We start from the raw sequence: 114,638 nt of genomic DNA, 5'->3' as shown, positions 1-114,638 counted from the left end.
CTCTCGATCTTAGTGGCGATCGGGTATCGTTATGCTTTTGCAAAAATTAAATCCATGTGGGGCGGAATTGTCTTTGGAGCTGCATTATGGGGTATTGTATTTTATTTGCTTCATCCCATCTTTCCAGGATTGGAGCCGATGAATACAATTGGTAAAAATACAATTACAACAACACTCTGTATTTATATATTATATGGTGTTTTTATAGGGTATTCTATTTCATTTGAATATAGAGAACGATTCGGTGAGGCTCAGGAAAAGAAGCAGTCTGCACAAAGTTCGTAACTATCCAAAAGATCAAACGCTATGATAGAATGTTGTAAGAACATTCTATTTTTTTTGTGTAAAGGCGAGGTGTCGTTTATGGACTACGAAAAGTCTATTCTTGTTATTAACGGTCCTAACTTAAATCGCTTAGGAAAACGGGAACCAGGAATTTACGGTGCGAAAACATTAGACGATCTTCAGTTAGAACTGGAAAAAACAGCTTCTGAGCTTTCCTTTGATGTCTCATTTAATCAGAGCAATTCTGAGGGGGAAATTATCGACTGCATACATGAATCTTCCGGTAAGCATGAGGGAATCGTTTTAAACGCAGGGGCTTATACTCATTATAGTTATGCGATTAGAGACGCAATTGCCAGTGTGGATGTCCCTGTAATTGAAGTTCATTTATCAAACGTTCATGCCAGGGAGGAATATCGCCGGCACTCTGTAATTGCTCCTGTTACGATCGGACAAATCTCAGGTTTTGGATTTGATAGCTACAAACTTGCACTTCAGGCTTTCAGCAATATTGTTAAATTGGGGGAATGAAAATGGATCGTGTAGAAAGAGCAAGGCAATTATTTGAGAACTTCGATATTGATGCATTACTAGTGACATCTACTTCAAACCGATTCTATTTAAGCGGTTTTAAAGGCAGTTCAGGGGTGCTTCTTATTACAAAAAATGACGCTATTTTGGTAACGGACTTTAGATATAAGACACAAGCCGCGGAACAAGCAAAAGGGTACCGTGTAGTTATGCACACTGCTCCTATTCCTGAAGAGGTTGCTAAATTAGCAAAAGATCTATCTATTAAAAAACTAGGATTTGAACAAGATAATGTTACATATTCTACATATCGTACATATGACAGCCAGTTAAATGAAGCAGAAACAAAGCTCGTTCCTGTTACAGGATTAGTGGAAAAGTTGCGCTTGATAAAGGATGAATCAGAGATTAAGATAGTAAAGGATGCCGCGTCTATTGCTGATGCCGCTTTTTCACATATTATCGAGTTTATACGTCCTGGTTTGACTGAACGGGAAGTTTCAAATGAACTTGAATTTTTTATGAGGAAAAACGGAGCTATCTCTTCATCATTTGATATCATAGTGGCTTCGGGTTATCGTTCAGCTCTGCCGCATGGTGTAGCATCAGATAAAACGATTGAGACTGGTGAATTAGTAACTTTGGATTTTGGAGCATACTACAAAGGCTATTGTTCAGATATTACACGTACCGTGGCAATTGGCAATGTCTCAGATGAACTGAAAGAAATTTATCAAGTTGTATATGATGCACAAATGCTTGGCATGAAAGGTATTAAACCGGGAATGACTGGTAAAGAAGCAGACGCGTTGACAAGAGATTATATAGCTTCTAAAGGTTATGGAGATTATTTTGGACATTCGACAGGTCATGGAATCGGGTTAGATGTTCACGAAGGCCCTGCTTTGTCAGTTAAATCTGATACAGTCCTAGAACCAGGCATGCTTGTAACAGTCGAACCTGGAATCTATATTTCAGGTCTTGGCGGAGTACGAATTGAAGACGATGCCCTTATAACGATAGATGGTAATGAATCACTTACCCATTCTACAAAGTCTCTTATAACGATAAGTTAACCAATCAGGAGGAAAAAACATGATTTCAGTAAACGATTTTAAAACAGGCTTAACAATTGAAGTTGACGGAGGAATCTGGCAAGTTCTAGAATTCCAGCACGTAAAACCAGGAAAAGGTGCAGCTTTCGTACGTTCAAAACTTCGTAACTTGCGAACTGGCGGAATTCAGGAAAAAACGTTCCGTGGCGGAGAGAAAGTATCTAAAGCACACATTGAAAATCGCAAAATGCAATATCTTTATGCTTCAGGTGATACACACACATTCATGGACAATGAATCTTACGAACAGATTGAACTTCCTGCATCTCAAATTGAGCATGAACTAAAGTACTTGCTAGAGAACATGACAGTTCATATCATGACATACCAAAGTGAAACAATCGGAGTTGAGCTTCCGAACACAGTTGAATTGGTTGTTGCTGAAACAGAGCCTGGAATTAAAGGTGATACTGCTTCAGGCGGTACAAAACCGGCTACACTTGAAACTGGTTTGATTGTCCAAGTTCCTTTCTTTGTTAACCAAGGCGACAAACTTGTGATTGATACTAGAAATGGAGCATATGTTTCACGCGCATAAAATAATGAATAAAGATATGAAAGTCTTATTCCGTTTCGGAATAAGGCTTTTTTTATTGCTTTTTTTCTATGCTGATTTCGCAAATTTTGTTGCTCTTGGGAGTGTTTGACTTCCGTTCCAGGTTGCTCGCTTTCCGCGGGGCGGGCGGTGAGCCTCCTGGCGCTTTGCGCCTTTAGGAGTCTCACCTGTCCCACTCGTCCCGCAGGAGTCTCGCACCTTGCACTCCAGTCAACTTGTCAATGAAGATATAAAAATATCCAAAAACAACAATCTTTTTGAATAGAGCCTATTTCTAAAAGAGGAACAGGCAATTGAAGAAGATGTCCAAGTTTGACAAAAGACCTAATTTTATAAATTCAGACTATATGTTCCTGCGATTAGACCTAATTCTATCTCACTTAGACTTAATTATTTTAAATCAGGTCTAATAAGAAAACTTCTGCACATCTTCCCCATACTTAACTAAGGCAGGCTCTCTTTATTGGCATAAAGCTTAAGGATAAGCCATACGTTTATAGTACGAGCCTTTAAAAGGAGACCCCGGCTATGGAAAAAATATTTAGATTGTTTCCAGAAGAAATTCAGCAGATGTTACGTAATCTTCCTGCAGCCATTATTCAATCTGTGGAAGAAATAAGGATTAGGATCGAACAGCCATTAGAAATAGTATGTTCAAGTAATCCAATCTATCCATCTGATAAGCCAGTTTCCGCAGAAGAAGCACAAGTTCTTCTTAATCGGCTGAGCCAGCACTCGTTATATGCATTAGAAGAAGAACTAAAACGCGGATATATTACGATTTCTGGCGGTCATCGTGTAGGTCTTGCTGGAAAAGTAATAACTGAGCAGGGATTTGTAAAAGCCATTAAAGAAATAAGCTCTTTTAATATCAGGATTGCCAGAGAAAAAATAGGTATTGCCGAGCCGCTTGTTCCCTATCTTTTTCAAAAAAATTGGCACAATACCTTGCTTATCGGACCTCCGCAAACAGGGAAAACGACTCTTTTAAGAGATATTGCGAGACTGGTCAGCTGCGGAATAAAACAAAGAAACATTCCATCTTTTAAAGTAGGGATCGTGGACGAGCGTTCTGAAATAGCAGGATCTATTAAAGGAATCCCTCAGCATTCACTTGGTAAACGAGTAGATGTGCTTGATGCCTGTCCAAAAGCTGAAGGTATGATGATGCTCATACGATCAATGAGCCCTCAAGTCTTAATTGTGGATGAAATAGGAAGAAAAGAAGATGGTGAAGCAATCCAGGAAGCTATGCATGCAGGTGTGCAGATGATTTTCACGGCGCATGGCAGCAGTTTGGAAGATGCTCTTAAAAGACCGGTGATGAAACCTTTATCTGGTCTTTCATTGTTTCAAAGATATGTTATTTTAAGCCGCGAAAAAGGACCAGGTACGATTCAGCGTATTTATGACGGTTCATTTAATGAGATCTACCGGTCGTCAGGAGGTGCAGCATGATGAGCTGGTTCGGTGCCGTTGCTATATTGTCAGCTACAACTATATTTGGTTTCGAATGGGCTCAGCGTGTCAGAGAAAGACCGAAGCGGCTGCGAGAACTAAAAGTTACGCTGCAAGCACTAGAAGCTGAGATCATGTATGGTTCAACTCCTCTGAGTGAAGCGTTTCAGCATATAGGAAAACCTTTAAAAGAGCCGTTATCTTCTTTTTTTCTAATAATTTCTGATTTATTAAACGATGGAGACCTTACTGTTCAAGAAGCCTGGGAATGTCAGCTGGAGGTTTTGGCAAAGGAAACATCGTTTAAAAGCGGGGAGATCGAAGTGCTTCGCCAGTTTGGATCTACCCTTGGCAGACACGATAAAGAACATCAGCAGAAGCAAATTCAACTGACCCTTGCTCATCTAAATCGTGAAGAAAAAGAAGCAAGGGATATACAGGAGCGTTATGAAAAAATGTGCAAAAGTCTCGGCGTACTGATGGGACTTTTAATCGTAATCCTTTTAATGTAACAGGGGGAACTTTACATGGGACTTGATGTTAACGCAGTGTTTCAAATCGCTGGTTTAGGAATAATTGTGGCTATGCTGCATACCGTCTTAAAAATGATTGGGAAAGAAGATTATGCTCATTGGGTAACTTTATTGGGGTTTGTAGTTGCTTTATTCATGGTGATCACTTTGCTTGATGATCTTTTTCAGAAAGTAAAAGGAGTCTTTTTGTTCCAGAACTAAGGAGGGAGACCAATTGGAAATTATCCAAATAGTTGGTTTTGGACTGGTCGCAGCTTTCTTAGCCTTAGTCCTGAAAGAGCAGAAAGCGAATTTTGCTTTTTTGATCACCCTTATGGTAGGCGCGGGAATTTTTTTATTCCTGATTGATAAGATCGGACAGGTTATTACGATGCTTCAAAGGCTGGCAGTTAACGCCAATGTAAATATGGTTTATGTTGAAACACTATTAAAAATTATTGGAATTGCTTATATTGCAGAATTTGGAGCCCAGATTACGAGAGATGCCGGACAAGGGGCAATTGCATCTAAGATAGAGCTTGGAGGTAAGATCCTAATTTTAGTCATGGCAATTCCAATCTTAACGGTAATTATTGAAACGGTGCTGACGCTTATTCCCAAATAAGAAAGCGGGTCGTAAGGATGAGGAGAAGTATGATGCGGACAGGCTTTTTTTTACTAATATTTGTGATTATGATGACTTTCGGCAGCCATGCATCTGTTTCTGCAGAATCAATCACTTCTGAAATAGTAGAGCATCAGATCTCATCTATGCAGCTTGATGAAATTAAAGATTTTTGGGACAGCGTCTCTAATGAATACGGGGGCTTCTTGCCGGAGAGCCAGAAAGGTACTTTTTTTGAATTTGTAAAAGGTGATAAAGAATTCTCTATAAAAGCGTACTTGATGGGTCTATTAAAATTTTTGTTCCATGAAATGGCTGTTCACGGAAAACTACTCGGTACATTAATCTTACTGACAGTGTTCAGCATGCTTTTGCAATCTATACAAAATGCATTTGATAAATCAGCAATATCTAAGGTTGCTTATGCAATTATCTATATGGTTTTGATCATACTGGCACTTAATAGTTTTCATGTGGCCATTTCATATGCTGTAGAAGCGATAGATACAATGCTCAGTTTCATGATTGCACTCATCCCTCTCCTTTTGGCTTTAATGGCGACTGTAGGAAGTATAGCTTCTGTCGCCTTTTTCCATCCAGTCATCTTATTTTTAGTTAACACGAGCGGTCTGCTCATTAAAAATTTTGTACTTCCTCTGCTTTTTTTATCTGCTTTATTAAGTATCGTCTCTACAATGTCAGAACATCACAAAGTTACTCAGTTAGCAAAGCTGCTGAGAAATATAAGCATAGGCTCATTAGCATTTTTCTTTACCGTCTTTCTTGGAGTTATGAGCGTTCAGGGAGCAACAGCAGCAGTAGCTGATGGAATTACAATTAAGACTGCAAAATTTATTACGGGCAATTTTATTCCGGTAGTAGGAAGAATGTTTACCGATGCAACCGATACAGTCATGAGTGCCTCCATACTTCTAAAGAATTCGGTTGGAATTATAGGTGCAGCACTCTTATTGCTGATAGCAATATTCCCAGCTATTAAAGTATTAATCTTAGCTTTCATTTACAGTATGGCATCAGCCTTGCTGCAGCCGCTTGGCGGAGGACCGATCGTAGAGTGTTTAGGAATTATCGGCAAAAGTGTCATGTTTATCTTTGCAGCACTAATGACGGTGTCGATCATGTTTTTCCTTGCGATAACCATCATAATAGCTGCTGGAAATGTCACGCTGATGGTTCGGTAGGGAGGCGTTAACAGTGGGATTTTTAACTGAATGGATCACGAACATCATTGTACTTGTTCTGCTCGCAGGGGTAATCGAGCTATTATTGCCAGGCAACCAATTTCAGAGTTATATCAAAATGGTAATCGGCCTTCTTATTTTGCTTGCTATGCTGTCTCCATTATTTAAACTATTAAATTCTGATATGGATCAAGTGTTTCAAGCTATGGATCTGCCAGCTGCTGCGAAAGAAAATGAAATAAAAAATTCGATAGAAAAAAATAAAAGTGAAATACAAGGCGCACAACGTGCATATATATTAGAGCAAATGGCTGTCCCAATGAAAAAACAAGTTCAGGAGGAGTTGAATAAGACGTATGAATTAGAAATTGTCGATCTTCAAATCCATACGAATAGCGGTACGGAGTCTTTAAAGCCTGAAGATATAACCGGTGTAAAAGTTGTACTAGCTAAACATCATGAACCAGCTGGTGTCTCAGAAGTATCAGAAGTGGATGTGACCATTTCTGAAAAGAGAGACCAAGCTGAAAAAGATGGGGTACCTGAAGAAATTGTAGATTTCTTGGCCAGCCAATGGCAGCTAGATGCACAGCAGCTTGAGGTGAAAATGGAAGGGGGAGAGGAGTCATCCCAATGAAACATTCATTTTGGGAACAGATAAAAAAATGGCTGCAGCTGAGTGATAAAGCAGGGAATAAACAAAAATACTTACTTGTACTGCTACTATTGGGAATTGCTCTTATGTTTATAAGTAAAATGATTGACTCCCCTGCTAAGAATGTTTCCATGCAAACACTTTCTAACAACACACAATCTAATGAATCAGAAGCCGTATTCAAGGATACAAAAGAAGTCACCAACAAGAACATTCGATCTTATGAAGACAGATATGCGAATCAGCTGAAAGATCTGTTAGAGCAGATCCAAGGAGTCGAGAGTGTTTCCGTTTATGTAGAGCTTGAAACAACTGAGAGAAAAGAAGTTGCAACTGACGAGAACATTCAAAGGCAAACAACATCAGAAACAGATAAAAGTGGAGGGAAACGAACGATTGAAGATCAAAAGACAGAAGAAAAGATTGTAATCGTTCAAAACGATGGAAAAGAAGAACCTATTGTAATAACAACCGAAAAGCCAAAAATAAGGGGTATAGCGGTTGTAGCTCAAGGAGCGGAAAATCTGCAAACAAAAGCAATGATCATCGATGTGATAACAAAAGTATTTGATATCGGCAGCCACAATGTATCTGTGGTTCCAAAAAAATACGAGGGGGATTAAAAGAATGTTACTTAAAAAACAAACAGTTTGGCTATTAACAATGCTTAGTTTGATTATTGTATTATCTGTGTATTACATTACTGCACCAGGTGGAACTGATGATCTTGCATACTTGGAGGCAGGTAAAAAATCTGGTAAAGATGCTACAGTTTCAGGTGTTGCCAACGATGATATGTTCACTGCCCTTCGTTTAGAGCGTGATGAAGTTCGTGACGAGATGAGTGCAGATTATGTAGCTGTAGCAGGTTCAGAAGATGCATCCGCAGAAGTGCAGGCGGAGGCTTGGGCTAAAATGACTGAATTGCAGTCACTTACAATGAAAGAAGCTACTCTCGAAACACTAATTAAGTCAATGGGCTTTAAAGATGCACTTGTCAGCACGATGAACAATGAGATTAAAGTGATCGTAAAAGCAGATAAATTATCCAAAAAAGAAGTTGTTGAGATTATGAATTTAGCAAACGAACATCTGGGCAGCAGCAAAACAGTAGCTGTTGAATACCATGCCGCAAAGTAAAATGAAGCCGGAGTGATTCCGGCTTTTTTTATTTTGTGGCATTTCGTGTTATATTTTTAGAAGAATCAGATGTATTTCCGGTTTGTATTTATTTTATATAGGCAAAAATAGAATAATAAAGGATTCATAGCGTAATCGCTTACAATCTCTTTAGGAATCGTGTACTATTAGATTTGTACATCAAACTAATGTATCCATGAAAAAAGAAATATGGTATATTACTTTTGTTAAGACCTAGTCACAATAGAAGGTGCTAAATCAAAATAAACCTAGACAGGATTGTTTAAAGGAGTCGAGATCTCATGCTAAAAATACAAGAAATTCGAGAACTAATTAAACTTATCGACAAATCAAGTATTAATGAATTCAAATATGAAAATGACGGTTCGAAAATCGTTCTTAAAAAGAATGCTGGAACTGCTGTTTCATATCAGACAGAAGAAGTACCCGTTCAGCATGTAGTAAATCAAGCACCACCTGCAAGAGAGTCAGCTCCTGCTGCAGAACCGGTAAAGGCTAGTCCGGAAGTACAGCAAGAGACAAAGGCTGCAGAAGAAGATTCATCTTTACATAAAGTTGTGTCACCGATGGTTGGTACATTCTATGCAGCATCATCTCCAGAAGATGATCCTTTCGTTAAGCCTGGAGACCAAGTATCAAAAGACAGCATCGTCTGTATCATTGAAGCTATGAAATTATTTAATGAAATTGAATCCGAAGTTAACGGTGAAATTGTAAAAGTATTGGTGGAGAACGGACAACTAGTAGAATATGGACAACCTCTGTTCCTCGTGAAAGCAGAATAGGAGGGTATGTCAATGATTAATAAGCTATTAGTAGCGAACCGTGGTGAAATTGCAGTCCGGATTATTCGAGCATGCAAAGAACTAGGTGTTGAAACGGTAGCCGTTTATTCAGAAGCTGACAAGGATGCCTTACATGTCCGTTTGGCAGATGAGGCTTATTGTATCGGACCTACTGCTTCAAAAGACAGTTACTTAAATTTCACAAATATTATGAGTGTAGCCACATTGACAGGTTCAGATGCGATTCATCCAGGATACGGATTTTTAGCTGAAAATGCCGATTTTGCTGAGCTTTGCAGAGAATGCAATGTAACATTCGTAGGACCTAGTGCTGAAGCTATCAACAAGATGGGAATTAAAGATGTTGCCAGAGCAACAATGGCAGATGCAGGTGTACCAATCGTTCCTGGTTCTGAAGGGATTATCAGGGACAAGGAAGAAGCCGTTGAACTCAGCAATAAAATTGGCTATCCCGTTATTATTAAAGCGACTGCCGGCGGCGGGGGAAAAGGAATTCGTGTAGCCAAAAACGAAGCTGAACTGTTAAAGGGTATTGCTATCACTCAGCAGGAAGCTGCAACTGCTTTCGGTAATCCAGGCGTTTATATCGAAAAATACATTGAAGATTTCCGTCATGTAGAAATACAAGTTCTTGCAGATAATTACGGACATGTTATTCATTTGGGAGAAAGAGACTGCAGTATCCAAAGACGCTTGCAGAAGCTTTTAGAAGAAACACCATCTCCTGCAATTAGTCCGGAAAAACGCCAAGAAATGGGTGAAGCTGCTGTTAAAGCAGCAGAAGCCGTTCAATACTCCGGTGCTGGTACTGTTGAGTTTATTTTTGACCATAATACTGGTGACTTTTATTTCATGGAAATGAACACACGTATTCAAGTTGAGCATCCTGTAACAGAAATGGTTACCGGGATTGATCTTATAAAAGAACAGATCAAAGTAGCATCAGGCGAAAAATTAAAATATAAGCAGGAAGACATTGAGTTTAATGGATGGTCGATCGAATGCAGAATTAATGCAGAGAATCCTGAAAAGAACTTTATGCCTTCTGCCGGAAAGATTGACATGTATCTGCCTCCAGGAGGACTAGGCGTTCGCGTTGATTCAGCCGTGTATCCTGGATATACAATACCGCCATTCTATGATTCCATGATTGCAAAAGTAATCACTTATGGGAACACTAGACAAGAAGCAATCGATCGTATGAAGCGCGCGTTAAGTGAATTTGTTATTGAAGGAGTTCACACGACCATTCCTTTCCATCTGCGTCTTTTAAACCATGAAACATTTGTGAATGGCGACTTTAATACTAAGTTTTTAGAGAATTATGATTTAACTTCAAAAAGTGAATAACAGTGGAGGTGCATAAAATGAATGAACTGTCATTTGAGATGGAGAGCTATTCATCAGAGTTAGGTAAAGTTGAAATCTCACCTGAAGTAATTGAGGTTATTGCAAGTATTGCAGCTTCAGATGTTGAAGGTGTAGCGTCAATGAGAGGGAGCTTTGCAAGTGGAGTTGTAGAGCGACTAGGAAAGAAAACGCACGGTAAAGGCGTTAAAGTTGAGCTGTCAGAGTCAGGTATTTCAATCGATATTTATGTATCTATGAAATATGGCGTTGCGATTCCAGATGTTGCTCAAAAAATCCAAGATTATGTCAGACAGGCATTGTTAGATATGACTGCACTAGAAGCAACAGACATTAATGTATTTGTGGTAGGCGTTCAATTCGACTCCAAAGAAAAACAGTATGAAGCACCGGAAGTAGATTGATGCAGAAAATCAAAGGGGGATTCCTCCTTTGATTTTTTTCTTTCTTAGCCTTTTTCTTAGGCTGTGTTACTAAAGGCTGTTTTCTAAAGGATTGTTGCTTTTGGCTTTTTAAATTCTCATCATTTGCAAGTTGATTGTAGCGCAAGATGCGAGACTCCTACGGGACGAGCGGTCAGGTGGAGACTCCTAATGGCGCGAAGCGGCAGGAGACTCACCGCACGCCCCGTGGAAAGCGAGTAGCCTGGAGCGGAAATCAACTACTTTCAAAAGCAACATTGTATTCGGAAACAGCATTTTTTAGATAAAAAACTGAATGTTTTGAAGGGTTTTAGTATTAAATGTTCGGATTGTAACCTCTCGTCTGAATATGGTATTATGCTAGATAGAAATTGTTCGCATATAGAAAGGAAGTCGAATTATGAAACGTAGACTTGCTAGAGAAAAAGCCTTTCAAACGCTTTTTCAAATTGAAGTGAGTGACATTAATATTGAAGAAGCAATGGAGCACGTATTAGAAGGAGAACCATCTGATGATTTTCTTAATGAAATCGTGAGTGGAACCGTTGAAAATAAAGCAGAAATAGAGAGATTTCTAACTCCTTATTTAGAAAAATGGAGCTTTTCAAGACTTGCTAATGTAGAACGCGTAGTTCTGCAAATGGCAGCTTATGAATGGCTTTACATGGATGAAGTACCCAAGAACGTTACTCTGAATGAGGCGATAGAAACTGCTAAAATATTTGGCGGTGAGGAAGCCGGACGCTTCGTTAATGGTGTATTAGGAAAGGTAATCTCAGATATCCGGAAAAAATAATAATTTTTGAGGGGGACCTAGAATGACTGTATTAGATGGAAAGCAAATTGCAAAAGAGATAAGAGAGCAGCTGGCTAGAGAGATACAGGAACTGAAGCTGGAAGGAAATGTGCCTGGACTGGCTGTTATTCTAGTAGGCGATCACCCTGCATCACGTTCATATGTTCTTGCAAAAGAAAGAACATGTAAAGAACTGGGGATGCACTCAGTATTAACTGAATTGCCTGAGTCCATTTCTGAAAATGATTTGTTAGACTGCATTCAATCCTTTAATAATGATGAACAAATCGACGGAATTCTTGTTCAGCTCCCCTTACCCTCACATATAAGTGAATCAAAAGTTATTGAAACAATCCTGCCTGAAAAAGATGTTGATGGCTTCCATCCTATAAATATCGGAAGAATGCATGCTGGTGATGAGCATGCGTTTATTCCATGTACACCGCTTGGTATATTAGAGATGGTTAAACAGACAGGTGAAGAGATTTCTGGAAAGCATGTTGTTGTGGTAGGCAGAAGCAACTTAGTTGGAAAACCTGCAGGGCAGCTATTCTTGCAAGAGAACGCAACGGTTACGTTTTGCCATTCAAGAACAAAAAATCTGGCAGCACAAACACTGCAAGCCGATATTTTAATTGCCGCAGTAGGAAAACCAAACATTATTACCGAAGATATGGTTAGACCTGGTGCGGTTGTTATTGATGTAGGTGTAAACCGTCTTGAGAACGGTAAATTATGCGGAGATGTTGATTTTGAAGCAATTAAGCCAAAAGCAAAACATATTACTCCTGTTCCTGGCGGGGTAGGTCCAATGACGATCACGATGCTGATGAATAATACAGTGCTTGCATCAAAATGGAGAAAGAAGACAAAGGAAGTTCACTAATGCAAAACGATCGGTATGTACCAATATCTGCTGTAACCAGATATATAAAACGATTATTTGAAAATGACGGCAATCTGCAGGATGTATGGGTTAAAGGTGAGTTATCCAATGTTAAGCTGCATAGCAGAGGTCATTTGTACTTCACTTTAAAAGATGCAAATAGCAGAGTAAGCGCAGTTATGTTCGCAGGAAATAATAAATATTTAAACTTCAAGCCTGAAGAAGGTATGAATGTTTTGATTCAAGGTTCCTTTTCCGTATATGAACCACAAGGACAATATCAGCTTTATGCAAGAACGATGCAGCAGGATGGTGTTGGTAATCTCTTTTTAGCGTATGAAGCATTGAAAAACAAGCTTGAACGCGAAGGGCTTTTTGATACATCACGCAAAAAGCTGCTGCCAAAGTTTCCTATAAGAATAGGAGTTATCACATCGCCAACAGGAGCTGCGGTCAGGGATATCATCACTACGATTAAACGCCGCTTCCCTTTAGCGACTGTTACATTGTTTCCGGTTCTAGTACAAGGGCCTGGTGCAGCTCCATCAATTGTTCGTGCAATTGAGCAGGCGAATGAATTAAATAAAGCTGATGTATTGATTGTCGGCCGTGGCGGGGGTTCAATCGAGGAGTTATGGGCATTTAATGAGGAAATCGTAGCACGCGCTATTTCTTTTTCACGATTACCGGTTATTTCTGCAGTTGGTCATGAAACAGATTTTACGATTGCAGATTTTGTAGCTGACCTAAGAGCGCCTACTCCAACCGCAGCAGCTGAGTTAGCTGTCCCGCATTTGGATGAACTCGGTGACCGGCTGCACCAAAGAAGTGTAAGGCTGAAGAGAGTTATGGGTGATTTTTTAGCTGGGCATCAGCAGCAATTAAGCCGTCTGCAGAAATCATATGCTTTTAAATATCCGACTCAGCTTGTGAAACAGAAGGAACAGGAATTGGACAGACACATAGACAAGCTTAAAAGAACTGCTGAAACCTTTCTTGGAGAGCATCAGAAACAATTAACACAGATGCAGCGTCAGCTAGCTCTATTCTCACCAGCTGGCCAGCTGCAAAAAGCAAATGAAAAAGTAAATTTGCTTCATAAGAACTTAATCAAAGAAACAAACAGACATATGAGACAGCACCAAACGAATTTTTCCAATAAAATTTCAAGGCTGTCCTCATTAAACCCGTTAGCTATAATGGATAGAGGATACAGTCTTACTTATAAAAAAGGAAAAAACGAACTCGTCAAGTCAGTGAAGCAAGTTAATTCTGGTGAGTCGTTAACGATAAAACTTAAAGACGGACAGATCAATTGTCACATCACTGGAACGGAGGGTCTTTAACCAATGGCTGAAAAAACGGAAAAAAAATTAACATTTGAAGATGCAATGCTACAGCTTGAAGAGATTGTTGAGAAACTTGAACAAGGTGATGTGCCTTTAGAAGAAAGTATTGATCTTTATCAGCAGGGTATGAAGCTTTCAAAGCTGTGTCATACAAAGCTTAAAAACGTTGAGAAGAAAATGGATACGATCATGCATGAAGATGGAAAGGAAGAACCATTCGTCATCCAGGAGGAAGATCATTGATTGATTTTGAACAATATCTTCGCGATAAGAAACAATTAGTAGAAGATAGGATGATCGGTTATCTTAATAGGCTTAATGCTCCGGCTACTTTAAAAGAATCAATGCTTTATTCTATTTCTGCAGGAGGAAAAAGACTGCGCCCCATATTAGCACTTGCAGTCATGGAATCTTTTCAAAAAGACCCTGAATTTGTATTAGATGCAGCTTGTGCCATTGAGTTTGTACATACGTATTCTCTTATACATGATGATCTTCCATCTATGGATAATGATGATTATAGAAGGGGAAAGCTTACTTCCCATAAAGTATATGGAGAAGCGCAAGCTATATTGGCAGGAGACGCCCTTTTAACAGAAAGCTTCTCTTTGGTTACGGATAATGTCTTCCTTAATACAGATCAAAAAGTCAGATTGCTCTCAGTTCTTTCCCGTGCAGCAGGTGCAGAAGGAATGGTTGGCGGCCAGGTAGAAGATCTTGAAGGAGAAAACAAAGAGCTTTCTCTCAAAGAGCTAGAGAGCATCCACGAAAAGAAAACAGGTAAAATGCTGGAGTGCTCTGTATTAACTGGTGGAATTGCGGCTGATGCAACTGAAGGGGAGCTTTTGGCTTTACAGCTCTATGCTCGGCACATAGGAATCGCATTTCAAATCCAGGATGATATCCTGGATATCACGGGTAATCAGGATGAACTTGGTAAGCCGATTGGCAGTGATGAAGCAAACTTGAAGACAACATATCCGAAATTGCTGGGTCTTGACGGCGCACAAAAAGAAATGGAAAATCACATTCGGATTTCTTTGGAACATTTAGGTAAAATCAATAGAAATACAGGCATATTAGCATCCATTGCGGACTACATTATAAAAAGAAACCACTAAGAGATTGTTGAGCAATTGGAAGTATGATATGATATTATTTGCTTTGGAGTGGTGCAGTATTCTAGTCAGTCCCCCGTTCCTGAAGGCGGGCCTAAAAATCCGCCAAAGGGCACATCGATGAAGTTCCTTGTGTTGGCTTGAGGCGCCCAGCCTTGGGTTAACGCTGGGAGTTAAGGTTGAAGGGCGATCCACAATGGCATGTGGGCGATGACCCTTCTTCCGCGGAGGCCCCCATATTTGCGGTTTGTGTTCAAAAGACCTTACTGCGAAATGGGGTTTGAACCTGCTTTGCCGCTTTTCTTGATCTTCAGGAAAAGAAAAGGCGAGCAGCGTAGCCTGCCTTGAGTGGAGCTAGAGGGGATTATGGTGTGAAAAGCCTGTATCGGTTGGCCGCTGATTTTGAGCTTTATGCCATATGAAATCTACTCTGCAAAAGAGGCTAGGGAATGTGCGAAGGGCTGTTGAGGAAAACTCCTAGACTGTTCTGCTATCTAGACACCTGTTAGGGATTATAGTGCGGACTAAGTGGTAATCTAGTCTAACGTTTGGCGACAGCGTTAAGAAGAGAGTAAAGGGAAACCGCGAATATGGCGACATTTCGTACTCTTCTGGGAAAACCTACTGGACCTAAGCCGCAGTCTTTACTTAATAAGGTGACCACTCCTTATTACATAAAGTTACCAAAAAAGAAGGAGTTATGCATGAAGCATTCCTTTTCTAAAACACTCAAATGGAGTACAAGCATTGCCGTTATCACTCTTGTGTTAGCGGCTATTTTTACAGTTGTCTCTTCTGCCCTCCTTAATGGTGTTTCGTGGGGCATCGGGATGGGAATCGTCTTTTTAATCGTGTTAACCGGTGTTATCTTTGATATTATCGGAGTAGCATCCACAGCGGCTCAAGAAGTTCCGTTTCATGCGATGGCTTCAGAACGAGTACCAGGTGCAAAACATGCTATTCTAATAACAAGAAACGCAGATCGTGTAGCGAACTTTTGCAATGACGTAATCGGGGATATATCTGGTATAGTTAGTGGTACAGCGTCTGCTGCAGTTGTGGTAGAGCTGACGCTTTCAATGGGTCGGAATAATGGCTCAAATCTCGAGTACTTGATTACAATAATCTTTACAAGTGTTGTTGCTGCACTGACAGTCGGCGGTAAAGCGCTAGGAAAATCTTATGCGATCAATCACTCAACCTTTATTATTTTTCAGGTTGGGCGTTTATTATATTTTATAGAGGAAAAATTAAGAATTAAACTGCTATCGCCTGCTAAGAAAGAGAAAAAAAGGCGTTAATGGAAAGAGAGGCATATTCCATGAACCTGGAAGACATTCAGAATCCTCATTTTTTAAAATCATATGAGACTGAACAATTAAATAAATTAGCCGGTGATATCCGTTCTTTTTTAATCGAGAAACTTTCAGTAAGAGGAGGCCACTTAGGCCCTAACCTGGGAGTTGTTGAATTGACACTCGCTATGCATAAGGTATTTGACAGCCCGAACGATAAATTTATATGGGATGTCGGGCATCAGGCGTATGTTCATAAAATCCTGACAGGCAGAGCGTCTCAGTTCGATACACTGCGCCAATATAAAGGCTTGTGCGGATTTCCTAAGAGAAATGAAAGTGAACATGATGTATGGGAAACGGGTCATAGTTCAACATCTCTTTCTGCTGCTATGGGAATGGCAATTGCACGTGATCTCAAAAAGACTGATGATAAAGTAATCGCAGTTATCGGAGACGGTGCATTAACAGGCGGGATGGCTCTGGAAGCTTTAAATCATATCGGTCATGAAAAGAAAGACCTGATTGTCATCCTAAACGACAATGAAATGTCCATTGCACCAAATGTTGGTGCTCTTCACAACGTTCTTGGACGTATGCGGACAGCCAGAAAGTATAATAAAGCGAAAGATGAGCTTGAAGCATTAATCCGGAAGATACCAGCGTTTGGAGGCAAGCTTGCCGCTACTGCTGAACGTGTAAAAGACAGCTTAAAATATTTATTGGTGTCAGGCATGTTCTTTGAAGAGCTTGGATATACGTACTTAGGTCCTGTAGATGGGCACGACTTGGACGATTTAATTGAAAACCTTTCATATGCAAAGAAAACAAAAGGTCCTGTTATCATTCATGTTCTTACGAAAAAAGGAAAAGGATATGAACCAGCTGAGAGTGATAAAAAGGACAGCTGGCATGGTGTTGGACCATATAAGATCGAGTCCGGTGAACAAATCAAGCCTCAGCAATCAGGTCCTTCATACAGTGGTGTTGTTAGTAAAACATTAGAAACGCTCTCACATAAAGATGAGAGGATAGCAGTTATTACACCGGCAATGACAATTGGTTCTAAGCTTGTGGACTACGGAAAAGCTTTTCCAGACCGCCTTTTCGATGTAGGGATTGCTGAACAGCATGCAACTACTATGGCCGCAGGTCTTGCTACACAAAAAATGAAGCCTGTGCTTTCCATATATTCTACTTTCTTGCAGCGCGGGTACGATCAGGTAGTTCATGACGTTGCAAGACAGAACTTGAATGTTCTTTTTACTATTGACCGTTCAGGTTTAGTTGGTGCAGATGGAGAAACGCACCAAGGTGTTTTTGATATTGCGTTTTTACGCCATATACCAAACATGGTGCTAATGATGGGAAAAGATGAAAATGAACTTCAAAATATGGTTTATTCAGCGCTGAAATATGAAGATGGTCCAATCGCAATCCGTTTCCCAAGAGGCAATGGAACTGGTGTTCAAATGGACGATGAGTTTGAAAATATTCCAATTGGGTCTTGGGAAGTCCTGAAAGAAGGCGATGATGTTGCCATTCTTACTTTTGGAACAACGATACCGATGGCGCTTGAGGCTTGGGAAATTCTCGCGAAATCTGGAGTATCTGCTCGGGTGATTAACGCACGGTTCATTAAGCCGCTTGATTTTAAAATGCTGAACGAACTATATGCTCAAAACATGCCGATTCTTACTTTGGAAGAAGCTATCTTGCAGGGCGGGTTCGGGAGTGCTGTGCTGGAACATGCTGCTGACAATCAAGCGAGCGTTTTAATAGACCGAATGGGTATCCCTGACTGCTTTATCGAACACGGAAGTGTAACAAAGCTTCTTGAAGAGATCGGTCTAACGACTCCTGATCTGGTTGAACGTGTTAAAAAGCTGGTTAAGAGAAAAGCAGAAAAGGGTCTTTTTACATGAAAAAAGAACGTGTAGATGTCCTGCTTGTCAACCGCGGGTTGTGTGAAACAAGAGAAAAAGCAAAAAGGTCTGTTATGGCAGGCCTTGTTTATTCTGGAACAATACGTATGGACAAGCCTGGAGAAAAAATTGAAACAGATGCCCCTTTACATGTTAAAGGCGATTTAATTCCTTATGTGGGAAGAGGCGGTTTAAAGCTAGAGAAAGCATTAAAAGTCTTTTCTTTTGATGTTAAAGATAAAACTGGTATGGATATTGGGGCTTCCACAGGGGGCTTTACTGACTGTGCCCTGCAGAATGGTGCTAATTTTATTTATGCCATCGATGTTGGGTATAACCAATTAGCCTGGAAGCTGCGGAATGATCCCCGTGTTGCTGTAATGGAAAGGACGAATTTCCGTTATGTAACTCCTGACCAGCTTGAAAATGGAATTCCGGATTTTGCTACAATTGATGTTTCTTTTATCTCACTAAGAATTATTCTTCCAGTTCTCGCTCAGCTTATGGAGGAGGGAGAAGTTATCGCTCTTATTAAACCTCAATTTGAAGCCGGCAGAGAAGAAGTAGGAAAAAAAGGAATTGTCAGAGATCCGAAAGTTCACGAAAGAGTTATTACAGAAATCATTGAATTTGCGAAAAAAACAGGGATAAACCCTGTGGATTTATCCTTTTCACCAATAACAGGAGGAGACGGAAATATTGAGTTTCTTCTTCACGGGGAAGTGAATAAACAGGATAGATCACCTATCTCTGATGAAAGAATTAAGGAAGTTGTTACTGAAGCGCATAATACTTTTAGAAAAGAGCGGGAATAACCAAAATCCTGCTCTTTTTCTTTAGCTTTTTTCTAAAAGATTGTTGCTTAAGATTATTTCTTTCACTTCATTGATAAGTTGATTGGAGTGCAAGGTGCGTGCCAACTACATGAATACTCTCCTAGCAAGGCATGCGACGAGGAACAAGCGCGTCAGGATTTGCTTGTAGACGCAGGAGCACATATACTTCCTTGAAAGTGAGACTCCTAATGGTGCAAAGCGCCAGGAGGCTCACCGCACGCCCCGCGGGAAGCGAGCGACCTGAGAAGGAAATCAACTACTTTCAAAAACAAAAAAGTTTGTGAGAACAGCCTTTTCATTTTATTCCATTAATGAAAAATTTACATCCTATGCACAATAGTATAAGATAAAGGCAGAATGTGACAGTGTGAAAATTGAGGTGGATTTACTAGTGAATAAAGGACAGCGACATATTAAAATTCGAGAGATGATCAGCAATCATGATATTGAAACGCAAGATGATCTTGTTGAACTTTTGAAGAAAGCAAACTTTAATGTTACTCAAGCAACGGTTTCACGTGATATTAAAGAACTTCACCTTGTGAAAGTTCCAATGAATGACGGGCGTTATAAATACAGTCTTCCGGCTGACCAGAGGTTTAATCCTCTTCAAAAGCTTAGAAGAACACTGACAGACAGCTTTATAAGCATAGATCATGCCGATCATTTGATTATTATGAAGACCCTTCCAGGTAATGCAAATGCAATAGGTGCATTGATTGATAAGCTGGATTGGGAAGATCTGATGGGAACGATTTGCGGTGATGATACAATCTTAATCATTTGCCGTTCAAAAGATGTAAGTTCGGATATTTCGCAGCGTTTTTTAGATATGCTGTAAATCTTTTAATAAGGTGTGATGTACTTGTTAGCAGAATTAAGTATTCGTAATTTTGCTATTATCGATTCTTTAAGTGTTTCTTTCAAAAAAGGGCTAACCGTTTTAACAGGGGAAACAGGTGCAGGAAAATCGATCATCATTGATGCTATTGGTCTTTTAATTGGAGGACGCGGCTCAACTGAGTTTGTTCGTTATGGAACACAAAAAGCAGAAATCGAAGGATTATTCCACATTCATGAGGACCATCGCGTTTATGAGAAATGTGAAGAAGTCGGGATAACCATAACTGATGAAATGGTTGTACTTAAACGTGATATAACTGATAGCGGAAAAAGCATCTGCCGAGTAAACGGGAAGCTCGTCACACTTTCTGTATTAAAAGAAATAGGACAAGCTCTAGTTGATATTCACGGTCAGCATGAAACTCAATATTTGATGCAGCCGGATAAACACCTATTCTTATTAGACAGCTTTGGTGACAAAGATTTTAAGAAAGAGCTCTTTACCTATGAAGAAACATTTAAAGAATATAAAGATATAAGCAAACAGCTTTCAGAACTCTCAAGAAATGAGCAAGAGATCGCTCAGCGAATTGATTTATTAGAGTATCAATACGAAGAGATTGATGGGGCAAATTTGCTCGAAGATGAGGATATCAAGCTCGAAGAAGAAAAGAGAATGCTCGGCAACTTTGAAAAAATTCATGGACACCTCCAGGACGCATATCACAGTCTTTATGGAGAAGGTAAAGGTCTGGAACTTATTTCTAGTGCCATGGCTGATTTCTCGCAGGTAGCAGCGCTGGATGAATCCCTTAAGGCAGATGAAGAGCAGTTTGGCAGCAGCTTCTACGTGCTCGAAGAACTGACGTACAAAATTCGCGATATGTTTGATTCACTGGAGTATAACCCGGAAAGATTAAACAGCATCGAAATGCGGCTTGATGAAATCAGTAAATTGAAACGCAAATACGGTTCTTCTGTTAAGGAAATCTTACGGTATGGGGAAAAGGTTAAAAAGGAACTTGAACTCATTCAAAACAAAGATAACCATATAGAAGAGCTAAAAGCTAAGCAGTCAAAGGTTATATCAAAATTAGAGACCTCAGGCAAAAAGCTTACAAAAAAGCGATCAGAAACAGCGAAAACATTAAAGAAAGCCATTCAACAGCAGCTTAAAGAGCTTTATATGGAAAAAACGGAATTTGAGGTTGTAATGGAAAGTACGGAAGAAAATCAGTTCTTGAAGACTGGAATGGATTCTGTTGAATTTTTTATTTCTCCCAACCAAGGTGAACCTTTGAAACCTTTATCAAAAGTGGCTTCTGGCGGAGAATTATCCAGAGTTATTCTGGCTTTAAAAACCATTTTTTCTGAAAATCAAGGAATTACTGCTATTATCTTTGATGAAGTGGATACAGGAGTTTCAGGACGAGTTGCTCAGGCTATTGCAGAGAAGATCTATCGTGTATCAGTTGGTTCCCAAGTGCTATGCATAAGCCATCTTCCTCAAGTTGCGGCTATGGCTGATACACATCTCCATATTTCAAAATCAACTCTTCAGGGAAGAACTGTTACGAAAGTGCTTTCTTTAAAAACGGATGAAAAAGTTCATGAAATCGGCCGGATGATTTCTGGCGTGGAAATTACAGATTTGACCAAACAGCACGCACAGGAATTGCTCCAGCTTGCAGAGACCATAAAAAAATCATCTTAAAACAATTATGCATGAAAAAGCTATCCATTTAAGGAATAGCTTTTTCTTTTTTGCCGGTTATAATCTTATGGTCCGTAGGCTAAATTAAAGGTACAGCCATGGTGAGGGTGTGAGCTTGGAGCGAGGAGAGTGAAAGATGTTTAAGGATTTACTTCGGCGAATGATCGGCGTTATTCTCCTTGGAAGTTTAGTGGGAATCGGTTTTTTGTCTCCTGTGCGTGATTATGTGAAACTGCCTGAATCTGTTACAATTTTTGAAGGACAAAATTCGATTCAGTCACTTCCTGCAGGTACATCTATTCAGCAGGAAGAGAATGAAATTTATACAACAGCAATGGAAAGTGAAAAAATCGTTTCGATACAAGCCAAAACAAATGGTGATCGTATGGCAACTCTCGAAGCAGCAAGTTTTCCCATTAAAAAGATGGATGTAAAAGTACTTTCCGATTTAAAGGTTGTACCAGGCGGACAATCTATAGGTGTAAAATTAAATACACTCGGAGTCCTTATTGTTGGTCATCATCTTGTAAATACGAATTCAGGTAAGCAGTCTCCAGGGGAAATTGCCGATATTCAGGTAGGAGATATTATTACCAAAATCAATGGAAAAGATATAAAAAAGATGGGCGATGTCAGCCCTTTTGTCAGAGAGTCTGGGGAATCTCAAAAACCGCTGGATGTAACAATCATCAGAGACGGCAAATCCCTGCACAAAACACTTAAACCCCTTCAGGATAAAAATGATCAGTCATATCGAATTGGATTGTATATTAGAGACTCTGCTGCTGGAGTCGGTACACTTACTTTTTATGATCCAGCATCATTTAAGTACGGAGCTTTAGGACATGTTATTTCAGACATGGATACCAAAAAGCCAATCAAAGTAAACAATGGCGAGATCTTAGGTTCGACAGTAACTTCAATTGAAAAAGGTTCAAATGGACATCCTGGAGAAAAATTAGCACGTTTCTCAAATGATCAAAGAGTTTTAGGGGATATTTCAAAAAACAGTCCTTTTGGTATATTTGGGAGATTGAACGATAAGATTTCTAACGGCAGCTGGAACAAGCCTCTGCCAATTGCATTGTCAGATCAAGTAAAAGAAGGCCCTGCAAAAATCCTTACCGTAGTCAACGGTTCAAAGGTAAGGGAATTTGATGTAGATGTGATCAGTTCTGTTCCACAAAAGTTTCCAGCAACAAAAGGGATGGTAATCAAAATCACTGATCCCGAACTTTTAAAGATTACCGGGGGAATCGTACAAGGTATGAGCGGGAGTCCAATCATTCAAAACGGAAGAATTATTGGTGCGGTAACACATGTGTTTGTAAATGATCCAACTTCAGGATATGGTGTTCATATTGAGTGGATGCTTGATGAAGCTGGTATAAATATATACGAAGAAAGAAAACAGGCGAGCTGATGCAGTTGCCTGTTTTTTATTTGTTGCTATTAGAGTTTCCGTTCCAGGTCGCTCGCTTTCCGTGTGGCGTACGGCCCCCTCCGTTCTGCGTACATTGAGAGGTCTCACCAGCCCCGCTCGTTCTACAGGAGTCTCACCCTTCCGCTCCAGTTAAGAATTCAAAGAAGAACCTCTTGATGAAAATCTCTCAGTAGCAACAATCTTTTAGAAAAAAGCCTTTCAAAGCTTAAAAATTTAACCTAATGAAAAGGTTTTCTTTATTGTTTAGACATCTTTAAGAAAATTTTGTATAATAGGATTTATAAAGAAAATTCGACAAACATATATGTTTACATACCAATAACTGTCGAAATTCGAAGTAAATTGAAGAAAATAGGTTTTTCTACAACAAAAATAAAATAATTTTAAAAAATTTAAAACAAAATAAAGGGATTTACGATTTATTGTTGAAATCTTACATTGGGAAAAACAAGAAATTGTTGGATGGGGAGGAATTAATGGTGCAAAAAGTTAAAGTGTGTCTAGCTGATGATAATCGTGAACTAATTAGTCTTTTGAGGGAATATCTTTCAAGTCAAGATGACATGGAAGTAATTGGGGTAGCTTATAACGGTCAAGAATGTCTTTCCGTTTTAGAAAATAAAAATCCTGATGTACTCGTACTCGATATTATCATGCCGCATTTAGACGGATTAGCTGTTTTAGAAAAAATCAGATCAAGTGATGATCTGCCTCAGCCTAATGTAATTATGCTAACTGCTTTTGGACAAGAAGATGTTACGAAAAAAGCTGTTGATCTTGGAGCTTCTTATTTTATCTTAAAACCATTTGATATGGATAATTTAGCTAGTCAGATCCGCCAGATTTGCGGATCGGAAAAAACAACAGTTCAGCGTGCATCCGGAAATCGAAGCAGTTTCCAATCAATAAATAAACCGCGTAATCTAGACGCAAGTATTACGAGCATCATCCACGAAATTGGTGTTCCTGCTCATATTAAAGGCTATATGTACTTGAGAGAAGCAATTTCTATGGTATATAACGATATTGAACTATTAGGATCAATTACAAAAGTATTGTATCCTGATATCGCTAAAAAGTTTAACACCACTTCAAGCCGTGTTGAACGCGCGATCCGCCATGCGATCGAAGTTGCTTGGAGCCGTGGAAACATCGACAGTATCTCTTCTTTATTCGGCTATACCGTTTCCATGTCTAAAGCAAAACCGACCAATAGTGAATTCATTGCAATGGTTGCGGATAAATTAAGAATCGAACATAAAGCTGGATAAAAAATAAAAAGGGCTAACTCATTTGAGTTAGTTCCTTTTTCTTTTTACGGTACGTGTTCTTTTAATTTTTACACGTACGCTCAAAAACCTTAAGTTACGCTCTAAATCCCTGAATTACGCTCAGAAATCTTTATGAGCGCTCAAAATAGTCGAGTTACGCTCAATCTGCCTGCCGCTTCGCTCAACTTAAAATAACCAGCCAATTTCTTTCATTGGTCTGGTTATTTTTTCTTATACTTTAACTGTACTTTATTTCTTTTTCGATCACGGTAAAATATAAATCCTCCCACAAAAGCCAGTCCAGCTGAAAAGCTGATAAATCCTGCGATAAACTGGAGCCACAAGAATGGGAAAGGAAATTGCAATACTCCAAATAATGTGTCCCTCATCCATTTTATGCCCATTACGGCCATGATACCAGGAATTAAAACAATTACTAATGCTGCATACCTGCTCATGATTGTACTCACTCCTCTACATGTATTGTACATAAAGTTTATTTTATTGTCGATGAAATTACAGTTTGCAAACCCTTTCATGCTACGGTATGATAAATGTGTGAAAAATATTGCACATCCACTTTACATAGAATTTGGAGGGGTAATGTTGCAAACTGTATTGTTAATGACCGCTCCTGAAGAAACACCAAAGATTCTTCGTTTAATAAGGTCTTCAGCTTTTTTTGAACCAATCGGAGTTTTTGTTGAAATGGGTGCGGATAAAACGCATGATGATGTGCCGATTTTTTCATATTCATCTCCACCTCAGCTTGAGCCAGACTATGTGGTGTATTCACCTTCAAATAAAAAAATAGCCAATCAGCTGCAGGAAGATGTTTATCATGAATCAGACATTATTTCAGATTCTCAATTTTATAAATTAGCAGATCACCTTAAACAATCTAAGGCTGCCGAAGCTAATCTTCAGCAGTTCAAAACGATTTTAGATAATACTCATGATGGTATGATTGTTATTGATCAAAGGCTGAACATCACTATTTTTAATAAAAGTGCCGAAAGAATGACAGGTCTATCTGCTAATGAAGCATTAGGCAGATCTATTCTGGAAGTAATGCCGAACAGTCAGCTTCCAAGAGTCTTGGATTCAGGGATTGAGGAAGTAAATCAAGAACAGATACTTGCGAACGGTACAAAAATTTATACAACAAGAACGCCTATTTTAGATCAATCTGGACGGAAACTTGGTGCATTTGCAGTTTTTAAAGATATTACTGAAATCGTAGACCTTGCAGAAGAAGTCACAAACTTAAAAAGTATTCAAATTATGCTTAGTTCTATTATTAATTCATCAGAGGAAGCTATATCTGTTGTGGATGAAGAAGGAAAAGGGATTATGATAAATCCTGCGTACACAAAACTTACTGGCTATACAGCAGAGCAGGTAATAGGCAAGCCCGCAACAACAGATATTTCTGAGGGTGAAAGTATTCATATGCAAGTTTTGAAAACGAGAAAACCAGTTAGGGGAGCAAGGCTGCGAGTTGGTCCAAAAAGAAAAGATGTAATCGTTAATGTCGCGCCGATTATAGTTGATGGTTTATTAAAAGGCAGCGTTGGTGTGATTCATGACGTTTCAGAGATAAAAGGCTTGACTGAGGAATTGAATCGGGCCAGGCAGATTATCCGGACACTTGAAGCTAAATATTCTTTTGAAGATATTATTGGTGAATCAGATGAGATGAGGTTTGCGGTTGATCAAGCTAAGCTTGCAGCTTCAACGCCTGCAACTGTTCTTCTGCGCGGCGAGTCTGGTACTGGAAAAGAACTTTTTGCTCATGCGATCCATAACGCGAGCGACAGGAAGTTCAATAAATTTATAAGGGTTAATTGTGCGGCACTCTCTGAATCACTCTTAGAAAGCGAACTCTTCGGTTATGTAGAAGGCGCATTTTCAGGTGCTTTAAGAGGGGGTAAAAGAGGTCTCTTTGAGGAAGCTAACGGTGGAAGTATCTTTTTAGATGAAGTGGGAGAACTTTCACAAAATACACAGGCTAAACTGCTGCGAGTATTACAAGAAAATGAAATTAGACGAGTGGGAGACACGAAAGCGATTCCCATAAATGTCAGAGTTATTGCCGCCACAAACGTTAACCTTGAAAAGATGATAGCAGATGGCACTTTCAGGCAGGATTTATATTACCGTCTAAACCGGATGCCGATTTATATTCCGCCACTTAGAGCAAGGAACAGTGATATTGTAATGCTGGCAAATCATCTTTTGCAAAAACTGAATCAGGACTACGGACGAAATATTGACATTATAAGCAGTGACGCGGAAGATTTCCTGCTTAAATATCATTGGCCGGGAAATGTTAGAGAACTTGAAAATGTATTGGGCCGGGCAATCATCCATATGAGTCATACAGATTCAAAAATTAACCGAGAACATATTTCTCTGCTTCAGCAAATTGATCATAATAAGCCGAATTCAGAATCGGGCGGTTCTTTTAACGAATTAACGAAAGAGATCACTTTAGCGGAACAAATGGACGAGTTTGAAAAAAACATTTTAACAGATGCTATTAACAGATATAAAGGCAATAAAACGAAAACTGCGAAAGCATTAGGTATCTCATTGCGTAACTTTTATTATAAACTTGAAAAATATGGATTAGACGATAAAGTGCGCAAATAATTTCATGCAAAATTTTGCGCAATTCTTGCAAATTATTGCAAAAAAGTAAGCTGAGTATTAATAATCTTTATGAATTAATTTGGCATGAAACTTGCATATCTATATTTGTGTTTAACAAGGGGGGATAACATGCATTTGGAAGACTTGGTCAGCCAAGCCAAAAATCAGCAAGTGAAACCAGTCATCGCAGTGGCAGAAGCAGGCGATCAAGAAGTTATGGAAAGTGTTTTACGGGCTTATAAAGAGGGCATTGCCCATTTTATATTATTTGGAAATGCGGAAGTAATTTCTGACTGGCTAGAAAAGAATACAAACGATTCTACACCGGGAATTGAAATTGTTCCAACTAATACAGCGACAGCCGCAATAGAGGCTGTAAAAGCAGTACACGATGGCAAAGCGGATATCCTGATGAAGGGACTCGTTTCAACTTCCGTACTCTTAAAAGCTGTATTAAATAAAGAATTTGGCTTAAGGACAGGTAAAGTCCTGTCACACGTAGCCGCGTTTGAAATCGCGGGGTATGACAGACTGATATTTGTTACAGATGCTGCAATGAATATAAATCCTGACCTTAACCAGAAGAGTCAAATATTGCAAAATGCAATAGATTTTGTTCAGCAAACAGGTGTTGATCAGCCTAAAGCTGCCGTTTTAGCTGCAGTAGAAAATGTAAACCCTGCCATGCAAGCAACTCTGGATGCTGCCAGCCTTACTGTAATGAATTTAAGAAACCAAATAACTGGCGGAATTGTGGAAGGTCCTTTAGCCCTCGATAATGCCATCTCAATGGAAGCGGCAGCACATAAAGGAATCGCAGGAAATGTAGCAGGAAAGGCAGATATTTTACTTGTTCCGACCATTGAAACGGGCAACATTTTATACAAGTCACTCATTTATTTTGCCCGTGCAAAAGTTGGAGCAGTCATTTGCGGTGCTAAAGCGCCAATTGTTCTAACTTCAAGAGCTGATTCTTCTGAGAGTAAATACCTCTCAATTGCTTTGGCTGTGAAATCTGTCATCACTGATAAGAAACTTTAGGAGGAATACAAAATGGAAATTTTCAAATATATGGAGACTTACGATTACGAACAAATGGTGATCTGCCAAGATAAACAATCTGGTTTAAAAGCTATCATCTGTATCCATGACACGACATTAGGTCCTGCTCTAGGCGGAACAAGAATGTGGACATATGATTCTGAAGATGCAGCAATTGAAGATGCATTGAGACTTGCAAGAGGAATGACTTACAAAAATGCTGCAGCTGGTTTGAACCTTGGCGGCGGTAAAACAGTTATCATTGGAGACCCTAAGAAAGATAAAAACGAAGAAATGTTCCGTGCATTCGGACGCTACATCCAAGGTCTAAACGGCCGTTATATTACAGCAGAAGATGTTGGTACAACGGTTGAAGATATGGATTTAATCTATCAGGAAACACCATTTGTCACAGGCGTTTCACCAGCTTTTGGTTCAAGCGGAAATCCTTCTCCAGTAACAGCTTATGGTGTTTACCGGGGTATGAAAGCAGCAGCTATGGAAGCGTTTGGAACAGATTCTTTAGAAGGAAAAGTGATTGCCGTTCAAGGTGTAGGGCATGTTGCTTATACACTTTGTAAACACCTTCATGAAGAAGGAGCTTCACTAATCGTAACAGATATAAACAAAGAAGCTGTTCAGCGTGCTGTTGAAGATTTCGGTGCCAAAGCTGTAGACATCGACGATATTTATAGTGTTGACTGCGATATCTTTGCTCCATGTGCACTTGGTGCGATTATTAATGATGACACGATTTCAAAAATTAAGGCGAAGGTTATTGCAGGTGCTGCAAACAACCAGCTAAAAGAAACAAGACATGGTGATGCTCTCCATGAAATGGGTATTGTCTATGCTCCAGATTATGTAATCAATGCTGGCGGAGTAATAAATGTTGCTGACGAACTTAATGGCTACAACCGTGAGAGAGCACTTAAGAAAGTTGAAACAATTTATGACAATATTGCAAGTGTTATTGAAATTTCAAAGCGTGATAACATTCCTACTTACCTTGCAGCTGACCGTCTTGCTGAAGAGCGTATTGAGCGAATGAGAAAATCAAGAAGTCAATTTTTATTAAATGAACGACACATTCTGTCAAGCCGAACTCGCTAAGAGTTTGTATTAATGGAGGTTTGAAACGTGCATCAAAAAGAATTTCGCATACTAGTGATCAATCCGGGCTCAACCTCTACCAAGATAGGTATTTTTGATAACGAAAGGCCTGTTTTTGAAAAAACAATCAGGCATGATATAGATACCATTAATCAATTTGACTCTGTCATTGATCAATATTCATTCAGAAAAGAAACCATTCTAGAGGCATTGGATTATGAAGGAATAAACATTTCAAAGTTAAGCTGCGTGGTTGGCCGCGGGGGATTATTAAGACCGATCGAAGGTGGAACTTACAGCGTAAACGAACCAATGCTGCAAGATTTAAAAACGGGGTTTGCAGGTGAACATGCTTCTAATTTAGGCGGTATTCTTGCATATGAAATAGCAGAAGGATTAAATATTCCTTCATTTATCGTAGACCCTGTTGTAGTTGATGAAATGGATGAGATTGCACGTATATCAGGTGTACCTGATATCGAACGAAAAAGTATATTTCATGCATTAAATCAAAAAGCGGTAGCAAGAAGAGTATCAAAAATGCTTGATAAATCCTATGAATCACTACGTCTCATTGTTGTTCACATGGGCGGAGGAATTACGGTTGGGGTTCATAAGGACGGCCGGGTAATTGATGTAAACAATGGCCTGCATGGAGAAGGGCCTTTTTCACCTGAACGTGCAGGTACAGTTCCAATCGGAGATTTAGTCTCTCTTTGCTTCTCTGGAGAATATTACGCGGATGAAGTAATGAAAAAGCTCGTTGGACAAGGCGGACTTGTTGCTTATCTGGGAACAAATGATGCAAGAACAGTGGAAGAGAAAATTGAGAACGGCGATGAAAGAGCAGCACTTGTATATGATGCAATGGCTTACCAAGTCGCTAAAGAAATCGGGTCAGCGAGTACGGTCCTTCACGGTCAAGTTGATGCGATCGTTCTAACTGGCGGGCTAGCTTTTGGCAAAGAATTTGTTAAAAAAATAACAGATCGTGTTGAGTGGATTTCAGATTGTATCATTCAGCCTGGAGAGAATGAACTTCAAGCGTTAGCAGAAGGTGGACTTCGCGTTTTAAGAAATGAAGAGAAGGCGAAGGAATATCCAGGAGGGAAGACTCCTGCAGAATTGCCGCTGGATTAACAGCAAAAGGAGATATGAGCGATGTCAAAAGATTTTGATTTGGTCATATTGGGCGGAGGAACAGGCGGCTATGTAGCCGCCATCCGTGCTGCTCAATTAGGTAAAACTGTTGCAGTTGTTGAAAGAGGAAAGCTTGGCGGAACATGCCTGCATAGAGGCTGTATACCGAGTAAAGCATTGTTGAGAAGTGCTGAAGTCTACAAAACAGCTAAAAAAGCTGCTGACTTTGGTGTAGATATAGAAGGATTAGGTCTTAATTTTTCAAAAATGCAAGAACGAAAGCAATCGATTGTCAATCAGCTTCATATGGGCGTCCAAAGCCTTATGAAAAAAGGTAAAATAGAAGTTTTCGAGGGAACAGGACGCATTCTAGGTCCTTCTATCTTTTCTCCAATGCCTGGAACTGTGTCAGTAGAATTTAATGACGGTACAGAGAATGAAATTTTAATCCCGCATAATGTAATCGTTGCCACAGGTTCTAGACCACGTTCTTTACCTGGATTAGAGATTGACGGTAATTATGTTATGTCCAGTGATGAGGCTCTTGAGATGGAAACGCTGCCTGCTTCTATCATTATTGTTGGAGGCGGAGTCATTGGTATCGAATGGGCTTCTATGCTTAATGACCTTGGGGTTGAAGTAACTGTATTAGAATATGCAGACAGAATTGTACCTACCGAGGACGAAGAAATCTCTAAAGAAGCGGCTCGTGTGTTAAAGAAAAAAGGCATTAAACTTGTTACATCTGCAAAAGTACTTCCTGAAACATTAGAAAAAGGAAATGGCGTTATGATCTCTGCTGAACATAAAGGGGAAACGAAACAGTTTTCAGCTGAAAAAATGCTTGTCTCTGTTGGGCGTCAAGCGAATACAGAAGGTATTGGCTTAGAGAACACCACCATTAAAGTTGAAAACGGATACATTCAGACGAATGAGTATTTCCAAACTGCCGAAAGTCATATTTATGCCATTGGCGATGTCATCGGTGGCCTTCAATTGGCACATGTAGCTTCTCACGAAGGAATAACAGCTGTAGAGCACCTATGCAATTTAAAACCGGAACCGATTAATTACGACAATATCTCAAAGTGTATTTACTCGAGTCCAGAAATGGCTAGCGTAGGTCTTACAGAAAAACAAGCTAAAGATCAGGGCTTCAATGTAAAAATTGGAAAGTTTCCATTTAAAGCAATTGGAAAAGCACTAGTATACGGGGAAAGTGACGGTTTTGTAAAAATCGTAGCAGACAAAGATACAGATGATCTTCTCGGGGTACATATGATTGGTCCTCATGTTACAGATATGATCTCTGAAGCAGGGCTGGCGAAAGTACTTGATGCAACACCGTGGGAGATTGCACATACCATCCATCCGCATCCTTCTCTTTCAGAAGTTTTTGGTGAAGCAGGATTAGCAGTTGAAGGAAAAGCAATTCATTTTTAAGGAGGTAAAAACAATGGCAGAAACACGTCATGAACAATTAGGTTTAACGAATGAAGATGTTATCCATATGTTTAAAACAATGCTTTTAGCAAGAAAGATTGATGAGCGCATGTGGTTATTAAACCGCGCTGGTAAAATTCCATTTGTAATCTCATGCCAAGGCCAAGAAGCTGCACAAGTGGGTGCTGCAATGGCGCTTGATAACGAAAAAGACTATGTGTTGCCTTACTATCGTGATATGGGTGTTGTATTGCAATTTGGAATGACTGCAAAAGATCTAATGCTTTCCGGATTTGCAAAAGCAGAAGACCCAAACAGCGGCGGGCGTCAGATGCCAGGTCACTTTGGATCTAAAAAGCTTCGTATTGCTACAGGTTCGTCTCCTGTAACTACACAAGTTCCTCACGCAGTAGGTATTGCATTAGGCGGAAGAATGGAAGGTAAAGATATTGTGACGTTTACTACGTTTGGAGAGGGTTCTTCCAACCAAGGAGATTTTCATGAAGGAGCAAACTTTGCCTCTGTTCATAAATTGCCTGTTATCTTTATGTGCGAAAACAATAAGTATGCGATTTCAGTTCCGATTTCAAAACAATTGGCATGTGTAAACGTTTCTGACCGTGCGATTGGCTATGGTATGCCAGGTGTAACAGTTGACGGAAACGATCCATTGGCTGTTTATGAAGCAGTAAAGGAAGCAGCAGATCGCGGAAGACGAGGAGAAGGTCCTACACTTATTGAAACGGTTGCTTATCGTTTAACGCCTCACTCTTCTGATGACGATGATCGTGCATACAGAACACGTGAAGAAGTAGAAGAAGCAAAAGCAAAAGATCCGATTCATACGTTTGCTGCATACTTGAGAGAGAATGGAATTTTAACAGAAGAGTTAGAGCAACAGATCACTGAAGATATTCAAAAAGAAGTGGATGAAGCAACAGAATACGCAGAAAACGCAAAATACGCTGATGCTGAAAGTGCGCTTCTGCATGTTTACGCAGAGTAAAGGGGGAAAACGAGATGCCGGTAATTTCATATATTGATGCTGTAACGCAAGCGATCCGCGAAGAGATGCAGCGTGATAAAAAAGTTTTCGTTGTAGGAGAAGATGTTGGGGTACGCGGAGGAGTTTTCCGTGCAACTACTGGTTTAATCGAAGAATTTGGTGAGGAAAGAGTAATCGATGCACCGCTTGCAGAATCAGCAATCGCTGGTGTAGGAATTGGTGCAGCTATGTATGGCATGCGTCCGATTGCAGAGATGCAATTTGCTGATTTCATCATGCCGGCTGTAAACCAAATTGTTTCGGAAGCTGCTAAAATTCGTTATCGCTCAAATAACGACTGGTCTTGTCCTATTACGATTCGCGCTCCTTATGGCGGCGGTGTACATGGTGCACTATATCATTCGCAGTCAGTTGAAGCATTGTTTGCTAATGTTCCAGGTTTAAAGATTGTTATGCCTTCAACACCTTATGACGTAAAAGGTCTATTAAAGGCAGCAATTCGCGATGAAGACCCTGTATTATTCTTTGAACATAAGCGTGCATACCGCTTAATTAAAGGGGAAGTTCCAGAAGAAGAATACACTTTGGAGATCGGAAAAGCAGATGTTAAACGTGAAGGTGATGACATTACGGTAATTACATATGGACTTTGTGTTCATTTTGCATTACAGGCTGCTGAAAAGTTAGAAAAAGACGGAATCTCTGCTCATATTCTGGATCTTCGTACTGTGTATCCATTGGATAAAGAAGCAATCATTGAAGCTGCTTCTAAGACGGGTAAAGTCCTTCTTGTTACAGAAGATAACAAAGAAGGAAGCATCATGAGTGAAGTTGCAGCGATTATTGCTGAAAACTGCTTGTTTGAATTAGATGCCCCGATTCAGCGCCTTGCTGGTCCTGATGTTCCAGCAATGCCATATGCACCGACTATGGAAAAACATTTTATGGTGAATCCTGATAAGGTAGAAAAAGCCATGAGAGATCTTGCGGCATTTTAACAAAAAGGAGGGAACTTAAATGGCTACAGAACAAATTACAATGCCTCAACTCGGGGAAAGTGTAACTGAAGGAACGATCAGTAAATGGCTCGTACAACCTGGTGATACAGTAAAGAAATATGATCCTTTAGCTGAAGTGATGACTGATAAAGTAAACGCAGAAGTCCCTTCATCATTTAGCGGAACAATTAAAGAACTTGTTGCTGGAGAAGGAGATACACTTTCTGTAGGGGAACTGATCTGTTATATCGATACAGAAGAAGGAAGCAGTTCCGCTGAACCTGCTCCTGCTAAAAAAGAAGAAAAAACGGCTGATACAGCGCCCGCTCCAGCGAGCAATGCAGCAGCAGCTCCCAAAAAAGATACAGCTGCAAGAGGCCGTTACTCGCCAGCTGTTGTCCGAATGGCGTCTGAGCACGGAATTGACTTGAGCCAAGTTGAAGGAACAGGTCAAAGCGGAAGAATTACAAGAAAAGATCTGCAGCAGATTATCGATTCTGGTCAGATTCCAACTGCAGAAAACAAACCAGCAGCTGCATCTGCTCCAGCAGTTTCTGAAATTAAACAAGAAGCGATTGCTCAATCAAAAGAAACTGCATCAGGCTTAAAACCAATCACTGTTGAATCTATGCCAGGCGATGTAGAAATTCCTGTTACAGGTATCCGTAAAGCGATCGCTCAAAACATGGTACGTTCAAAACACGAAGCTCCGCACGCTTGGACGATGGTTGAAGTAGATGTTACAAATCTTGTGGAATACCGTAATTCTGTAAAAGGTGATTTTAAATCAAAAGAAGGCTATAACATTACTTTCTTGCCATTCTTTATTAAAGCAGTAGTAGAATCGTTAAAAGAATTCCCGCAATTGAATTCTATGTGGGCTGGAGATAAGATCATCCAGAAGAAGGATATTAATATCTCTATCGCTGTAGCTACTGATGATGCACTGTATGTGCCAGTAATCAAGAATGCAGATGAGAAGTCGATCAAGGGAATTGCTCGTGATGTTAAAGAGCTTGCTGATAAAGTAAGAACGAATAAACTTTCAGGGGATGATATGAAAGGCGGCACGTTTACAGTAAACAATACAGGCTCTTTTGGATCTGTTATGTCAACGCCTATCATTAACTACCCGCAGGCGGCAATTCTTTCCGTTGAATCCATTGTGAAGCGTCCCGTAGTAATGAATAATGGGATGATTGCAGTACGTGATATGGTAAATCTTTGCTTGTCACTTGATCACCGTGTACTTGACGGACTTGTTTGCGGCCGTTTCTTGGCACGTGTAAAAGAACGTCTTGAAAACATGACGAAAGAAAACACATCTATTTATTAAAAAATTTTTTAAAAGTGGTTTATGCAGGTTTAAAACGGGGTAGAGTTTAACATCAACACCTCCAAACCCCATAACCCCCTAAGAAAAGTGCCGTAAATGTTACGGCATTTTTCTTTTTTATATTCCTCTTATTGAGTACAATAAGAAGGAAAGGAGCTGACGAAATGAACTTTCAATTCAATTTATTTAATGATGTAGTAGAAACGGCTCGTAAAGAAATGGCTGAAGCTGGCTATACACAGCTTTTTAAGCCGGAGGATGTAGAAGAAGCATTTAGTAAAAAAGGTACAACACTTGTGATGATTAACTCCGTTTGCGGATGTGCAGGAGGAATCGCACGTCCAGCGGCTTCATATTCTGTAAAACAAGATGTTCGTCCAGACCATCTCGTTACCGTTTTTGCTGGTCAGGATAAAGAAGCAACTGAAAAAGCCCGCTCTTACTTTACAGATTATCCTCCTTCTTCGCCTTCATTTGCTCTATTAAAAGATGGAGAGATTCAAATGATGGTTGAACGCCACGAGATTGAGGGACACGAACCAATGGAAGTTGTAAATAAATTAAGAAGCGCTTTTGAAGAGTATTGCAAAAAGGAAGCGTAAAAACGGTGATAAGCTGTCTCTTATAAAAGAGGCAGCTTATTTTTTGCATTTAGAGCTCATAAATCAAGGCGCAGCCGAGGATTTATGAGCGTTCGCAGAGATTTATGAGCGTTCGCAGAGATTTATGAGCGTTCGCAGAGATTTATGAGCGTTCGCAGAGATTTATGAGCGTTCGCAGAGATTTATGAGAAATTAAAAACTATCTTTTAATTAATGTTTTCTTTACAGCCCAGAGGTGTGAATCATGAAAAAGCATTCGTTTCGCTTCACCAAGCTCCATCCACACAAGTTCATGATCATCCTCTATTGGTCGTTTTACAAATTCTCCGAAGTTACCTGCATAAAAATACCCATTATTCATTATGTACTCATTATGTCTTGACTGAAAATATTGTTTTGCATTTCCGATGTAGCGTTCAATATACATATTAAAACCTGTTTCTTCTATGCATTCTCTCATAAGGCATGACTCATGTTCTTCTGATTTTTCCATTCCACCGCCTGGCAGAAAGCCTTTTCCGTTCTGTACCATAATAGCGACTTTCTCTCCCTTAGCATCCAGAATAACAGCATAAACGGCATCTCTTTTTCGATAATCGATCCCCGGAACAACTTCGCCGAAGTCCATTGTGAATCCACCTCTCTTGAATAAAAATACATTCAGAATTATTAAAATACTTAGTTTTGAACATTTATGTGTTAATATTCATTTTAACGAATAAATATAACTACATTGTATAAGGGGATATGCAAAATGAAACGCAATTTCTTAAGCATTTATTTTATCATAATCATCGCTATTCTGGCGGGATGTGGTGCAGTAGAAGAAAAAAGTTCATCTGACACAGGAAGTGATTCTTCCGGAAAAAAATTGATCATGGCTACTTCTGCAGATTATCCGCCATATGAATTTGTTGATACAGCTAAAGGCGGAGATGTTGTAGGGTTTGATATTGATGTAGCTAATCATATTGCAAAAGAGTTAGGTTATGAAATAGAGATTAAGGATATGGACTTTAACGGCCTTATTCCAGCTTTGGACAGCGGAAAAGCAGACTTTGTCATTGCAGGAATGACACCTAATGAAGAGCGTAAAAAAACAGTTGATTTTTCAGATGAATATTATGCAGCACAGCAATTAATCGTAACAAAAGACAAATCAATCAAGTCTATTGAAGATCTTGAAGGTAAAACACTTGGAGTCCAATTAGCTTCCATTCAAGAAAAAGAAGCGGACAAGCTATTAAAAGAACATAAATTCGAAGTAGTACAACGAAACAAAGTAACTGAATTGGTGCAAGAAATGAAATCTAACCGAGTTGATGCAGCTATTATTGAAGATGCTGTAGCGTATGAGTTTTTAAAGAAAAACAAAGAACTTTCATCATTTGCTTTGCCAAATACCGATGCAGCAGGTTCAGCTATCGCATTCCCGAAAGATAGCGAACTGACTAGCGAATTTAACAAAGAGTTAAAGAAGATGAAAGAAGACGGTACTTTGGACAAACTCGTTGAAAAATGGTTCGGAGTAAAAAAATAGAAGAGAAAGAGAGTGATAGGCATGAACTTGGATTTTGCCCAGCTCGTGCCTTCTATTCCTTATATATTGTATGGAATATGGGTTACGTTGCAGTTTGTGGCGGTTTCATTAGTACTTGGTTTCTTATGGGGAACAGTACTTTCCTTATTTAAGATTGGAAAAGTAACTATACTGCGGTGGTTTGCAGATGCTTACACATCAGTATTCAGAGGAACGCCTTTAATTTTACAAATGCTGATCATCTATTATGCAGTCCCGCAGCTGACAGGAATGGATATCGGCGCTTTTACAGCAGGGGTACTCACATTTGCATTAAATTCGGCGGCTTATATCTCAGAAATCATTCGAGCAGGGATTAATGCTGTTGATAAGGGACAAAAAGAAGCGGCAATCGCTTTAGGTGTACCATACCGTTCTATGATGCTGAAAATTATTCTGCCTCAGGCGATGAAAAATATTTTACCTGCACTTATGAATGAATTTATTACACTGACTAAAGAATCTGCGATTGTATCCGTTATTGGTGCGCTCGATATTATGAGACGTGCTCAAATCGTTGGAGCAAGCAACTATCGCTTTTTTGAACCATTGCTTCTTGCAGGATTAATCTACTATCTGCTAATCATGCTGTTAACCTTAGCAGGACGTGTTATGGAGAGGAGGCTCGCCAAAAGTGATTGATGTTAATGGATTAAGAAAAAGCTTCGGACACAATGAAGTTTTAAAAGGCATTTCTACTAAGATCAGCAAGGGTGAAGTGATTGCTGTAATCGGTCCTTCTGGATCTGGGAAGTCAACTTTCCTTCGCTGTTTGAATCTGCTTGAAACACATAATGCCGGTTCAATCAAAATTGATGGAAAAGAGATAGGACAGCTGGAAAATAATCTCCGTAAAAAGATAGGAATGGTATTTCAGCATTTTAACCTCTTTCCTCATCTAACGGTTTTAGAAAATATCACTTTTGCACCTCAGCAAGTTTTGAAAACGAGCAAAAAAGAAGCTGAGAAATATGCACTTGAACTGCTTCAAGCTGTTGGACTTTCCGATAAAGCGAATTCTTACCCATCAAGGCTGTCAGGCGGGCAGAAACAGCGTGTTGCTATCGCCCGAGCCTTAGCCATGAACCCGGATATTATGCTCTTCGATGAACCGACTTCCGCTTTGGATCCTGAGATGGTAAAAGAAGTGCTGCAGGTTATGAAGAACCTTGTAAAAACAGGCATGACAATGGTTATCGTGACGCATGAAATGGGATTTGCCAAAGAAGTAGCAGACCGTGTTCTATTCATGGATGACGGAAGATTGGTAGAAGATGAACAGCCGTCGATATTTTTCGAAAATCCGAAAACAGAGAGAGCTCAAGCTTTCTTAGAAAAAGTGCTATAATAACGAAAGGACTTCAACTCGAGGTCCTTTTTTTATTTTTATAAGTAATTAAATTTTTTAATTGTGGGAAAAGATTAAGAAAGTAGCATGAAAGAAGGCGTCAATTCATGAAATTTACGATTGGATACCGAACTTTAAAAACAGCAGTTGGTGCAGGTCTTGCAATTGCTATTGCAGAATGGCTAAAACTCGACTTTTACACGTCAGCCGGTATATTAACGATTCTTTGTATTAAAATTACGAAAAAACGCTCCGTGATCAGTTCATGGGAGCGGTTTGCGGCATGTCTTTTAGGTATCTTGTTCGCTGCTGGCTTTTTTACTCTAATAGGCTATCATTTTTATGCCTTAACTTTGTTGCTGATTTTATTTATACCAACAATTGTAGCCTTTAATTTGAAAGAAGGCATTATCACTTCTTCAGTAATCATTTTGCATCTATATACACTGCAGAAAATCTCCTGGTCTATTGTTCTAAACGAAGTAAGTATTATAGTCATTGGAATTGGAATGGGTCTTATTATGAATTTATACATGCCTTCAATGGAGAAATCACTTTTAACCATGCAGAAAGAGTTGGAGAACAGATATAAGAAAATTTTTCATGAATTTCATCTTTATCTGGCTCATAACAACCATGAATGGGACGGGAAAGAAATTACAGAATGTGCAGATTTAATCTCTAATGCGAAAAGTCTTGCTTTTCGTGATGTTGAGAATCATTTTTTACGTTATGAAAATCAGTATTATCACTATTTTAAAATGAGAGAGAAACAATTTGAGATCATTCAGCGAATGCTTCCTATCCTATCTTCCATTGATAAAACATATATTCAAGGAGAAAAATTAGGAGAGTTCTTCGAGCGTCTTGGCGCAGCGGTCCATCCAGGCAATACGGCAGCATTATTTTTAGATGAACTTGAAAGAATGCGGCAGGAATTTCGGGAGATGCATCTGCCAAAAGACAGACAGGAATTTGAAACACGGTCTAAATTGTATCAATTGCTTCAAGATATAGAAGATTATTTGCTCATCAAAAAAAGGTTCAAAATAAATGACGGTCCAAATTCATGAGAAACCCTGAAATAACAAATACTAAGTAAAAAAGACAGGGTGGATGCCATGATAAACTTCAAAATTGTTTTCCTTTTGTTTTTATCACCTATGTGGCCATTAGGAAATGCCGAAGACCTCGGTGACCCATATGTAATTGTTAACAAAACAAGCAATAGATTGGCTTTTATAGAAGAAGGAAAAGTAACAGAAGTCTATAAAGTGGCGACAGGTAAATCGAGTGAATTAACACCAGAGGGACAATTTACAATCACAGTAAAGGCTGTAGATCCTTATTATCGCAAAAAAGATATTCCAGGAGGGGACAAATCCAATCCGCTCGGAACACGATGGATTGGGTTTGATGCAAATAACACAGATGGACGTACATTTGGGATTCACGGAAACAATAACCCTTCCTCCATCGGAAGGTTTGTAACGGCCGGCTGCATCAGGATGTATGAAAAAGACGTACAAAAAATTTATAGCAAAATTAAAATAGGTACAAAGATTAAAGTCATTTCAACCGATAAGAGCTTTCAGGAATATATGAAAGAACGCTCGGAATAAAAAAACGAACAAACCCCAGTCACTTGACTGGGGTTTTAATTTGTATTTTGAGTTTTAATAATAGGCTTTTCTCTAAAAGATTGTTGCTTTAGAGGAATTTTTTTGAGATTCTCTTCTTTGACAAGTTGATTGGAGCGCAAGGTGCGTGCCTACTACTTGAGTACTCTTCTCGCAAGGCATGCGACGAGGAAGCCCGCTTCGATAGGATTTCTAGAAGACGCAGGAGCACACATGCTTCCTATTATGTGACACCTCACATGCTTACATACCAAGAGGCTCACCGCACACCCCGCGGAAAGCGAGCATCCTGGAGCGGAAATCAACCCTTCCAAGAGCTGCAAAGTTTGCAAAAACAGCCTAATTATAAGAACAATGCTACTCCCGTCAGCAGACTGCTTAATACAAGAGAAATAATCATAATATATACAATCGTTTTCATCATTTTTTGAGACACAGCAGATTCCCTCCCATAGCTTTTCCTATTCAATTGTATCGTTTTTGCAAATGAGAAACAAGAATTCTATAAACAGACACTTGCAATTTTCGTCGAAAATTTGCGGATTCAAGCAGGAAAAAGCGCTTTCAAAACGAAAGATATTATGTTGAGAATATTTTTCTTTGTTAACAGGAGGCCTCTAATGGATAAACAACAGCGTTTAAAGAACTGGCAAGAAAAAACTGAGCAGTCAATGAATAGATTTCCCGAACGAAAAGAACGGTTTCATACATCATCTGATATTGAAATTAAACGCCTTTATGGTGCTGAGGAAGAAAACTATCCTTTTGATACTTTAGGGCTACCTGGAGAATATCCATATACACGCGGCTCTCAATCTACAATGTATCGAGCTCGTTTTTGGACGATGAGACAATATGCAGGATTCGGTTCCGCAGAAGAGACGAATAAACGATTTCGCTATTTATTAGAGCAAGGTCAGACGGGTCTTTCTGTTGCTTTTGATCTGCCGACCCAGATCGGCTATGACTCAGATCATCCGATGGCACGCGGTGAAGTAGGTAAAGTCGGAGTGGCTATCGACTCATTGGAGGATATGGAAGCTCTATTAAAAGATATACCGCTTGATAAAGTCAGTACTTCCATGACGATCAACGCACCTGCGTCAGTACTGCTCGCCATGTATATAGCAGTTGCCCAAAAGCAAGGAGTAGAGGCAGATAAGCTATCTGGAACCATTCAAAATGACATTTTAAAAGAGTATATTGCCCGCGGGACTTACATATTTCCGCCAAAGCCGTCAATGCGCTTAATTACTGATATTTTTGCCTATTGTCAGTCACATGTACCAAAATGGAACACGATCAGCATATCTGGTTATCATATACGAGAAGCAGGAGCCAATGCGGCTCAGGAGCTGGCATTTACAATCGCTAATGGTCTTGCATATGTCGATGCAGCACTAGAAGCTGGTCTAAAGATTGATGACTTTGCACCGCGTTTAGCATTTTTCTTTAATGCGCATAATCAATTTTTTGAAGAAGCTGCTAAATTCAGAGCAGCACGAAGAATGTGGGCAAAATTAATGAAAGAACGTTATGGAGCGAAAAATCCGAAATCGTGGCAGCTTCGGTTTCATACACAAACAGGTGGCTCCACTCTAACAGCACAGCAGCCCGATAATAATATTGTCAGAGTGACGACACAAGCATTGTCTGCTGTACTTGGAGGAACGCAAAGTCTTCATACAAATTCAAGAGATGAGGCGCTTGCCCTTCCAACAGAAGAATCAGCAAGAATAGCTCTTCGGACACAGCAGATCCTAGCACATGAAACAGGTGTGGCTGATACGGTAGATCCTCTTGCTGGTTCGTATTATGTGGAAAGTCTTACAGATGAACTGGAAAACAAAGCAAACGAGTATCTGAATAAGATTGAGCAGATGGGCGGAGCTGTTTCAGCTGTTGAACAGGGATATATGCAGCGTGAGATTCACCATACTTCCTATGAAACACAGAAAAAAATTGAAAATGGCCAGGAAATTATCGTTGGCATGAACAAATTCACGATTGATAATGAGCCTCAGCCAGAGCTTTTAAGAGTTGATCCTGAATTAGGTGAAAAACAGAAAGAAAAACTTAAAACATTAAAGTCTAATAGAGACCAGGACCGAGTGAGCGCTCAGTTGGAGATGCTGCGATCGGCCGCAAAAGGTCAAGACAACTTAATGCCTGTCATTTTAGAGTGTGTTAAATCCTATTGTACTGTGGGAGAAATATGCGGTGTCCTTCGTGAGGAATTTGGAGAATATACCGGCGTCTAAGAAATAGAAGGAGTGGAGAGAGATGAAAAAAACAATCCGTGTATTAATTGCGAAACCAGGACTGGATGGTCATGATCGAGGTGCCCTCGTAATATCTCAGGCACTTAGAGATTACGGAATGGAAGTTATCTATACAGGCTTAAGACAAACACCAGAACAGATTGCGTCTGCAGCTATACAGGAAGATGTGGATGCTATTGGGTTGTCTTGTCTTTCTGGTGCACATAACGAACTCTTTCCAGAAGTGATGCGTCTTCTTCAAGAGAGAGGAGCAGATGATATCATTGTCGTGGGCGGAGGTGTCATTCCATGGGAAGACATTCCTTTCTTAGAGTCAAAGGGAATTAAAAAAGTATTTACCCCTGGAACACCGACTATAGAAACGGCTAAATTTATTGAGAAAACGGTTTTTGAACGCGATGGGATATCTACTTCTAAAGTTTCCGCAACACCGCCTGAAAGAATCGATCATATTGGCATTGCTGTATCTTCACTAGACGAAACACTGCCTTTTTATGTGAACCAGTTAGGACTTACCCTTGAAGCGATCGAAGAGGTTCCTTCACAAAGAGTAAAGGTGGCTTTTATTAAAATTGGGGAAACACGGCTTGAATTATTAGAAGCAATGTCTGATGACAGCCCGATCGCTCAATTCATTGAGAAGCGGGGTCAGGGAGTACATCATGTCGCTTTAGGAGTTTCAAATATTCAGAGCCGTATAGAGGAATTGAAATCTAATGGCATCAAAATGATTAATGAAGCTCCTGTTATTGGTGCAGGAGGGGCTCAAGTTGCATTTATGCATCCTTCTTCTTCCCATAAAGTGCTGTTCGAACTTTGTGAAAAGAGTAAAAAGGAGGAAGCTTAAAAATGGACATCTATGAAAAGATAAATGAACTTTACGAAAAGAAGACTGAGATTGAACTAGGTGGCGGAGATGACCGCATTGATAAGCAGCATGAGCGGGGAAAACTGACAGCACGTGAACGAATCGATCTTTTATTGGATGAAGATACCTTTGTTGAACTTAACCCTTTTATGGAACACCGCACTCATGACTTCGGGCTTTCCGGTATGAAAGCACCTGGCGAAGGGGTTGTAACAGGGTATGGAAAAATACATGGCCGTCCTGTTTACTTATTCGCACAGGATTTCACTGTGTTTGGCGGTGCGCTAGGTGAGATGCATGCCAAAAAAATAGCTGCCGTAATGGACCTTGCAGCTAAGAACGGTACTCCTTTTATCGGTCTTAATGATTCGGGCGGTGCACGAATACAGGAAGGTGTTATGTCACTTGATGGCTATGGGCATATCTTTTATAGAAATAGCATCTACTCAGGAGTAATTCCGCAGATTTCCGTTATTATGGGACCTTGTGCAGGGGGCGCAGTATATTCTCCGGCGATCACCGATTTTGTTTTCATGGTTGAAAAGACAAGTCAGATGTTTATCACCGGCCCAAAGGTAATTGAAACGGTAACAGGAGAGAAAATCTCTTCTGAAGATTTGGGCGGTGCTGAAGTCCATGGATCTAAAAGCGGGAACGCGCACTTTACTGCACCATCTGAAGCTGAAGTACTAGAAGATGTTAGAAGATTAATTTCATATCTTCCGCAGAATAATAGAGAGAAGACGCCTGTATTGCCTTGGGGCGATGAAAAAGATTACCGTCCTGATCTTACTGAGATCATTCCATTTGATTCAACAAGACCTTATGATGTCAGAACTGTCATAAATGAAGTTGTAGATAAAGATTCTTTTATGGAAGTGCATTCTCAATTCGCAAGGAATATAGTTGTAGGTTTTGCAAGAATCAAGGGTGAAGTGATAGGATTAGTATGTAATCAGCCAAAAGTCATGGCTGGAGGACTTGATATTGATTCATCTGATAAAGCATCCCGTTTTATACGGTTATGCGATTCATTTAACATTCCGATCATCACATTTGAAGATGTGACCGGATTTTTCCCTGGAGTTAAACAAGAACACGGTGGAATTATACGGCACGGAGCAAAAATTTTATACGCGTATTCTGAAGCTACTGTACCTAAGATCACGATTATTCTTCGTAAAGCATATGGCGGAGCATATGTTGCACTCAATAGTAAATCTATCGGTGCAGATTTAGTTTTCGCTTGGCCGAACGCTGAGATTGCAGTAATGGGACCTCAGGGAGCTGCTAATATTATCTTCGCTAGAGAAATAGAAAACAGTGAAGACCCTGAGAAAACGAGAGCAGCAAAAATTGAAGAGTACCGCACGAAGTTTGCTAATCCTTATATTGCAGCTGCAAATGGGATGGTTGATGATGTAATTGATCCAAGAGAAACAAGAATCAAGTGTATTCAGGCGTTGGACATGCTGCGCAACAAGAAAGAAGACAGACCTTACAAAAAGCATGGAAATATACCACTATAAGAAACGAGGGAATACATATGGTAAACGCGGATCGTTTATTAAACGAGTTTTTAGAGCTTGTTCAAATAGATTCTGAAACAAGATATGAAAAAGAAATTTCAATCGTACTTAAGAAGAAATTTGAAGAGCTTGGGGTTGAAGTATATGAAGATGATGCTGAATCTAAAACAGATCATGCAGCAGGAAATTTAATCTGTACTTTAAAAGGCAACAAAGAGGGAGTGGATACAATTTATTTCACTTCTCATATGGATACCGTAACTCCAGGTAAAGGAATCAAGCCTTCTATTAAAGACGGCTATGTTGTAACAGATGGTACAACAATCCTTGGCGCAGATGATAAAGCGGGTCTGGCTGCTATGTTTGAAGCGATTAAAGTTCTAAAAGAAAAAAATATCTCTCATGGCGATATTCAGTTCATCATCACAGTTGGTGAGGAATCCGGCTTAGTAGGGGCAAAAGCAATGGACGCTTCCAAAATCACAGCAAAATACGGGTTTGCACTAGATAGTGACGGACCTGTTGGCGATATTATTGTAGCCGCTCCTACACAGGCAAAAGTACGAGCAACGATCTACGGTAAATCTGCACATGCTGGTGTTGCGCCTGAAAAAGGTGTCTCAGCTATAACAATTGCGGCAAAAGCGATTTCACGCATGCCCCTTGGCAGAATTGATGAGGAAACAACAGCAAACATCGGCCACTTCCATGGCGGAGGTCATGGTGAACAAACAAATATCGTTTGCGACACTGTATTTGTTTTAGCTGAAGCGCGTTCTTTGATTCATGAAAAGATGGAAGCACAAACTCAAAAGATGAAAGAAGCCTATGAATCTGCTGCGGCAGAATTGGGTGGACGTGCTGAAGTTAAGGTTGAAGTGATGTACCCTGGGTTTAAGTTTAGTGATGGAGACCATGTTGTTAAAATTGCTAAAAAAGCAGCTGAAAAAATCGGACGTCCACACAGACTTCTTCATAGCGGCGGCGGAAGTGATGCAAACATAATCGCCGGTCACGGGATCCCTACAGTAAACCTTGCTGTTGGTTATGAGGAAATTCATACTACAAATGAAAGAATGCCTCTTGAAGAACTGACAAAAACTGCAGAAATGGTACTTGCAGTAATTGAAGTTGCTTCTGGAAATTAAATGAAATGACGAAACTTGGCGAATTTTCGCCAAGTTTTTGTTTTTATATAGGTCAGGATGCCTGTTTTTGTCATAAAAATTAACAAATTGATCTTTTAAAGTTGACAGTCTATTTAAGCATTATGTAAGATGTTTTTATCATGTAAAAGAAAATATTGGTAATTATTTAAAATCTTATTTCGGGGGAGGAAATGGGATGAGTCAGTTATCGGACATGCATATGATGGTTAATTATATGCGTGGTGTGTATAAAGTCCTGGAAGAGGACTGGCAGAAATCCGCAAAAGCAATCGGATTAACACAAGCAGAACAGCATATTTTATGGATTGTTTCTCTTGAAGAGGATATTACAATCTCTAAGATCGCCTATTATGGATTATGGGATGTTTCTACTGTAATGCAGGTGATTAAACGGTTAAAAGACAAAGGTCTCGTCACACTAGAGAAAAAGAATGATGACCGCCGTATCTCTTATGTTTATTTAACTGAAAAAGGTGTTGAAAAACATAAAGAATCAACAAGCTTCAACTGCCAAATATATGGTTTCCTGCAAAAGTGGCTCGAAGATGGAGACAAACGAGAGTTTTATCGGGATCTTATTCAATTACATAAGGATTTAAATAAGCATTTTCATGGCGAAGAATTTGTTGATTGGGTTGAGGATACTGGAAAGAGACTGCATGAGGCAAGGTAGATACCTTGTCTTTTTCTTTTGTTTTTAAAGCTCATTCGCTAACATATACTAATAAACATAGTTTCGAAAAAAGGAGTTTTCATGTTGTATCAATCCCCCACGCCAAAAAGAAGAATCATTTTTCATGTTGACATGAACAGCTTCTATGCATCTGTTGAAATGGCAGAAAATCCAGATCTGCGTGGAAAACCGCTTGCTGTGGCAGGTAATGTGGAGGAACGTAAAGGGATTATCGTAACCTGCAGCTATGAAGCAAGAGAAAAAGGAGTCAAGACGACAATGCCGCTTTGGCAGGCTAAAAAGCTATGTCCAAACCTGATTGTTGTTCCGCCTGACTTTGAAACGTATAAAAGTTATTCCTCGAGAATGTTTCAGCTTCTGCAAGAATATACAGAATGGGTTGAACCTGTTTCAATTGATGAAGGCTATATGGATGTGACTGAATGCAAACAGCCGTTAGAGGCAGCTGAAGAAATTCAGAACAGGCTTTTGAATGAGTTGAATCTACCTTGCTCGATTGGTATCGGACCTAATAAATTTCTGGCTAAAATGGCTTCCGATATGAAAAAGCCGCTAGGGATCACCGTTCTAAGAAAAAGAGATCTTGCTAAAAAACTATGGCCGTTACAAGTAGGAGATCTGCATGGCATCGGAAAGAAAACAGAAGAAAAACTAAATAAGTACGGAATTATTACTGTTAAAGACTTAGCAGAAGCGGCAGATTATGAACTTAAACAGCGTTTTGGCATCAATGGACTTAAAATGAAGGAAAGAGCCAACGGCATTGATCCGCGGCCCGTCGATCCAAGTTCTGCAAGTGATTATCGTTCAATCGGAAGTTCCACAACATTAAGTGAGGATATTATAAGCACAGGTGAAGCAGAACCGGTTTTTAAAAGACTCGCCGAAAAAGTAATGACGCGTCTAAAGACAAAAGGATATGTAGCATTAACTATTGCCATCACAATTAGATACAGTGACAGGAAAACAATTACACGCAGTAAGATGCTTCTAAATGCAACTCAAGATCAACATGAAATTTCAAAAACTGCCTTACATTTGTTTAAGCAGCACTGGAACAGAGAACCGGTAAGACTATTAGGAATAACTGCAACAGAGGTTGTGGAAAGAGAGAATGCTACTTATCAGCTCGATCTATTCTCAGTTGAAAAAAATGAAAAAGAAGCTTTACTGCATGACGTGCTATCATCTATCGAAAGAAAACATGGTGAAGGAATAATAAAAAGGGGAAAAAATAAATAGGAGCTGGAAATTTTAATGACTCTTAATAGCAGCGTGAAAAGAACATTCATTTTAATTACAGTTTTTATGGTTTTCTTTATGATGTTCGCCTATCTGTATCACAAGCCCTTTATAGAAGCCGTGGATGTGTGGTCGATGAAGAATGTATCGGACTTGCATCAGTCACGATTAAACTCATTCTTTATATTTATTACTGATGCAGCTTCTCGGCCGTACCAATATGGAGTCTTGATTTTCTTTTCAGTAATTTGGCTATTAGCTGAAAGGAAATGGAGAGAGCCGCTAGTTTTGTCGATATGTTTGATCGGGGTGAGATACGGAAACCATTGGTTTAAGATATCGTTTGAGAGGATCAGACCCGAATTTGACCGTGTAATTGAAATAACAGGCTATAGCTTCCCGAGCGGCCATGCGATGATCTCTATTGCTTTTTTTGGAATGCTATCATACTTACTTGTTCACAATTATTCATTTCTGCAACCCTATAAAAAAATAATTTATATCATTACGGGTTTATTTATTTTTATGGTGGGTTTCAGCCGTGTTTATTTAGGTGTACACTATCCAACCGATGTGTTTGGAGGTTATCTTGCAGGCGGAGCGTGGCTGCTTGTATGTGTTTTGCTTTATAAATGGTTAAAGATGAGATGGAGCGGCTGAAAGTTGAAGAGTTTGATGCTGCAGCATATTGAGATTTGTCGACTCGTGGTTTTTTAGTGATTTTCGTGGAATTTTGTTTGCCTTTCGTGGGATTATTTAAATTAACGTGGGATTAATGAAATTCTGGTCTTCTCACACATAAAAACTGGCATCTCAACCTGCTAACTCGGTGTGGATGCCAGTTTTCTTATCTTCTTACACTCATTTACCAGCCGCGCTCATACTGTTTCGGGCTCTGGATGTCGATTCCTAGATCTTCGGCTGCTGATCGAGGCCAATAAGGATCTCTTAAAAACTCACGGCCGATAAAGATTAAGTCTGCTCTCTGGTTTTGCAGAATCTCTTCTGCTTGGCGTCCTGTTGTAATTAATCCAACAGCAGCTGTAGCAATATCCGCAGAGTTCCTAATCTTTTCTGCAAAAGGTACTTGATAGCCGGGGTATACATTAATTTTAGCTGGAACAACTGCGCCGGAGCTGCAGTCGATCAAATCAATTCCATCCTCTTTCATCCATGAAGCATAGGTTACATAATCTTCTGGGGAGTTTCCTTCAGGATGATAATCATTCGCTGAGATCCTTACAAATAGCGGTCCGTCCCATTCAAGTCTCATCGCAGCAATGATTTCCTGCAGGAAACGGTATCTTTTTTGCTGATTCCCGCCATAAGAATCTGTTCTTCTATTAGATAACGGAGACAGGAATTCGTTAATCAAATATCCGTGAGCTCCGTGGATCTCTATGACATCAAATCCTGCAGTCTTAGCTCTTTTTGCTGCAGCTCTAAATTGATTTACAGTTTCTTCAATTTGCTCCAGAGTCATTTCTTCCGGAGTTTTCATTTTATCCGAAAACGCAATAGCTGAAGGGGCGATAATCGGTCCGTCAATCATTGCTTTACGGCCAGCATGCGCAATTTGAATGGCAGCTTTAGAGCCATTTTCGTGAATGGACTTTACAAGAGAAGACAGCCCTTCAATATGACTGTCATCCCAGATACCGAGGTCTTCTGGACTGATTCTCCCTTGAGGACTTACAGCTGCTGCTTCAGTCATGATTAGACCGGTCTGTCCAACTGCTCTGGACGTGTAATGAGTCATATGCCATGGTGTTACCATTCCATCTTGTTCGTAGCATGAATACATGCACATAGGTGACATAACGATACGGTTTTTTAAAGTGACACCCCGGATCGAATAGGGTTCAAATAATAACGGTTGAATAATAAACATCTCCTTTATCTGCTAAAAAGAAACTTTAGTTTCATTCATTGTAAAACGAATTACCACCATTTTTGAAGAAATCTGCCTTTTGGAGCTGGTCCATCACCATTCCGTACATTTCTTGCGATTATTGGATAATCGGTAATAATCGCTTCGATCCCCCATTCAAACAGGTATGCCATCCACTTTTGGCTGTTTACCGTATAAGGACGTATCGGTATATTATGTCGTTTAAATCCCTCCAAAATGTATGGATGAAGTGACTTGTAATTTGGATGAGCGGATTGTGAACATACCGCTCTTACATACTCCCAAGGTTCAAAAATACCTGAAGAATAAAGCGGTGCTGTTTCTATGTACGGGTTCATCTTCCTGATTTTCACCAGGCTGTAATGATTAAACGAGGAAATGACCGTCCGTTTCTCCATTCCATATTGGTGCAGGAGCTGCAATGTCTTATCTTCAAGACCGCTGTATTCTATCACATTATTTTTTAACTCTATATTAAGAAGGATAGGCAGGGGAGCGATCCACTCTAAAAACATTTGCAGTGATGGAACATGTTCACTGCCAAACTTCTTTGAAAACCAGCTTCCCGCATCAATCTTTGTAAGTTCTTCATATGTAAAATCTGCAACATTGCCTTTTGTATTGGTAGTCCGATCGAGTTTTTCATCATGAATAATAACAGGAACACCGTCTTTTGAGAGCTGTACATCGAGCTCGATGCCATCTGCGCCGTCTTTAAAAGCTTTTTTAAATGCTGCCATCGTGTTCTCAGGACAATCTTTGCTTGAGCCTCTATGGGCAAAAATATAAGTCATTTAAATGAGCACCTTCCTCGACAGTTCATTTTAGTTATAGATAGTATAGGCGAAAATAATTGGCAAGGGAAATAAAATAAACCCCTCCTGTCGCAAGGAGGGGGGATGGTTATTTTCGGCGTTTTGACCGTTTTTTTGTTTCTTCTCTTTTATGTTCTTCAACGTTGGCACCTTTTTCAGTAAGCCAGCGGATAAAAACTAGCTCTTTTTCTGTAAGAGATCGTTTCGTGAACTTTTCAAACTGAATGCGCAATTCAAGGTATCTTTGGGAAATTTCCGTTTCTACCACATAAATCCCTCCCTAAATCTAGCTCTTCTTTAAATGATAAGAGTGAGGGACTGGGCTTGTCAATTTTTTCTAATCGGCAATTTTCGCAGAAAAATAAAGGATTTTGAACAAAATAAACAAAAGGAGCTGACTGAAATGAAAATTTTTCTTAAATTATTTCCGCTGCTGTTAGCCGGGATTCTGATATCTTCGTATATTACACCCGCTGTACACGCGGCATATCCTGGCATGCAGGAGCCAGCCTATGCAAAATGGGGAAGACTGGCTGTTTTCGAAACCGGAAAACGCTATCCGGATTACGATATCGTTGATTATTTATATATGGGTCGAAATTTAGCTCAAAACGAAGATATTGTCGAAAAGTTTAAGCTGTGGCTCAAAAAAGGTTCCTCTGAAAAAGGAGTTATTATAACTATTACACTAACTCCTAATGGTGTATTTAAAACAATAGCCTTTCAAGAAACTGACCGTTAAATTTATTTAATATTACCTAATTCTTCAGATCGTCTTACTGCTTTCTTGATACAAGCTATGAAAGCATCATGTACTTGGTATTGATCCAGCTTTCCTATACCCGCTTCAGTTGTTCCGCCAGGACTTGTTACTTTTTTTCGGAGTTCTATTGGAGATTCTGATGTGTTCTTTAACATAAGAGAGGCGCCGAGGAGAGTTTGAGAAATTAATGTTTTAGCCTCTTCATGGGACAGACTTAATTCTTCAGCTGCTTTTTGCATCGCTTCCGCAATATAATAAATATAAGCAGGACCGCTGCCAGAGAGCCCTGTAACGATATGAAGCTTATCTTCTGGCACAAGTGTTACGGTTCCGATCGTTTCAAAAAGCTCAACTGCTTTTTGTACATGAACATCTGAAGCAGATATACCTTTGGAAAGAGCGGTTGCAGAATATCCGATTGATGCTGATGTATTAGGCATTGCCCGAAGTACAGGATTGTCATTATTCGTCCATTCTGTAATGGTTCTTGTTGATATTCCTGCCATTACAGAAATAATGAGCTGCTCTTTCTGTATAAAAGGTTCAAGACTTTTGACAGCTTGCGGAGCATCCTTCGGCTTAACAGCTAAAATGATAATTTCAGCATCTGATACTGCTTCCTTTATAGTTGGAGCAGGGATTACACCGTACTTTGTCTGAAGCTCTTTAAGCCTCTCAGAATTGCTGCGGTTTTTAATCGTGATAAGATTTGCTTGCCATTTATTTGTTTTAATAAGCCCTTCCATAATCGCTTCAGCCATAGCACCTGCACCAATAAATGTGATTTTTTCTTTTTTCACGACAGATCCCTCCCTCAATTTTTGAGTATAAAAAAACTCCCAAGTCCTGGTTAAAGGACGGATGGGAGTGATCCGTGGTACCACCTTTATTGGCAAAAGTTCTTGCCCGCTCGAAACGCCTGTATCGCAGAACTGCGCTGGATTTCTCCAGATGCTCTAAGGGCAGGTTCAGCATTTCCTTTTCCGATGAAATCTTGCAGCCTTCGGATTCCACTCTCTGATCGGGGGAGAATACTTACTGATCCCTTTCAACGCAAATTATATTATCCAAATCTTTTATATTTTAAAAAACATTATGCTATGATTTCTATATGTATGTCAACAAGTAATTTTTTGGAGGAAATCATGACAAAAGCTGCAACTATTATTCCGATTACCCTGCCTACACCATTTGATGTGGGTCCTGTCAATTGCTGCCTCCTTATAGGTGATGCGGTTACTCTTATCGATTCTGGTCCAAGGACCGATGAAGCAAGAGAGGTCCTTTTATCTTCTTTAAAAGAAAACAGACTCTCATTTAAAGATTTGGATCAATACATATGCACACATTATCATCCTGATCATGCTGGTCTCTCTAAAGAAATTCAGCAGGCAGGTGTGGATACTCTGATGCTCAAAGAAGCTGTTCCTTATGTCAGCGGCGACAGCGATTTTTTGAAATGGGCTGATTCATTCTATATAGAGCTTTATCGTGCTTTTGGTGTGCCAGATTCATTAGGAAGGCTGGAGCTATTGAAACTGAAAAAATACCGTGAGTTTATTACTCCTTTCATGCCTGATCTGACACCATTGCCTGGGGAAAGTGTTCCTGGACATGAAGGATTTGTTTTTTTAAAAACGCCGGGGCATGCTCCGGATCATTTATCTCTTTACAATGAGGTGCAAGGTGTTTTTATTGGCGGAGATGTTCTTTTGCCGCATATTTCATCAAATGCACTACTTGAACCGCCGGCACTTCATGAAAAAGACCGGCCAAAAACTTTGCTTCAGTACCGTGAGACACTTCAAAATCTATTAACGTTAAATCTTCAAACGGTTTATCCTGGGCATGGCGAGCCTTTTGAAAATGCACATGAATTAATACGTAAAAGACTGCACGATCAGAACGAGCGCGCAAAAGCCATTGAAAAGCTGTTAAATGATGAGCCATTAACTGTATTTGAATTGTGTGTCCGTCTTTTTCCAAAGCTGTACGAAAAACAGCTTGGTTTAGTCGTATCTGAAGTATCAGGCCATCTTGAGCTTCTTCAAGAAGAGGGAAGAATTATAAAAGCAGAAGAAGAAGGGCTATTTTATTTTAGACAGACAGGAGCAGTTCGATGAGTACACTAAAAAATAAAGTGGTTGCGATTACAGGAGCTTCAGGCGGACTCGGAGCATACCTTGCGCTGGATGCTGCGAAAAAGGGGGCTTTGCCAGTATTGTTCGCAAGAAGGGAAGACCAGTTGAAAATCGTTCAGGATACAATCTTTAAAGAAACTGGAATTAAAGCCCCTTTCTATACATTGGATGTTTCTGACCCTGATAGCGTTGAGAAAGTTTTTACCCAAGTTTTAATTGATCAAAAAAACGTACATATTTTAGTTAATAATGCTGGTTTTGGAGTCTTTGAGGAATTTGCAGATGCTCCCTGGAAGAATATTGAGGGGATGTTCTCTACAAATGTTTTAGGCTTGATGGCATGTACTCGTGCGGTTCTGCCGCATATGCTCCAGAGAGGCAGCGGGCACATCATCAATATCGCATCACAAGCTGGAAAGATTTCAACACCAAAATCAAGTGTGTATGCAGCAACAAAACATGCAGTTCTTGGCTTCTCCAACGGACTGCGTCTTGAAGTAGCGCATAAAGGTGTTCATATAACAACAGTTAATCCAGGCCCGATCGCTACCGATTTTTTCACGCTTGCTGACAAATCGGGCAACTATGTAAAAAATATTCAAAAGTTTATGCTTCAGCCTTCTCACGTTTCACAAAAGATCTTAGAGGCTATGCAGCGTCCTGTACGTGAGATTAATCTGCCATGGTGGATGAATATTGGCAGTACAGCTTATCAAGTTATGCCGCGATTAGTGGAAAAACTCGGGGGAAAATCATTCCGGCAAAAGTAGGATACCGTAATAATATTATGTAAACTAAAGGAGACGATTGTATGTCGATTCAAGTTCGAAACTAAGATTTGTGGATTCAAAGCCAAAACTTTTGGATTGAAGAGCAAAACTCGTGGATTGAGACCCGAAATTTTTGGATTGAGATCCAAAACTCGTGGATTAAGGTCCAAATCCTATGGATTATTGTCCGGAATTCCTCGCATAAAGGCAGGTTCTGTTTTCTGGAGCAGAACCTGTTATTTATTTGTAAAATAGTCATAAACAACGTCTTGAATTATAGCGTACATCGCTTCTTCCTGATCTTCCTCTTTGATTTGCTCCATTATTTTCATTTCCAGCTGACTCCATTCTTGTTCGGTCAGCATGCAATCCTCTTCCTCCCATAAATAATCCTTTAATGCTCGTAAAATCATTTTGCGAAGCAATGAACGATTCATATTTTTCACCTGCCTTTCCTTTATAAATCCTAGACTTATGAGCCCAAAACGTCAATCTGCAAAAAATGCTGAAAAAATTACCATTGTTATAAGAACATATATTCGGTTAAAATGGGTATACATATAAAGAACAGATGTTCGTATTGTGATAAGGGGGCTTGTGACAAATGAACTATGAAAATATGCCAGAGCGTACCATTTTGTGTATGGATATGAAAAGCTTTTACGCCAGCTGTGCTGCTGTTCGCTTAGGGTTAAACCCGCTCACATGTTATTTAGCAGTGGTGGGAGATACAGAACGGCAGGGAAGTGTCGTTCTTGCTGCCTCTCCGCGATTAAAGGCAGATTTCGGCATCCGCACTGGAAACCGCTTGTTTGAAATTCCTAAAAATAAAGACATCATTGTAGTGAACGCCCAAATGTCCTTTTTTCTTGAGAGGTCAATGGAAATTACAAAGCTGCTGCACCGTTATGTCCCGCCTGAATCTATTCACACATACAGTGTGGATGAAAGTTTTCTTCAAGCAGACGGAACGGAAAAGTTATGGGGAAGTCCTCAGGAATTAGCTGAAAAGATCCGCCGGGATATCTGGAGGGAATTCGGATTGCCGTGTGCGATCGGAATTGGACCGAACATGCTGATGTCAAAGCTTTGTTTAGATCTTGAAGCGAAGAAAAAAGGTGTTGCCGAGTGGGGATATGAAGATGTTGAAACGAAACTCTGGCCTCTATCGCCTTTAAGCAAAATGTGGGGAATCGGGTCAAGAGTGGAGCGGACCTTAAACAGGATGGGGATTGTGACAGTTGGTGACCTGGCACATTATCCGCTCGAACTTTTAGAGAAAAAATTCGGCATCATGGGAAATCAGCTTTACTATCATGCATGGGGGGTCGATTTATCCGAAATCGGTGCTCCCATCATGCAGGGACAGATCAGCTATGGGAAAAGCCAGATTTTGCTCAGAGACTATACAGATATTACCGAGATCAAACATGTCATTTTAGAGATGTGCGAAGAGGTGGCAAGACGTGCAAGAAGAGCAGGGAAAGCAGGGAGGACGATAAGCTTTGGAGTAGGGTACAGCAAAGATGAAGGAGGCGGAGGCTTTTATCGCTCTAAGACGATCGAGCAGCCGTCTAATATTACGATGGAGCTTTATCAAGTTTGTCTGGAATTGTTTCGCACCTTTTATCAGGGGCAGACTGTACGCAAAATATCGATTGCTTTGTCAAACGTGTGTGAGGATACGGAAACACAGCTCACTCTCTTTTCTTTAGATCATCCAAAAAAAAGACAAATCGGCTATGTCATGGACGAGATCAGGCAAAAATATGGTTCGAATTCTCTCTTACGGGCTGTTTCTTATACAAAAGGAGGGACTGCTCTATACAGAAGCCGTCTCTTAGGCGGACATAAGGCATAGGGAGGGAGAAACGGTGATTCGTGACAGAGGAACGATAAAATGGACTGCTATGATGCTTCCAGAGCACGTGAAAATGTTAAGAGAACATCAGGATGGTCTGGATTATGGAAGAAAACCAGAGCTTGATGAACAAAGATATGAAGAATTTAATGAAATCATCTGTGTGGCGATGGAGGAGAACCGGAAACTGAAATTCAAGTATTATCAAAAAGGAAAGATAGCCGAACTCGCCGGCCATGTTCATTATGTGGATGAAATAAAAAAAGAACTGCGCGTGATGAATAAAATGGACACGATGCATCTTTTAAAAGTGATGGACATCGTGGATATCGAATACACATATTGAAAGAAGCTGGCTCAAAATTCTGAGCCAGCTTCTTAACATCAGCCAAAAATCTGTGTTAAATATATCATGATTAAAAGTCCCGCAATAAATGATAATGTTGCTGAGCGGGCATGTCCGTCTCCATGACTTTCAGGAATAAGCTCTTTATAAACAATAAACAGCATCGCACCGGCAGCAAAAGAGAGCCCATAAGGCACAAGGTTTTCAACGTATGAAGTTAATACGTAGCCAATCATAGCCGTAACGATTTCAACAGCTCCAGTTAAAGTGGCAATAAAAAAGGCTTTTAGTCTATTCATCTTTTGATGTATTAAAAAGAGTGCAACAAGCAGTCCTTCAGGAGCATTCTGCAAACCGATTGCAAACGCGATCAACCCTCCAAGGCCTGCATCATCACTCGCATAGCTTACACCTACTGATAGTCCTTCAGGAAGATTATGAAGCGTTATGGCAGCAATAACTAAAGCTGCTTTCGCATCAATGCCTTTAAGGATTCTAGTATGATCTAAGTCTACATGCGGGACGAATCTTTCTAAGATCATCAGTGTCAATGTACCAAGAGTAATACCAATTGTAAGCACAGTTAAGTTTGATAGTTCGAGCGCTTGAGGTATTAAACTAAAAGTTGATGCAGCAACCATAATACCTGCGGTAAGAGCAAGCAGTATATCGCGGAACCGGTGTGTCACCTGAGACCAGAAAAGAACAGGTAATGCACCAAAGCCGGTTGCTAATGCAGATAAAACACTTCCAAATAAAGCAGCTTCCATTCAGTTACCCACCTTAGTCAAATATCCATTTTTGATGAAAATATTCATATGGCTCTTTTAGTATACCTTCTTTTCGTTTTTAATAGAAGTAAGCGCAACGAAAGCGTTTGAAATGGATTAAAAGAAGGTGACACTTTGAAAGTCATTATTATTGATCCGAGCCATGGAGGAAATGATCCAGGCGCGGTAAATAAGAGCAGTTTTGAAAAAACATTTAACCTGGCGATCGCCAAGAAAATACAGTTGTATCTGCAGAATAATTATGAAGTGAAAGTATTGCTGACTCGCAGCTCAGATACAACTGTTTCATTAGATGACAGAACTGATTTTGCTAACAAGCAAAAGGCAGATTTTTATTTATCGATTCACCAAAACAGTGGTGGCGGGGAAGGTTTCGAAAGTTATGTATATGTAAACGTCGGGGCTGAAACAAAAAAAATCCAAAATGCGATACATGCTCGTACTGCAGCAGTAATGAATAAATACGGAGCTCAAAATAGAGGGCAGAAGCAGGCGGATTTTCAGGTCCTTCGTGAAACGAAGATGCCAGCTGTGCTGCTGGAAGTTTTGTTTATCGATAACGCTGGGAACCTTGCTCTATTAAACAGAGAAGATTTCCAAAATGAAGTGTCCGCTGCCATTGCATCAGGGGCTGCTGTGGGGCTTTCATTAAAACAAAAACAGCAGGAAACGAAAGAGCTTTTTATCGCGGTAGCAGGTGCGTTTGAACAAAAACAAAATGCTGAAGCAAGAGTCCGACTTTTAGCAGATAAGAAGATTTCAGGATTTATTGACGAAGAGACCATAATCAATAAAAAATATTACAGAGTACAAGCTGGAGCTTTTCAAAAAAGAGAAAATGCTGAAGCTCACGTCATGAAGATACGCGCTTTAGGAATAAAGGATGCCAATGTAATAGTAAAGGGAGAAGATAAGGGGCAAGCACCTGCTCCAGAGCCTCCAAAACCAGCACCTACAGCTGGCCTAACAATACAAGGGATAACATTGCTTTCTGCCGATGAAATAGAAAGATTTGTCCGTAAAGTAAATCCGAATGCGCCAGAATTAGCTGTATTATATGTTCAGATTGGACAAGTATACGGCATCAGAGGAGACGCGGCATATTCACAAGCTATTCATGAAACAGGATATTTCCGCTTTCAGGGCAGTGTAAAAGCTTCTCAAAATAATTTCGCCGGAATTGGCGCAACCGGGAAGGCAGAAGGAGCAACATTTAAAACACCAGAAGAAGGTGTATTGGCTCATATACAGCATCTATATGCATATAGTTCCACAGAGCCTTTACCTCCGCAATATCCTTTGGTTGACCCGAGATTCGACCTCGTTCAAAGAGGAAGTGCAAAGACATGGAATCAATTAAACGGAAAGTGGGCAGTTCCGGGTACAAATTACAGCAATATGATTCTCGAAATCTATAAATTAATGCTCAATGAAACAAAAGCACTTTTGCAAGAAAGAGTAAATCAGTTAGACAAACAACTAAAAGAAATATAAAGCCGGATTATTTTCCGGCTTTTTTGCACGATCAGAAAGTATAATTTGTTAGCACGATGATTTTCGAGTGTGGCAACAAGTTTAGGTCGATAGTATGAGCGCAACTAAGGCTGACGTGAAAGGGTTGGCGTCAGCCAAGTTTTCTTTATATGCATCCAGGAAAAATTAGCCAAGAACTTGGGGAGATTATATAATATAAATTGCTGAATTCGATATTAATGTTACACGTTACAGGAAGCAAAAAGCCCTGATGAGAGAATCTTATCTTTCAGGTGAGTACTGGGCGGATCACAAATAATTTCAATCGGATCATCTGGATAGATGGAGAGAGCAATAATGCCTAAGAAGCTCTTTCCATCAGCTGTGCGGTCTCCTTTCTTAATATAAATAGATTCTTGAAAACTGCCTGTAAGCTCTACAAGTTTCGCAGCACGGTCTGCAAAAATAGGTGCTGTTGCTTTTACAATCACAATATAACCTCCTTTGCCAATCACACATATGTATGGATATGTGCAGAAGAAGGAAAAATGCTTACTAAATTAGATTTCTCATGGAGGAAATATGAAAATCACAAAAAAATGGCTGATCATCATGTTAAGTACGGCTATTCTAGTCTTATTAGTTTTGTGGCTGCAAAAAAATTATAAAGGGTTTAGTCCTGAAGAATTTAGAAATTGGATCATGCAATGGGGGCTGCTGGCACCGTTTCTCTTTATATTGCTCTATACGGTGAGGCCGTTTGTATTATTTCCATCGTCTATATTTGCAATAACAAGCGGTCTTTCTTTTGGTTTCTACTGGGGTTGTTTGTATACATATCTCGGCTCGCTTGGAGGAGGGCTGGTCACTTATTATGCTGTTAACCGGTTAGGCCGATTTAAGAAAAGTAAGCAATGGAAAAATGAAAGGTATAATAAAATACGCAGCAATATTGAGAGAGAAGGGTTTCGTTATGTACTGCTGCTGAGGCTGCTTCCTGTATTAAATTATGATCTTGTAAGCTATTTAACTTCGATTACTAAAGTGAAATTTAAAGATTACGCAATTGCAACAGCAATCGGGATAATTCCCGGAACGATAGCATATACCTATCTTGGTACTTCTATGACATCTCAAAGCAAGGAAGTCATTTGGATCGGAACAACCTTGCTTTTTGTTATTGTGGGATTACCCCTTATATTCAAAAAGAAGATGAAGGCAAGGATTGGATTATAAATAAACCTAATTGCTTAAAAAGCAGTATCTTTTGTTATGACATTCAGAGCTGATTCAGCATCTGCTCCTTCAACGATATACAGAAAAGAATCGCCTTCTTTTAAAGTAAGGAAAAATGATACGAGCTGGGAAAGTCCTGATGCGTGAACGGTATGGCCGTTTTTGGACAAAAAAAGCTGACTGTTAATAGATTTAGCAGAGTGCATAATTTCAAGTGCTTTATTTACGGTATATTTAGCTGTAACTTTAACTTTTTTTGAACAAATCTGTTTCATTTTTATAGCCTCCTGAGGTTGTGAATTGCTGATATATTTCCCATTAATTTTAAAAGTGAAACATGGCCTATAGTCCTGATTTTTTTTCTTCCAATAAAAATTACAGCAATTTGGCCCATATAAAAAGAGTACCGCCTCTTCAGGGAGGGTAGGTACTCTTTTTGTATGGCTCTTAAAAGGTTGTTGTCTTTAAATCGTTTTTGTGAAGACCCTTCGTTGCTAGTTGATTGGAGCGCAAGGTGCGAGACTCCAGCGGGATCAGCGGGACAGGTGAGACTCCACAGGCGCCTTGCGCCGAGGAGGCTCACCGCACGCCCCGCGGAAAGCGAGCATTTTGGAGCGGAAATCAACCACTATCAATTAAGCAGAAGTCTTTGCTTTTTCGCGTTTTGCCTGTCTTCTAAAGAATAATTCGTAAAGCACTGGGACAATAATTAATGTTAGCAGAGTGGAAGTAGTGAGTCCTCCGATAACCACAATTGCCAGTCCTTTTGAGATTAATGTTCCAGATGAAGTAGTCAATGCGAGCGGTATAAGTGCCGCAATTGTAGCAAAGGCCGTCATTAAGATCGGTCTTAGACGAGTTTTCCCTGCTTCAAGAAGTGCTTCACGCACTGGCATGCCCTTGACTTCTCTGTTCTGTCCAATACGATCAACTAATACGATCGCATTCGTTGTTACGATACCGATAAGCATCAATATTCCAATCATAGCACTCACAGATAGCGGTTCATTGATTAAGAATAATCCCCCGATTGCCCCGACGGGAACAAATAATAGAGAAGAAAGAATAATAAACGGTATACGTGCACGGCCAAACGTAATCAGCATCGTTAAGTATACGAGACCGATTGCAACAAGCATTGCTAGACCGAGATCTTTAAAAGTATCCATTGTCTCTTCGCTTCCGCCGCCGCCTTCTGTTGATACAGATGATGGCAGATCAACATTATCTTCTACACCTTTTATTACTTCTTGCGTTACTTTTTGAACATTATCACCTTTTACTTGTGCAGAAACTTGAGCATAGACTTTGCCATCAAGTTTTTGGATGGCAGTTACCGTTTCTTTTTCAGATACCTCTGCAACCTCAGAAATCTTTACAGGGCCTGATGTTCCAAAGACAGTGAGATCTTTAATTTCATCAAGAGTTTTTACAGCTTCATCATATTTAACTCTTACGTTCTTTTCGTCACCATCAAGTGTCAATTCCCCGACTTCAACTGGCTTCGTAACATCAGAGACTGCACCAAGGACAGCGAATCCTGAGACACCTTTTTCAGCTGCTTTTTCAGTATCGATATCAACTGCCCATTGCTTTTGTGTATCTTTGAAGTTATTTGACACATATTTGATAGAATCAAGTGTCTTCATATACTCTTCAACTTGAGCTGCTGCTTTTTGAAGATCATCCAAATCATTGGAATAAAGATCGATGTTTACTTCATTGTTAGAAGGAGGTCCTCCGCTTGAAACTTCCTGTAAGCTAAGAACTGTTCCTTTTGCTTTTTCGTCTGTAATTTCTTTTATTCCGAATTCTAATTCTTTTAGTTCTTTTTCAACGTTTGTTTCTTTTTTAAGATTAATAAAATAGTTTGCTACGTTCTGCCGTTTAAGACCGGTTTGGAAATCACGGGAACCAATACCTGCGGTAACATCTTTTATAGTGTCGCGTCCAGCTAAATATTTTTCAACTTCCAGGGAAATTTCATTCGTTTTAGAAACATTTGTACTCGCTGGAAGTTCAACATTGACTGTCAATGTTTTTTGCTCTTCGTTTGGAAGGAATACCATTCCTAGTTTTGTAGCAAGGAAGAATGATCCTCCAAGGAGAATAAAGGACGTTAACAGAACGATAATTTTATGATTCAGTGATGCTTTAATCAGTTTTTCATATCCGCGCTGCATAGGACCGTCATTTTTTTCAGGCTTTACCTTTTTAAATGCATATTTTGCAAGTATAGGTACAATTGTAACGGCTACAATCAGTGACGCTAATAAAGCAAAAACAACGGTTAATGCAAATGGAAGGAAGAATTCTCCCGTGACACCGCCAACAAGTCCAAGCGGTAAGAAAACTACAACTGTTGTAATGGTTGAAGACACGATCGCTTTTAAAATTTCCCGTGTAGAATCAATGATTAATTCATCACGGTCAAACGCGCCATCAGCTTTCCTGATTCGTCTGAAAATATTTTCGATAACTACGATACTATCATCTACTACACGGCCGACAGCTACGGCCATACCGCCAAGAGTCATAATGTTAAGCGTAATATCAAGACGGTCTAAAAAAATTGCCGATACTAACAATGAGAGCGGGATAGATATAATCGCAATAATTGTTGCACGGAAGTTTCTTAAGAAGATGAGTACAGCAAGTGATGCGAATATGGCACCGAAAAGACCTTCTTTAACGAGTGTATTTACAGAATCTTTAATGCCTTCTGCCTGTCCGAATCCAATTGCATAATTTAATTTATCGTCATATTTTTCTTTGTTAAGAACTTCTATAACTTTTTCTGCTACCTCAACCGTATTTGCATCTTGTTTTTTAGTAACAGCCATAGATAGAGAAGATTTTTGATTGAAACGTGTAATTTCATTTACATCTTCAGTTTCTTTAATTTCAGCAATATCTCCAAGCTTAATGCTAGGAGAAGATACAGGTGCCTGTGCTTGCGCAGGAGCTCCTTGGTCTCCGGCAGCAGGAGGTCCGCCGCTTTCTCCAGGACCGTTTGCTCCGCCTTGGCTTCCTGATGGAGCTGCAGCAGCACCCGAAATCGTAATTTGTTTTAATTCTGCAATCGTATCAACCGCTTCTTCTACACGAACAGGAACAGTAATAGAATCATCTGTAACGGTTCCTGCTGGGAATGAGAGATCTCGGCCTTTAATGGCGTCTTTGACAGCGTTAAGTGAAACACCAGCTTGCTTTGCTTTCTCACGATCGAGTGTAATGGATACGAATGTTTCTTTTACACCGCCGACAGATACGTTATTTACACCTTGAATCTTCTTTAGTTCAGGTACGAGTTGGCTGTCAACAAAGGCTTGAATATCTTCGCCCTCCTTTTCAGGGAACAAGGAGATGTTGTAGATCGGAATTGTACCGAAAGAAAAGCGGCTGACATCTGGCTCAACAGAGTCTGGCAGATCAGTTTCTGAAATAATGGATTTCACTTGATCTTCAACATCATCCATGTTTGCAGAAAAAGGAAAATCCATACTAATGATCGAAACACTTTCTAGTGAAGAACTCTTCACAGATTTTACATCTTCTACTTGTTTTAATTGAGTCTCAAGCTTGTCAGTAACTTGCTTATTTACATCCTCAGGTGAAGCACCAGGGTATACCGTCTGGATCGTTAACTGGGGAAACTCAACATTAGGAAGCAAATCCACTTTTAAATTTGTGAACGAAAAAACACCGCTTACAATCAATAAAAATGAAAAGATAAATATTGCTACCGGGTTTTTCAAACTAAATTTTGTTAGCCAGTTCATAGATTCCTCTCCTACGTTTAGATTAATATGTGTATTTTCACATATGTATAACTATAATATAATAAAAGTATCAGTTTTATATCAAGTAAATTGAATAAAGAATTTGTGAAAAGTATGTTACAATTCAATTCAGTACAGTGAGAAAGAAGGGTAACAAATGGCGTTAAGGTATGCGCTGTTAGGTTTATTAGCAAAAAATGAAGCAACAGGTTATGAGCTTACACAGCAATTTAAAGAAACAGTTATCCATTTTTGGACAGCCCATCATACTCAGATTTACCGTGAACTTCTTAAAATGGAAGAAGAGGGGCTGGCAGATTCTAAAATCATTCAACAAACTGATTATCCAGATAAGAAAATATATAAAATTACTGACAAAGGATTTGAACAGCTGCTCGAATGGATGCTGAATAAGCCTGTAAATGTTCCTAAGCTGAAGGATGATCTGCTCTTAAAAGTTTCGATGTTTCATTTTATTCCGGTTGAACAGGCAATAGCCTTTCTGGAAAAAAGCAAAGAGCATCATCAGATGGGACTCATGATGACGAAAAAATGGCAAGATGAAAATTTCCCAAAGGGTACTTATAAAGAAAAGGAACTTGGAGAATATTTAACGAGTGAATTTGGGATTCGGTATATGGAGAGCTGGTTGTCCTGGTGCGACTGGGCGATAGACGTTTTAAAAAAGAAAGGTGAGTTTTAATTTTATGGAAGTCGTGTTTACTGATGCAGCGCTAGAAAGACTGCAAAATAGAATGCAAGGTAAAAAGGGGTCCCTAAAACTGAAGCATGATACAGAAGGGTGCGGATGTGTCGTGAGCGGGATTCCAGCACTTTGGCTGGTTGAAAAACCGGAGGATAATGATACGAAAATCCTGACCAACGGGCCTGATCTTTATATGGATTACAACACAGAGGTCTTCTTTGATGAAAAGATGACGATTGATGCAACGGCAGGCAATCATTTTTCCTTAAAAAGTCCAAGCGAGATCTTAAATTCTGCGATGAAATATTATGATAAAACAGAGCAAAACACGGGCAGCTAATAAGCCCGTGTTTTTATGTATCCTTACATTGATATTGTAAAAATTGAAGTCGCTTCATTGCTAGTTGATTGGAGTGTAAGGTGCGAGACTCCTGCGGGATCAGTGGGACAGGTGAGACTCCTAATGGTGCATAGCGCCAAGGAGGCTCACCGCACACCCCGCGGAAAGGGAGCACCTGAAACGGAAATCAACTACTTCTAAAAGCTACAATTTAATAATTATCCTTGAAGAACATTTTTCAGAAGACCGAATTGCTTGCTTGATACTGGTTTTGAAAGAAGCGGGGAGATAAAAGCAGATGCTTCTAAAAGTTTATCAAGCTGTATGCCTGTAGAGATTCCCATCTGGGACAGCATGTAGACTACATCTTCAGAGGCAACGTTTCCTGAGGCGCCAGGTGCGAAAGGGCATCCCCCAAGTCCTCCTGCAGATGTGTCAAAGCGGTCTATGCCAGCTTGCATACTCGCGAAAATATTCGCAAGTGCCATACCGCGCGTGTCATGGAAATGTCCTGTTATAAGTGTAGTAGAGCGCAGGTGATGCTTTAATAAAGTAAACAATTCAAAGCATTCAATAGGATTTGCCATTCCGATCGTATCAGCCACGCTGAGTTCATCAACACCCATTTCCTCAAAGTCCTGACAAACCTTTAAAACAGCGTGCTCATCTATCTTTCCTTCAAATGGACAATAAAAGCTGGTAGAGATACAAGCTCTTACAAAATAACCTCTGCGTTTCAGATCCTCGATCAGCGGTCTTAACTCGCTCATGCTTTCTTCTGTTGTCTTATTGATATTTTTTTTGTTAAATGAATCACTTACACCTACAAAAACAGCAATGTGCTTCACTCCAGCTTCAACTGCCATATCAATTCCTTTTTTATTCGGTGCCAGAACAAAGTTACGCAGGTCATCCATACAATGTTCAATAACTGTACCAGCGTCCTGCATCTGAGGGACCCACTTCGGTGAAACGAAAGAGGTAAGTTCCATCTCTTGAAAGCCAGCATTTTTTAATAGAGATATAAATTGAATCTTATCTTTTGCGGTTATAAAATTTTTCTCGTTTTGAAGTCCGTCCCGCGGGCCGACTTCGATCAGAGTGACTCTCTCGGGTAATTCCATCTTTGTAAAAACCCTCCTTGAAACCGTTTTCTTGTTTTTATTTTAACTGTAAAAAATCGTTGTTTGCAATACTTTTGAATTGTTATGGTATGATATAAAGGAATTTTCAGAAATTTTTACGTTTTAAAGAGGAGGAGACTACAAATGGTTTCAAGAGAGAGAGAAGCTGTCATTGTAAGCGCTGTCAGAACGCCGATTGGAAGCTTCATGGGAAGTTTAAAAACGGTAGCAGCGACAGAATTAGGAGCAATTGCAATCAAAGACTCTTTAAAGAAAGCAGGTATCCCGCATGATGCTGTAGATGAAGTCATCATGGGGAATGTTCTCCAAGCAGGATTGGGACAGAATCCGGCTCGTCAAGCAGCAATGAAAGCAGGACTCCCGATCGGTGTATCAAGTATGACAATCAATAAAGTATGCGGCTCTGGATTAAAAGCACTTCATCTTGCTTGCCAGGCAATTTGGCTGGATGAGGCCGATGTAATCGTCTGCGGCGGGATGGAAAATATGAGCCAAGCTCCTTATTTGCTGAACGGGGCTAGAGATGGACTGCGCATGGGCAATGCCCCTATGGTCGACTCTATGATTAATGACGGCTTATGGTGCGCATTTGGCGATTATCATATGGGAATTACAGCTGAAAATCTATGTGAAACGCACTCGCTTTCCCGTGAGGAACTGGATGAGTTTGCAGCTGAAAGCCAAAGGAAGTGTGCTGAAGCTCAAGAACAAGGAAAGTTTAATGATGAAATTACAGCAGTGGAGATCCCTCAAAGAAAAGGAGATCCATTGATTATAGATAAGGATGAATATCCGAAAGCAGGCTCTACAAGTGAAAAGCTTGCTAAATTAAGACCTGCCTTCAAGAAAGACGGAATGGTTACAGCAGGGAACGCTTCAGGGATCAATGATGGTGCAGCTGCGCTTGTTGTAATGAGCAGAAAAAAGGCAGAAGAACTTGGATTAAAACCACTCGCTGTCGTAAAGGCGAACGCTAGTGCAGGTGTAGCTCCAGAAGTAATGGGCATAGGACCTGTTGAAGCGGTGCAAAAAGTGCTGAAGAAAACTAACATGAAAATGGATGATATTGATCTTGTCGAGGCAAACGAAGCTTTTGCGAGTCAGTCACTTGCTGTAGGAAAAGATCTTGGATTTGATAAAGAAAAATTAAACGTAAATGGCGGTGCAATTGCACTTGGACATCCGATCGGAGCAAGCGGTGCAAGAATTGTTGTTACATTGCTTCATGAGATGAAAAGAAGAAAATCCAAATGCGGTTTAGCAACGCTTTGTATCGGCGGAGGCCAGGGAGTAGCCTCTATCTTTGAAAACGAAGAAAATTAATGTTTTAGAAGGAAGAAAAGAGAGATTCGGCACTAATAAAACATCAAAAAAGGAGAGATAGCTCATGAAACCAATATTGAATTCAGCGTTAGAAGCTGTAGCGGACATTAAAGATGGATCAACTCTTTTAGTAGGCGGTTTTGGATTAGTAGGCATTCCCGAAAATTTAATTCTTGCTTTAGTGGAAAAAGGAACAAAAGATCTTACAGTGATTTCAAACAACTGCGGAGTGGACGACTGGGGTTTAGGTCTGCTTCTTAAAAACAAACAGATTAAGAAAATGGTAGGGTCATACGTTGGTGAGAATAAAGAGTTTGAGAGACAAGTATTATCAGGTGAAATTGAAGTAGAACTCATCCCGCAAGGAACGCTTGCTGAAAGAATTCGTGCAGGCGGTGCTGGAATTCCAGCGTTCTATACACCTGCTGGAGTTGGAACACCGATCGCAGAAGGAAAAGAAACACGTACGTTTAACGGAAAAGAATATCTGCTTGAAGAAGGAATTGTTGCAGATTTCAGCTTGATTCGTGCCGCAAAAGGGGACAAAGCAGGAAATCTGATCTATAACAAAACAGCTCGTAACTTCAACCCGATGATTGCTGCTGCAGGTAAAGTAACAATTGCAGAGGTAGAAGAGCTTGTTGAAATCGGAGATCTTCATCCGGATTACATACATACACCTGGTGTGTACGTACAAAAGCTAATCGTAGGAACTCAAGAAAAGCGCATTGAACGCTTAACAGTAAAACAAGGCTAAGAGGAGGGGAAACCGTTATGAATATCAGAGAAAGAATCGCGAAGCGTGCAGAAAAAGAGATTGAATCAGGTTTTTATGTAAACTTGGGAATCGGTATGCCAACGATGGTAGCCAACTTCATTTCGGATAATAAAGAGGTTGTACTGCAATCGGAGAACGGGCTCCTCGGTATCGGACCGTATCCTCTTGAAAGCGAAGTAGATCCTGACCTGATCAATGCTGGGAAAGAGACAGTAACGGCCATTAAAGGCGCATCTTATTTTGACAGCTCTGAATCATTTGCTATGATCCGCGGCGGTCATATTGACATTGCCATTTTAGGCGGAATGGAAGTTTCAGAGGATGGCGACCTTGCTAACTGGATGATTCCAGGCAAGATGATCAAAGGAATGGGCGGGGCAATGGATCTTGTTCATGGCGCGAAAAAAATCATCGTAATCATGGAACATGTAAATAAAGCAGGAGAAAGCAAAATCTTAAAGAGCTGCCAGCTTCCTTTGACAGGAAAAGGCGTAGTTGAGCGAATCATTACTGACCGGGCTGTAATGGATGTATCCGAAAATGGTCTTGTTTTAAAAGAAGTTGCAGAAGGATACTCCGTTGATGATGTTTTAAATTCAACAGAAGCTAAACTTACAGTCTCAGATGATATTAAACTAAACGCATATTAAAATTCGGGCGGGGGACAGTAGGCTGTTCAGGCGAATGTAGTCCTTGATGCGGCAGATGAACTTGGTGCATCTCAAGCCAAGACTGCTATGGCTGTGGCATGGGGTGATGCTTGGACGAACTTGATCCAGCCATTCTGGACGCTTCCTGCGCTTGCGATTGCAGGAATAAAAGCAAAGGATATTATTGGATTCTGCTTAATATCCCTTTTTGTAAGCGGGATAATCATTTGTGCAAAGTTCTTAATCTTTTAAAAGAGGTGCAGAATTGATATGAGTATCTACTTAATTGATGGTGCCAGAACCGCATTTGGTTCTTTTGGAAAATCTTTAACAGATATATCCCCGACACAGCTAGGAGAAACAACGGCAGTTGAAGCAATGAAACGAGCCAATGTAACTCCTTCGGATGTGACAGATGTGGTATATGGAAATGTTATTCACTCTAGTAAGAATGCGGCTTATGTTGGGCGTCATACAGCGCTAAAGGCAGGTGTTCCTTCAAGTGTTCCCGCAATGCTGGTCAACAGGCTATGCGGATCGGGACTGCAAGCTGTTGTCTCTGCCATGCAGAATCTTCGAGATCATGAAGGGGGCATAGCATTATGCGGTGGGATTGAAAACATGTCCCAGTCTCCACATGCTTCATTTACTCACCGATTCTACAATCAAAAATTCGGTGCAATCTCTTTTGAGGATATGCTGCTTCAAACATTAAGTGATGAGTATATAGGATGCGGGATGGGGATTACTGCAGAAAATTTAGCACAACAGTATAACATCTCAAGAGAAGAACAAGATGAATATGCAAGTCATAGCCATCAAAAAGCTGCAGAAGCACGTGAAAGCGGTCGATTTAAAGATGAAATCGTGCCTGTAACCTTAAAAAATGGCGAACTTTTTACTGAGGATGAAGGGATTAAACCGCATACTTCCTCTTCAAACCTTGGACAGCTGCGTCCTTCTTTCCAGAAAGATGGAACAGTAACTGCAGGGAATTCGTCATCGATTAATGACGGTGCTGTTTCTTTAATTCTTGCTCATGAAAAAGATATAAAGGCAAAGAAATTAAAACCCCTAGCAGAGATCGTTTCATGGGCAGTGACAGGTGTCGATCCTAACGTCATGGGAATCGGTCCAGTTCCTACAATTAAGATGGCTCTAAATAGAGCGAACCTGTCTATTGACGATATTGGATTGTTTGAAATAAATGAAGCATTCAGCTCCCAATACTTAGCTGTGGAAAAAGAGCTAAAGCTAGATCGAAGCCGTACAAATGTAAATGGAGGAGCTATTGCATTAGGTCATCCCGTTGGAGCAAGCGGTGCGAGACTTTTGTTAACACTTGCATACGAAATGAAGAAGCGGAATGAAACATACGGCGCTGCAAGTCTTTGTATCGGTGGTGGCCAGGGAATTGCAATGATTTTGAAACTGGCGAAATAAAAAAGGGGGCTGCCAAAAAGTAAGGTGAACTTACTTATGGCAGCCCCAAATTTTTTATTTTCGATGCGTTTCATAAGTTTCTGCTGGAAACAAAGCCTCAAGTTCTTTTCTTTCACTTTCAGTCAGCCCCGGAGATTTAAAGGTATTGATATTTTCTAACAGCTGTTCAGACGAACTTGCTCCAGCTGCAGCGGTTGCTACAACTGAGTGACTGAGAATAAATTTTAATGCTGTTTGAGTAAGTTTTTCGCCTTGCGGGATGAGCGCTTTAACCTTTTCTAAGTTCTGTTGAATATCAAATCCACTAAAAGATAGAAACTTGTCGTCCCGATTCTTCTCAAATGCCTTCTCGCTAAGCCATCCTTTTGCGACAGGTCCCCGTGCCACAACACTGATTTCTTTGGATTTTAAGTAAGGAAAAAGTTCTTCCGGTCTTCTGTCAAGAAGGCTGTACTGCATCATTACGCTTTGGATGTTAGAATGCTCAGCATAATATTGGATTGTGTTCGGACGAATTGACGATATGCCGTAATAACGAATCAATCCTTCAGATGCCAGTTCTTCAAAAGCTTCAATCGTTTCATCCATCGGATCTTCGATAGTTCCGCCATGCAGCTGATAAAGATCGATATAATCCGTTTGCAAGCGGCGCAGGCTTTCTTTAAGAGCAGATTTTATGTACTTTTTAGACGGATTCCAATTCCAGCTATCCTTAGCTTCATTCCAGTCATTCCCGCCTTTAGTTGCAAGGATAATATCTTGCCTTACCTCTTTTAAAAGCTTTCCTACTAATTCTTCATTCCAGCCAAAATTATATAAATCAGCTGTGTCAAAATAGTTAATACCATAATCGAGAGCTGTCTTCACAATGTTCTCGTTTTCCTTTCCAAGGTCAGGAGAAAGGGACATGCAGCCAAGTCCAAGTTCACTTGCATAAAGTTCAGAAGTACCAATCCTTCTTTTGTTGATCATTTTTTTCACCTCCAAATGGTATTTTACCGGAAATTATTTTTATTAAACGTATCACATAAATAGACAAAAATAAAAACTCCCCGATTTCTGGGAAGCTACTTTTTGGGTGCTGTTGCATCAATCCAGTCTTGAACAAGCTCGTGCTGCCGCATATAGTTTCTTAACATATATTTGATCTGCCATGCTTTACCTACTAATGTAATTCCTTTTGGCTGCAAATAGATCTTCATTCTTACCCCCCCTTTTACTTGCTAGTAATGGAAGTATTCCAAAGTATGATAGACTTTATGTAGCGAAAGAAATAAATAGACCATTGGAGTGTGTAAAATGGAAAATTTGACAGAGAAAACGATAAGCAAAGAACAGATATATAATGGAAAGATTATAGATTTATATGTAGAAGAAGTAGAACTGCCTAACAAAAAGATCGGAAAACGTGAGATTGTTAAGCATCCAGGGGCTGTAGCTATACTGGCTGTTACAGATGAAGGGAAAATCCTCATGGTGGAACAATTTCGCAAACCTCTAGAGAAGACCATCATTGAGATTCCGGCAGGCAAGCTCGAAAAAGGGGAAGACCCGCTGGAATGTGCAAAACGGGAGCTGCTTGAAGAGACAGGGTACAGCTGCGAAAAAATGGAGTCGATCGGTTCCTTTTACACTTCACCAGGTTTTGCTGATGAGCTGATTCATTTATTTTTCACAGATTCATTAATAAATAAAGGTGCTCAGATGACAGACGAAGATGAATTCTTAAATGCTATGGAAATAAGTGTTGATGAAGCGAGACAAATGGTGAGAGACGAAAGAATTCATGATGCGAAAACCGCCTACGGTGTAATGTATATGGAGCTAGCTCGTGCAGCAGGCAGATAATCTGCATCCTTATTTTGCCGATATGCATATTCATATCGGTGCATCACGAACAGGAAGACCAGTTAAGATAACAGGTTCTCGTACATTAACACTTTCGAATATTTTATATGAAGCGAAATACAAAAAAGGTATGGATATCATCGGAATTATAGATTGTCATGCACCTGAAGTTTTAGATGAATTGAAAGAAATGAAGGAAAACGGGCAGTTAAATGAACACAAAGACGGTGGATTAGAAGTGGATGGACTCACTCTCATTCCCGGAACTGAAATTGAAATTAATGATGAAAACTGTCAAGGACCACTTCATGTCTTAGTATATATGCCTGATCTGAATAAAATGGAAACATTGAGCAGCTGGCTAGGTGCTCGTATGAAGAATATTAATTTGAGCTCACAGCGAATGTACGGGAGTGCAAAAGAGCTGCAAAATACAGTTCAGCAATTAGGAGGATTATTCATCCCCGCTCATATTTTTACTCCATTTAAGAGTTTGTACGGAAAAGGGGTTAAATCTTCTATCTTTGAAGTTCTCGATCCAAATTTAATAGACGCTGTTGAGCTGGGACTAAGCTCAAACACAGAAATGGCATCTCGGTTACATGAATTGTCGCCTTATCCGTTTTTATCAAACTCAGATGCTCATTCTTTAGAAAAGATTGCCCGCGAGTATCAGATGATTACTCTTGCTGTACCTACTTTTAAAGAATTTAAAATGGCTTTAGAAGGAAAAGAAGGAAGGGGAATCATCGCTAACTACGGGTTAAATCCTTACTTGGGGAAGTATTATAACTCAGTATGTGAAAAATGTTTGGATACTTTCGATTATAAAAACATGAATACTTGCCGGAAATGCGGCAGCAGCAAGTTTATAAAAGGAGTTCATGACAGAATCCAAGAGCTAAAAAGCGATTCAGAACAAAATTCAGTAAACCGCCCTCCATATGTACACCAAATACCATTGGAGTTCATACCAGGTCTTGGTCCAAAAACACTGCTCAAATTACGTGAAGCATTCGGTACAGATATGGATATTATTCATGCTGCACCTGCTGAGCAGTTAAAAAAAATCATAAAACCATCACTTGCAAATCACATCCTTTCTGCGCGTTCTGGAGAACTGTCCATCCAGATGGGCGGAGGGGGAACATACGGCAAGATAGTATCGGGTAAACCTATCAATTCATAAAAAAGAGACATACCTCTTCTGCTGATTCATAGAATAGAAATAAGAGTTTTGGTAGAGGAGGGCAAGGCCACATGGATAATCTTCGTTACTATATGCATCAGCACTTGCAGGAAAATAAAACGCTGTACGCTTTTGTTGGCGTTTTATTTTTAATGGGAGTAATATTTGGAGCAATCATCGTTAATTCCTTAAGCCTTAATCAAAAACAAGATCTTTATACGTATTTATCCCGTTTTTTTATTCAGGCATCAGAAGGCGGGTTTACTAGCAGATCGGATATGTTCTTTCAAAGTTTTGGACATTATTTAAAATATATGGGGCTTATGTGGCTGTTAGGTTTATCAGTTATCGGGCTGCCAGTCATTTTGATCATGTTATTTTTAAAAGGTGTAGTAATCGGGTTCACAGTAGGATTCCTAGTTAATCAGATGGGCTGGTATGGTTTTTTATTATCTTTCGTTTCGGTGCTTCCGCAAAATGTGCTTTTAATCCCTGCTTTTATTATCGTTTCAGTAGCTGCGATTTCTTTTTCTATTAAAATGATCCGTCAGCTCGCTTTCAAGAGACATCATGTTCCGTTTTTGCCACAGTTGCTGCGTTATTCCTTGCTGGTAGCAGGGGTTGGCATCATGGTATTTTTAGCTTCAACTCTAGAAGCGTTTTTCACGCCCGCCTTAATGGAACAAGTCATAAAGTGGTCGATACATTAGGTAATAATAATTGTTTTTTAATAATAAGTTTAAATCGTTAATTAAAATGACTTTAAATTGACAACTTTTTTTTCCATGCTTATAATTGTCTTGTGTATACATAAGGAGGAAACGGGTATGGAAAGCAGAATCGACCGTATCAAAAAACAGCTGCATTCACAAAGTTATAAGCTGACTCCACAGCGTGAGGCGACCGTGAGAGTCCTCCTCGAAAATGAAGAAGATCATTTAAGTGCGGAAGACGTCTATTTACTCGTCAAAGAAAAAGCGCCAGAGATTGGTCTTGCAACAGTCTACCGTACACTGGAACTTTTAACAGAACTTAAAGTAGTAGATAAAATAAACTTTGGTGACGGTGTTTCCCGTTATGATCTTAGAACGGAAGGTGCCGATCACTTTCATCACCATTTGGTGTGTATTGAGTGTGGAGCTGTTGATGAAATACAAGAAGACCTTCTTGGTGATGTGGAAAAAGTTGTTGAAGAGGGCTGGAATTTTAAAATTAAAGATCATAGGCTGACATTTCATGGTATTTGTCACAGATGTCACCCAGACGATAATAATGAAGGTGAAGGAAGCGGAGAGTAGCGCTTCCTTTTTTATCATTATTTATTACTTTTCTAATGGAAAGAAATATTTACAAAAGTTTATGAATCAGGTAACGTATGAGGTGTAGTTTTAACTTTTACGTATAATATGGGAGCATGTGGGCATAACCTGTACTATTAGAGGGACAGGGGTGGACACGATGGTTTCCTGGATGAAAATCGTTTGGAATACGGCGAAAGTTTTTTTAGCCTTTTCTTTATGCACGCTGGTTTTCTATTTTGGTTTGCTTTGGATTAACCAGGAATATGAAAATTATCATAAGTATGACGAACCTAAAGGGAAAGCGGTTAAAGTTTTCAATTTAAGTACCGATAAAGATTCGAATATTATAAAACGGCTTTTTTATTTCTATCAGACGGGTGAATAAGGAGGGGTATAGTGAACAATCATGTTCAGGATTTTCTTCAATATATTATTGTTGAACGAGCCCTTTCAAAAAATACGATAGACTCTTACAGAAGAGACTTGACTCAATATGTTCTTTTTTTAGAAAAAGTGGAATCAATAGAAACAATTGATCAGATTGAACGCAATAATATTATGGGATATCTTTTATTTTTAAAAGAAAATGGTAAGGCTTCCACAACGTTAGCACGCAACATTGCATCCATACGTTCATTTCATCAGTTTTTGTTTAGAGAGAAGGTTTCGCTTCAAGATCCTTCTGTACATATTGAAACACCAAAAACAGAAAGAAAACTGCCAAAAGTGCTGTCTCCACAAGAAGTTGAGGCATTGCTCGAAACACCAGCTTCCAACGATCCTTTCTCGCAAAGAGATAAAGCTATGCTAGAACTACTATACGCTACAGGTATTCGGGTATCTGAATTAGTTCAGTTAAACATAAGTGATATCCACCTTAATATGGGGTTCATACGCTGTATGGGTAAAGGCAGCAAGGAAAGAATTATTCCGCTCGGAAAAATGGCTCAATCAGCAATAGAGCGATATATTAATAGCGGCCGATCGGAAATGTTAAAAGGCAAGAAAACGGAAGCCCTGTTTCTTAACCACCATGGTAATCGATTATCCAGGCAAGGCTTTTGGAAAATATTGAAACAGTTAGCGAAAAAGGCTAGAATAGAAAAGGATTTGACCCCGCACACTCTTCGTCATTCTTTCGCAACACATCTCTTAGAGAATGGTGCAGATTTGCGTGCAGTACAAGAAATGCTTGGCCACGCTGACATTTCAACCACACAGATTTATACCCATGTCACTAAAACCAGATTAAAAGATGTTTACTCCGCCTTTCATCCGAGGGCGTGAGCATCTTTTTTGTTTTTAGTTGTCAGACTTCCGACATCATGGATAATTTGTTTGTTGTACGCTTTAAAAGGAAATAGTAAATAGAGTGTAGTTAAGAATTTCAGGAGGAAAAAATGGAACAATCTCGTTTTAAACGCACATTTTTAATCGTAATGGATTCTGTAGGTATCGGTGAAGCACCTGATGCTGACAAATTTGGTGATAAAGGAGCTCATACGCTAGGTCATATCGCAGAACATATGAATGGACTGCAGGTGCCAAATTTAGAAAAATTGGGTCTTGGAAATATTGATCCAACAATGAAAGGTATTGAAAAAACAGAAAACCCGCTTGCACATTTTGCAAAACTTCCTGAACTATCAAATGGAAAAGATACTATGACAGGACACTGGGAAATCATGGGTCTTCACATTCAGGAACCATTTCAAACGTTTCCTGAAGGATTCCCTGATGAGTTAATAGACCAATTGACTGAAAAGTGGGGAAGAGGCATTCTAGGAAACAAAGCTGCTTCAGGAACAGAGATTATTACTGAGCTTGGAGAAGAACATATGAACACTGGAAAACTAATCGTTTATACATCTGCTGATTCAGTTTTACAGATTGCAGCTCACGAAGATATTGTTCCGATTGAAGAGTTATATGAAATCTGCGAAACAGCGAGAGAAATGACACGCGAAGGCAAATATATGCTTGGACGAATCATCGCTCGTCCATTTACAGGGAAACCAGGTGCGTTTGAAAGAACGGCAAACCGCCACGATTATGCATTAAAACCATTTGGCAGAACTGTAATGAACGAACTTCAAGACAGCGGCTTTGACAGCATCGCTTTAGGTAAGATCTCAGATATCTTTGATGGTGAGGGTGTAACAAAAGCAATCCGTACGAAATCAAATATGGATGGGATGGACAAGCTGGTTCAATCAATGGAAGAAGATTTCACAGGTCTTAATTTCTTGAACCTGGTAGATTTTGACGCACTGTACGGCCACAGAAGAGATCCGAAGGGATATGGTGAAGCGCTTCAAGAGTTTGACCTTCGACTGCCTGAAGTCCTAAATAAATTAAAAGATGAGGATCTTCTCATTATTACAGCCGATCATGGAAACGATCCAGTTCATCATGGGACTGATCATACGCGTGAATATGTGCCTTTATTGGTCTATCACAATGGAATTAAAAAAGGAAAAGAATTGAATATAGGAAATACATTTGCAGATATAGGTGCAACAATCGCAGAAAATTATAATGTGAAAAAACCAGAGATAGGAAAAAGCTTTTTAAGCCAGCTTTAAGGGGGAAAAGACATGTCAACTAAATTACAAACATCAGCCGAGTTTATTCAATCAAAATTAGATTCTTCACCTAAAATCGGATTGATTTTAGGATCGGGATTAGGAATTTTAGCCGAAGAAATCAAAAATCCTGTTGTAATTCCTTACTCAGAAATTCCTGAGTTCCCTGTTTCAACAGTTGAAGGACATGCAGGCCAGCTTGTGATTGGTGAGCTTGCAGGAAAACAAGTAGTAGCCATGCAGGGACGGTTTCATTATTATGAAGGCTATTCTATGGAAAAAGTTACGTTTCCTGTCCGTGTAATGAAGCTGATCGGTGTAGAAACAATCGTTGTCACGAATGCAGCAGGCGGAGTGAACAAAGACTTCGAAGCTGGCGACCTTATGCTTATTACTGATCATATCAACAACATGGGAGATAACCCTTTAATAGGAGCAAACGATAATTCATTTGGCGTTCGTTTTCCTGATATGAGTGAAGCATATACGAAATCATTGCAGGACGTTGCTAGGAAAGTATCAAAAGAACTTAGCATCAAACTGAAAGAAGGAGTTTACGCAGGTAATACAGGCCCTTCATATGAAACACCAGCAGAAGTTAGAATGCTTCGTGTTCTAGGTGCAGATGCAGTTGGAATGTCTACAGTTCCTGAAGTGATCATCGCTCGCCATGCGGGAATGAAGGTACTCGGAATCTCTTGTATCTCGAATATGGCAGCTGGAATTTTAGATCAGCCGCTTACTCACGACGAAGTAATGGAAACAACAGAGATGGTAAAAGCTAATTTCCTTTCTTTAGTTAAAGGAATTGTAAAAGAAATTTAAGTAATCAAACAAAACTAAATTTATACAGCTGGTAAAACAATTCGTATCAGATGTATCGTAAGAAAGTGGTGTTTTTTAAATGAGAATGGTTGATTTAATACAAAAAAAACGTGATGGAAAAGAACTGACGAAAGTTGAGATCGATCATATTATTCAAAATTATACGAAGGGCGAAATTCCTGATTATCAAATGTCAGCTTTCGCAATGGCTGTATATTTTAAAGATATGACAACTGAAGAACGTGCTAACTTCACAATGGCTATGGTGGAGTCTGGAGATCAGATTGACCTTTCTGCTATTGAAGGCATTAAAGTAGATAAGCACTCTACTGGCGGTGTTGGCGATACTACAACACTTGTACTTGCTCCATTAGTTGCAGCTCTCGGTGTGCCGGTTGCGAAGATGTCAGGCCGCGGTTTAGGTCATACTGGAGGTACGATCGATAAGCTGGAAGCTGTTCCAGGGTTTCACGTAGAAATCGACAATGAACAGTTTATTGAATTAGTTAATAAAAACAAACTGGCTGTTATAGGTCAGAGCGGAAATCTTACACCAGCTGATAAAAAGCTGTACGGTTTGCGAGATGTAACTGCAACTGTAAATTCAATCCCGTTGATTGCGAGTTCGATCATGAGTAAGAAGATCGCAGCTGGTGCAGATGCGATTGTACTTGATGTTAAAACAGGTGCAGGTGCGTTCATGAAAACACCTGAAGAAGCGGAAGAACTTGCGAATGCAATGGTTAAGATCGGAAATGCTGTAGGCAGAAACACAATGGCTGTTATTTCAGACATGAGCCAGCCGCTTGGACTTGCAATCGGTAATGCGCTTGAAATCAAGGAAGCGATTGATACCCTTAACGGTAAGGGCCCTAAAGATCTTGAAGAGCTTTGCTTAACATTAGGTTCTCATATGGTTTACTTGGCTAAAAAAGCAAGCTCACTTGATGAAGCGCGAGAAATGTTAAAAGACGCGATCTCTTCTGGAAAAGCGCTCGAAACATTAAAAGTTTTCTTGAAAGCTCAAGGAGGCGACGATTCAGTTGTTGATAATCCTGAAAACCTCCCTCAAGCCGCACATACATTTGAGTTAACAGCAGATGAGGACGGATATGTGTCTGAGATAATTGCAGATGAAATTGGAACAGCAGCGATGATCTTAGGTGCTGGAAGAGCAACGAAAGAATCGGAAATCGACTTGGCAGTAGGATTAATGCTGAACAAAAAAGTTGGAGACCAAGTTTCTAAAGGTGATTCTCTTGTAACCATCTACAGCAACACTGAAAATGTTGAAGATGTTAAAAATAGAATCCGCAACGCCTATACAATTTCAAAAAACGCTGTTGATGCACCACCTTTAATTTATAAAGAAATTAAACAATAATTATATAAAAAGAGGCTGACTCAATAGGATAAAACCTTTGAGTTCTGGCCTCTTTTTTTTATATAGAATATTAAATACTTTATACAGATCTTAAGTGTGTTCTTGAGGAGTACATATTTAAGAGTTTTGTCCTCACCACGAACACTTTAATCATCCTCATTACCGCCATCCGGTTGAATCGCACGTTATTTTTAATATATGGAACTTTCGACAAAAGTAACACGCGATGTACCGTTTATGATTACTCCACGCATAGTTACACGTTCAAAAATTAAACTTTTCTTATCGATTACAGATGGCAAATACGGTATAAAGTGAAAAATTATGGAAAAAATAGAGCTATATGAATGGAGGGAAAAGTATGAAAGCCTTGATTTCAGGTTTATTGAGTTTGTGTCTGTTAGCGTCATTTTCCGTTCCAAAAGCGGAAGCTGCAGAAAAAGAAAAAGTAAAACTAGCTGAAAAAAGTCATTCTGCTATTTTAATGGAACAAGACAGTGGAAGTGTATTATATGAAAAGAACAGCCACGAAAAGCTTCCGCCAGCAAGTATGACTAAAATTATGACGTTAATTTTAGTAATGGAAGCGATTGACAAAGGCAAGATCAGCTGGAGCGATAAAATTCGCGTAAGTGAGTATGCTGCAAGCATGGGCGGATCGCAAATATTCCTGGAACCTGGAGAAGAAATGCGAGTAGAAGATATGGTTAAAGGAATTGCAATTGGAAGTGCTAATGATGCATCAGTTGCAATGGCAGAACATATTGCAGGATCTGCAGATTCATTCGTAAGTATGATGAACGATAAAGCAAAGAAATTAGGATTAAAAGATACGTTCTTTAAGAATGCTACAGGTCTTCCGGCAGCCGGTCATTATACATCTGCACATGATATGGCGATCATGGGGAAAGAACTTCTTAAACATGAAGAAGTAACTAAATTCACTGGACTATATGAAGATTATTTACGTGAAGATACAGACAAGAAGTTCTGGCTTGTAAACACAAACCGACTTGTTAAGTTTTATCCTGGTGTGGATGGATTAAAAACTGGATTTACAAATGAGGCGAAATATTGTTTGACAGCTACAGCGAATAAAAATGGGATGAGAGTTATAGCTGTTGTAATGGGAGCACCGACTCCGAAAGAAAGAAACGCACAGGTTACTTCCATGCTCGATTATGCATTTACTCAATTCTCAACAAAAAAATTATTCGATCGTCATGAAATCGTGAAAGAAGTAAAAGTACAAAAAGCGGACAAATCAAAACTACCAGTCGTAACTTCTGAGAATATATCTCTTTTATTGAAAAAAGGAGAAGCTGCTAAAAAGATAAAAACAGAGGTCACTGTTGATAAAGATTTAAAAATGCCTGTTAAAAAAGGGCAGCAGATTGGTTCTTTAAAGATATGGAACGGCAAAGATCTCATTACAGAAAGCCCTGTATTGGCTTCGGAAACGATAAAGAAAGCTTCCTGGTGGAAATTATTTAAACGTACAGCAGGACAAATGTCAAAATCCTTATAAATCATAGTTATTCTTGACATTTATAGGCGAATTCCCACTAGTTTTGTCATCAGTGAAGGAATTCGTCTATTTTTATAGAAAATCACGTTATCCAAAAAAGAAGGAGAGGATAGCGTGGGATTAGCTGTCAATCTGGAACTTAAACACACTGTTTTGTGTATCCGCTTAGACGGAGAACTTGATCACCATACAGCAGACTTGCTCAGATCACAAGTGGAAGATTACTTGAAAAAGCATACAGTAAATCACATCATTCTAAACTTAGAAGGTTTAAGCTTTATGGATAGCTCTGGTCTTGGTGTTATTTTAGGCCGTTATAAACAAATAAAGAATCAGGATGGAGAAATGGTGGTATGCGCTATTTCGCCTGCTGTAAAAAGACTTTTTGAAATGTCAGGCTTATTTAAAATAATCAGGCTTGAAGAAGATGAAGAGCTTGCACTGCAGGCTTTGGGGGTGGCTTAATATGAGAAATGAAATGAAGATTCAGTTTTCAGCATTAAGTCAGAATGAATCATTTGCCCGTGTAACTGTTGCAGCATTCATTGCCCAAGTCGATCCTACTGTGGACGAATTAACTGAAATTAAAACAGTTGTATCTGAAGCCGTTACAAATGCAATTATTCATGGTTATGAAAATAAAGCAACGGGCATGGTTTTCATTGAAGCAGCGATAGAAGAGGATACTATCCACCTTACAATACGTGACGAAGGTTTGGGGATTCCTGATCTTGATCAGGCGAGACAGCCTCTATATACTTCTAAGCCAGAGCTGGAACGCTCAGGAATGGGCTTTACGATTATGGAGAATTTTATGGATGAAGTTGAAGTCATCTCAGAACCGTCGTACGGAACTACGATTCACTTGACAAAATACTTAACCAAAAATAAAGCTATGTGTAATTAAGGGAGTATGCCTATGGATGTCGAGGTGAAAGGCAGCAAAAGCGAACCGTTTCTTAAGGATGAAGAGATAAAATTATTGATTAAACAAAGTCAGGAAGGAGATCAGCATGCCCGCGATACGATTGTTGAAAAAAACATGCGGCTTGTCTGGTCTGTGGTTCAGCGCTTTTTAAACAGAGGTTATGAGGCAGATGACCTTTTCCAAATCGGCAGTATTGGTTTGTTAAAATCAGTGGATAAATTTGATCTGTCATACGATGTAAGATTCTCGACTTACGCTGTTCCGATGATTATAGGCGAGATCCAGCGTTTTATACGTGACGACGGAACAGTAAAAGTAAGCCGCTCTCTGAAAGAGACTGGCAACAAGGTTCGGAAGGCTAAAGACGAGTTATCTAAATCTCTTGGACGGACACCGACGATTAACGAAGTCGCTCAATATCTAGAGGTAGCGGTGGAAGATGTTATTATGGCTCAGGATGCTGTAAGAGCACCTCAATCGATACATGAGACTGTTTATGAAAATGATGGTGATCCAATAACACTTTTAGACCAAATCTCAGATCATGCAGAGAGTAAATGGTTTGATAAAATTGCTTTAAAAGATATTATGGACAAGCTAGATGAGCGGGAGCGTTTAATCGTGTATTTACGCTATTTTAAAGACCAGACCCAGTCAGAAGTAGCTGAACGGCTTGCTATCTCGCAAGTTCAAGTATCTAGGCTCGAAAAGAAAATATTGTTATTTATGAAAAACCAGATGGAGACTTAATAAGTCTTGTCTGGTTTTTTATTTTTGGTGGTAGTTTTTGGATGTTTTCTATTGCTAAGCATGATTAGAAAAGCCAAATCGCATACTAAACACAAATGCGCTGAAGAAAAGAGGCGAAGTAAGTTGGATAAAGTAATATACCTTCGTATGCGGCAACGCGTTCAAGTCCTTCAGCATCAGAAAGTAACGATTGGCGATGTCGCGCAAATCGTCGCATCAGATGAAAACGAAAGGGAGATTAAAGAATATATAATCCATAAAGTAACTCCAGAAGATAAACATTTAATCGTTATCGATGTAATGAGGGTGATAGGTACGATTCAAAAGAATAATCCAGACATCGATGTTCAGACGATCGGACCCGCCCAGTCCATCTTGGAAATCCAGATGAAACAAAAGACATTAGCTCCTGTATATTTTGTACTCGTGTGGCTTCTCCTCTTTACGGGTTCGGCTCTTGCCATTATGAATTTTCATGAAGATGTCAGCATGCAGCTTGTTCATCAGAAAATTTATTACATGATTACAGGGCATTATAAGGAGCAGCCGCTGCTGCTGCAGATTCCTTATTCATTTGGTCTGGGGCTCGGAATGATTCTATTTTTTAATCATTTGTTTCGAAAAAGGCTTAATGAAGAACCAAGTCCGCTGGAAGTAGAAATGTTCAATTACCAGCAAGACCTCGATCAGTATGTAATCGTCCATGAAAATAAAGAAACAGAGAAGAAAATCAATGACAATTAAAGTTTTGCTTATCGCGTTTATTGGATTTGGCGGAGGAATAACTGTAGGTTCAGGTCTCGTTGCATTGATTACGGTTCTGGGGATTGTACCAAGGCTTATGCAGCTTTCAAAAACCTACCGCTTTATAAGAAGTTACGAGATAAGCATTATACTTGGTGCCGTTTTAGGTGGATGGATGAATTTGAGAAATGCTTCATTCTCATTTTCTCCGATTATTCTTGCACCGGTCGGCTTACTGGCTGGTATTTTTGTAGGAATGCTTGCCGCTGCATTAACAGAGGTATTAAATGTTTTGCCGATTTTAGCGAAACGAGTGGGTTTTGGTGAAAAAATTATCATTATATTAATGGCCATTGTGTTTGGGAAAATTACGGGGTCCTTGTTTCATTGGATCTATTATATCAATCATTAAGAAGTGGAGTGAAACAACATGGCAACAAAAGAAGAGCAACAAGCTTATGCTGAAAAAATTAAACCGATTCAGCCTAAACCCCCATATGTAATCAATTGCTTAAAAGCATTTTTTGTTGGCGGTTTAATCTGTTTAATCGGCCAAGGGATACAAAATTTTTATATGACCTTCTTTAACTTTTCACAAGAAACAGCAGGTAATCCAACTGTAGCAACGCTGATTTTAATCGCAGCCCTTCTGACGGGTCTCGGTGTATATGATAAGATCGGTCAATTTGCTGGAGCGGGATCTGTCGTGCCAGTTACCGGTTTTGCCAACGCCGTAACGAGTGCTGCTTTGGAACATAAAAGCGAAGGACTAGTATTGGGTGTCGCAACAAACCTGTTTAAACTAGCCGGAGCCGTTATTGTTTTTGGAGCGGTTGCAGCTTACATTTTTGGGATGATCAGATATATATTTCAGCATGTGATGTGAGGAGTGAGCTCATGAATTTATTAGGCAGACAAACATGGAAATTTGCTAACAGCATCTATTTGAATGCTGCTGGTACTGCCGTTGGTCCTATGGAAAGTGAAGGACCGCTCGGAGGCTATTTTGATAAGACTTATAATAATCTTCATTGCGGACAAAAAAATTGGGAGCTGGCTGAACGGCAGCTGATGGAAGATGCAATTGATTTCTGTTTAAAGAAATCAAAGCTTAACCCTGAAGACATTAACTTTTTGCTTGCAGGAGATCTTTTAAATCAGATTGTATCCTCGAATTATACAGCCAGAGGAAACGGTATCCCGTTTTTAGGGGTATTTGGAGCTTGTTCAACTTCTATGGAATCTCTTGCACTGGGAGCCGCCTTGGTAGATGGCGGTTATGCAAACCGGGTTATTGCAGCGGTCAGTTCACATAATGCAACAGCTGAGAGGCAGTTCAGATATCCAACTGAATACGGCGGGCAAAAACCAGATACAGCTACATTTACCGTGACTGGAGCTGGTGCAGCGCTAGTAAGTAGAGAGGTATCAGATATAAAAATTACTTCAGCCACAGTCGGAAAGGTTGTAGATCTAGGTATTAAAGATCCTTTTGATATGGGTTCAGCTATGGCTCCTGCCGCTGCAGATACGATTGCAGCACATTTTAAAGAAATGAATGTCTCACCTGATGAGTACGATCTGATCGCTACGGGAGATTTATCAGGTGTCGGAGCTCCAATAGTAAAAATGCTTCTTAAAGAACAAGGATATGACATTTCTGATAATCACCGTGACTGTGGTTTAATGGTCTATCGTTCAGATCAGCAAGTGTTTGCCGGGGGAAGCGGATGTGCATGTTCAGCCGTTGTAACTTATGGATATATCCTGGATGAAATACGAAAAGGGAACTTAAAGAAGGTAATGATGGTCGCTACAGGTGCTCTCTTAAGTCCTGTGATGGTCCAGCAAAAGGAAACAATTCCAACTGTCGCTCATGCAGTAGTTTTAGAGCGGGCGGAAGGAGGTATGTAAGATGGAATTTCTTTGGGCCTTCATTGTAGGGGGAGCAATCTGTGTAGTGGGTCAATTAATGATGGATATTTTAAAATTGACACCTGCCCATGTTACAACATCATTTGTTGTAATCGGAGCTTTTCTGGATGCTTTCGGAATATATGACAACCTCATTAAATTTGCAGGAGCAGGGGCTACTGTTCCTATTACCAGCTTCGGACACTCATTGCTGCACGGAGCAATGGCAGCAGCTGATGAACATGGATTTATCGGTATAGCAATGGGGATTTTCGAGTTAACTTCTGCAGGGATATCATCTGCTATTCTATTTGGGTTTTTAGTTGCAGTTATCTTCGAACCAAAGGGGTGATTGAGGGTGAAAAAACGGGTTATTTTCATAACAGATGGAGATTTTTATGCGCTTCGGGTTGTTGAACATGCTGCCAAAATAATTGGCGGACGCTGTATTTCACAGTCTTGGGGAAATCCGACCAAAAAAAGCGGTGAAGAACTTGTTGAAATGATCCGTAAAACCCCTCATGACCCTGTCCTTGTAATGTTTGATGATTGTGGCTTTAAAGGTGAAGGGCCTGGTGAGCAGGCTATGAGAATTATCCATCAGCAAGAGGATTTTGATGTTATCGGGGCGGTAGCAGTCGCATCTAAAACGCATTTTGCAGAATGGACAAAGGTTCATTGTTCGATGGACAGATATGGTGAACTCACTGAGTTTGGCATTGATAAAAGCGGAGTGCCTGATTTGGAAACTGGAAGAATCAATGGGGATACGGTCTATATACTAGACGAACTGAATCTTCCTTTTGTAATCGGAGTAGGTGATATTGGAAAGATGGCTGGGTTCGATTCAGTTGAAAAAGGAGCCCCTATAACCTTAAAAGCAATCAATCTCATTCTAGAAAGGAGCGAATCTCATGGCAAATACAAAGAACAAAACACCGATCAGTAAAAATATAGAAGAGAATGAAAAGTTCTTAAAAGACCGCCTTGGCATCGGTATAAGTTTTGATGTAGGTGTCCGAAAAATATTTGTACTCAAAAAAGAGCTTCAGCTATATTATTGTACTGGTCTTTGTGACAGTGAATTTATCATTATGCTGTATCGCGAGCTTATGGATATGGACCATGGCCACAGATCTCCAGGGAAAGTAAAAGATCTTGTACATAATCACCTTGCTCACCAGCAGGTTGAACTTACAAAATCACTAGATGAAGCAGTAGACAGAATGCTTTCAGGATTGATTGTAATATTTCTTGATGGTGAAGAAGAAGCTTTTGTTGTTGATGTAAGAAGCTATCCTGGCAGATCACCTGAAGAACCAGATATCGAAAAAGTTGTAAGGGGTTCGCGAGACGGTTATACAGAGAATATTATTATTAATACAGCTCTTACTAGAAGAAGAATCCGGGATGAAAGGCTTAGACATGAGATCCTTCAAGTTGGTGAACGTTCGAAGACTGATATCTGTCTTTCCTATATACAAGACGTAGCGGATCCTGGCTTAGTTAATCTGATCCGAGACGAGTTAGGAAAAATACAAATCGACGGAATACCGATGGCAGATAAGACAATCGAAGAATTTATTGTTAAACAAGGCTGGAATCCTTTTCCGCTCGTTCGATACACAGAGAGACCAGACGTTGCGGCACAGCATTTGATGGAAGGCCATGTATTAATAATTACTGACACTTCTCCAAGCGTAATTATTACACCTACAACGCTTTTTCATCATGTGCAGCACGCAGAGGAATATCGGCAAACGCCTTTTATAGGTGCATTTCTAAGATGGATTCGTTTTAGCGGTATGATCATGTCAGTCTTTTTAGTACCAATGTGGCTGTTATTTTCAATGAATAGTGAGCTGCTTCCTCCATTTATCGATTTCATCGGACCGAATAAAACAACAAACATTCCTTTATTTTTACAGATTATATTTGCAGAAATAGGAATTGATATATTAAGGCTTGCAGCCATTCATACTCCTAGTGCACTTTCGACCGCGATGGGGCTAATTGCAGCGGTTTTAATTGGTCAGATTGCTATTGATGTAGGACTGTTTGTTCCAGAAGTAATTTTATATGTTGCTATCGCTGCCATCGGATCGTTCTCAACTCCGAGTTATGAACTCAGTGTTGCAAATAAAGTAGTAAGACTGGTCTTAATCGTTTTAGTAGTCCTGTTCAAGGTTCCGGGATACATGATAGGTGTTACGGGCTTTATCCTTTACTTAAGCACTATAAAAAATTTAAACACACCGTATCTTTGGCCGTTCATACCGTTCAATCCTAAGGCGTTTTTGCAGATTGTTATTCGTGTTGCGGTTCCGCTTTCCAAAGTGCGCCCAAGTATTGTTCATCCGCAAAACCCTAAAAAACAGCCGACTAATTAATCTGTCCCTTGTGGATTAACAAAAATTGTGATAAAATTCATAACTAATTCAATATATGCCTCATTTGAGGTAGAGGCGCAAAACGAATAAGTAGCATATGGAGTTCATGGAAGACGATGAAATATGTCGAAAGGTCAATTTGCCGAAGTGTAAAAGGAGATCCATTTCTTTTTATGCTGGGCCGTTGCTGAACAAGCAGCGGACTGTCACTACAACAGTAGTGGAGAGCTATTCCGACATGAGGGCACGGTCATGACAGCCTGCCTTAATTGCGGCTGTTTTTTTATTATTGTCGGGATTGAATTCTCCATCATCATGGAGAGGGGATTAATTGTGAATTTACATGGCACAGCTAAAATCGGAGAAAATAATCATCTTTGGATAGGCGGAGCAGATACAGTCGAACTTGCAAAAAAGTATGGCACACCGCTTTATCTATATGATGTTGCTTTAATAAGAACTAGAGCGAGAGGATTCAAGAAAGCATTTGAAGAAAAGGGTGTTGGATATCAGGTAGCATACGCCAGCAAAGCATTTTCTTCTATCGCGATCATTCAGCTTATGGATCAAGAAGGGTTAAGTTTGGATGTTGTTTCCGGCGGGGAACTTTATACAGCACTCCAAGCAGAATTTCCTGCAGAATGTATCCATTTTCATGGAAACAACAAGAGTGTTGAGGAATTAGAGTTCGCACTTTCAGCAGGAGTAGGGTGTATTGTAGTAGACAATTTTTATGAAATAAATCTGTTAAAAATGCTATGCAGAAAACTGAATAAGAAAGTCAAGATCTTATTGCGTCTTACACCTGGTATTGAAGCCCATACACATGATTACATCATAACCGGTCAGGAAGATTCTAAATTTGGTTTTGACTTAGGAAGCGGGCAAGCAGATAAGGCATTGCAAGAAGTCCTTGAGTCTGAGTTTTTCGAGGTGCTCGGCATACATTGTCACATAGGTTCTCAAATCTTTGAAACTGAAGGTTTTACTCTAGCAATTGATAAGCTGTTTAGCCATTTTAAGATTTGGGAAGAGAGCTATCAATATTTTCCTCGCGTCGTGAATCTAGGCGGTGGATTTGGTATTCAATATACTTCTGATGACACACCTCTTGAGCCAGAACAGTATGTTATGGCAATGATTGATGAAGTCAATCGTAAAATGGCTCATTTCGAAGGAAAGTCAATTCCTGAATTATGGATTGAACCAGGGAGATCACTCGTTGGAGATGCTGGGACAACGATCTATTCGATCGGTTCTCAAAAAGAGATTGAAGGTGTAAGACATTATGTTTCTGTTGATGGCGGTATGACAGATAATATTCGTCCAGCTCTTTATCAAGCAAAATATGACGCATATACAGCAAACAAGATGAACGATAAGCCTGCCCAAACAGTATCAATTGCAGGAAAGTGCTGTGAGAGCGGAGATATGCTCATTTGGGATTTGGAGCTGCCTGAAGTGACGGATCAAGATTATCTTGCTGTATCTTGTACAGGAGCGTATGGATACAGTATGGCAAACAATTATAACCGAATACAGCGTCCAGCAGTTGTTTTTGTAGAAAATGGTGAAGAACAGCTTGTCGTTAAGAGAGAAACTTACGAAGACTTAGTCAGACAGGATGTGCCCTTAAAATCAAAGGTTTTTGTGTAAATTAGTTTACGGCGATGTCATTTCACCGTACAATGGTATGTGAATGAAACATAAGGAGGCCTATTTAATGAAAAAAGGTTCAATCGAATTCGAAAATGGCGAAAAAATATTATTTGATTTATATCAAGAAGAAGCACCTGGAACTGTAGAAAACTTTGAAAAGCTTGCAAACGAAGGATTTTATAATGGAGTAACATTCCACCGTGTAATTCCTGGTTTCGTAGCACAAGGCGGAGATCCGACTGGAACTGGTGCAGGCGGCCCTGGTTACTCAATTCCTTGTGAAACAGAAGGGAATCCTCACAAACATGTAGCAGGATCTCTATCAATGGCTCACGCTGGCCGTGATACTGGTGGAAGCCAGTTCTTTATCGTACACGAGCCTCAGCCGCATCTGAATGGTGTACACACAGTTTTCGGACAAGTTACTGAAGGAATGGACACTGTTTTGCGCATTAAGCAAGGCGATGCAATGAAAGAAGTTAAAGTTTGGGAAGAGTAATATTGAGCGGCCCCGGGTATCCGGGGCTTTTTTTATTGTTGTTTGATATGCTGAACGCATAAAAATCCCCTGTCAAGGCTTCTGTTGACAGGGGGTTATGATTTTTTATCAAAGAATTCTGTTCTTTTGCAATTTCTGTTTTTCTCTTTCCTCGATAACAGGTGTTCGGTCTCTTAATCTATGTTTATGAATAATAGTCTCGTCTAGAACAAGTTTTGATTCCCATGCCTTCCCGGTTTTTTCGGCTTCTAATAAGCATGTTTTTTTCAATGACGGTATTAATGGGAGTGAAACAGGCTTAAATTTTTTTTGCTGAACAATCTCTTTTTTTCTATTCTCCAGCATTTCAATAAGATTGTCAGGTTCAAGTCCCAGTGAATGGAGTGCAGCTTTTTCGCTTTGAAGTTTTTGAATTCCGCTTGTTATCATTCTTTTTGCACCGTTCATATTACCGCGTCTCTGATGGTAGAGAGCTACAGCGATCTGGATGAGCCCCGGCCATAGGTTTCCTTTCATTCCTTCGTTCTTCCAATGCTCCTCGAGTACTTCATGGCACTCAAAAAAGTCTTGATCAGTATGGAAATAGATTAAATAATCAATCCAAGCTTTCGGATAATTCAACTTGTGCCCACACCCCTTTGCTTTTACGCATTTAGTTTACCATAGGCCTCTGACTAATAAAAATACAGCTTTTGTATGTTGAAAATATGATATAATTTTATAATACAAAAAACGTTGATAAAACTGGGGAAATGTTATGCAATATAGTGTGAAGCTTGATGGATTTGAAGGTCCGCTTGATTTGCTGCTTCATTTAATTCAAACATACGAAGTAGATATTTATGATATACCTGTAGCAATAATTACAGAGCAATACTTGCAATATATACATACGATGAAAGAACTTAAACTGGATGTTGCCAGTGAATATTTAGTCATGGCTGCAACTTTGCTTGCGATAAAAAGCAAGATGCTACTGCCGAAGCATGAAGATGATTTTTTTGATCAGCAGATGGAATTAGACGTAGAAGAAGATCCGAGAGACGAATTGGTGAGAAGGTTAATTGAATACAGGAAATATAAGTTTGCAGCAGATGAATTAAAAGAAAGAGAAGCTGCAAGAAGCTTAGTTTATACTAGAGAACCGCTCGATTTAAGTCAGTTTGAAAAAGAGGAAACAGCTCAGCAGGTAACAAATGTAACGCTTTATGATATGCTGCAGGCAATGCAGAAGGTCTTTCAGGAAAAAGTGACTCGGTCACCAAGACAAACAACGATAGAACGCCAGGAAATTCCGATTGAAACCAGAATGGACCAGATTAAACAATCACTCCTATCTGTTGGAGGCAAAAGACGTTTTACCGATCTTTTTGATAAAAGCTCAAAAGAGCATGTGGTAGTTACGTTTCTGGCCATTTTGGAATTAATGAAAGTAAAAAGTATTAACTGTGAGCAGCAAGACCATTTTAGTGAAATTTATATTACCATGATAGAGGAGTAAAAGGATTTGGAACGAAATGAAATAAAAGCGGTTATTGAAGGTTTGCTCTTTGTCAGCGGAGATGAAGGCATCGACCGAAAACAAATTGCACAAGTTCTTGAAAAAGACAGCAAGGAAATAGATGAGATTATTAATGAGTTGAAAGAAAGCTACCTTTCACCTGACAGAGGTATGACTATCGTTGAATACGCAGGATCACTTCAGTTCGTAACGAAACCAGATCATGCAGTTTTTTACGAGCGTCTTGTTGAAACCCCTGGTCACTCTACTCTTTCACAAGCGGCTCTCGAAACTTTAGCAATCATTGCCTATAGACAGCCTATTACAAGATCTGAGATCGAAGAAGTCAGAGGAGTGAAGACAGAAAAGCCTCTTCAAACTTTATCTGCAAAAGGGCTTGTAAAAGAGGTCGGAAGGGCAGAAGGAACTGGGAGAGCTATTTTGTACGGCACTACCAAAGCATTTTTAGATCATTTCGGCCTTCAGACGATTAAAGAACTGCCTCCGCTCCCGGAGAACATTCAAGAGGAGAGCGTGGAACAGGAAGCAGACCTATTCTTTTCAAAGTTTCAGGAATCTATATCTTTTGAAGATAACTAAGGGGGAAGCTGTTTTGCTGATTCATCATATTGATGGTATTGAATTAGAAAAAGAAAAACCGAATACATCAGAGGATTTCTTTAACCGTTCAGAAGCATCCTACGAAATAAATGGTGAAAAACATACCTTTCATCTTCTCTATGTACGTTACTTTGAAGAAAAACTTGAAGATGAATTAACTCAGCTTGATTTCTGGAAGCAGCATCTCCAAAAATATAAACTCCGTGAATTAGCAGCATTAGCAGCACTCAGCAAAAATGATTCATATTTGAAAAGAAAACGAGTTTACATTAACGAATATGAAAATTTTAAGAGTCTTTTTATGGATCCTGATGAAAAAACATTAACGAATCTTTTAAAGCCATTTGAATAATTTTTTTTGAGCAGCCAAGTCCTTGGCTGCTTTTTTATTTGTAAATCGTTCTGTTTTAAATAAAGGGTTAAGGGTAAATTAACAAATAAGTAAAACGAGTCGAAGGAGAGAAATCTTTTGCCCAGAATAGCAGCAGTCGAAACCGTTAATCCCCCGCACAAACTATCGCAAAAAGAAACGATGGAATTTGCAAGAAACTTATTTCAGGATGCATTTTCAGATATTGAACGTTTATTAAAAGTTTTTCAGAATGGTGAGATTTCATCAAGATATTTTGTAATGCCGATTGAATGGTTTAAAGAAAAGAGAAGTTTTCAAGAAAAAAATGATTTATACATAGACTTTGCTACGAATCTTGGAGCAGAATGCATCCAAAAATGCATGGGCCCAGCAGACAGTCCTATAATCCCTTATGAAAATATTGACGCAATCTTTTTTATTTCCAGTTCCGGGATATCCACTCCTAGTATAGAAGCCAGAATCATGAATATGCTGCCGTTTTCCTCTCATACGAAACGAATACCTATATGGGGCTTAGGATGTGCAGGTGGTGCATCAGGCTTTTCGAGAGCTTTTGATTATTGTAAAGCATATCCGAAGTCAAACGTGCTCGTATTGAGTGTTGAATTATGCAGCTTGACGTTCCAGCATGAGGATTTTTCTAAAAGCAATCTTGTAGGTACCTCCTTATTTGCAGATGGGGTTGCATGCGCACTTATATGCGGAGAAGAATCAGATGCTGGTAAATCAGCAGAATTAAAGCCTTATATTTTAGATACAATGTCCACATTAAAGCCTCATTCAGAGGATGTAATGGGATGGGAGGTAAAAGATACAGGTCTTTATGTTGTCTTTTCACGTGATATACCTAATGTGATACGAACATGGCTTAAACCGAACGTTGATGAGTTTCTAAACCGAAATCATTTAACCGGAGAACAGATCAAAAATTTTATTGCCCATCCCGGAGGCAAGAAAGTCCTTCAGGCATATGTTGATGCTCTTGGCCTGCCTATTTCCAAAACTGATATTTCACGAGATGTGCTTATGTCAAACGGCAACATGTCTTCGGCTACTGTCTTTTATGTTTTGAAACAATTTATGGACATAAAACAAAATGAAGGTGATTTAGGAATTATGGCAGCACTTGGCCCTGGTTTCTCATCAGAGCTTTTGTTAGTCGAATGGAGGAAATAACGGTGAATTGGTTTCTCGTTTTTTGGACTTTTTTAATAATCCAGAGACTTGCAGAAGTGAAAATCGCCAGAAAGAATGAAGAAACTCTCCGATCCAAGGGGGCTGTTGAGGCAGGGAGCGGCCATTATAAATGGATGGTAACTCTGCATGCCTCATTTTTTCTTTTTCTATTTGCTGAAGTAATGTTCTTCGGTGCTTTTTCTCCTTCATGGTGGATGATTCCGTTTGTATTGTTTTTAATTGCACAAATAATTCGGGTGTGGGCGATCACCTCTTTAGGAGTTTTCTGGAATACAAAAATCATTCTGCTTCCAGGTGCTGAAGTTGTGGCTAAAGGACCGTACCGTTTTATAAGACATCCTAATTACTTAGTCGTAGCATTGGAACTTTTAGTAATTCCTCTTATTTTTGGCGCTTATGTTACCGCATTTCTTTTTACAATATTAAATATCTTGATGCTCCGTGTAAGAATACCAGCAGAAGAAAAAGCATTAATGGAACTTACTGATTATGAAAATAGACACGGTGAAAAACAACGTTTCTTTCCTATTCAATAAAAGAGCGGAAGTAAATCCCATTCATAACCTGTCCTTGTTTGCATAAACTTTTACAAAACACCTAAAGGGCGGGATTTTGAATGAAACAAATCATTTCACCTCTTATTTACATTGTAATATGCTCGCTTATACTTGCAGTTTTCCCGCAAGAAGCAAAGGCTGAACCTGGTGTATCAGCAAAAGCGGCTGTACTGATGGAACAATCCTCAGGAAGAGTTTTATATGGCCGGAATGAACATCGTCCCATGAGAATCGCTAGTATAACGAAAATCATGACTGCTATCCTTGCCATTGAATCCGGAAAGATGCAGGATACTGTAACCATAACCGAACATGCAGCGAGAACAGAAGGATCTTCTCTTTATTTAAAACCCGGTGAGAAAATCCCATTAACAGACCTGGTTTATGGATTGATGCTGAGATCAGGAAATGATTCTGCTGTTGCGATCGCAGAACATGTTGGCGGAAGCTTAGATGGATTTGCCTATCTTATGAATCAAAAGGCAGAAGAAATAGGAATGAAACATACTCGCTTTAGAAATCCTCATGGACTCGACACACATGAAGACCATTATTCAACCGCCTATGATATGGCACTTCTGACTAAGTATGCTATGAACAACGACATGTTTAAAGATATATCAGCAACGAAGGTATACCGTTCTGAGCAAACGGGTGAAAAGTGGGACAGAGTGTGGCGAAACAAAAATAAAATGCTGAAGCTTTATGAAAATGCCACTGGCGGGAAAACAGGCTATACAAATCGTGCAAAAAGAACTCTGGTTTCAACAGCCGAGAAAGACGGAATGGAGCTTATCGCAGTTACACTAAATGATCCTGATGACTGGGAAGATCATAGAAATATGTTCGAGTGGGGATTTCACTCTTTTCAAATGACCGAGCTGATTAAGGAAGGTAAAGTACCCAGTATTAAAGATAGAGGTTATAAAGGAAAAGTTGAAGCAAACCGTACTTTTTCTTATCCGTTAATGAAAGAAGAGATTAAACAGATCTCTTCTTCGATTCATTTATATAAATTACCCAAGTCTGGTGAATGGGAAGAAGAAGATATTCCTAAGCCTGTAGGAAGGTATTTTATAGATTTAAATGGTTTAAGAATAGCAGATTTACCGCTATATTATGATGGAAAAGCATTAATAAAACCTCACAAAGATGGTATCTGGACAACATTTAAAGGTATGCTGAACCAGCTTTTCTTTGCAGCAAGGGAGCATAATGGCTCATGGTGAATTACATTTGGGTCGGTATGATGGTGATTGGATTTGTTGTTGCAGCTATTAATGGCAACATGGATAAAGTAAATGCAGCAATTTTTACAAGTGCAAAGGAAGCAGTAACTTTGAGTTTTGCTATGATAAGTATTCTCGTGTTTTGGCTTGGGATTATGAAAATAGCAGAAAAAGGCGGATTGTTAGAAGTCCTAGCATACCTTTTCCGTCCAATTGTCAAATGGCTATTTCCTGATATTCCAAAAGATCATCCGGCACAGGGATACATTTTATCAAATATGGCAGCGAACCTGCTCGGACTGGGGAACGCAGCCACACCAATGGGTATAAAAGCAATGGAACAGCTAAAGATACTTAATGGCGGAAAGAACGAGGCTAGCCGTTCGATGATCACATTGCTTGCTATTAATACATCAAGCATTACATTAATTCCTACCACAATCATCGCTATAAGAATGAGCTATAACTCTCAATCTCCGACTGATATCGTTGCACCGACACTTTTAGCGACAGCTGTTGCAACAGTTGGAGCCATCCTGATCGACAGGTATTACTATTACCGCTCCTTGCAAAAGGGAGGGAAATAGATGAATTTCGTTCAATCATTTTCGATTTGGTTTATCCCCCTTTTAATCGGTTTTATATTGCTCTATGGAACCTACAAAAAAGTCCCAACCTATGAAACATTTGTAGAAGGAGGAAAAGAAGGGTTTTCCATTGCGATAAATATTATTCCATTCTTAGTTGGTATGCTAGTAGCCATATCTGTTTTCAGAGCTTCTGGAGCATTAGATTATGTTATGCTCGCTATGCGTCCCATATTTTCATTGTTTCATATACCAGCAGAAGTCGTTCCGCTTGGATTGATGAGAACGATTTCTGGGACAGGTGCTCTTGGTATGACATCTGATCTCATTGCAACTCATGGGCCAGACTCCTTTATTGGAAGGTTGGCTTCAACGATACAAGGAAGTACGGATACGACATTTTATGTACTGACAGTATATTTTGGAGCGGTCGGAATTAAAAAAATGAAATATGCTTTAAAGGTTGGTCTATTAGCAGACTTGATCGGATTTTTAGCATCCATCGCGGCGATATCACTTCTTTTTTACTCATAAAACGAATAAAAAGAGCCTTTAAGGCTCTTTTTTACGTTTAACGTGGTTGAGAATTACGAATAATGAAGGTATGATGAGACATGAGGTGAAATCATGGAACGATTGCAAAAAGTGATTGCTCAAAGCGGTATAACTTCCCGAAGAAAAGCAGAGGAATTAATCCGTGAAGGCAAAGTGAAAGTGAACGGAAATGTTGTGACCGAACTCGGCACAAAAGTCGGAACAAAAGATAAAATTGAAGTGAACGAAATTCAAATTCAACGGGAACAGCCCGTTTATTTTTTGATGTATAAACCTTCTGGAGTAATAACAGCAGTATCTGATGATAAAGGACGTAAAACAGTTGCTGATTATTTCAAAGATATCATCGAACAGCGAGTTTTTCCGGTTGGCAGATTAGATTATGACACTACAGGTGTCATTATCATGACAAATGACGGAGAATTCGCGAATGTGCTGATGCATCCACGGTACCAGTTAGATAAAGTGTACATTGCTAAAGTGAAAGGAATTCCCCCAAGAGAAAAGATTAAGCAGCTTGAACGAGGGATTCGCCTGGAAGATGGTATGACTGCACCTGCTAAAGCGAAAGTTACATCTATCGATAAGAAAAAAGGAACAGCAATCGTAGAATTAACGATTCATGAAGGAAAGAACCGGCAGGTCAAGCGAATGCTAGAAGCAATCGGATCTCCTGTTATGAAGCTGAAGCGCGAAAGATATGGATTTCTTGATCTTAGAGGACTTAATCCAGGTGAGTTTAGAGAACTAACTCCACATGAAATAAAGCAGCTAAGAAACATGGCTGTCACACAAACGTCAAAAAAAAGCCGTAGATAGGCTTTTTTTTCAAGTTATAGTAAAATGGAAGCGGCTAAAAGGAGCGGATAGCTTTGAAGAAAAAAAGATTATGGTTTCGCTCTGCTTTGCTTGCCATCTTAGTTATAGCGATCGGTTATACAATCTATAACAGTATCTTTGAAGAAAATGGTACTTACATAAAAAAGGGAGACACAGCTCCCAATTTTGTACTTACTGATCTAAATGGCAACCGGGTTGAACTTGAAGATTACCGGGGTAAAGGGGTCTTCTTAAATTTTTGGGGAACATGGTGCAAGCCATGTGAACGGGAAATGCCCTATATGCAAAGGCAATACGAAACCTACAAAGAACAAGGTGTAGTAATTCTAGCTGTAAATGTCAGTGAAACAAATGTATCAGTAAGTAACTTTGTGGATCGTTATCGTTTAACCTTTCCAATACCGATGGATAAACAAAGAGAAGTAACGAAAGCATACGGCATAGGCCCAATTCCAACTACGATTCTTATTGATAAAAATGGGAAAGTGGTGGGACGAACGAGTGAATCACTGTCTGAAGAAAAAATTATTTCCTTTATGGAAAAAATCAAGCCGTAACGGGGTGAAAAGATGCAATCAATAACATGTGAATGCGGCCACTCCAATCCTTACGGTACAAGTCTTTGCCAAGCCTGTGGTAAGCCACTGGATAACGACGTTGAAGTGCTATCAAGCATGCGTTATGAAGGAAGCGCCAGAAGATCTCAAACGTATAAAAAAACGTTTGTAGACCATACCTGGAACTTCTTTTCGTCTGTAAGAGTTGGAGTGTGGCTTATAATCATCATACTGGTCGCTGCTGCAATAGGGACAATTTTTCCTCAAGAAACGTTTATCCCGCCAAATGTTGATCCTGCGACTCATTATGAAAGCGAATACGGAACACTTGGATTAATCTATTATTTGTTGGGCTTCCATAAACTTTATGGGTCATGGTGGTTTATCATTCTGCTAGGTATGTTAGGACTTTCTATTATTATTGCCAGCCTTGATCGCGGAATACCGCTTTATAAAGCTTTAAAAACGCAAAGAGTTACAAGGCATGATCAATTTATGAAGAATCAACGTTTGTTCTCAGTAAGTGAAGAAGCAGAGTTAGAAGAGATCAAATATACACTCGAATCATTGCGTTATAAAGTACGTGAAGAAAAGGGCAATCTTTTTGCAGAGAAGGGCCGTTTTTCAAGGTGGGGCGCGTATGTGAACCATGTTGGATTAATCATTTTCTTAACTGGTGCGATGCTTAGATTCTTCCCAGGAATGTATGTCGATGAAATTCTTTGGGTCAGAGAAGGCGAAAAAGCGTCAATACCAGGTACAAAGAGTGATGACGGACAATATTACTTAGAAAACAAAGAATTTATTCTCGAAATGTATGATAAGGAAGAAAAGAAGTTTAATAGTGCACTAAGTTCAGTAGATGGAGAAGTAGCCAAAAACTATCAAAGCAATGTGACACTATACAAGACGAAGCCTAATCACACGATAGGGGAAGAGCCTGAACTAATAAAAGTAAAAGACGGTGAAATTCGTGTAAATGAACCGTTTAAATTTGATTCATTTGCACTCTATCAGACTGATTTTAAGCTGAATGAATTCAGTAAGATGAGTTTTGAATTAGAAGAGAAGGAAACTGGCAAGAAGTTTGGCAAGCTGACTGTTGATCTGCATGAACCTGAGAAAAAGTATGATTTGGGAAATGGTTACAGAGTTGAGATTGAGGAGTATTTTCCGAACTTTATTCTTAATGAGCAAAATCAGCCTTCAACAGTAAACAATTTGCCTGATAACCCTGCTTTTGTATTTTCAATGTATTCTCCTGAAACTCCAAAAGGTGAAAAAGCATTTGTAGGTATTCAAAAGAACATTGAAGCTGGTGAGAATCAATTTAAAATGTCGTTTGCAGGGATCGAGACAAAGGACTTAACAGCCTTAACGGTTAGAAAAGACCATACGCTCTGGATAATTGCTCTTGGCGGAATTATTTTTATGATCGGTGTTACGCAAGGGTTATATTGGAACTACAGAAGAATTTGGATTAAACAAAATCAAGATGGAGTGTGGGCAGCAGCTCACACGAATAAGAACTGGTATGGCTTGAAAAAAGATTTAGATTTCCTTAGTGAAAAGACAAGTTTAACAGCTTTAGTCGATAAGGAAACTAATACTAAATAGGAGTACCGTTCGAGCAGGAGGGTTTAGGATGGCTGAAATTAGCAGTACGCTTTTGTATAGCGCATTCATGATTTATTTATTTTCTACCCTGTTTTTTGCGATGTCTATTTCAGATAAAAAAAATGAAAAAGCAGCTCATACAAAAAAATGGGGTAAAATTGGATTCATAACTGCATGCGTTGGATTCGCAGCGCAGCTTGGCTATTTCATTACAAGATGGATAGCTAGCGGACATGCTCCAGTTAGTAACCTATTTGAATTCACAACTTTCTTTGGAATGATGATGGTACTTGCATTTATCATTTTATATTCAATTTACCGTACGAATGGATTAGGTGTTTTCGCGATGCCGGTTGCTTTGCTTGTTATTGCTTATGCAAGTATGTTTCCGAAAGATATTTCACCGCTTATACCAGCGCTGCAAAGCGACTGGCTGAAAATTCACGTTACTACTGCCGCTTTAGGTGAAGGAATACTCGCTATTTCATTCGTTTCAGGTCTAATTTATTTAATTCGTACTGTCGATCAATCTGTTTCTTCTAAAAAGACGAAGTGGATTGAGATAGTTTTGTACAGTTTAATAAGTGTAGTAGGTTTCATCGTTATTTCCATGGCTTTCAAAGGTGCAGGTTATGAAGCAAGCTTTGAAATCATGAACGATCAGAACCAGCCGGAAAAGATTGTTTATGAGATGCCTGCAATTGCAGGACCAGCAAACGGAGAACAGCTGGATGATTCTTTCGGTCCGCTTTTTTCCACACCATCATGGATGAATGGTGCAAATGCATCAATTAAATTAAACACGTTTATCTGGTCACTTCTCTCAGGGGCAATCCTATATGGACTGCTAAGACTGATTTTAAGAAAAAGAATTGCGGCTGCGCTTCAGCCGAAGGTGAAAATAAATCCTGATCTTCTTGATGAAATCAGCTATCGTGCGGTAGCAATCGGATTTCCGATCTTTACTTTGGGTGCTTTGATTTTTGCAATGATTTGGGCTCAGGAAGCTTGGTCGAGATTCTGGGGCTGGGATCCTAAAGAAGTATGGGCATTAATCACTTTCTTGTTCTATGCTGCTTATCTTCACCTAAGACTGTCAAGAGGCTGGCATGGCGAAAAGTCTGCATGGCTTTGCGTATTAGGTTTCTGGATCATTACATTCAACCTTATCGCAGTAAATCTTGTATTAGTAGGATTGCACTCATATGCATAATAGATTTTTCATAAAAGTCTCTCTTTATTAAGAGGGGCTTTTTTATAAAGTAAAATGAAGAGTATCCTGTTTGTTCCAAGATGAAGAATTCATGTATGATAGAAACAGGATAGATATGATAGGAATAAATTTTTCACTATGATTTCATGTGGAGGCTTGAAAAATGAATACAGAAGCAAAGATTTTAGTGGTTGACGATGAAGAACGAATTCGCAAATTATTAACGATGTACCTTGAAAGAGAAAATTATGAAGTACATGAAGCAGAAAATGGAGAAGAAGCACTTCAAATGGCTGTTTCAATTAATTTTGATCTTATTCTGCTTGATTTGATGCTTCCGGGTATGGACGGTATTGAAGTGTGTGAAAAACTAAGGGAAAAGAAAGCCACTCCAGTAATTATGCTAACAGCAAAAGGTGAAGAGCTAAACAGGATCCAAGGATTTGAAGCTGGAACAGATGATTATATCGCTAAACCATTCAGTCCAAGAGAAGTCATCCTGCGTGTTAAGGCACTTTTAAGAAGATCTTCACCAACAAAATTCCTTCAAACGGAAACCGTTGCAAAAAATGTGGTTGTATTCAAGCATTTAACAATCGATCATGACGCTCATCGTGTTACAGCAGGTGGTAAAGAAGTAAACTTAACACCTAAAGAATATGAACTGCTGTACTATTTAGCCAAAACACCAGATAAAGTTTATGCTCGTGAGCAGCTATTGAAGGATGTTTGGAATTATGAATTTTTTGGTGATTTAAGAACGGTAGATACACATGTAAAAAGACTTCGCGAAAAATTAAACAAAGTATCTCCAGATGCAGCCTCTATGATTGCAACCGTTTGGGGAGTAGGATATAAATTTGAGGCGGGAAATGAATGATCTGGAGAAGTGTTGTAGGCAAACTTTCGGTAACCATTTTGTTGCTGGTATTAGTCGTACTGACAGTGCTGACAATATTGCTTACCCAGTTTTTTGAAAATTTTTATGATAATCAAGCAAGAGAACAACTGACGAAAATGGCAGACAGGCTTGTCCTGATTATGGAGAACGATGAAAATAAAGAAGAAGCCATTAGGATCACGAGTGAAATGGCAGAAGCTTATTCAATGTCCATTATGATTATTGATGAAAATCAAGAATCATTTATCGCTACAAAATCTTTTAGTGATGCTCCTTACATTCCTGTTTCTGTTTTTAGTGATAATGAACAATTATCTTCAGTAGTGGATGAAGAGAAAAAGATTTATATAAACGGAGAATTTCCAATTCTTTCGGATGGTAATAAATCTGCCCATACGATGATCATTTACGGTGAACCTTATGAAACAGGAGACGGTAAAGGCGGCGTATATGTTTACCAATCGATCGAGAATATAACAAAAACTACAAACCATACGAAATACCTTATCTTTTTAGCGGCTGGTATAGCTATTATACTCACGATCATATTTGCTTTCTTTTTATCTACAAGAATAACAGCTCCTCTTAGAAAAATGAGAGAAGCAGCTACATCTGTTGCAAAAGGTGAATTCGATATGAAAGTGCCGATCTTAACACATGATGAGATTGGTGAACTAGGAATGACCTTTAACCGGATGGGACGTCAGCTTAAAAATAATATTACAGCTTTAAACCAGGAAAAAGAACAGCTGACAAGCATCTTGAGTTCAATGGCTGATGGTGTTATTACGTTTGACAGAAAGATGAATATCCTTGTAACAAATCCTCCGGCAGACCGCTTTTTACAAGCTTTTTATTATGAATCAGGAATGAAGAGTGAAGTGAAAGGAAATGTTCCAATAGCTGTCACTCAGCTTTTTCAGCAGGTTGTTTCACTTGAAAGCGAGCAGATGACCGAAATAGACATACAGGGGCGTTCATGGGTTATAGTAATGACACCTTTATATGATCACTCTGTAATTCGCGGTGCTGTTGCGGTTCTGCGTGACATGACAGAAGAGCGTCGAATGGATAAATTGCGAGAGGATTTTGTAGCAAACGTTTCACATGAACTTAAGACACCAATAGCGATGCTTCAGGGATACAGTGAAGCTATTGTAGATGATGTTGCAGAATCAGAAGAAGAAAAGAAGGAATTAGCAGGCATCATTTTGGATGAATCCAAAAGGATGGGAAGGCTTGTTAATGAACTGCTTGATCTTGCCAGATTAGAAGCAGGGCATATGAAGCTCCACTATACACACTTAGCAATTCCACCATTCGCCGAACGTATCGTGCGAAAATTTCAAGGTCCTGCTAAAGACAGAGATATACAGCTAACACTCGATATTTCTGGTATCCATAATGAGATGGAAATAGATCCTGACCGAATTGAGCAAGTTTTAACAAACTTAATAGATAATGCCATTCGCCATACTTCACATGGGGGGTTCGTTCGTCTGTCAATAGAAACTAGTGAAAAGGCAGTTAAGTTTTTCATTAAAGATAACGGATCAGGAATTAAAGAGGAAGATCTTCCGTTTGTTTTTGAACGCTTTTATAAAGGCGATAAAGCAAGGACAAGAGGAAAATCAGGAGGTACCGGTCTAGGCCTTGCAATCGCCAGAAACATTGTGGAAGCGCATTGCGGCCAAATTAATGTTCATAGTAAAAATAATGAAGGTACGACATTCTCTTTCGTAATACCTCGAACTGTGAAATAAATTATCATTCTTTCCCGATTAATCTTGTTTCATAAGGAACATCGAATAGATTGAAAAAATGATTTCACAATTTTCTCCAGTCGGTTATAATTGAATTGTAAAAGAAAATTTCATAAGTGTTTTAACAGGTGCTGTCCATATCGGACAAGCATAATAGGGAAAACGGTTAGATTCCGTTGCGGTCCCGCCACTGTAATTGTGAGAAACCTAATTGATCTGCCACTGTGAAAACGGGAAGGCGTTAGGGGACGATGATCAAGAGCCAGGAGACCTGCCTGTTTTGTACATGACATGACCTACGAGGATAGGGGGGTGTTAAAGCAGTGCCATTAAACGGCCGCTGTTTTCTGCCTGTATACCAAATTATCAATCTCCTTCGTAGACGAAGGGGATTTTTTTGTTTGGTGATTTAAAAGAAAGCTGTTTTCGCAACCATTGTTGCTTTTTTAAGTAGTTGATTTCCGGTACAGGATGCTCGCTTTCCACGGGGCGTTCGGTGAGCCTCCTGCCGCTATGCGTCATTAGGAGTCTCACACCTTGCGCTTCAATCAACTTGCAAATGAAGCGAGAAAAGAGACTCAAAAACAACAATCTTTTAGAAAACAACCTGAAAGAAAAAGATTATCAACAAGAAAGAGGTTTTACGATGAAAAAACTTATTTTAGTATTTGCAGCATTGATGATGCTATTGGCTGGGTGTGGAACATCTGAGACAAAGAAGGTTTCTGATCAGCCAAAAACAGAAGAAAACAAAAAAGAACAAGTAACCGTTCAAATTACAAAAGATAATGGCAAAGAGAAGGTTGCAGAAAAGAAAGTAGCAATTACGGAAGAAACAACAATAATGGATGTTATGAAGGATAACTTTAAGATCGAAACTCAATTTGATGATTCTTTTATCAGCAGTATTGAAGGGATTGCCGGAAACGAACAGGATAAAACATCATGGTTCTTTTCTGTTAATGGCGAAGAAGCAATGAAAGGCGCAAAAGAAATCACATTGAAACCTGGTGATACTGTTGAATTTGACTTCCACAAGTATGAATAAGCTGACGATCAGGAGGATTACGATCATTGCCTTGCTTGCAGCAATCTTAACTGTAGGACGCATCGCATTTGCAATGATTCCAAACGTTCAGCCGAACACAACGATTTTAATATTAGCATCATTTGTACTTGGTCCTGTTCAAGGTCTAATTCTAGCAATATTAAGTACTTTAACAACAAACTTATTCTTAGGTCACGGGCTATGGACTTTCGGGCAGATGATCGCTTGGGGGATTATTGCAGTGTTAAGCGGTCTGCTCGGCAAATACCGTCATAGAATGCCATGGTGGGTCATGAGCTTATATGCAAGCTTCTGCGGCTTTCTGTTCGGTTTCATTATGTCGGTAATAATGGGCGGTGTCATTACACAAAAATTCTGGCCATATTATCTGGCAGGGCTGCCATTTGATTTGAACCATGCGATTGGAAATGCAGTATTCTTTATAGTGCTATACAAACCGCTCCTATATATTATGGAGAAGCAGCTAAATAACAATTTTAACAAAACAGCCGCCTATTAAGGCGGTTTTTATTTGGACCTTGTTAAACTTCATTGTTAAGTTAATGAAATCTGCCGCACTCTTAGCGAAAAAAACGGTCTGCCAAGATAACACACTCTAATTTTAAAAATCGAGTTCAAAAATTTCATTAATTGAATAGGATAGTAAAGTTGATTCTTGAATTTTAGGAGGACAAAAATGAGAGACTATCTTAATCGTTTTTTTGCGGTTTTATTTTTAACACTCTGCATCAGTGTGCTTTTTATCGGAGGAAAACTCGGAGCATAAATGCTTGATTGAAAGAGATATTCATGGTACATATGGTAAAACGTTTTTTTAAAAGGAGACCAATATGCTGACGGATTACCATGCTCATCTCGAAAAAGGAACTTTGACGATTGATTACTTAACGAAATTTGTGGAGACAGCAAAACAAAAAGGAATCGAAGAATTTGGGATATCTGAACACGCTTATCATTTTTATGAAACGAAAAACATTGTTTCGAAACCATGGATGGAAGAAAGACGCTATTATGCGATGGATGACTACGTGAATTTATTTCAGAAAGCGGGAGGGTTAGGTTTAGACGTAAGAATGTCTATTGAAATGGACTATACCCCAGGCAGCCACAAAGAGATGGAATCCTTCATTTCATCTTATCCATTTGATTACGTGATCGGCTCTGTTCACTGGGTTGACGATTTTGGAATAGATCTTGCTGAATTCAGAAAAGAATGGGATCGAAGGGATCTGTACGAAACATATAGGGCATATTACGACCAAATCATAACGCTGGCACAATCGAATCTTTTTGATATTGTAGGACATATTGACTTGGTGAAAATTTTTAATCACGTTCCAAAAGACGAGGAATTTTTAATGGAGCAGTATGAGAGGGTAACAGACGCTTTGAAAAATTCAAAAACATGTGTGGAAATTTCTTCAGCTGGGTTACGTAAACCTGTCGGGAGATTATACCCTGAACCTGAGCTGCTTTCATTATGCTATAAAAAGGGTATTCCTATCGTTTTATCTTCTGATGCCCATGAACCTCATCAAGTAGGGGAAAACTATGAAGCTTCTATTGAGCTTGCAAAAAAGACAGGATATACAACACTTATGACTTTTAAAGATGGAGAGCGAAAAGAAGTTGAATTAGGATAAATAAAAAACTTGGCTCATCAGAGCCAAGTTTTTTAATGTATAAATTACAGGTCCTGCGGTTTGCAAACGAGCAGATCCTCAATGTTGACTAGTTCTTTATGAATTTCTTCAGGCAGCTGTGAATCAAATGTTAATACCATCATAGCTTCACCGCCAGCTGATTTTCTTCCTACGTGCATCGTTGCGATATTTATTTTCCGTTCACCTAGAAAGGCACCTACTTTTCCTATAATTCCAGGTGTATCACGATGTTCAATATATAAAAGAGATCCTTGGGGAACAAAATCTACTGTATATCCATTCAATTGTATAATGCGTCCGCCAAACCCTTTAACTAAAGTAGCGGATAGTGTGAAAGTCCTATTTTGTCCGGTAACTTTTACATGAATAATATTTGGGTAGCCGTAGTCATCTGTACCCCGTTTTTCTCCTACTACGATCCCGCGTTCGTTAGCAGCCACCATACTATTGACATCGTTGACAGGTCTGCCGAGTCTCGTTTTTAAGAAACCGCAAAGAAAGCTTCTGGTCAGTGATGTCGTATCTGTTTCAGAGAGTGATCCGCCATATCCAATGGAAATTTCGGTGACAGGCTCTTTGAAAAATTGTGTTGTAAATGATCCGAGTACATGTGAGAAGTCATAATAGACGATAAGTTTTTCATACGTATCTTTAGATAATGACGGGAAGTTCACGGCATGTTTTAAAGGTTTATTTAATATAAACGATTTAATCTCATCGCTCGCCATATAAGCTACATTTTTTTGAGCCTGTATGGTTGAAGCGGCAATATGAGGAGTGACGATAACATTAGGATGATCAATCAATGAACGGTTAACTGGAGGCTCTTGTTCAAATACATCTAGAGCACAGCCTGAAAGGTGGCCAGTGTTCAAATAGTGCAAGAGAGCTTCTTCATCAATGATGCCTCCACGTGCGCAGTTGAGGAGATATGTGCCTTTTTTAGTATTTTTAAGGTTATCGTGATTTAACAGCTTGCGAGTATCTTTTGTAAGCGGGGTATGAACAGTAATAATATCACTTTGTTGAATGAGCGTATCAAGGTCAACAGAAGTAACAGATAATTCTTTTTGTTTTTCTAATGAAAAATAAGGATCGAAAACAAGAACATTCATGGAAAAACTTTTAGCACGTTTTGCAAGCTCAGAACCGATGCGGCCCATACCAATAATTCCAAGTGTTTTTTGGTAAAGTTCCTGGCCTGTATATTTTTTTCTATCCCATTCACCGAGCTTAACAGATTGGTTAGCTTGCGGGATATTACGTACTAAGGACATCATCATTGCCCAAGTATGTTCAGCAGTTGAAATTGTATTGCCTTCAGGAGCATTAACAACCAGAACCCCTTTTTTGGTTGCAGCGGTAAGGTCGATGTTATCTACACCAACACCAGCACGGGCAATAATTTTTAATCCTGAAAATTTTTCTAGAACAGACTCGGTAATTTTAGTAGCGCTTCTAACCATTATTCCTTGAATCATGTCAGGGTCTTCGATATCATCAATCTTTCCGAAGATGAGTTCTACACCTTCGAGTCTTACTAAAGGTTCGATTCCCTCGCTTGTAATGCCATCACAAACTAATACGGTTGCTGTCACGTTTCCACCCCTCGAATTCTTTATAAGTTGCATCAATATTTTGATAATTTAACACATTCTGAATAAGGGTACAACCATGTTTTTTAAGATAGCGGTTTCATAAAATAAAGAAACTAATTGACAATGAGAATCATCCTTAATAAAATAAATAAAAAAACCCTCTTAAAAGAGGGTTCGTAACTATTGTCTATTCGTATTTTAATGCATCGCCATCAAAAGGCTCATCTGCAACCTTAATTGAATCTGTTGGGCAGCCTTCAAAAGCGTCTTGCATGTCTTCTAACAATACGTCAGGAATTTCAACGATTCCTTGGTTCTCGTCAAGAGTTACAAATGCAATTCCTTCATCGTCATAATCGTAAATGTCTGGTGCTGCAGCTCCGCATGCTCCACATGCGATACAAGTTTCTTTGTCAACAATCGTATACTTTGGCATAATGAATACCTCCTAAGGAATTGGAAAACTAATCCGGTCATACATATTTAACCATTTTTTATTAAAGGGTCTTCTAATCATATTGTAATAAGTATCCCTCTACATTTCAATAGAAAATTAGTATCCTCATCTTATCTTTTATACCCAGCTTCCTGCAAAATATAACACTTTTACTCTCAATTCCCTATAATCTGATAAAATAGATATAAGAAAATAGAGTGGTGATAAAGTATGGATATTTGTTATGCCATAATAATGGACATTCTGCAAAAAGTAGATGGCAGCAGAAAATGCTCAGGTATTTATTACATATTAACTGGAAAGAAAACATCACAATCATTGTCAGATAGTCAATGGTTTGAGATAGAACAATATTATGCATCGTTAAAAGGGTTAACGTTAGATGATTTTAACTCAATCATAGATGAGCTATATATGGATGAACTGATAAAGCTTAAAGAAGACAATGTCTTTTTTGTAACTAAAAAAGGTGTAGAGTTCCTCGGGGAGATTAAGGGACGCTATTTATTCGTTGAAAAGCTCAATGGTCTAAAATACGCTTCGATCGAACTTAAATGCTGGCAAGTCATTACATTATTTGTGCAGTCCCTATCAAACTCGCTTTATAATAACTTTGATTTTTCTCCGGTTATAAGAGACCGTGAAGCAGCTGAAAAAGTAAAAATACTTTTTCCTAGATCTGAACAGCAAAGAAAACATATTGCATCCTATTTATACAATGAATTAAATACAGTATTACAAAAATGCGATTCGGAGGGTGCTGAAATTTTTGTTAAAAAATTGTCAGGCTACAACCGTGTTGGAAATACATTTGAACAGTCTGCCAGAGAGTGGGGATTAACAAGAATTGAAACGGTACTTCGCTTCCGTTCAGTACTTCATCAAATTTTCAAATCAATTAGAGAGCAGCCTGGGATGTATCCTGTATTAAGTTCACTTATAGGGGATTTTATTGTTGTACCCGCCTTAACCAAATCTGCATTACAGACGTATCAACTGCTGCAAAAAGAAAAAGACATACAAGAAATTATGAAAATCAGAAACTTGAAATTGAGTACAATGGAAGATCACCTCGTAGAAATCGCTCGGGAGATTCCTGAATTTTCAATTCATCCTTACATAAGCGAGGAAGATAAAGAAAGAGTTATCCTTTTTTATAATAAAACAAAAGAAAATAAACTCAGGCCGATTAAAGAAGCATTTCCACATTTAACATATTTGCAAATACGGCTTGTTCTGGCAAAAGAGGGTGGGAAACATGCAGTTGGAAGCGGCACTTAAACAGTATTACGGTTTTGATGATTTCAGACCAGGACAAAAAGAAATATTAGAAGATATTCTTTCAGGTCATGATGTACTAGGCATGCTTCCTACTGGGACGGGGAAAACACTGATCTATCAGTTGGCAGCCGTTTTATTGAAAGGAAGAGCTTTAATCGTTTCTCCGTTAGTGTCTCTTATGCAGGACCAAGTTGATCAGTTCAAACAGGCTGGCTTTAAGAGAACGGTAGCGTTAAACAGTTTCTTAGATCAATCAGATAGACGATCAGTTTTGCATCACTTAAAAGATTACCAGTTTGTCTTTGTAAGCCCTGAGATCATGCAAAATAAATATATACGATCTGCTTTATTATCGATCGACTGGTCGCTATTTGTAGTAGATGAAGCACATTGTATTTCTCAATGGGGACATGAATTCCGGCCCCATTATTTGGATTTAGCATTTATTAGAGAAGAGCTCGGAAACCCTGTATGTCTTGCATTAACGGCAACAGCTACAGTAAAAGTACAAGAAGACATTCGGAAGTATTTGGAAATGAGAGATGCGAAAGTTCATATACATAGTGTGAATCGTGCGAATATCTCTATTTTTGTTGAATCCTTTTCTGATCTAGAGCAAAAACAAGACAGAGCTATAGATCTAATAACTGAATTAAAAGGTCCGGGAATACTTTATACAAATACGAGAAGAGGTGCTGAACAGCTTGTCTCTGTTCTTCATGAAAGGGGGATGCAAGATGTTTCCTATTATCATGGGGGTATGGAACAGGATGAGAGATTGCTAGTGCAAAAGCAATTTCTTAATTCGCAGCTGCAGCTGATCGTATGCACAAATGCATTTGGGATGGGCATAAATAAACCTGATATCAGGTATGTGATTCATTATAATGCACCAGCAAATGTAGAAGGGTATGTTCAGGAAATAGGACGTGCCGGACGGGATATGCAGCCGTCAGCAGCGATTCTTCTTTATCATCAATCTGATTTAGAGGTGCCATTCCACTTTATTGAACATGAGCTGCCTGATGATAATCAAATAGATTACATTTTATCAGATTATGATGTACTTGCAGAACAGACTTTATCTGAGCGTTTGCAGTTAGCTGGTATTTCTGAAACAGGCAAAAGGTTTATGGAATACCACCTTAATAATGCAGGAGTATTGTTTGAAAATTGTGTTCCAGAAGTGAAAAGGGAATCATTGAAAAAAATACTTAAGAAAAAGATAGAGGAAAGAAAAAGAGAAAAGTTAAAATCATTAACAATGATTAAAAAGTGGATAATGGATGAAGGCTGTAAACGAAATATGCTGCTGAAATATTTTGGTGAAGAAGAAATAGCAGCCATGGATGAATGCTGCAGCGGCTGTCAGGATGAACTTACCCGTTTTTACGGAAAACAAGAAAAAGAGATAAATACTTATCACGTATGGGAAGATGAACTTAAACGTTTATTTAGACAGGAAGTGTAACAACAAATATGAATAATTCCCAAGAAGGAAACTTGATTAATGATTTTACTCCAAAAGAATTATTATTGAATGTTTATATCTCACAAGGTTTATTTTTAATAATCGCTATTGTTATTGCTTTTTTCTTTGATGTTCCTTTTCCCTGGAATATTGATAGTCCGCTAACAAGTACAGATCTGCTATTAGCTGGAGCAACCGGATTGTTTTTACCTTTCTTATCTATAGAATTAAAAAAAAGGCTTCCTGATCATTATTTGGATGATGGCGGAATTAATGAAAAAATCTTCAGCTCCTTGTCATATCCTCATATTTTTATTTTGACAGGAATTATTGCATTTGCGGAGGAATGGCTTTTCCGCGGAGTGTTACAATCCTTATTAGGTTTAGTTATTACAAGCCTTATCTTTTCACTTCTTCATGTCCGATATATTAGAAAGCCATTATTATTCAGTATTGTGACCTTGTTAAGTTTTTGGCTTGGCCAGTTATATGAGATGACTGGAACAATATGGGTTCCGTTTTTTGCTCATTTCTTAATTGATTTTATTTCCGGCTGCTGGATTGCTAGAGAACATAATAAAGGCAGGAAAGACACCGAGAATGGAGTGTGACTTAAATGGAGAAAGATCAGGCAGAAAATCTTAGAATAAAAGCCGCTGACTTAAGCGAATTTCAAACGAGTACACTTCCTTCGAGAAGTGAAGTGCATGGAAAGAAAAAAGAGGTCGAAAAAAAGAAAGAGAATAACCAGAAACAGCGAAAAATGTCTATGTTTTGGCTGACGAGGCTGCTGCTGTTTACTTTTATTTTATTGATTGGCCTGACTGTGACTTATAAATATTGGTCACAAAAAGTATCCACTCCGGTCCACAGTGAAGATAAAAAAGGTGTTGAGCAAGTGGAGATCGAACGATAAAGACCGTCAGGAACACAATGGATTCCTGACGGTCTTTATTTTATTAGAAAGCATGAATCTGCTTGTATAGGCATAATTATTCTACAGGAGGTTTTGTGTATGAACGCATTGAATCACTGGAGGATAAAGCCTTTTGTTAATCAGCTGACTAGCATCGTTTTAGCCCAGCTCGTAGAAAAGAAAGAAGAAAAAGACAGATGGAAAAAAGCAATTAATCAATGGGGATCGTCAATGGTTTTTGTTGTAATTGCCACGTTTGTTTATCTCTATTTTTTTAAACTTCCACATGCATCATCCTTTGAAAATCCGTTAACTCTTATTTTCGGAGATGAGATGGTTTGGATCTGTACAGTATTTATTATATTCTCTAGTTTTCATATGATTTGGATGAAAAAAAAGTACAAAAAAGCAGATGATGATTTCGAAGCGATACGTTCAGATTTTATTGATCGAAATGAAGAATGGTGGAGCGATGAGGAACAATGGAATCAGAGGCATATCGTATTTGAATTTATGAAAAAAGAATACAACATTAATATCTTTCACAAATAGAAGGTTATTGGCATGGACAGCCGAAAAATAAAACAGAATCTCTATCGTGGTGCTGACCTTGTATGATTACTGTCATTTCACAAAAGTGATCTATTCTGCCAAAGGCAATGGTTTGGTGTGTTTCCGGGCAGTACACTTCAATAGGCAAACCAAGTCGCATGCTATATGATAAATCAAGGTCAGTGACGAGAGATTTGTTCTTTAATTTAGTTAATGTCATGATGTTAGTCCTCTCTAAATTTTTGATATTCATGTAAATAATCATACGTTAAATTTACAAATTTTTCAACTAATACTTTTTAAATATTAAAAAAATTATCGCCGCATTTATTCATTTTATAAGCTGGAACAGTTCTGTGTTATGATCATTTAAACAAATGCAGGAGGCAATAATGATATACATTTTCTTATTAGCTACATTTACACTTTTACTATATATGTATATTGAAGCGCACAGAAATCGTGTCAGTTTAGATACGGTAAACATAGACAATCTCCCTGGTTCTTTTAAGAATTTCAAAATTTTTTTCATTTCAGACATCCATAGAAGAACGATTACAAATAAACTTATTGAAAAAGCAGAAAACGCAGATATTGTAATTATCGGAGGGGACTTGGTGGAAAAAGGAGTTCCAATGGACAGAGTGGAAGACAATATAAAGATGCTGTCTAAAATTGGACCTGTTCATTTTGTATGGGGAAACAATGATTATGATGTAGATATAAATTATTTAAAGAACACTATATCAAATAATGGCGCAATCATTTTAGATAATACAAGTATTTCTTTGAAAAGAAATAATGAAGTTCTTGATATTGCCGGAATAAACGATCTTTCTTTCGGAAAAGACAGATTGGAAGATGCCGTAATAAATTGCAGTTCTTCATGCCGTATCCTCATTAGCCACAATCCAGATATAGCCAAAAAAATCAAGAAAGAGTATCAGATCCGTTTAGTGCTGTCAGGACATACTCACGGAGGCCAGATCAGGCTGGGACCATTGGGAATTGCCAAAAGAGGCGGATGGTACGATGAAGGATATTATAAGCTCTTAGTCAGCAATGGATTTGGTGCAACGCATCTGCCGCTTCGATTGGGAGCGCCTTGTGAAGCACATCTGATCACTCTCGGTTAAGGCAAAAAGTTTACAGTACAATGTTTTTTCAGATATACTCTTCTTAACTTATTTTTTGGAGGAAGTGCAGATGTCTTGTGAAGGGAAGTACAACATTAAAGCGGTCTCCAAAATGCTCGGCATACAAGCTGGTACACTAAGAGCCTGGGAAAGACGCTACTCTATTGTTCAGCCTCATCGAAATGAAGCTGGACACCGATTATATACCGATGAACAAGTATACATATTAAAATGGCTAGTGAATAAAGTTAATCAAGGATTCACAATTAGCCAAGCGGTAGACGTTGCCCTGAACGGGGAACTTTATAAAGAAGCTGCACCTTTTACAATTGAAAATACGGATCGTGCTGCTGAAATGTCCAATATGATTTTAGATGCTTTGCTTTCATTTCAGGAAAAGAAAGCTAACGATCTATTAAGTCAGGCATTCAGCATGTATAATTTGGAAAAAGTCATAATTGATATTTTGGGTACATTATTAGTACAGGTAGGTCATCTTTGGGAAGATCAAAAAATAACAGTTGCACACGAACACTTTACTTCATCCTTTTTACGGACTAAAATTGGACAACTTATGCAATGGCTTCCTTCTGACCCGTATTTGCCTAAGGTAATTGCAAGCTGCGGAATAGACGAGGAACATGAATTAGGTCTTTTGATGTTTACGTTGTTTTTAAGACGTAAAGGGTTCGAAGTAATCTATTTAGGTCACGGAATTCCAGAGAAAGACTTTGAGGTTGTTATAAAAGAAGTGGAACCTAGGATGGTATTTTTATCGTGTACAATTGTGGATCCAGCAATAAAAACACTAAGATGGGCTGAAAATCTTTATAGGAATTTCCCTGAAACTTCTTTTGGTGTGGGGGGATCTGCTGTTAACCATCTGTCTTCCGAAGTTCGTGAGACATACAGCGATCTGTTAATCGGCAGCACGAAAGCAGAATGGGAAGACTGGATTTCTAGAAAGCTTAAAAATAAATAATGATGGCCGATATAATTGGCTTGTTTGTTTATCACCAACTTTTCACAAACTCATATATTGTAATTAAGACATAATAGCGCCGATCGTAAGGGGGACCAGAGATGCGGGTAGAACGGTTAACCTATAATAAAATAAAGATCTTCCTAACTTTTGATGATTTGAATGAACGTGGTATTTCAAAAGAAGAAATATGGCAAGACATTCCGAAAGTACATCAGCTTTTCCGTGATATGATGACTGAAGCTGATGATGAGGTAGGATTTAAAGCTGACGGTCCTATTGCGGTTGAAGTATTTTCACTTCCTGCTCAAGGTATGGTTGTTA

The 114,638-nt window shown here is 39.3% G+C and carries 126 protein-coding genes, 1 pseudogene, 2 riboswitches and 1 other annotated feature (2 of these 130 cut by a window edge); of the genes and pseudogenes, 109 read left to right on the top strand and 18 right to left on the bottom strand.

The annotated features are described in order from the left end of the window. From ACFQ4X_RS09490 to spo0A, 27 genes are all read left to right on the top strand, one after another. On the top strand, positions 1–285 hold the 3' portion of the coding sequence (locus ACFQ4X_RS09490; RefSeq protein WP_379834681.1) for a YqhR family membrane protein. The gene continues 231 nt to the left of window position 1, outside the view; only the last 285 of its 516 coding nucleotides appear in the window; its start codon lies off the left edge, out of view; the stop codon is at positions 283–285. Between the two features lie 78 nt (positions 286–363). Then, the gene (gene aroQ / locus ACFQ4X_RS09485) at positions 364–816 is read left to right on the top strand and encodes a type II 3-dehydroquinate dehydratase (protein ID WP_379834680.1); all 453 of its coding nucleotides are present in this window, start codon (positions 364–366) and stop codon (positions 814–816) included. Between the two features lie 2 nt (positions 817–818). Then, positions 819–1,892: a M24 family metallopeptidase gene (locus ACFQ4X_RS09480; RefSeq protein WP_379834678.1), complete on the top strand. Its 1,074-nt coding sequence runs from the start codon at positions 819–821 to the stop codon at positions 1,890–1,892. Between the two features lie 19 nt (positions 1,893–1,911). Next, a complete protein-coding gene (efp, locus tag ACFQ4X_RS09475; RefSeq protein ID WP_379834677.1) occupies positions 1,912–2,469 on the top strand; it encodes an elongation factor P in 558 nt (185 codons plus the stop codon). Positions 2,470–3,015: 546 nt separating this feature from the next. Then, a complete protein-coding gene (spoIIIAA, locus tag ACFQ4X_RS09470; protein ID WP_379834675.1) occupies positions 3,016–3,945 on the top strand; it encodes a stage III sporulation protein AA in 930 nt (309 codons plus the stop codon). Then, positions 3,945–4,457, top strand: coding sequence for a stage III sporulation protein SpoIIIAB (gene spoIIIAB / locus ACFQ4X_RS09465; RefSeq protein WP_379837112.1), 513 nt, complete (start codon positions 3,945–3,947; stop codon positions 4,455–4,457). The genes spoIIIAA and spoIIIAB overlap by 1 nt, the downstream gene beginning before the upstream one ends. Before the next feature lie 15 nt (positions 4,458–4,472). Next, positions 4,473–4,679: a stage III sporulation protein AC gene (gene spoIIIAC / locus ACFQ4X_RS09460; protein WP_066290831.1), complete on the top strand. Its 207-nt coding sequence runs from the start codon at positions 4,473–4,475 to the stop codon at positions 4,677–4,679. A gap of 13 nt (positions 4,680–4,692) precedes the next feature. Then, positions 4,693–5,082 carry a stage III sporulation protein AD gene (gene spoIIIAD / locus ACFQ4X_RS09455; protein WP_066290828.1) on the top strand — a complete coding sequence of 130 codons (390 nt, stop codon included), beginning with the start codon at positions 4,693–4,695 and terminating at the stop codon, positions 5,080–5,082. A gap of 32 nt (positions 5,083–5,114) precedes the next feature. Beyond that, positions 5,115–6,284 carry a stage III sporulation protein AE gene (gene spoIIIAE, locus ACFQ4X_RS09450; protein WP_379834673.1) on the top strand — a complete coding sequence of 390 codons (1,170 nt, stop codon included), beginning with the start codon at positions 5,115–5,117 and terminating at the stop codon, positions 6,282–6,284. A 13-nt stretch (positions 6,285–6,297) separates the two neighbouring features. Beyond that, on the top strand, positions 6,298–6,921 hold the full coding sequence (spoIIIAF, locus tag ACFQ4X_RS09445; protein ID WP_379834671.1) for a stage III sporulation protein AF: 624 nt from the start codon (positions 6,298–6,300) through the stop codon (positions 6,919–6,921). After that, on the top strand, positions 6,918–7,562 hold the full coding sequence (spoIIIAG, locus tag ACFQ4X_RS09440; RefSeq protein WP_379834669.1) for a stage III sporulation protein AG: 645 nt from the start codon (positions 6,918–6,920) through the stop codon (positions 7,560–7,562). Before spoIIIAF ends, spoIIIAG begins: the two co-directional genes overlap by 4 nt. 4 nt (positions 7,563–7,566) lie before the next feature. After that, on the top strand, positions 7,567–8,079 hold the full coding sequence (locus ACFQ4X_RS09435) for a SpoIIIAH-like family protein (protein WP_066290819.1): 513 nt from the start codon (positions 7,567–7,569) through the stop codon (positions 8,077–8,079). 302 nt (positions 8,080–8,381) lie between these two features. After that, on the top strand, positions 8,382–8,885 hold the full coding sequence (gene accB, locus ACFQ4X_RS09430) for an acetyl-CoA carboxylase biotin carboxyl carrier protein (RefSeq protein ID WP_379834667.1): 504 nt from the start codon (positions 8,382–8,384) through the stop codon (positions 8,883–8,885). Between the two features lie 12 nt (positions 8,886–8,897). Then, positions 8,898–10,256: an acetyl-CoA carboxylase biotin carboxylase subunit gene (gene accC, locus ACFQ4X_RS09425; protein WP_379834665.1), complete on the top strand. Its 1,359-nt coding sequence runs from the start codon at positions 8,898–8,900 to the stop codon at positions 10,254–10,256. Positions 10,257–10,273: 17 nt separating this feature from the next. Beyond that, positions 10,274–10,678, top strand: coding sequence for an Asp23/Gls24 family envelope stress response protein (locus ACFQ4X_RS09420; RefSeq protein ID WP_066290809.1), 405 nt, complete (start codon positions 10,274–10,276; stop codon positions 10,676–10,678). Positions 10,679–11,096: 418 nt separating this feature from the next. Then, positions 11,097–11,492 carry a transcription antitermination factor NusB gene (nusB, locus tag ACFQ4X_RS09415; protein WP_379834663.1) on the top strand — a complete coding sequence of 132 codons (396 nt, stop codon included), beginning with the start codon at positions 11,097–11,099 and terminating at the stop codon, positions 11,490–11,492. A gap of 22 nt (positions 11,493–11,514) precedes the next feature. Further along, a complete protein-coding gene (gene folD / locus ACFQ4X_RS09410; RefSeq protein WP_379834661.1) occupies positions 11,515–12,378 on the top strand; it encodes a bifunctional methylenetetrahydrofolate dehydrogenase/methenyltetrahydrofolate cyclohydrolase FolD in 864 nt (287 codons plus the stop codon). Further along, positions 12,378–13,724 (top strand): exodeoxyribonuclease VII large subunit, encoded by a 1,347-nt coding sequence (gene xseA / locus ACFQ4X_RS09405; protein WP_379834659.1) that lies wholly within the window; start codon positions 12,378–12,380, stop codon positions 13,722–13,724. The genes folD and xseA overlap by 1 nt, the downstream gene beginning before the upstream one ends. A 3-nt stretch (positions 13,725–13,727) precedes the next feature. Beyond that, complete coding sequence (locus ACFQ4X_RS09400) at positions 13,728–13,970, top strand: exodeoxyribonuclease VII small subunit (protein WP_379834658.1); 243 nt, start codon at positions 13,728–13,730, stop codon at positions 13,968–13,970. After that, the gene (locus tag ACFQ4X_RS09395) at positions 13,970–14,848 is read left to right on the top strand and encodes a polyprenyl synthetase family protein (protein WP_379837110.1); all 879 of its coding nucleotides are present in this window, start codon (positions 13,970–13,972) and stop codon (positions 14,846–14,848) included. Before ACFQ4X_RS09400 ends, ACFQ4X_RS09395 begins: the two co-directional genes overlap by 1 nt. 701 nt (positions 14,849–15,549) lie before the next feature. Next, positions 15,550–16,146 (top strand): hypothetical protein, encoded by a 597-nt coding sequence (locus ACFQ4X_RS09390; RefSeq protein ID WP_379834656.1) that lies wholly within the window; start codon positions 15,550–15,552, stop codon positions 16,144–16,146. A 20-nt stretch (positions 16,147–16,166) separates the two neighbouring features. Beyond that, positions 16,167–18,065, top strand: a complete 1,899-nt coding sequence (dxs, locus tag ACFQ4X_RS09385) for a 1-deoxy-D-xylulose-5-phosphate synthase (protein ID WP_379834654.1) — start codon at positions 16,167–16,169, stop codon at positions 18,063–18,065. Further along, positions 18,062–18,880 (top strand): TlyA family RNA methyltransferase, encoded by an 819-nt coding sequence (locus ACFQ4X_RS09380; RefSeq protein ID WP_379834652.1) that lies wholly within the window; start codon positions 18,062–18,064, stop codon positions 18,878–18,880. Before dxs ends, ACFQ4X_RS09380 begins: the two co-directional genes overlap by 4 nt. A gap of 412 nt (positions 18,881–19,292) precedes the next feature. Then, complete coding sequence (gene ahrC, locus ACFQ4X_RS09375; RefSeq protein ID WP_066290784.1) at positions 19,293–19,742, top strand: transcriptional regulator AhrC/ArgR; 450 nt, start codon at positions 19,293–19,295, stop codon at positions 19,740–19,742. Between the two features lie 24 nt (positions 19,743–19,766). Then, a complete protein-coding gene (gene recN, locus ACFQ4X_RS09370; protein WP_379834649.1) occupies positions 19,767–21,458 on the top strand; it encodes a DNA repair protein RecN in 1,692 nt (563 codons plus the stop codon). 136 nt (positions 21,459–21,594) lie between these two features. Further along, positions 21,595–22,881 (top strand): SpoIVB peptidase, encoded by a 1,287-nt coding sequence (spoIVB, locus tag ACFQ4X_RS09365; protein ID WP_379834647.1) that lies wholly within the window; start codon positions 21,595–21,597, stop codon positions 22,879–22,881. Between the two features lie 500 nt (positions 22,882–23,381). Next, the gene (spo0A, locus tag ACFQ4X_RS09360) at positions 23,382–24,173 is read left to right on the top strand and encodes a sporulation transcription factor Spo0A (RefSeq protein ID WP_379837108.1); all 792 of its coding nucleotides are present in this window, start codon (positions 23,382–23,384) and stop codon (positions 24,171–24,173) included. A gap of 221 nt (positions 24,174–24,394) precedes the next feature. Here spo0A and ACFQ4X_RS09355 read toward each other — a convergent pair whose 3' ends face one another. Continuing rightward, positions 24,395–24,631 (bottom strand): DUF2627 domain-containing protein, encoded by a 237-nt coding sequence (locus ACFQ4X_RS09355; protein ID WP_379834646.1) that lies wholly within the window; start codon positions 24,629–24,631, stop codon positions 24,395–24,397. A gap of 100 nt (positions 24,632–24,731) precedes the next feature. On the opposite strand from ACFQ4X_RS09355, the gene ACFQ4X_RS09350 reads away from it, so the two are divergent. The 9 genes from ACFQ4X_RS09350 (at position 24,732) to ACFQ4X_RS09310 (ending at position 35,507) form a co-directional block, all read left to right on the top strand. Continuing rightward, a complete protein-coding gene (locus ACFQ4X_RS09350) occupies positions 24,732–26,828 on the top strand; it encodes a sigma 54-interacting transcriptional regulator (RefSeq protein ID WP_379834644.1) in 2,097 nt (698 codons plus the stop codon). A gap of 129 nt (positions 26,829–26,957) precedes the next feature. Further along, positions 26,958–27,869 carry a phosphate butyryltransferase gene (gene yqiS, locus ACFQ4X_RS09345; RefSeq protein WP_379834642.1) on the top strand — a complete coding sequence of 304 codons (912 nt, stop codon included), beginning with the start codon at positions 26,958–26,960 and terminating at the stop codon, positions 27,867–27,869. A gap of 12 nt (positions 27,870–27,881) precedes the next feature. Continuing rightward, positions 27,882–28,982: a branched-chain amino acid dehydrogenase gene (gene bcd / locus ACFQ4X_RS09340; RefSeq protein WP_130295053.1), complete on the top strand. Its 1,101-nt coding sequence runs from the start codon at positions 27,882–27,884 to the stop codon at positions 28,980–28,982. Positions 28,983–29,009: 27 nt separating this feature from the next. Beyond that, the gene (gene buk / locus ACFQ4X_RS09335) at positions 29,010–30,122 is read left to right on the top strand and encodes a butyrate kinase (protein WP_379834640.1); all 1,113 of its coding nucleotides are present in this window, start codon (positions 29,010–29,012) and stop codon (positions 30,120–30,122) included. Positions 30,123–30,143: 21 nt separating this feature from the next. Beyond that, complete coding sequence (gene lpdA, locus ACFQ4X_RS09330) at positions 30,144–31,565, top strand: dihydrolipoyl dehydrogenase (RefSeq protein ID WP_379834638.1); 1,422 nt, start codon at positions 30,144–30,146, stop codon at positions 31,563–31,565. 13 nt (positions 31,566–31,578) lie between these two features. Next, a complete protein-coding gene (locus ACFQ4X_RS09325; protein ID WP_379834637.1) occupies positions 31,579–32,571 on the top strand; it encodes a thiamine pyrophosphate-dependent dehydrogenase E1 component subunit alpha in 993 nt (330 codons plus the stop codon). 14 nt (positions 32,572–32,585) lie between these two features. Continuing rightward, the gene (locus ACFQ4X_RS09320; protein ID WP_066290759.1) at positions 32,586–33,569 is read left to right on the top strand and encodes an alpha-ketoacid dehydrogenase subunit beta; all 984 of its coding nucleotides are present in this window, start codon (positions 32,586–32,588) and stop codon (positions 33,567–33,569) included. A 19-nt stretch (positions 33,570–33,588) separates the two neighbouring features. Further along, positions 33,589–34,905, top strand: a complete 1,317-nt coding sequence (locus tag ACFQ4X_RS09315) for a dihydrolipoamide acetyltransferase family protein (protein WP_379834635.1) — start codon at positions 33,589–33,591, stop codon at positions 34,903–34,905. Between the two features lie 164 nt (positions 34,906–35,069). Further along, entirely contained in the window at positions 35,070–35,507 is a 438-nt protein-coding gene (locus ACFQ4X_RS09310) for a BrxA/BrxB family bacilliredoxin (RefSeq protein ID WP_379834633.1), read from the top strand. A 199-nt stretch (positions 35,508–35,706) separates the two neighbouring features. On the opposite strand, the gene ACFQ4X_RS09305 is transcribed toward ACFQ4X_RS09310, so the two are convergent. Next, a complete protein-coding gene (locus tag ACFQ4X_RS09305; protein WP_379834631.1) occupies positions 35,707–36,135 on the bottom strand; it encodes an NUDIX hydrolase in 429 nt (142 codons plus the stop codon). 126 nt (positions 36,136–36,261) lie between these two features. Here ACFQ4X_RS09305 and ACFQ4X_RS09300 point away from each other — a divergent pair, with 126 nt between their 5' ends. The 5 genes from ACFQ4X_RS09300 (at position 36,262) to ACFQ4X_RS09280 (ending at position 40,056) form a co-directional block, all read left to right on the top strand. After that, on the top strand, positions 36,262–37,047 hold the full coding sequence (locus ACFQ4X_RS09300; RefSeq protein ID WP_379834629.1) for a transporter substrate-binding domain-containing protein: 786 nt from the start codon (positions 36,262–36,264) through the stop codon (positions 37,045–37,047). A gap of 21 nt (positions 37,048–37,068) precedes the next feature. After that, positions 37,069–37,728, top strand: coding sequence for an amino acid ABC transporter permease (locus ACFQ4X_RS09295; RefSeq protein ID WP_379834628.1), 660 nt, complete (start codon positions 37,069–37,071; stop codon positions 37,726–37,728). After that, complete coding sequence (locus ACFQ4X_RS09290; RefSeq protein ID WP_379834626.1) at positions 37,721–38,434, top strand: amino acid ABC transporter ATP-binding protein; 714 nt, start codon at positions 37,721–37,723, stop codon at positions 38,432–38,434. The genes ACFQ4X_RS09295 and ACFQ4X_RS09290 overlap by 8 nt, the downstream gene beginning before the upstream one ends. A 107-nt stretch (positions 38,435–38,541) precedes the next feature. Then, entirely contained in the window at positions 38,542–39,507 is a 966-nt protein-coding gene (locus ACFQ4X_RS09285) for an aromatic acid exporter family protein (protein WP_379834624.1), read from the top strand. Positions 39,508–39,555: 48 nt separating this feature from the next. After that, positions 39,556–40,056: a L,D-transpeptidase gene (locus ACFQ4X_RS09280; RefSeq protein ID WP_379834623.1), complete on the top strand. Its 501-nt coding sequence runs from the start codon at positions 39,556–39,558 to the stop codon at positions 40,054–40,056. A 361-nt stretch (positions 40,057–40,417) separates the two neighbouring features. Here ACFQ4X_RS09280 and prli42 read toward each other — a convergent pair whose 3' ends face one another. Beyond that, complete coding sequence (gene prli42 / locus ACFQ4X_RS09275; RefSeq protein ID WP_251320750.1) at positions 40,418–40,510, bottom strand: stressosome-associated protein Prli42; 93 nt, start codon at positions 40,508–40,510, stop codon at positions 40,418–40,420. A gap of 184 nt (positions 40,511–40,694) precedes the next feature. Between prli42 and ACFQ4X_RS09270 the strand changes: the two genes are divergently transcribed. The 7 genes from ACFQ4X_RS09270 (at position 40,695) to ACFQ4X_RS09240 (ending at position 48,518) form a co-directional block, all read left to right on the top strand. Further along, positions 40,695–42,335, top strand: a complete 1,641-nt coding sequence (locus ACFQ4X_RS09270; RefSeq protein WP_379834621.1) for an acyl-CoA mutase large subunit family protein — start codon at positions 40,695–40,697, stop codon at positions 42,333–42,335. 22 nt (positions 42,336–42,357) lie between these two features. Then, positions 42,358–43,203, top strand: coding sequence for a methylmalonyl-CoA epimerase (gene mce / locus ACFQ4X_RS09265; protein ID WP_379834619.1), 846 nt, complete (start codon positions 42,358–42,360; stop codon positions 43,201–43,203). A gap of 2 nt (positions 43,204–43,205) precedes the next feature. After that, positions 43,206–44,753 (top strand): acyl-CoA carboxylase subunit beta, encoded by a 1,548-nt coding sequence (locus ACFQ4X_RS09260; protein ID WP_379834617.1) that lies wholly within the window; start codon positions 43,206–43,208, stop codon positions 44,751–44,753. Positions 44,754–44,770: 17 nt separating this feature from the next. Continuing rightward, positions 44,771–45,901, top strand: coding sequence for a M20/M25/M40 family metallo-hydrolase (locus ACFQ4X_RS09255; protein WP_379834615.1), 1,131 nt, complete (start codon positions 44,771–44,773; stop codon positions 45,899–45,901). A 196-nt stretch (positions 45,902–46,097) separates the two neighbouring features. After that, complete coding sequence (locus ACFQ4X_RS09250; protein WP_379834614.1) at positions 46,098–46,595, top strand: MarR family transcriptional regulator; 498 nt, start codon at positions 46,098–46,100, stop codon at positions 46,593–46,595. 81 nt (positions 46,596–46,676) lie between these two features. Next, complete coding sequence (locus ACFQ4X_RS09245; RefSeq protein WP_379834612.1) at positions 46,677–47,858, top strand: DNA polymerase IV; 1,182 nt, start codon at positions 46,677–46,679, stop codon at positions 47,856–47,858. A gap of 135 nt (positions 47,859–47,993) precedes the next feature. Further along, the gene (locus ACFQ4X_RS09240; protein WP_379834610.1) at positions 47,994–48,518 is read left to right on the top strand and encodes a phosphatase PAP2 family protein; all 525 of its coding nucleotides are present in this window, start codon (positions 47,994–47,996) and stop codon (positions 48,516–48,518) included. A 205-nt stretch (positions 48,519–48,723) separates the two neighbouring features. Here ACFQ4X_RS09240 and namA read toward each other — a convergent pair whose 3' ends face one another. The 3 genes from namA to ACFQ4X_RS09225 all read right to left on the bottom strand — a co-directional run bounded on the left by namA (position 48,724) and on the right by ACFQ4X_RS09225 (position 50,853). Continuing rightward, a complete protein-coding gene (namA, locus tag ACFQ4X_RS09235; RefSeq protein ID WP_379834609.1) occupies positions 48,724–49,749 on the bottom strand; it encodes an NADPH dehydrogenase NamA in 1,026 nt (341 codons plus the stop codon). Positions 49,750–49,799: 50 nt separating this feature from the next. Beyond that, entirely contained in the window at positions 49,800–50,564 is a 765-nt protein-coding gene (locus ACFQ4X_RS09230) for a glycerophosphodiester phosphodiesterase (RefSeq protein ID WP_379834607.1), read from the bottom strand. Between the two features lie 109 nt (positions 50,565–50,673). Next, positions 50,674–50,853: a hypothetical protein gene (locus ACFQ4X_RS09225; protein WP_379834606.1), complete on the bottom strand. Its 180-nt coding sequence runs from the start codon at positions 50,851–50,853 to the stop codon at positions 50,674–50,676. 135 nt (positions 50,854–50,988) lie between these two features. On the opposite strand from ACFQ4X_RS09225, the gene ACFQ4X_RS09220 reads away from it, so the two are divergent. After that, entirely contained in the window at positions 50,989–51,327 is a 339-nt protein-coding gene (locus tag ACFQ4X_RS09220; RefSeq protein ID WP_379834604.1) for a DUF3889 domain-containing protein, read from the top strand. A gap of 2 nt (positions 51,328–51,329) precedes the next feature. Here the strand turns inward: ACFQ4X_RS09220 and proC are convergent, their stop codons facing one another. Next, positions 51,330–52,148, bottom strand: coding sequence for a pyrroline-5-carboxylate reductase (gene proC / locus ACFQ4X_RS09215; protein ID WP_379834602.1), 819 nt, complete (start codon positions 52,146–52,148; stop codon positions 51,330–51,332). Between the two features lie 50 nt (positions 52,149–52,198). Beyond that, positions 52,199–52,409: a binding site (T-box leader), on the bottom strand. 84 nt (positions 52,410–52,493) lie between these two features. On the opposite strand from proC, the gene ACFQ4X_RS09210 reads away from it, so the two are divergent. Then, a complete protein-coding gene (locus ACFQ4X_RS09210) occupies positions 52,494–53,471 on the top strand; it encodes an MBL fold metallo-hydrolase (RefSeq protein ID WP_379834601.1) in 978 nt (325 codons plus the stop codon). Continuing rightward, a complete protein-coding gene (locus ACFQ4X_RS09205) occupies positions 53,468–54,259 on the top strand; it encodes an SDR family NAD(P)-dependent oxidoreductase (protein ID WP_379834599.1) in 792 nt (263 codons plus the stop codon). The genes ACFQ4X_RS09210 and ACFQ4X_RS09205 overlap by 4 nt, the downstream gene beginning before the upstream one ends. A 236-nt stretch (positions 54,260–54,495) precedes the next feature. On the opposite strand, the gene ACFQ4X_RS09200 is transcribed toward ACFQ4X_RS09205, so the two are convergent. Next, on the bottom strand, positions 54,496–54,696 hold the full coding sequence (locus ACFQ4X_RS09200; protein WP_379834597.1) for a YqzH family protein: 201 nt from the start codon (positions 54,694–54,696) through the stop codon (positions 54,496–54,498). A 167-nt stretch (positions 54,697–54,863) separates the two neighbouring features. Here ACFQ4X_RS09200 and ACFQ4X_RS09195 point away from each other — a divergent pair, with 167 nt between their 5' ends. Further along, entirely contained in the window at positions 54,864–56,120 is a 1,257-nt protein-coding gene (locus ACFQ4X_RS09195) for a DNA polymerase thumb domain-containing protein (RefSeq protein WP_379834595.1), read from the top strand. A gap of 13 nt (positions 56,121–56,133) precedes the next feature. Further along, positions 56,134–56,466 carry a YolD-like family protein gene (locus ACFQ4X_RS09190; RefSeq protein WP_379834594.1) on the top strand — a complete coding sequence of 111 codons (333 nt, stop codon included), beginning with the start codon at positions 56,134–56,136 and terminating at the stop codon, positions 56,464–56,466. Between the two features lie 38 nt (positions 56,467–56,504). On the opposite strand, the gene ACFQ4X_RS09185 is transcribed toward ACFQ4X_RS09190, so the two are convergent. Beyond that, positions 56,505–57,236 (bottom strand): ZIP family metal transporter, encoded by a 732-nt coding sequence (locus ACFQ4X_RS09185; protein ID WP_379834592.1) that lies wholly within the window; start codon positions 57,234–57,236, stop codon positions 56,505–56,507. Between the two features lie 135 nt (positions 57,237–57,371). Between ACFQ4X_RS09185 and ACFQ4X_RS09180 the strand changes: the two genes are divergently transcribed. After that, on the top strand, positions 57,372–58,751 hold the full coding sequence (locus tag ACFQ4X_RS09180) for an N-acetylmuramoyl-L-alanine amidase (RefSeq protein ID WP_379834591.1): 1,380 nt from the start codon (positions 57,372–57,374) through the stop codon (positions 58,749–58,751). Between the two features lie 221 nt (positions 58,752–58,972). Here ACFQ4X_RS09180 and ACFQ4X_RS09175 read toward each other — a convergent pair whose 3' ends face one another. Further along, positions 58,973–59,221: an HPr family phosphocarrier protein gene (locus ACFQ4X_RS09175; RefSeq protein WP_379834589.1), complete on the bottom strand. Its 249-nt coding sequence runs from the start codon at positions 59,219–59,221 to the stop codon at positions 58,973–58,975. A 91-nt stretch (positions 59,222–59,312) separates the two neighbouring features. Here ACFQ4X_RS09175 and ACFQ4X_RS09170 point away from each other — a divergent pair, with 91 nt between their 5' ends. Continuing rightward, positions 59,313–59,966: a TVP38/TMEM64 family protein gene (locus ACFQ4X_RS09170; protein WP_379834588.1), complete on the top strand. Its 654-nt coding sequence runs from the start codon at positions 59,313–59,315 to the stop codon at positions 59,964–59,966. A gap of 14 nt (positions 59,967–59,980) precedes the next feature. Here ACFQ4X_RS09170 and ACFQ4X_RS09165 read toward each other — a convergent pair whose 3' ends face one another. Both ACFQ4X_RS09165 and ACFQ4X_RS09160 read right to left on the bottom strand, forming a co-directional pair. Further along, positions 59,981–60,241 carry an HPr family phosphocarrier protein gene (locus ACFQ4X_RS09165; protein ID WP_379834586.1) on the bottom strand — a complete coding sequence of 87 codons (261 nt, stop codon included), beginning with the start codon at positions 60,239–60,241 and terminating at the stop codon, positions 59,981–59,983. Between the two features lie 360 nt (positions 60,242–60,601). Next, positions 60,602–63,748, bottom strand: coding sequence for an efflux RND transporter permease subunit (locus ACFQ4X_RS09160; protein WP_379834585.1), 3,147 nt, complete (start codon positions 63,746–63,748; stop codon positions 60,602–60,604). 157 nt (positions 63,749–63,905) lie between these two features. On the opposite strand from ACFQ4X_RS09160, the gene ACFQ4X_RS09155 reads away from it, so the two are divergent. Both ACFQ4X_RS09155 and ACFQ4X_RS09150 read left to right on the top strand, forming a co-directional pair. Further along, positions 63,906–64,451, top strand: coding sequence for a PadR family transcriptional regulator (locus ACFQ4X_RS09155; RefSeq protein WP_379834583.1), 546 nt, complete (start codon positions 63,906–63,908; stop codon positions 64,449–64,451). A 4-nt stretch (positions 64,452–64,455) separates the two neighbouring features. Then, positions 64,456–64,794: an iron-sulfur cluster biosynthesis family protein gene (locus ACFQ4X_RS09150; protein ID WP_379834581.1), complete on the top strand. Its 339-nt coding sequence runs from the start codon at positions 64,456–64,458 to the stop codon at positions 64,792–64,794. A 218-nt stretch (positions 64,795–65,012) separates the two neighbouring features. Here the strand turns inward: ACFQ4X_RS09150 and ACFQ4X_RS09145 are convergent, their stop codons facing one another. Continuing rightward, on the bottom strand, positions 65,013–65,918 hold the full coding sequence (locus ACFQ4X_RS09145) for a hydroxymethylglutaryl-CoA lyase (RefSeq protein ID WP_379834580.1): 906 nt from the start codon (positions 65,916–65,918) through the stop codon (positions 65,013–65,015). 144 nt (positions 65,919–66,062) lie between these two features. On the opposite strand from ACFQ4X_RS09145, the gene ACFQ4X_RS09140 reads away from it, so the two are divergent. From ACFQ4X_RS09140 to ACFQ4X_RS09120, 5 genes and pseudogenes are all read left to right on the top strand, one after another. Then, a complete protein-coding gene (locus ACFQ4X_RS09140) occupies positions 66,063–67,262 on the top strand; it encodes an acetyl-CoA C-acetyltransferase (RefSeq protein ID WP_379834578.1) in 1,200 nt (399 codons plus the stop codon). A 64-nt stretch (positions 67,263–67,326) separates the two neighbouring features. Continuing rightward, positions 67,327–68,019, top strand: a complete 693-nt coding sequence (locus tag ACFQ4X_RS09135; RefSeq protein WP_379834577.1) for a CoA transferase subunit A — start codon at positions 67,327–67,329, stop codon at positions 68,017–68,019. A gap of 17 nt (positions 68,020–68,036) precedes the next feature. Continuing rightward, positions 68,037–68,690: a CoA transferase subunit B gene (locus ACFQ4X_RS09130; protein ID WP_066290672.1), complete on the top strand. Its 654-nt coding sequence runs from the start codon at positions 68,037–68,039 to the stop codon at positions 68,688–68,690. Between the two features lie 3 nt (positions 68,691–68,693). After that, positions 68,694–68,942: pseudogene (locus ACFQ4X_RS09125) on the top strand (TIGR00366 family protein); the annotation flags it as partial. A gap of 18 nt (positions 68,943–68,960) precedes the next feature. Continuing rightward, positions 68,961–70,133 carry an acetyl-CoA C-acetyltransferase gene (locus ACFQ4X_RS09120; protein WP_379834575.1) on the top strand — a complete coding sequence of 391 codons (1,173 nt, stop codon included), beginning with the start codon at positions 68,961–68,963 and terminating at the stop codon, positions 70,131–70,133. A gap of 54 nt (positions 70,134–70,187) precedes the next feature. Here ACFQ4X_RS09120 and ACFQ4X_RS09115 read toward each other — a convergent pair whose 3' ends face one another. Further along, positions 70,188–71,102, bottom strand: coding sequence for an aldo/keto reductase (locus ACFQ4X_RS09115; protein WP_379837106.1), 915 nt, complete (start codon positions 71,100–71,102; stop codon positions 70,188–70,190). A 98-nt stretch (positions 71,103–71,200) separates the two neighbouring features. Next, the gene (mciZ, locus tag ACFQ4X_RS09110; protein WP_066290662.1) at positions 71,201–71,335 is read right to left on the bottom strand and encodes a Z-ring formation inhibitor MciZ; all 135 of its coding nucleotides are present in this window, start codon (positions 71,333–71,335) and stop codon (positions 71,201–71,203) included. A gap of 97 nt (positions 71,336–71,432) precedes the next feature. On the opposite strand from mciZ, the gene ACFQ4X_RS09105 reads away from it, so the two are divergent. The 22 genes from ACFQ4X_RS09105 to ACFQ4X_RS09000 all read left to right on the top strand — a co-directional run bounded on the left by ACFQ4X_RS09105 (position 71,433) and on the right by ACFQ4X_RS09000 (position 89,677). Next, the gene (locus tag ACFQ4X_RS09105) at positions 71,433–71,981 is read left to right on the top strand and encodes an NUDIX hydrolase (RefSeq protein WP_379834573.1); all 549 of its coding nucleotides are present in this window, start codon (positions 71,433–71,435) and stop codon (positions 71,979–71,981) included. A gap of 1 nt (position 71,982) precedes the next feature. Next, positions 71,983–73,170: an endonuclease Q family protein gene (locus ACFQ4X_RS09100; protein WP_379837104.1), complete on the top strand. Its 1,188-nt coding sequence runs from the start codon at positions 71,983–71,985 to the stop codon at positions 73,168–73,170. Positions 73,171–73,241: 71 nt separating this feature from the next. Continuing rightward, positions 73,242–73,880, top strand: a complete 639-nt coding sequence (gene spoIIM, locus ACFQ4X_RS09095) for a stage II sporulation protein M (RefSeq protein ID WP_379834572.1) — start codon at positions 73,242–73,244, stop codon at positions 73,878–73,880. A 117-nt stretch (positions 73,881–73,997) separates the two neighbouring features. Continuing rightward, entirely contained in the window at positions 73,998–74,468 is a 471-nt protein-coding gene (locus ACFQ4X_RS09090; RefSeq protein ID WP_379834570.1) for a Fur family transcriptional regulator, read from the top strand. Between the two features lie 160 nt (positions 74,469–74,628). Beyond that, entirely contained in the window at positions 74,629–74,856 is a 228-nt protein-coding gene (locus ACFQ4X_RS09085) for a YqzK family protein (protein ID WP_066290648.1), read from the top strand. Between the two features lie 11 nt (positions 74,857–74,867). Beyond that, positions 74,868–75,758 carry a site-specific tyrosine recombinase XerD gene (gene xerD, locus ACFQ4X_RS09080; RefSeq protein ID WP_379834569.1) on the top strand — a complete coding sequence of 297 codons (891 nt, stop codon included), beginning with the start codon at positions 74,868–74,870 and terminating at the stop codon, positions 75,756–75,758. Positions 75,759–75,871: 113 nt separating this feature from the next. After that, the gene (gene deoB, locus ACFQ4X_RS09075) at positions 75,872–77,056 is read left to right on the top strand and encodes a phosphopentomutase (RefSeq protein WP_379834567.1); all 1,185 of its coding nucleotides are present in this window, start codon (positions 75,872–75,874) and stop codon (positions 77,054–77,056) included. A 12-nt stretch (positions 77,057–77,068) separates the two neighbouring features. Then, positions 77,069–77,881, top strand: a complete 813-nt coding sequence (locus ACFQ4X_RS09070; RefSeq protein WP_379834566.1) for a purine-nucleoside phosphorylase — start codon at positions 77,069–77,071, stop codon at positions 77,879–77,881. A 79-nt stretch (positions 77,882–77,960) separates the two neighbouring features. Next, a complete protein-coding gene (locus ACFQ4X_RS09065) occupies positions 77,961–79,265 on the top strand; it encodes a pyrimidine-nucleoside phosphorylase (protein ID WP_379834564.1) in 1,305 nt (434 codons plus the stop codon). Between the two features lie 361 nt (positions 79,266–79,626). After that, on the top strand, positions 79,627–80,793 hold the full coding sequence (locus ACFQ4X_RS09060; protein ID WP_379834563.1) for a D-alanyl-D-alanine carboxypeptidase family protein: 1,167 nt from the start codon (positions 79,627–79,629) through the stop codon (positions 80,791–80,793). 114 nt (positions 80,794–80,907) lie between these two features. Continuing rightward, on the top strand, positions 80,908–81,258 hold the full coding sequence (spoIIAA, locus tag ACFQ4X_RS09055; protein ID WP_066290635.1) for an anti-sigma F factor antagonist: 351 nt from the start codon (positions 80,908–80,910) through the stop codon (positions 81,256–81,258). 1 nt (position 81,259) lies between these two features. Then, the gene (spoIIAB, locus tag ACFQ4X_RS09050; protein WP_379834561.1) at positions 81,260–81,700 is read left to right on the top strand and encodes an anti-sigma F factor; all 441 of its coding nucleotides are present in this window, start codon (positions 81,260–81,262) and stop codon (positions 81,698–81,700) included. A gap of 12 nt (positions 81,701–81,712) precedes the next feature. Continuing rightward, positions 81,713–82,471: an RNA polymerase sporulation sigma factor SigF gene (gene sigF / locus ACFQ4X_RS09045; RefSeq protein ID WP_066290631.1), complete on the top strand. Its 759-nt coding sequence runs from the start codon at positions 81,713–81,715 to the stop codon at positions 82,469–82,471. 123 nt (positions 82,472–82,594) lie between these two features. Then, positions 82,595–83,215, top strand: a complete 621-nt coding sequence (locus tag ACFQ4X_RS09040) for a stage V sporulation protein AA (protein WP_379834559.1) — start codon at positions 82,595–82,597, stop codon at positions 83,213–83,215. Then, the gene (locus ACFQ4X_RS09035; RefSeq protein WP_379834558.1) at positions 83,205–83,627 is read left to right on the top strand and encodes a stage V sporulation protein AB; all 423 of its coding nucleotides are present in this window, start codon (positions 83,205–83,207) and stop codon (positions 83,625–83,627) included. Before ACFQ4X_RS09040 ends, ACFQ4X_RS09035 begins: the two co-directional genes overlap by 11 nt. Positions 83,628–83,645: 18 nt before the next feature. Continuing rightward, positions 83,646–84,101: a stage V sporulation protein AC gene (gene spoVAC / locus ACFQ4X_RS09030; protein ID WP_379834556.1), complete on the top strand. Its 456-nt coding sequence runs from the start codon at positions 83,646–83,648 to the stop codon at positions 84,099–84,101. Positions 84,102–84,112: 11 nt separating this feature from the next. Further along, positions 84,113–85,129 carry a stage V sporulation protein AD gene (gene spoVAD, locus ACFQ4X_RS09025; protein WP_379834555.1) on the top strand — a complete coding sequence of 339 codons (1,017 nt, stop codon included), beginning with the start codon at positions 84,113–84,115 and terminating at the stop codon, positions 85,127–85,129. A 1-nt stretch (position 85,130) separates the two neighbouring features. Beyond that, on the top strand, positions 85,131–85,481 hold the full coding sequence (gene spoVAE / locus ACFQ4X_RS09020) for a stage V sporulation protein AE (RefSeq protein ID WP_130295163.1): 351 nt from the start codon (positions 85,131–85,133) through the stop codon (positions 85,479–85,481). Further along, positions 85,482–86,078 carry a stage V sporulation protein AE gene (locus ACFQ4X_RS09015; protein WP_379834553.1) on the top strand — a complete coding sequence of 199 codons (597 nt, stop codon included), beginning with the start codon at positions 85,482–85,484 and terminating at the stop codon, positions 86,076–86,078. Then, entirely contained in the window at positions 86,044–87,519 is a 1,476-nt protein-coding gene (locus ACFQ4X_RS09010) for a spore germination protein (protein WP_379834551.1), read from the top strand. The genes ACFQ4X_RS09015 and ACFQ4X_RS09010 overlap by 35 nt, the downstream gene beginning before the upstream one ends. 62 nt (positions 87,520–87,581) lie before the next feature. After that, a riboswitch (Lysine riboswitch) is annotated at positions 87,582–87,758 on the top strand. 76 nt (positions 87,759–87,834) lie between these two features. Next, on the top strand, positions 87,835–89,175 hold the full coding sequence (gene lysA, locus ACFQ4X_RS09005) for a diaminopimelate decarboxylase (RefSeq protein ID WP_379837102.1): 1,341 nt from the start codon (positions 87,835–87,837) through the stop codon (positions 89,173–89,175). Between the two features lie 67 nt (positions 89,176–89,242). Then, on the top strand, positions 89,243–89,677 hold the full coding sequence (locus ACFQ4X_RS09000) for a peptidylprolyl isomerase (RefSeq protein ID WP_379834550.1): 435 nt from the start codon (positions 89,243–89,245) through the stop codon (positions 89,675–89,677). Between the two features lie 108 nt (positions 89,678–89,785). Here ACFQ4X_RS09000 and ACFQ4X_RS08995 read toward each other — a convergent pair whose 3' ends face one another. Then, a complete protein-coding gene (locus ACFQ4X_RS08995; protein WP_379834548.1) occupies positions 89,786–90,298 on the bottom strand; it encodes a DUF309 domain-containing protein in 513 nt (170 codons plus the stop codon). Positions 90,299–90,434: 136 nt separating this feature from the next. On the opposite strand from ACFQ4X_RS08995, the gene ACFQ4X_RS08990 reads away from it, so the two are divergent. From ACFQ4X_RS08990 to ACFQ4X_RS08910, 17 genes are all read left to right on the top strand, one after another. Beyond that, complete coding sequence (locus ACFQ4X_RS08990) at positions 90,435–91,178, top strand: segregation/condensation protein A (RefSeq protein ID WP_379834547.1); 744 nt, start codon at positions 90,435–90,437, stop codon at positions 91,176–91,178. 6 nt (positions 91,179–91,184) lie between these two features. Next, positions 91,185–91,778 (top strand): SMC-Scp complex subunit ScpB, encoded by a 594-nt coding sequence (gene scpB / locus ACFQ4X_RS08985; protein WP_379834545.1) that lies wholly within the window; start codon positions 91,185–91,187, stop codon positions 91,776–91,778. Positions 91,779–91,791: 13 nt separating this feature from the next. Next, positions 91,792–92,151, top strand: coding sequence for a hypothetical protein (locus ACFQ4X_RS08980; protein ID WP_379834543.1), 360 nt, complete (start codon positions 91,792–91,794; stop codon positions 92,149–92,151). Between the two features lie 117 nt (positions 92,152–92,268). Next, the gene (locus tag ACFQ4X_RS08975) at positions 92,269–93,348 is read left to right on the top strand and encodes a type III polyketide synthase (RefSeq protein WP_379834541.1); all 1,080 of its coding nucleotides are present in this window, start codon (positions 92,269–92,271) and stop codon (positions 93,346–93,348) included. Between the two features lie 2 nt (positions 93,349–93,350). Beyond that, a complete protein-coding gene (locus ACFQ4X_RS08970; protein ID WP_379834539.1) occupies positions 93,351–93,905 on the top strand; it encodes an isoprenylcysteine carboxyl methyltransferase family protein in 555 nt (184 codons plus the stop codon). Positions 93,906–93,985: 80 nt separating this feature from the next. Beyond that, entirely contained in the window at positions 93,986–95,155 is a 1,170-nt protein-coding gene (locus ACFQ4X_RS08965) for a serine hydrolase (RefSeq protein WP_379834537.1), read from the top strand. After that, complete coding sequence (locus ACFQ4X_RS08960) at positions 95,149–95,742, top strand: nucleoside recognition domain-containing protein (protein WP_379834536.1); 594 nt, start codon at positions 95,149–95,151, stop codon at positions 95,740–95,742. The genes ACFQ4X_RS08965 and ACFQ4X_RS08960 overlap by 7 nt, the downstream gene beginning before the upstream one ends. Next, positions 95,743–96,276: a spore maturation protein gene (locus ACFQ4X_RS08955; RefSeq protein ID WP_066290584.1), complete on the top strand. Its 534-nt coding sequence runs from the start codon at positions 95,743–95,745 to the stop codon at positions 96,274–96,276. Between the two features lie 93 nt (positions 96,277–96,369). Further along, positions 96,370–97,116: a pseudouridine synthase gene (locus ACFQ4X_RS08950; RefSeq protein ID WP_379834534.1), complete on the top strand. Its 747-nt coding sequence runs from the start codon at positions 96,370–96,372 to the stop codon at positions 97,114–97,116. 53 nt (positions 97,117–97,169) lie between these two features. Next, entirely contained in the window at positions 97,170–97,694 is a 525-nt protein-coding gene (gene resA, locus ACFQ4X_RS08945; RefSeq protein WP_379834533.1) for a thiol-disulfide oxidoreductase ResA, read from the top strand. A gap of 12 nt (positions 97,695–97,706) precedes the next feature. After that, on the top strand, positions 97,707–99,311 hold the full coding sequence (resB, locus tag ACFQ4X_RS08940) for a cytochrome c biogenesis protein ResB (RefSeq protein ID WP_379834531.1): 1,605 nt from the start codon (positions 97,707–97,709) through the stop codon (positions 99,309–99,311). A gap of 28 nt (positions 99,312–99,339) precedes the next feature. Continuing rightward, positions 99,340–100,524, top strand: a complete 1,185-nt coding sequence (gene ccsB, locus ACFQ4X_RS08935; protein ID WP_379834530.1) for a c-type cytochrome biogenesis protein CcsB — start codon at positions 99,340–99,342, stop codon at positions 100,522–100,524. A 163-nt stretch (positions 100,525–100,687) separates the two neighbouring features. Further along, on the top strand, positions 100,688–101,404 hold the full coding sequence (locus ACFQ4X_RS08930; RefSeq protein WP_066290571.1) for a response regulator transcription factor: 717 nt from the start codon (positions 100,688–100,690) through the stop codon (positions 101,402–101,404). Further along, on the top strand, positions 101,401–103,188 hold the full coding sequence (locus ACFQ4X_RS08925; protein ID WP_379834528.1) for an ATP-binding protein: 1,788 nt from the start codon (positions 101,401–101,403) through the stop codon (positions 103,186–103,188). Before ACFQ4X_RS08930 ends, ACFQ4X_RS08925 begins: the two co-directional genes overlap by 4 nt. Positions 103,189–103,297: 109 nt before the next feature. Further along, positions 103,298–103,481, top strand: a riboswitch (cobalamin riboswitch). Between the two features lie 353 nt (positions 103,482–103,834). Continuing rightward, positions 103,835–104,236 carry a DUF4430 domain-containing protein gene (locus ACFQ4X_RS08920; protein WP_379834526.1) on the top strand — a complete coding sequence of 134 codons (402 nt, stop codon included), beginning with the start codon at positions 103,835–103,837 and terminating at the stop codon, positions 104,234–104,236. Then, positions 104,208–104,756, top strand: coding sequence for an ECF transporter S component (locus tag ACFQ4X_RS08915; RefSeq protein WP_379834524.1), 549 nt, complete (start codon positions 104,208–104,210; stop codon positions 104,754–104,756). The genes ACFQ4X_RS08920 and ACFQ4X_RS08915 overlap by 29 nt, the downstream gene beginning before the upstream one ends. Before the next feature lie 331 nt (positions 104,757–105,087). Further along, the gene (locus ACFQ4X_RS08910; RefSeq protein WP_379834523.1) at positions 105,088–105,900 is read left to right on the top strand and encodes a histidinol-phosphatase; all 813 of its coding nucleotides are present in this window, start codon (positions 105,088–105,090) and stop codon (positions 105,898–105,900) included. Between the two features lie 44 nt (positions 105,901–105,944). On the opposite strand, the gene serA is transcribed toward ACFQ4X_RS08910, so the two are convergent. Continuing rightward, positions 105,945–107,519: a phosphoglycerate dehydrogenase gene (gene serA / locus ACFQ4X_RS08905; protein ID WP_379834521.1), complete on the bottom strand. Its 1,575-nt coding sequence runs from the start codon at positions 107,517–107,519 to the stop codon at positions 105,945–105,947. A gap of 187 nt (positions 107,520–107,706) precedes the next feature. Further along, positions 107,707–107,955 (bottom strand): ferredoxin, encoded by a 249-nt coding sequence (locus ACFQ4X_RS08900; protein ID WP_066290559.1) that lies wholly within the window; start codon positions 107,953–107,955, stop codon positions 107,707–107,709. Positions 107,956–108,186: 231 nt separating this feature from the next. On the opposite strand from ACFQ4X_RS08900, the gene ACFQ4X_RS08895 reads away from it, so the two are divergent. The 8 genes from ACFQ4X_RS08895 to ACFQ4X_RS08860 all read left to right on the top strand — a co-directional run. Then, on the top strand, positions 108,187–109,257 hold the full coding sequence (locus ACFQ4X_RS08895; RefSeq protein WP_379834519.1) for a helix-turn-helix domain-containing protein: 1,071 nt from the start codon (positions 108,187–108,189) through the stop codon (positions 109,255–109,257). Further along, positions 109,235–110,728, top strand: a complete 1,494-nt coding sequence (locus ACFQ4X_RS08890) for a RecQ family ATP-dependent DNA helicase (RefSeq protein WP_379834518.1) — start codon at positions 109,235–109,237, stop codon at positions 110,726–110,728. The genes ACFQ4X_RS08895 and ACFQ4X_RS08890 overlap by 23 nt, the downstream gene beginning before the upstream one ends. 8 nt (positions 110,729–110,736) lie before the next feature. Continuing rightward, positions 110,737–111,339: a CPBP family intramembrane glutamic endopeptidase gene (locus tag ACFQ4X_RS08885; RefSeq protein WP_379834516.1), complete on the top strand. Its 603-nt coding sequence runs from the start codon at positions 110,737–110,739 to the stop codon at positions 111,337–111,339. A gap of 5 nt (positions 111,340–111,344) precedes the next feature. Continuing rightward, entirely contained in the window at positions 111,345–111,644 is a 300-nt protein-coding gene (locus ACFQ4X_RS08880) for a hypothetical protein (protein WP_379834515.1), read from the top strand. A 99-nt stretch (positions 111,645–111,743) separates the two neighbouring features. Then, positions 111,744–112,196: a DUF2663 family protein gene (locus tag ACFQ4X_RS08875; RefSeq protein WP_379834513.1), complete on the top strand. Its 453-nt coding sequence runs from the start codon at positions 111,744–111,746 to the stop codon at positions 112,194–112,196. A gap of 392 nt (positions 112,197–112,588) precedes the next feature. Next, positions 112,589–113,332, top strand: coding sequence for a metallophosphoesterase (locus ACFQ4X_RS08870; protein ID WP_379834512.1), 744 nt, complete (start codon positions 112,589–112,591; stop codon positions 113,330–113,332). A gap of 70 nt (positions 113,333–113,402) precedes the next feature. After that, on the top strand, positions 113,403–114,314 hold the full coding sequence (locus ACFQ4X_RS08865) for a MerR family transcriptional regulator (RefSeq protein WP_379834510.1): 912 nt from the start codon (positions 113,403–113,405) through the stop codon (positions 114,312–114,314). A 101-nt stretch (positions 114,315–114,415) separates the two neighbouring features. Beyond that, a protein-coding gene (locus ACFQ4X_RS08860) for a genetic competence negative regulator (protein ID WP_379834509.1) crosses the window boundary here: on the top strand, positions 114,416–114,638 show its beginning. It continues 368 nt past the right edge of the window; only the first 223 of its 591 coding nucleotides appear in the window; the start codon lies at positions 114,416–114,418; the stop codon falls past the right edge of the window.

Origin of the sequence: Fictibacillus halophilus (genome assembly GCF_042680145.1) — a bacterium.
Taxonomy (GTDB): domain Bacteria; phylum Bacillota; class Bacilli; order Bacillales; family Fictibacillaceae; genus Fictibacillus; species Fictibacillus halophilus_A.
The sequence above is the reverse complement of the archived record's forward strand: the minus strand, read 5'-3'. Positions and strand labels throughout refer to the sequence as shown.

What these genes read in the sequence shown, in the direction of transcription:
- aroQ (WP_379834680.1), top strand. Translation starts at nt 364, where the DNA reads ATGGACTACGAAAAGTCTATTCTTGTTATTAACGGTCCTAACTTAAAT.
- ACFQ4X_RS09480 (WP_379834678.1), top strand. Translation starts at nt 819, where the DNA reads ATGGATCGTGTAGAAAGAGCAAGGCAATTATTTGAGAACTTCGATATT.
- efp (WP_379834677.1), top strand. Translation starts at nt 1,912, where the DNA reads ATGATTTCAGTAAACGATTTTAAAACAGGCTTAACAATTGAAGTTGAC.
- spoIIIAA (WP_379834675.1), top strand. Translation starts at nt 3,016, where the DNA reads ATGGAAAAAATATTTAGATTGTTTCCAGAAGAAATTCAGCAGATGTTA.
- spoIIIAB (WP_379837112.1), top strand. Translation starts at nt 3,945, where the DNA reads ATGAGCTGGTTCGGTGCCGTTGCTATATTGTCAGCTACAACTATATTT.
- spoIIIAC (WP_066290831.1), top strand. Translation starts at nt 4,473, where the DNA reads ATGGGACTTGATGTTAACGCAGTGTTTCAAATCGCTGGTTTAGGAATA.
- spoIIIAE (WP_379834673.1), top strand. Translation starts at nt 5,115, where the DNA reads ATGCGGACAGGCTTTTTTTTACTAATATTTGTGATTATGATGACTTTC.
- spoIIIAG (WP_379834669.1), top strand. Translation starts at nt 6,918, where the DNA reads ATGAAACATTCATTTTGGGAACAGATAAAAAAATGGCTGCAGCTGAGT.
- ACFQ4X_RS09435 (WP_066290819.1), top strand. Translation starts at nt 7,567, where the DNA reads ATGTTACTTAAAAAACAAACAGTTTGGCTATTAACAATGCTTAGTTTG.
- accB (WP_379834667.1), top strand. Translation starts at nt 8,382, where the DNA reads ATGCTAAAAATACAAGAAATTCGAGAACTAATTAAACTTATCGACAAA.
- accC (WP_379834665.1), top strand. Translation starts at nt 8,898, where the DNA reads ATGATTAATAAGCTATTAGTAGCGAACCGTGGTGAAATTGCAGTCCGG.
- ACFQ4X_RS09420 (WP_066290809.1), top strand. Translation starts at nt 10,274, where the DNA reads ATGAATGAACTGTCATTTGAGATGGAGAGCTATTCATCAGAGTTAGGT.
- nusB (WP_379834663.1), top strand. Translation starts at nt 11,097, where the DNA reads ATGAAACGTAGACTTGCTAGAGAAAAAGCCTTTCAAACGCTTTTTCAA.
- folD (WP_379834661.1), top strand. Translation starts at nt 11,515, where the DNA reads ATGACTGTATTAGATGGAAAGCAAATTGCAAAAGAGATAAGAGAGCAG.
- xseA (WP_379834659.1), top strand. Translation starts at nt 12,378, where the DNA reads ATGCAAAACGATCGGTATGTACCAATATCTGCTGTAACCAGATATATA.
- ACFQ4X_RS09400 (WP_379834658.1), top strand. Translation starts at nt 13,728, where the DNA reads ATGGCTGAAAAAACGGAAAAAAAATTAACATTTGAAGATGCAATGCTA.
- ACFQ4X_RS09390 (WP_379834656.1), top strand. Translation starts at nt 15,550, where the DNA reads ATGAAGCATTCCTTTTCTAAAACACTCAAATGGAGTACAAGCATTGCC.
- dxs (WP_379834654.1), top strand. Translation starts at nt 16,167, where the DNA reads ATGAACCTGGAAGACATTCAGAATCCTCATTTTTTAAAATCATATGAG.
- ACFQ4X_RS09380 (WP_379834652.1), top strand. Translation starts at nt 18,062, where the DNA reads ATGAAAAAAGAACGTGTAGATGTCCTGCTTGTCAACCGCGGGTTGTGT.
- spoIVB (WP_379834647.1), top strand. Translation starts at nt 21,595, where the DNA reads ATGTTTAAGGATTTACTTCGGCGAATGATCGGCGTTATTCTCCTTGGA.
- ACFQ4X_RS09355 (WP_379834646.1), bottom strand. Translation starts at nt 24,631, where the DNA reads ATGAGCAGGTATGCAGCATTAGTAATTGTTTTAATTCCTGGTATCATG.
- yqiS (WP_379834642.1), top strand. Translation starts at nt 26,958, where the DNA reads ATGCATTTGGAAGACTTGGTCAGCCAAGCCAAAAATCAGCAAGTGAAA.
- bcd (WP_130295053.1), top strand. Translation starts at nt 27,882, where the DNA reads ATGGAAATTTTCAAATATATGGAGACTTACGATTACGAACAAATGGTG.
- lpdA (WP_379834638.1), top strand. Translation starts at nt 30,144, where the DNA reads ATGTCAAAAGATTTTGATTTGGTCATATTGGGCGGAGGAACAGGCGGC.
- ACFQ4X_RS09325 (WP_379834637.1), top strand. Translation starts at nt 31,579, where the DNA reads ATGGCAGAAACACGTCATGAACAATTAGGTTTAACGAATGAAGATGTT.
- ACFQ4X_RS09320 (WP_066290759.1), top strand. Translation starts at nt 32,586, where the DNA reads ATGCCGGTAATTTCATATATTGATGCTGTAACGCAAGCGATCCGCGAA.
- ACFQ4X_RS09315 (WP_379834635.1), top strand. Translation starts at nt 33,589, where the DNA reads ATGGCTACAGAACAAATTACAATGCCTCAACTCGGGGAAAGTGTAACT.
- ACFQ4X_RS09310 (WP_379834633.1), top strand. Translation starts at nt 35,070, where the DNA reads ATGAACTTTCAATTCAATTTATTTAATGATGTAGTAGAAACGGCTCGT.
- ACFQ4X_RS09305 (WP_379834631.1), bottom strand. Translation starts at nt 36,135, where the DNA reads ATGGACTTCGGCGAAGTTGTTCCGGGGATCGATTATCGAAAAAGAGAT.
- ACFQ4X_RS09300 (WP_379834629.1), top strand. Translation starts at nt 36,262, where the DNA reads ATGAAACGCAATTTCTTAAGCATTTATTTTATCATAATCATCGCTATT.
- ACFQ4X_RS09295 (WP_379834628.1), top strand. Translation starts at nt 37,069, where the DNA reads ATGAACTTGGATTTTGCCCAGCTCGTGCCTTCTATTCCTTATATATTG.
- ACFQ4X_RS09285 (WP_379834624.1), top strand. Translation starts at nt 38,542, where the DNA reads ATGAAATTTACGATTGGATACCGAACTTTAAAAACAGCAGTTGGTGCA.
- ACFQ4X_RS09280 (WP_379834623.1), top strand. Translation starts at nt 39,556, where the DNA reads ATGATAAACTTCAAAATTGTTTTCCTTTTGTTTTTATCACCTATGTGG.
- ACFQ4X_RS09270 (WP_379834621.1), top strand. Translation starts at nt 40,695, where the DNA reads ATGGATAAACAACAGCGTTTAAAGAACTGGCAAGAAAAAACTGAGCAG.
- mce (WP_379834619.1), top strand. Translation starts at nt 42,358, where the DNA reads ATGAAAAAAACAATCCGTGTATTAATTGCGAAACCAGGACTGGATGGT.
- ACFQ4X_RS09260 (WP_379834617.1), top strand. Translation starts at nt 43,206, where the DNA reads ATGGACATCTATGAAAAGATAAATGAACTTTACGAAAAGAAGACTGAG.
- ACFQ4X_RS09255 (WP_379834615.1), top strand. Translation starts at nt 44,771, where the DNA reads ATGGTAAACGCGGATCGTTTATTAAACGAGTTTTTAGAGCTTGTTCAA.
- ACFQ4X_RS09250 (WP_379834614.1), top strand. Translation starts at nt 46,098, where the DNA reads ATGAGTCAGTTATCGGACATGCATATGATGGTTAATTATATGCGTGGT.
- ACFQ4X_RS09245 (WP_379834612.1), top strand. Translation starts at nt 46,677, where the DNA reads ATGTTGTATCAATCCCCCACGCCAAAAAGAAGAATCATTTTTCATGTT.
- ACFQ4X_RS09240 (WP_379834610.1), top strand. Translation starts at nt 47,994, where the DNA reads ATGAAGAATGTATCGGACTTGCATCAGTCACGATTAAACTCATTCTTT.
- namA (WP_379834609.1), bottom strand. Translation starts at nt 49,749, where the DNA reads ATGTTTATTATTCAACCGTTATTATTTGAACCCTATTCGATCCGGGGT.
- ACFQ4X_RS09230 (WP_379834607.1), bottom strand. Translation starts at nt 50,564, where the DNA reads ATGACTTATATTTTTGCCCATAGAGGCTCAAGCAAAGATTGTCCTGAG.
- ACFQ4X_RS09220 (WP_379834604.1), top strand. Translation starts at nt 50,989, where the DNA reads ATGAAAATTTTTCTTAAATTATTTCCGCTGCTGTTAGCCGGGATTCTG.
- ACFQ4X_RS09210 (WP_379834601.1), top strand. Translation starts at nt 52,494, where the DNA reads ATGACAAAAGCTGCAACTATTATTCCGATTACCCTGCCTACACCATTT.
- ACFQ4X_RS09205 (WP_379834599.1), top strand. Translation starts at nt 53,468, where the DNA reads ATGAGTACACTAAAAAATAAAGTGGTTGCGATTACAGGAGCTTCAGGC.
- ACFQ4X_RS09200 (WP_379834597.1), bottom strand. Translation starts at nt 54,696, where the DNA reads ATGAATCGTTCATTGCTTCGCAAAATGATTTTACGAGCATTAAAGGAT.
- ACFQ4X_RS09195 (WP_379834595.1), top strand. Translation starts at nt 54,864, where the DNA reads ATGAACTATGAAAATATGCCAGAGCGTACCATTTTGTGTATGGATATG.
- ACFQ4X_RS09185 (WP_379834592.1), bottom strand. Translation starts at nt 57,236, where the DNA reads ATGGAAGCTGCTTTATTTGGAAGTGTTTTATCTGCATTAGCAACCGGC.
- ACFQ4X_RS09170 (WP_379834588.1), top strand. Translation starts at nt 59,313, where the DNA reads ATGAAAATCACAAAAAAATGGCTGATCATCATGTTAAGTACGGCTATT.
- ACFQ4X_RS09165 (WP_379834586.1), bottom strand. Translation starts at nt 60,241, where the DNA reads ATGAAACAGATTTGTTCAAAAAAAGTTAAAGTTACAGCTAAATATACC.
- ACFQ4X_RS09160 (WP_379834585.1), bottom strand. Translation starts at nt 63,748, where the DNA reads ATGAACTGGCTAACAAAATTTAGTTTGAAAAACCCGGTAGCAATATTT.
- ACFQ4X_RS09155 (WP_379834583.1), top strand. Translation starts at nt 63,906, where the DNA reads ATGGCGTTAAGGTATGCGCTGTTAGGTTTATTAGCAAAAAATGAAGCA.
- ACFQ4X_RS09150 (WP_379834581.1), top strand. Translation starts at nt 64,456, where the DNA reads ATGGAAGTCGTGTTTACTGATGCAGCGCTAGAAAGACTGCAAAATAGA.
- ACFQ4X_RS09145 (WP_379834580.1), bottom strand. Translation starts at nt 65,918, where the DNA reads ATGGAATTACCCGAGAGAGTCACTCTGATCGAAGTCGGCCCGCGGGAC.
- ACFQ4X_RS09140 (WP_379834578.1), top strand. Translation starts at nt 66,063, where the DNA reads ATGGTTTCAAGAGAGAGAGAAGCTGTCATTGTAAGCGCTGTCAGAACG.
- ACFQ4X_RS09135 (WP_379834577.1), top strand. Translation starts at nt 67,327, where the DNA reads ATGAAACCAATATTGAATTCAGCGTTAGAAGCTGTAGCGGACATTAAA.
- ACFQ4X_RS09130 (WP_066290672.1), top strand. Translation starts at nt 68,037, where the DNA reads ATGAATATCAGAGAAAGAATCGCGAAGCGTGCAGAAAAAGAGATTGAA.
- ACFQ4X_RS09120 (WP_379834575.1), top strand. Translation starts at nt 68,961, where the DNA reads ATGAGTATCTACTTAATTGATGGTGCCAGAACCGCATTTGGTTCTTTT.
- mciZ (WP_066290662.1), bottom strand. Translation starts at nt 71,335, where the DNA reads ATGAAGATCTATTTGCAGCCAAAAGGAATTACATTAGTAGGTAAAGCA.
- ACFQ4X_RS09105 (WP_379834573.1), top strand. Translation starts at nt 71,433, where the DNA reads ATGGAAAATTTGACAGAGAAAACGATAAGCAAAGAACAGATATATAAT.
- spoIIM (WP_379834572.1), top strand. Translation starts at nt 73,242, where the DNA reads ATGGATAATCTTCGTTACTATATGCATCAGCACTTGCAGGAAAATAAA.
- ACFQ4X_RS09090 (WP_379834570.1), top strand. Translation starts at nt 73,998, where the DNA reads ATGGAAAGCAGAATCGACCGTATCAAAAAACAGCTGCATTCACAAAGT.
- ACFQ4X_RS09085 (WP_066290648.1), top strand. Translation starts at nt 74,629, where the DNA reads ATGGTTTCCTGGATGAAAATCGTTTGGAATACGGCGAAAGTTTTTTTA.
- deoB (WP_379834567.1), top strand. Translation starts at nt 75,872, where the DNA reads ATGGAACAATCTCGTTTTAAACGCACATTTTTAATCGTAATGGATTCT.
- ACFQ4X_RS09070 (WP_379834566.1), top strand. Translation starts at nt 77,069, where the DNA reads ATGTCAACTAAATTACAAACATCAGCCGAGTTTATTCAATCAAAATTA.
- ACFQ4X_RS09065 (WP_379834564.1), top strand. Translation starts at nt 77,961, where the DNA reads ATGAGAATGGTTGATTTAATACAAAAAAAACGTGATGGAAAAGAACTG.
- ACFQ4X_RS09060 (WP_379834563.1), top strand. Translation starts at nt 79,627, where the DNA reads ATGAAAGCCTTGATTTCAGGTTTATTGAGTTTGTGTCTGTTAGCGTCA.
- spoIIAB (WP_379834561.1), top strand. Translation starts at nt 81,260, where the DNA reads ATGAGAAATGAAATGAAGATTCAGTTTTCAGCATTAAGTCAGAATGAA.
- sigF (WP_066290631.1), top strand. Translation starts at nt 81,713, where the DNA reads ATGGATGTCGAGGTGAAAGGCAGCAAAAGCGAACCGTTTCTTAAGGAT.
- ACFQ4X_RS09035 (WP_379834558.1), top strand. Translation starts at nt 83,205, where the DNA reads ATGACAATTAAAGTTTTGCTTATCGCGTTTATTGGATTTGGCGGAGGA.
- spoVAC (WP_379834556.1), top strand. Translation starts at nt 83,646, where the DNA reads ATGGCAACAAAAGAAGAGCAACAAGCTTATGCTGAAAAAATTAAACCG.
- spoVAD (WP_379834555.1), top strand. Translation starts at nt 84,113, where the DNA reads ATGAATTTATTAGGCAGACAAACATGGAAATTTGCTAACAGCATCTAT.
- spoVAE (WP_130295163.1), top strand. Translation starts at nt 85,131, where the DNA reads ATGGAATTTCTTTGGGCCTTCATTGTAGGGGGAGCAATCTGTGTAGTG.
- ACFQ4X_RS09010 (WP_379834551.1), top strand. Translation starts at nt 86,044, where the DNA reads ATGGCAAATACAAAGAACAAAACACCGATCAGTAAAAATATAGAAGAG.
- lysA (WP_379837102.1), top strand. Translation starts at nt 87,835, where the DNA reads ATGGAGAGGGGATTAATTGTGAATTTACATGGCACAGCTAAAATCGGA.
- ACFQ4X_RS09000 (WP_379834550.1), top strand. Translation starts at nt 89,243, where the DNA reads ATGAAAAAAGGTTCAATCGAATTCGAAAATGGCGAAAAAATATTATTT.
- ACFQ4X_RS08990 (WP_379834547.1), top strand. Translation starts at nt 90,435, where the DNA reads ATGCAATATAGTGTGAAGCTTGATGGATTTGAAGGTCCGCTTGATTTG.
- ACFQ4X_RS08965 (WP_379834537.1), top strand. Translation starts at nt 93,986, where the DNA reads ATGAAACAAATCATTTCACCTCTTATTTACATTGTAATATGCTCGCTT.
- ACFQ4X_RS08960 (WP_379834536.1), top strand. Translation starts at nt 95,149, where the DNA reads ATGGTGAATTACATTTGGGTCGGTATGATGGTGATTGGATTTGTTGTT.
- ACFQ4X_RS08955 (WP_066290584.1), top strand. Translation starts at nt 95,743, where the DNA reads ATGAATTTCGTTCAATCATTTTCGATTTGGTTTATCCCCCTTTTAATC.
- ACFQ4X_RS08950 (WP_379834534.1), top strand. Translation starts at nt 96,370, where the DNA reads ATGGAACGATTGCAAAAAGTGATTGCTCAAAGCGGTATAACTTCCCGA.
- resB (WP_379834531.1), top strand. Translation starts at nt 97,707, where the DNA reads ATGCAATCAATAACATGTGAATGCGGCCACTCCAATCCTTACGGTACA.
- ccsB (WP_379834530.1), top strand. Translation starts at nt 99,340, where the DNA reads ATGGCTGAAATTAGCAGTACGCTTTTGTATAGCGCATTCATGATTTAT.
- ACFQ4X_RS08930 (WP_066290571.1), top strand. Translation starts at nt 100,688, where the DNA reads ATGAATACAGAAGCAAAGATTTTAGTGGTTGACGATGAAGAACGAATT.
- ACFQ4X_RS08925 (WP_379834528.1), top strand. Translation starts at nt 101,401, where the DNA reads ATGATCTGGAGAAGTGTTGTAGGCAAACTTTCGGTAACCATTTTGTTG.
- ACFQ4X_RS08920 (WP_379834526.1), top strand. Translation starts at nt 103,835, where the DNA reads ATGAAAAAACTTATTTTAGTATTTGCAGCATTGATGATGCTATTGGCT.
- ACFQ4X_RS08910 (WP_379834523.1), top strand. Translation starts at nt 105,088, where the DNA reads ATGCTGACGGATTACCATGCTCATCTCGAAAAAGGAACTTTGACGATT.
- ACFQ4X_RS08900 (WP_066290559.1), bottom strand. Translation starts at nt 107,955, where the DNA reads ATGCCAAAGTATACGATTGTTGACAAAGAAACTTGTATCGCATGTGGA.
- ACFQ4X_RS08895 (WP_379834519.1), top strand. Translation starts at nt 108,187, where the DNA reads ATGGATATTTGTTATGCCATAATAATGGACATTCTGCAAAAAGTAGAT.
- ACFQ4X_RS08890 (WP_379834518.1), top strand. Translation starts at nt 109,235, where the DNA reads ATGCAGTTGGAAGCGGCACTTAAACAGTATTACGGTTTTGATGATTTC.
- ACFQ4X_RS08885 (WP_379834516.1), top strand. Translation starts at nt 110,737, where the DNA reads ATGAATAATTCCCAAGAAGGAAACTTGATTAATGATTTTACTCCAAAA.
- ACFQ4X_RS08880 (WP_379834515.1), top strand. Translation starts at nt 111,345, where the DNA reads ATGGAGAAAGATCAGGCAGAAAATCTTAGAATAAAAGCCGCTGACTTA.
- ACFQ4X_RS08875 (WP_379834513.1), top strand. Translation starts at nt 111,744, where the DNA reads ATGAACGCATTGAATCACTGGAGGATAAAGCCTTTTGTTAATCAGCTG.
- ACFQ4X_RS08870 (WP_379834512.1), top strand. Translation starts at nt 112,589, where the DNA reads ATGATATACATTTTCTTATTAGCTACATTTACACTTTTACTATATATG.
- ACFQ4X_RS08865 (WP_379834510.1), top strand. Translation starts at nt 113,403, where the DNA reads ATGTCTTGTGAAGGGAAGTACAACATTAAAGCGGTCTCCAAAATGCTC.